A 111,859-nucleotide genomic window follows, 5' to 3' on the forward strand; every position below is an offset into this window, starting at 1 on the left:
CCCGCCGACCGAGGACACCGGCCTGACGATCCCGTGGACGGTGTGGGTGGGCCTCGGCCTGCTCATCGTCGCGGCCGCGGCCGCTGTGCCCGCCCGGCGCCAGCGGGCGCTGCTGTGGGTGGCGGTGCCGTTGGGGATCCTGGCGGTGTTCTTCCTGCTGGGCGCGCTGTCGTGGTGGCTGGCGGCGCTGTGGCTGGTCCTGTCGATCGCGGCGGTCCCGGCGGCGGTCCGGGGGTGGCAACGCCATACGAACCGCCATGCGCTCGCCGTGCCGGGTGTGGTGGACCCGGCGACGGCGGCGTGGCGGGAGCTGATCGCGGAGTCGGAGGACCGCGGGGTGGCGGTCCCTCCATCCGACACTGTCCGCCTGGCGGCGCGTCGGATGGCGAAGGAGCACAGCCTGGACGAGCCCGGCCGTCATGCGCTGCGGACGGTGGTGGATTCGGTGGAGCGGTCCTGGTATGCGGGGCGGACGGAGCCGGACCCGCGGTTGCGGGCGGCGTTCGATGAGGTGGTGGCGGGGCTGCGGCGGACGTCGCCGCTGGCCTTCAAGTCCCGCGTGATGCCTCGGTCGGTGGTGCGGCGGAGGCGAGGGACGGAGGAGTAGGCGCGAGGGCGGGTCGGGGACTTGCCACCCGACCTGCCTGTGGGCGACCTGCGGGCCTTGCGCGCCCGCTAGCGCACGACCCTACCTGCCGCAGCACGACCTGTTCGGCTCTAAAGAACGCGAGTTGCTTGGTGGGTGTCCGATGGGGTGAACCCGCATTCGCGGGGCCCCTAAGCGAAGCGGCGCGGCGCGGAAAGAAGGGCGGAGCGGCGAAGCCGTTCCGCGCCGGGCGAGGGTAGCACCGCTTCGCTCCCCACGAATGCGGGTCCACCCCATCGGACAGTTGTGTGGGGCGTGTTGCGTTTGTGGGTGGTTGCTGCTTCGACACCGCAATAGGTGGACTGTGCGCATGTAAAAGCGCCGGTCCGACTTTGTCGGACCGGCGACCTTGGTGCTTGTTAGCGCTCTTCGTCGAAGCGCTTGCGGAAGCGTTCTTCCATGCGCTGGGAGAAGCCGCTGCGGCCGGGTGGGGTGGGGCTCGACGGGGGGTCGCCGTCGCCTTCTGCGGCGGTCTTGTCGCCGCGGCGGAAGGACGTCCAGGCTAGTAGGGCGCCGCCGAACATGATCAGGAAGCCGAGCAGGCTCACTACCGGGACACCGGCCACCTTGGGGAGCATCACACCGGTGACGAGCAGCGCCGCGCCGAGTAGCAGCAGGGCGATGCCCTGGAGCTTGCGTCGTCGGGACGGCTTGCGTAGGCGTGCTCCTCGAACGGTGGAGGCGAACTTCGGGTCCTCTGCGTAGAGCGCGCGCTCGATCTGGTCGAGCAGTCGCTGCTCGTGCTCGGAGAGTGGCATCGTTCCTCCTCCGGCACTGCGGTCGCGGGCGCCGGGCGATCACGGGTTGCCGCCGGACCCGGCGGGCACCCCCGCCGGGGGGTGTCGTCCACCAGAATACGGCGCATTCCACGTCCCGACTACCCGATCCGGGATCACCGTGCCACAGCTTTGCGCGACTCCTCCCCCGAACGTGATCCCGTCATGGTCGCGCCACTTTGCGTGCCCTGACGATCACCGTGCGCGATCGGCGCGGTGATGAGGGCGTCCGGGATGGCGAAGGCGTCGACCAGGGTCCTGGCGTGCGGGCGCAGGGCGCGGCACAGGGCGTTGACCGCGCCGGTCACGGCCTTCGCGCGGGCCGTCGTGAAGCGGCCGTGGCCCAGGAACCAGTCCAGGTCGGCCTCCAGGTTCGCCAGCACGTACAGGTCGCACACCCGGTTGAGCAGCGGCGACGGGTTGCGGTCGAGGGCGGCGACGAACGCCTCCAGCACGATCCGGTCGACGTGGACCCTGGCCGCGCGCAAGACGTGGTCCTGGGCGCTGTTGAACACCTCGAAGGCGTCGGCGTCCGGGTCGGCCGCGCGGCGGAGCCTGCGGGCCAGGGTGTCCAGGACGTGCTTCTCCCGGTCCTCGAACACCTTCAGGTGCCACCCCCGGTCGAGCAGGTCGGTCTCCTCGTCGCGCGGGGTGACGGCGTTGACCAGGCGTTCGATGACCGACCGGGCCGCTGTGCGCTCGATCACGGTCGCCACGAACTGGTCGGCGATCACCCGCCCCATGCCGCGCTCGCCGATGTACTGCCGGTAGCCCGTCAGCAACCCCTTCGCAACAAGCTGCAGCAACACAGTGTTGTCGCCCTCGAAGGTGGTGAACACGTCCGTGTCCGCCTTCAGCCGAGGGAGCTGGTTCTCCATCAGGTACCCGGCCCCGCCGCACGCCTCCCGGCAGACCTGCACTGTCCGGGTCGTGTGCCAGGTGCCGATCGCCTTGAGCCCGGCCGCGCGGGACTCCAGCTCGCGGCGGTCGGCGTCCTCCGGCAGGTCGTGGAGGGTGCTGACCAGCTCCTCCTGCGCGAAGTGCAGCGCGTAGGTCGTGGCCAGGGCGGGCAGGAGCTTGCGCTGCTGGGCCAGGTAGTCCAGGACGACGACCTCGTCGCCGCTGTCCGGGTGCGGGAACTGGCGGCGGGTGTCCCCGTACCGGACGGCGATGGCCAGCGCCTTCTTCGCCGCGCTGCCCGCCGCGCCCGCCACGCTGATGCGGCCCCGGATGAGCGTGCCGAGCATGGTGAAGAACCGCTTGCCGTCCCCCTCGATCGGGCTGTGGTACGTGCCGTCCGCGTCGACCCGGCCGTACCGGTCCAGCAGGGCGTCGCGCGGCACCCGCACGTCGTCGAACCAGATGCGGCCGTTGTCGACCCCGTTGAGCCCGGCCTTGGGCCCGCAGTCCTCGATCCGCACGCCCGGCATGGGGTTGCCGTCCTCGTCACGGATCGGCACGACCAGGGCGTGCACGCCGTGGCTGACGTCACCGACCACCAGCTGGGCGAAGACGACGGCCAGCCTGCCGTCCCGGGCGGCGTTGCCGATGTAGTCCTTGCGGGCGGAGTCGTCGGGCGTGCGCACGACGAAGCCGTCGCCGTCGAAGGTCGCCGTGGTGCGCAGGCTCTGCACGTCGGAGCCGTGCCCGGTCTCGGTCATCGCGAAGCACCCGGCCACCTCCAGGTCCATCAGCGGCCGCAGGTACCGGTCGTGGTGGCGCTGGGTGCCCAGCGCCTCGATCGCGCCGCCGAACAGGCCCCACTGGACACCCGCCTTGACCATGACGGACAGGTCGCCGAAGCCCAGCATCTCGAACGCGGTCAGCGCGCCGCCGGGGTCGCCGCCCCCGCCGTGCTCGGGCGGGAACCCGATGCGCGGGTAGCCCGAATGCGCCAGCTCGCGCAGTTCGGTGAGGACGACGGCCCGGTAGTCCTCAGTGGTGAGGTCGGCGGTGTCGGGCAGCCCGCGCTCGGCCATCCGGGCCCTGGCCTCGGCGCGGACGTGCGCCCAGCGGCCGTCGAGCAGGCCGGTGAGCGCCTCGGCGGGGATGGCGGGAGTGTCCGGGATGTCCATGTCCCGACGCTAACGGCGCGCCGGACGCCCTGCTCGCTGGCGCAAGATCGCGTCCTGCGGTTGGGTTGTCGCCATGGACCCCGTCTCGGCGCTCAAGCAGATCGCGCTGTTCTTGGAACGGTCCGGCGCGCACACCCAGAAGGTGCGGGCCTTCCGCAGGGCCGCGCAGGTGATCGCCGACCTGCCGCCCGGCGAGGTGGCCACCCGTGCCGCCGCGGGCACGCTGACCGGCCTGCCCGGCATCGGCAACTCCACCGCGAAGGTGATCAGCGAGGCGGTGGCGGGCGGCGAGCCGGAGTACCTGACCGAGCTGCTGGCCAAGGCGGGCGGCCCGGTCGCGGGCGGCGACGAGCTGCGCAAGGCCCTGCGTGGCGATTGCCACACCCACTCCGACTGGTCCGACGGCGGCAGCCCGATCCGGGAGATGGCCGAGGCGGCGATCCGGCTCGGCCACGAGTGGATGGCGCTCACCGACCACTCGCCCCGGCTGCGGGTCGCACACGGCCTCAGCGCCGACCGGCTGCGCAGGCAGCTCGACGTCGTCGCCGAGCTGAACGCCGAGCTCGCGCCGTTCCGCATCCTGACCGGCATCGAGGTGGACATCCTCGACGACGGCGCCCTCGACCAGCAGCCGGAGCTGCTCGCCGAGCTGGACGTCGTGGTCGCCAGCGTCCACTCCCACCTGCGCATGCCGCGCCGGGCGATGACCAGGCGGATGGTGGCCGCGGTGTCGAACCCGCTGGTGGACGTGCTGGGCCACTGCACGGGCAGGCTGGTCACCGGCAAGGGCAGGCCGGAGTCGGAGTTCGACCCGGAGGAGGTCTTCGGCGCCTGCGTCGAGCACGGCGTCGCCGTGGAGATCAACTCCCGGCCGGAGCGGCTGGACCCGCCCCGGCGGCTGCTGCGCCTGGCCGCCGACCTGGGCTGCTTCTTCGCCATCGACAGCGACGCGCACGCGCCCGGCCAGCTCCACTGGCAGCCCTACGGCTGCCAGCGCGCCGAGGAGTGCGGCATCGGGCCGGACCGGGTGATCAACACCAGGACCGCTGACGACCTGCTCGCCGAGTTCTAGACGGGCACGCCCGCGTCGGCCACCGCGGTGAACTCGCGCAACCCGGTCAGCAGGGCCGCGCGGCCCTCGGCGCTCATCCCGGCCAGCACCCGCCCGAGGTCCGCCCGCCGGTCGCGGCGCAGCCGGGCCAGCAGGTCGCGGCCGGAGTCGGTGACCAGCAGCTCGACCTCCCGACGGTCGTGCGCGCCGGGTCGGCGGCTCAGCAGGCCCGCGCTCTGCAGCCGGTCGCACAGCCTGCTGGCGGACGACGGCAGCACGCCGAGCATGTCCGCCAGCCGGGTCAGCGTCAGCGGCTCCACGGTCTCCACGAAGTGCAGCGCGCGCAGTTGCAGCGCGGGCACCTTCGGGTAGACGGAGGTGTTCGCGCGGGTGAGGACCAGCCCCAGCGCCAGCGCGGCGCCCTCGATCTCGGCGACCTCGTCCGGGCCGGGAACCTCGGCTGCCATCCGCCAAGGGTGGCACATCGGGGCTAATCGGCGCAGAGCAAGGAGAACTCCGCCCACACGCACAGTCCACCGTCGTGGCCCCGGTGCCCCCACTTCGAGCTGACCGCGGCCACGATGGCCAGACCGCGACTTCGGGGGGTGCTCGGCGAGAGCGGCACCAGCGACGGGTGCGCCCCGAGGCCCTGGTCGGTGACCTGCACGCGCAGGCAGCGCCCGCCGAGGTTGATCAGCTCGAGCACGACCTCGCCGACCCCGTGCTCGACGGCGTTGGTGACCAGCTCCGACACCGCGAGCAGCACGTCCTGGACGAGGCGGTCGGCCACGCGCCACGACTCCAGCACCGCTGCGGTGAAGTAGCGCGCGGACGCGGCCGACTCCGGACGGGGACGCAACCTGATCAACGCGGTCCGGGCCTCGCGCCCCGCCGCGTCCCGGTTTCCGCCGGTCACCGCCGTCATGTGCGAAGAGTTACCCCATCCGGCGGAGGGTGAATCACCCCGCGTGTCACCAGGTGATGTGCGTCACTCATCGAGGCCGAACACCGGCGCGAGACCGGTGATCTCGATGATCCGGCGCACCCGTTCGTGCGGCGCGCGCAGCCGGAGCGTGCGGCCTGCGTCCTCGGCCTGCTTGCGGGCCGCCACCAGCACGCGCAGCCCGGCGGAGTCCATGAACTCCACCTGCGACAGGTCGACCTCGATCGTGGCCGCGGAGGAGCCAGCCATCGTCTCCGACAGCGTCCGCTCCAGGTCCGCGGCCGTGGCCAGGTCCACCTCGCCCGACACCGAGATGACAATCGGGTCGGCGCCCTCGGTCTTGGTTTCCACAGTCGTCCTTCCTCGGCGCGGGTTGCCCTGCTCGGCACACCCTAATCACCCCGCAACGCGAGCGGGTTACGACAACACCGTTTCACCCCTCATAGCGCCGGGTAAGTCGCAGGCGACCCCGCCGCACCCCAGCGGGGGGCACCCGAGGGAGGGATATGCCATGGCCGAGATCACCCGTCTGCCCAAGCCGGTCGCCGAGTCCTGGACCTGGCAGTTGCAGGGTTCCTGCCGGGGTGCGGACGCGATGATGTTCTTCCATCCCGACGCCGAGCGCGGCCCGGCCCGCCACGCCCGCGAGGAGCGCGCCAAGGCGATCTGCCGTGCCTGCCCGGTGCTGGAGCAGTGCCGTGAGCACGCGCTCTCCGTGCAGGAGCCGTACGGGATCTGGGGTGCGATGGGGGAAGGCGAGCGCCGGACGCTGATCGCGCAGCGCCGCCGGGCCCTGAAGGCCTCCTGACGTCCGTCCCGCTGGGGTACGCGTCGATGCGCACCGTCCACTTCGGGCGGTGCGCATCGCTGTGCCGCCCCTTCTCGCGGCGGCGCGCGTCGCTATCCCGCCATTGTGGAGTCCTCGCCGAGCCCGGCTCTCAGCTGGCGTAACGTCTTGGCCAGCAGCCGGGACACCTGCATCTGCGAGACCCCGACCCGCCGGGCGATGTCCGACTGGCTCATCCCGCGGAAGAATCTCAGCACGACGATCCGGCGCTCCCGCTCGGGCAGCGCGGCCAGCAGTGGGGCCAGCGCGCGGCGGTTGTCCACCTCGTCGAACTGCTCGTCCTCGTAGCCGAAGCGGTCCCCGGCGGGCTCGGCGAGCCGCGCGTCCAGCGACGCGCCCTGCTTGCTCGCGCCCGCTACCAGCACCTCGTAGACCTGCTCGCGGTCCAGTCCCAGGTGGTCGGCCAGCTCGGAGGGCTTGGGCGCGCGGCCCAGCGTCTGGCTCAGCTCCGCGCTCGCGGCCGCCACGGTGACGTGCAGCTCCTTGAGCTGGCGCGGCACGCGGACGGCCCACGCGGTGTCGCGGAAGTGGCGGCGCAGCTCGCCCATGATCGTCGGCACGGCGAAGGCGTAGAAGTTGCCGCGCTCGGTGTCGAAGCGGTCGACGGCCTTGATCAGCCCGATCGTCGCCACCTGCACCAGGTCCTCCAGCGCCTCGCCCCGGCGGTCGAACTTGCGGGCGAGGTTGCGGGCCAGGTCCAGGTGCGCGGCGACGATCTCCGAGCGCAGCGCGGCGCGCCGGGGATCGCCCTCGGCCAGGCTGGCGAGTTCGGCGAGCCGCGGGTCGACGTCGTCGGTCACCGGGCGTCCATGACGGTCGGGCGGGCCACCAGCTCCACCGTGACGCGGTGCACACCACCGCCTGCGGGCTCGACGCGCTCGGTCAGCGACTCGGCGAGCGCGGTGAGGATCTGCCAGGCCAGCGGGTCGGCCGACGGCGGCCGGTCGTCGACGGCGTCCACGGCGACGCGCACCCGCAGCGTCTGCGCCTCCGGCTCGAACGCGCAGTGCAGGCGGCTCTCGACCGCCGCCGCCCTGACCAGCAGCGAACACGCCTCGTCGACGGCCATGCGCAGGTCCTCGATCGCGTCGAGGTCGAAGTCCATCCGCATGGCGATGTCGGCGGCGAACGAGCGGACCAGGGGAACCTGGTCGGCGTCGGCCCCGACGAGGATGTCGACGTTCCTGACCCGTGCGGCTCTGGTCACCGTCTCGGTCTCCACCTCTGACACGCTGTTTCCCTCCGGTCCGGCTCCCAGCCCGCAAAAGTGTGGAGCGGGGTGGGATTCGCTGTCCGTCCTGCGGACGCCATTCTCCACCCCGCTCCACGGCGGCGAAGTCCGCCAGGTCTGTACCCAGCCGGTCGCCGGGTCAAACCTGGAATTCGTTGCGGGTGTAGACCTGGCTGAACGTGCCCTCACCGGCGAAGTACTGGGCCACGAGGTAGGCGGGGTCGGTGGCCAGCATGCCGCGAGGAATGTCACTGCCGTCGTTGCCGTCGTCCCAGCCCCAGGGGGCGTTCGCGGAGTTGGGCTTGCCGTTGTCGCCGCGGAACGTGCCGTAGCTGGCGAAGGTGGCGGCGCTGTGTCGCCGAGCCCACATTCCGCCCTCGGAGAACACGCTGACCAGGCGGTATCCGACCGAGCGGTCGTTGCCCGACGACGGGACCTCGGCCGTCCCCGGGTAGTAGACGACGCCGTCGCCGCCGGGGAACTCCGCGCCGTTCCAGGCGTAGAGGCCGTGCCCCTTGGCCTCCTGGCGGGTGGTGGGACGGCCGTCGCGCAGGATCAGGGCGCCGTCGACGTTCTCCCGGCCGGAGGTGAACGTGCTGCCGGAGGGGACGTAGGAGTAGAAGTCGCTGTGGGCGACGGTGACCATCGCCTCCAGCCGCCCGTGCTGGGAGCCGTCCCTGCGGACGGTCAGGACCGTGCCCTCCAGGTCGTTCTCGTGGGTGAACTGGCGGAACGGGTCGGGGAAGTCCTCCCAGTCGCGCGGGTGGTAGAAGGAGTAGCCGATGAACCAGTGCGTCGAGGTCTCGACGACGGAGTAGTAGGCGGTCCCGGTGAGGCGGGCCAGGCTGTCGTCCTGGTGCTCCCAGTTGTTGAGGGTGTCCCATTCGCCGTCGTAGTCCACGGCGGTGACGTAGTCGGCGTCGTAGTCGCTGGAGTCGGTGTCCTGGTAGTGGATCGGCGCCCAGCGCGTGGCCAGCTCCAGGTCGGTGACGGCGGCGGCGGTCGGGGCGAGCAGGGCGGTCATGGCCAGCGCCGCGAGCACGGCGCCGACCCGCAGGGGTGTGATCATCGACGGTTCCCTTCCGGAAGTCGGTGATCATGTGACTACCGGAGGTGATCGTCGCGGCGGTAGCGTCCGGCCGAACCTGAGCACAGCACCGGATGGCGGATCCCGGATTCGAACACGTGTGCTAACGTCCGTGCCCATGCGGGATGTCCTGGTGCTGGTCGACGTGCAACGGAACATGATCCGGCCGCCGACGCCGGTGCCCTCGGCCCCGGCCGTCGAGGCCGCGGTGGTCGACCTGCTCACCCGGGCCAGGATCGCGGGCGTGCCGGTGGTGCACGTGCGCAACAACGGCGGCACCGGCGACCCGGACGAGACGGGCACGCCGGGCTGGGAACTCGTCCACGACGTGGTCGGCGGCGAGCACGTCGTCGACAAGACCGAGCCGGACGCCTTCGCGGGCACCCTCCTGGCCGACCTCATCCCCTCCGGGTCCCGGGTGGTGATCGCGGGCATGCAGAGCGAGTACTGCGTCCGCGAGACGGCCCTGTCCGCGCTCCGGCGAGGCCACGAGGTGGTGCTCGCCGCCCACGCCACCTACGACGACGACACAGACGCGACGACGATCGCCCGACGCGTGGAGCGCGAACTGGCGGCGGCCGGAGTCAGCGTCGGAGGCGAGATCGCGTTCTGACGCTGGCCCGAGGAGCTGACACCGCCGCTCCCGCTGGGCTGGGGTCACCTGTCGGGCCGGGCCAGCGCTTCGGGCGCGGCTCCGCCGGCCCTGCCGGGGTGAGGTGGCCCTTACGGCTCCGGTCAGCGCTTTGGGCTCGGCTCCGTCACCCGCCGGAGGTCCCTTTTCGGCTCAATCAGCCTTTCGCGCGCCGCTCTGCCGCCACCGGGACGAGGTCGCCTTCCAGCCCGGTCAGCGCTTCGGGCGGGGCTCCGTCGCTCCTGCTCGGTCCGGGTGCTCCCCCAGCAGGGAGGCTGGGCGGATGGCGGCCCGGCCGTATTTGGACCTGGCCCTGTCGGCGGCCTGGTCGGCTTCGCGCCAGCCGTTCTCCGGGGCGTCGAGGGTGAGTTGGTCCTGGCCTGCCGGGCCCAGTTGTTCCATGCGCACCCCGATCAGGCGGACCGCGCCGGGTGGGGCGTGGTCGGTGAGGAGGCGGACCGCGGTGCGGTAGATCTCCTGGGTGACGTCGGTGGGGGTCGGCAGGGTGCGGGAGCGGCTGATCGTGGTGAAGTCGGAGTAGCGCACCTTGATCGACACCGTGCGCCCGCTGAGGCCGCGGGAGCGCAGGCTGGCTGCCGTCTTCTCGCTCAGCCGCAGCAGTTCGCGCGCGAGCAGGATGCGGTCGTAGTGGTCGACCTCGAAGGTCTCCTCCGCGCCGATCGACTTCTCCGCCGTCTCGGGGACGACGGCGCGGCCGTCGTGGCCGCGGGCCAGGGCGTGCAGGTGCTCGGCCTGCGCGGTCCCGATCGCGCGCCGCAGGCGGGGCAGCGGGGTCTCGGCGACGTCGGCGACGCGTTCCAGGCCGATCGCGGCCAGGCGCTCGGCCGTCGCCTTGCCCACGCCCCACAGCGCGGAGACCGGCAGCGGGCGCAGGAAGGCGTCGACCTCGTCGCGGGGGACGACCAGCATGCCGTCGGGCTTGCCCAGGCCGGAGGCCAGCTTGGCGACGAACTTCGTCGGGCCCACCCCCACCGAGCAGCTGATCCCGTGCTCGGCGCGCACCTGGCGGCGGATCTGCGCGCCGATCTCCGCGGGCGTGGCCCGCAGCCGCCGCAGCGCGCCCGCGACGTCGAGGAAGGCCTCGTCCAGGCTCAGCGGCTCGACCAGCGGCGTGATGTCGCGGAAGATCGCCAGCACCCCGGCGGAGACCTCCTGGTAGAGCTCGAAGGTCGGCGGCAGGAACACCGCGTGCGGGCACAGCCGCCGGGCGTGCGCGGTCGGCATGGCCGAGCGCACCCCGAACCCGCGGGCGATGTAGTTGGCCGACGACACCACCCCGCGCGGTCCCACTCCCCCGACCACGACCGGCCGCTCCGCCAGCTCCGGCCGCTCCCGGATCTCGACGGAGGCGTAGAAGGCGTCCATGTCGACGTGCAGGATCGGGCACCCGGCATCGTCCGGCCACGCGTCATCGCGCGCCCGGAACCGCTCGACCAACCCGCGCGGCAGATCCCCGCTCCGCCCCATGCCGCACAGCAAAGCACAGGGCGCCGACAGCCGGGCCGAGCGTCAGCGGCGGGCCAGGGCGTGCAGGCGGGTGGCGATGTCGCGCAGCGGGGCCATGGTGGCCGCCGTCGCCTCCAGGTCGGCGAGGGCCTCCGCGGCGGCGAGGTTGGACTCCAGCACCCCGCCGGGGACGAGGTCGGTCAGGACGCCGAGGCCCTGGACCAGGTGGACCGTCAGGCCCGCGTCGTCGAGCAGCGTGTGGAGGCCGACGGTGTCGAAGCGGCGGGGCTCGCCGGGGACGGCGGGGCCGTCGAGGAGCTGGCGGGCGTCGGTGAGCTTCCCGGAGATGGCCCGCTGGATCACCGCGGCGAAGCGGTTGGCGACCACCACGGACACCGCGCCGCCGGGCGCGACGGCGGCGGCGAGCGCGGCGACGGTGACCTTGGGGTCGTCCACGACCTCCAGGACGCCGTGCGCGATGACCAGGTCGAACCCGGGGCCGACCAGCTGGTCGAGGGCGTCGCTGTCGCCCTGGACGGCGGTGATGCGGTGGGCGACCCCGGCGTCCTCGGCGCGGCGGTCGAGGGTGGCCAGGGCGTTGGGGCTGGGCTCCACCACGGTCACCTCGGCGCCCGCCGCGGCCAGCGGGACGGCGAGCACCCCGCTGCCGCCGCCGACGTCGAGCAGCCGGGGCGGCTGCCCGCCACGGCGTTCCCGGGCGGCGGTCAGCTCGGCGTCCAGCACGCGGCGAACAGGATCGGGGCGCATGAACGGAAGCGTAGAGACCCTAAAGTGACGATGTGCAGACGGTGGCGGTGCTGAGCCTCAAGGGTGGCGTGGGGAAGACCACGGTGGTGCTCGGGCTGGCCTCGGCCGCGCTGCGCCGCGGGGCCCGCACGCTCGTCGTCGACCTCGACCCGCAGTGCAACGCCACGGCGACGCTGGACCCCGCCGAGACCGAGGCCACGCTGGCGGACGTGCTGGAGACCCCGCGCCCGTCGGTGATCCGCGACGCGATCGCGCCCAGCGCGTGGGGCGACGACGTCGACGTGCTGGTCGGGTCCGAGGAGGTCGAGACCCTCAACGACCCCGACCCCGGCGCGCGCAGGCTGGAGAAGCTGGGGCGGGCGCTGGCCGAGCTGAAGACGATGCTGGCCGAGGACGAGCTGCCCTACCAGCTGGTCCTGCTGGACTGCCCGCCGTCGCTGGGCAGGCTGACGCGGTCCGCGCTGGTCGCCGCCCAGGGCGCGCTGCTGGTGACCGAGCCGACGATGTACGCGGTGTCGGGGGCGCAGCGCGCGTTCGAGGCCGTGTCCGACACGCGTGACCAGCACAACCCCAACCTGATGGCGATCGGCGTCGTGGTCAACAAGGTGCGGTCGCACTCGTACGAGCACCAGTTCCGCATCGCCGAGCTGCGCGAGACGTTCGGGTCGCTGGTGATGCCGGTGGCGCTGCCGGACCGGTTGGCCGTGCAGCAGGCGCAGGGGGCGTGCCTGCCGATCCACCAGTGGCACACGCCGGGGGCGCGGGAGGTGTCGCTGGCGTTCAACCTGCTGCTCGCGCGCGTGCTGCGCAGCGGCCGCAGGGGGCGTCACCAGGCCATCGACTGGCCGGACGACGACGACGCCGAGGCCGCGGAGGCCTGAGGTGCCCGAGGGCGACACCGTCTTCCGCAGCGCGGCGGTCCTGGCCGAGGCGCTGGTCGGTCGTCGCCTGACCCGCGGCGAGCTGCGGCACCCCCGGCTGTCGACGGTCGACCTCGCCGGGCGCGAGGTGGTCGGCGTGCGGCCGGTGGGCAAGCACCTGTTCCTCCGCTTCGACGGCTCGCTGAGCTTCCGGTCCCATCTGCGGATGGACGGCGGGTGGCAGGTGGGCCCGGCGGGCGCGCGGTGGCGTCGGCCCGCGCACCAGGTGCGCGCGCTGCTGGTCACCGCCGACAAGCAGGCGGTGGGCTACCTGCTGCAGGAGATGGCGCTCGTGGACACGGCGGAGGAGGACCGGCTGGTGGCGCACCTGGGTCCGGATCTGCTGGACCCGGAGTGGGGGCCGGAGCTGGCCGCCGAGGCCGCGGCCCGGCTGCGCGCCTCGCCGGAGCGGGAGCTGGGTGTGGCGCTGCTGGACCAGCGGGTCATGGCAGGGCTGGGCAACGTCTACAAGTCCGAGGTCTGCGCTGTGCTGCGGGTGACGCCGTGGAGCCCGGTGTCCTCAGTGGACGCGGACCGGGTGGTGGAGGTCAGTCGGGATCTGCTCTACCGCAACCGTTTGCGCGTTTCCCGCAACACGACGGGCGATCCGCGACGGCCGGTGTGGGCGTATGACCGGACGCGGTATCCGTGTCCCCGCTGTGGCGGGCGGATCAGGCGTGCCGATCAGGACGACCGGCCGACGTACTACTGCCCGACGTGCCAGGCGGGGCCGCGTCCCTGATCAGGGACACCAGAGGATGCCGCAGGGCCTGCGCGTCGTCGTGGTGGTGGTCGTCGTGCGGCGGGTGGTGGTCGTCTCGGGGGGCGGGGGCGGCGGCTCGGCGGTGGTGGTCGTGGTGGTGACGACCGGGGGCGCGCTGGTCGTGGTCGTGGTGGTGGTGGTCGTCGAGGTGAGCGAGGTGGTCGTCGTGCTGGTGGTGGGCGACGCCGCGGAGGTGGCCGAGACCAGGGTCCCGGAGACGAAGGTGGCCTGGACGGTCGGCTCCGGCTCGGCGGACTGGTCGACGGTCGAGCCCTCCGGCACCGCCCGGAACCGCGCCCCCGAGTCCAACCCCTCGAAGAACAGGGCGGCAGCCGCCGCCCCCACCACCGCACCGATGGCGACCCGACCAGCAGCGGCCACCGGCACTCCTTCCACAGCACCTATGTGAACAGCTTTCACACACTCTGCGTATTCGGGTAAGCACCCTAGCATCACCCGTTCGGGTGGCGAGGAAAAGCTGTTGATCGGGGCAAGCCTCGCGTCTTAGCTTGTGCGTACACAAGAGAGGAGGTGGTCCAGAAGTGATTTCCCTTCGGACTCGTGAGGTGGCTGTCCGCTAAGGACCACCGCAGCGAATACCAGGCAGTCACCCGGCCCTCGGGCTCTCGGGGCGGAGTCCACCCCGAGCCCCACGCCACGCGTGGGGAAGCAGCCCGGGGGCTGTCCTATTTTCAGGGGCGGAAACCGCAGGCCAGCCAACGCACGGCTCGTGGAGGCGGGGGCGGGCGGGTCAGAGCTGTGGCCGAGCTTGGCCCGGGTCCGGGCGGAGGCAAGCCGGACTGTGTCGGGGCCGGAACCAATACCGGAGCCGGAGCGGACCGGCGCCAGGGGAAGCGGGCCTGGCCAAGACGAGCCCTAGGGCGAAGCCGGGCAGAGGCCAGAACGCAAGCCCGAACCAGGGCCGGAGCGAGAACCGGGGCTGGGCCAGGAGCGAGGCCGTGGCCGGGCGGAGTCAGGCCGGGGACCGGGCAGAGACCGGAGCCCGAGGCGGGTCGAGCCGAGGGCAGGCCGGGGCGGAGGTAGGCGCGGGCCGAAGCCAGCGGCGGAGCCGGACCGAGGCGGGACCGAGGCCGAGGCAGAACCGGGACCGAGGCGGAGCCGGGACCGAGGCCGGCCGAGTTGGGGACCAGAGCTGGAGCCGGGGCGGGCGGCGTGGAGCCGGGGTCGGCGGCGGTGTTGACAGCGGCTGCGGTGGGTGCAGGCGACGGCGGGTGCGCGGGTTGGGGTGCAAGTGCGGGGTCTATTCCTCCAGTTGTTGACGTCGTCGCCAGGCTGCTGCTGTGGCGCGTTCGGCTTCCTTTGCTGTTCGGCGGGCTAGTTGGAGGTCTCGGCGGGCGTCTAGTTCCGCGGCCTCGGCGGCGTCGAGTTGGGCGTTGAGGTCGCGGACGCGTTCCTCGGCCTTGGCTACCGCCTTCTCGGCGGCCGCTACCGCGCGTTCGGCTTTGGCTCGGTCGGCTTCGGCGGACTTGACCTCGGCTTTTGCCGCGGCGATGGCCGCGCGCTTGTCCTCGGGGGGTTTCTTCTGCTTCTTCTCCGGTTCGCGTTTGGGCTGGGGGGTTACCGCCAGGCCGGGCCAGGCGGGGGCGCCGGAGAGGTCGCGGACGGAGGCGATGCGGCCGGTGCGGAGGCGTTCTTCCGCCGACTCGTCCAGCAGAGCTGTCGTGAACATCTCCTCCAGCTCGCGGATGATCGGCTCGCTCAGGTCGTCGCCCTGGGCCGCGCGGGTGACGAGGGTGCGGAGGACCTCGGCGCGCTTGGGGGTCAGGTCGCGCAGGGCGGGGCCGTCGGCGGACTGGTGGGCCGCGCGCAGGGCGTCGCCCAGTTCGGTGAGTTCGGCCACGGCGTCGGGGGCCGAGCGGACCAGGCGGTTGACCAGCCAGGCCGCGGTGGTGGGCTTGGCCAGCTTGTCGATCTGGGCCGCCGCCTGCGGATCGCCGGAGTCGCGGACGCGTTTGGCCAGGGCCTTGCGGGCGGCGGTGAACTCCTCGCGGGGCAGCGCGTACAGCTCGTCGGCGTCACGGGTCACGCGCCCATCATCGCGTCCGGATGACACGATGGCCGCGTGGTGTACCAGCGACTGGTCCGGCGTGTCCTGTTCTCCCTCGGCAAGGGCGACCCCGAGGTCGCCCACGAGCGCACCGTGAAGGCGCTGGGGCGGCTCGCCCCGGCGATGCGCCCGCTGCGCGGCCTCTTCGGCCCGCACGCCGAGACCACCGCGTTCGGCCTGCGCTTCCCCGGCGTCGTCGGCCTGGCCGCGGGCATGGACAAGGACGGCCGCGCCCTGCGCGCCTGGCCCGGCCTGGGATTCGGCTTCGTCGAGGTCGGCACCGTCACCCGCCACCCGCAGCCGGGCAACCCGAAGCCGCGCATCTTCCGGCTGCCTGACGACCAGGCCGTGATCAACCGGATGGGCTTCAACAACGCGGGCGCGGACGCGCTCGCCGCCCGGCTGGCCGCCACCGGCCCGATCGGCGTGCCCATCGGGGTCAGCATCGGCAAGTCCAAGGTGACGCCGGTCGAGGACGCCGTCGACGACTACCTGCACTCGCTGCGCGTCCTCAAACCGCACGCCGACTACTTCGCCGTCAACGTCAGTTCGCCCAACACCCCCGGCCTGCGCGGCCTGCAGGACCGCGGCGCGCTCGACGAGCTCGTCGGCGCCCTGGCCGCCGAGGCCGACGGCACGCCGATCCTGGTCAAGATCGCCCCCGACCTCACCGACGACGCCATCGGCGAGGTCCTGCAGGTCTGCGCCGACCACGACGTCGACGGCCTCATCGCCACCAACACCACGCTCTCCCGCGAGGGCGCCACCGGCCCGCACCGGGACGAGGCGGGCGGCCTCAGCGGCCGTCCCCTCACCGAGCGCGCGCTGGAGGTCGTGGGGTTCGTCGCCAAGGAGAGCGACCTGCCGGTGATCGGCGTCGGCGGCATCATGACCGCCGACGACGCCCTGCGCATGCTCGACGCGGGCGCGCGGCTGGTGCAGCTCTACACCGGGTTCATCTACTCCGGACCCGCGCTCGTCCGGGCGATCAATCGCGCGACCGCAGCGCGCTGAGCTTGCGCAGCAGCGGGTACAGCACGACGACGATCAGCGAGCCCCAGGCGATGCCCTCCAGGCGCATCCCGCCGACGCTCAACGTCAGGTTGCCCACGCCCGCCACGACCGCGGCGGCGACGACCATCAGCGTCACCGGCTCGGTGAAGTCGACCCGGTTGGCCTGCCAGATCCGCACGCCCAGCAGGCCGATCATGCCGTAGAGCAGGATGGTCGCCCCGCCGAGCACGCCGTCGGGCACCGTGTTGATCAGCGCGCCGAACTTCGGCACCAGGGACAGCACGAGCGCCACGAGCGCGGCCACGGCGTAGGCGGCCGTCGAGTACACCCGGGTCGCGGCCATGACGCCGATGTTCTCCGCGTACGTCGTGGTGCCCGACCCGCCGCCCGCGCCCGCGAGCGAGGTCGCCAGGCCGTCGGCGATGAGCGCGTCGCCCACGCTGCCGTCAAGGTTGCGCCCGGTCACCGCGCCGACCGCCTTGACGTGCCCCACGTTCTCCGCGACCAGCACGATCACGACCGGGATCACCAGCAGGATCTCCGACGGCCGCAGCATCGGCGCGGTGAACTCCGGCAGCCCGAACCACGGCGCGGCGGCCAGCGCGTCGACCCGCTGGGCGTCCAGGCCGCCGGTCAGCGCCGCCACGACCCACCCGGCCAGCACGCCGACCAGGATGGACATCCGCGACAGCATCCCCCGGCCCACGACCGCGCAGACCAGCACGACGCCGAGCGTCAGCACCGCGATCAGCGGCTGCTTGGCGAACGACCCGGTCGCCACCGGGGCGAGGTTCAGTCCGATGAGGAGCACGACGGCCCCGGTGACCACGGGCGGCATGACCGAGTCCAGCAGCCGCACGCCCAGCGCCTTCACCGCGACGCCGACGCCGATGAGCAGCAGGCCCGCGGTCAGCACGATCCCCAACTGGACGGCCAGCCCGCTTTCCTTGGCGGCCAACAGCGGCGCGATGAACGCGAACGACGACCCGAGGTAGCTGGGCACCCGGTTGCGGGTGATGACCAGGAAGAGCAGTGTGCCCACCCCGGAGAACAGCAGCGTGGTGGTCACCGGGAAACCCGTGAGCGCGGGCACGAGCACCGTCGCGCTGAACATCGCGGCCACGTGCTGCAGCCCGAGTCCGATGGTCAGCGGCCAGCTCAGCCGCTCATGGGGCGCGACGACCTCGCCGTCCCGCACACGCCGACCGTCTCCGTGCACGGACCACAAAGTCAACGTCCACCCTCCACCGCGCCCGTCTGGTTCGCAGCATGGTGCCACAGCAAGTAGTCGCCAAGTCGATACGACACCGTGATGTTTACCTGAATGCCCTAGCGCGCTCCGCCGACAGCCCAGGACAGTGCCAGCGCGTAAGGGTCGTAGGTGTCCGATCGGCCCGCCGCGATCCACTCGACGGCCGCGTCGAGCAGCCGGGCGGCCCAGCCCCGGTCGATCCCGTTCGCCGTGATCGCCGCCCAGTACCGGTCCTCGTGCGCGGGCATCGCGGCCACACGGTCGCGCACAACCGGCCTCAACTCGGCTTCGGTGTACATGGGCGACGTCCTCTCCAAGGGGTCTATACAGAAAAGACGCCGCAACCCCGTGAAGGTGACGCGCGGGCGCGGTGTGAGCCGCGACCCTATCCGGTGTGCGGGGACAGCTCGCGCAGAGCCACGGCCAGGGCGGCGAGGTGGTCGGTGGCGTCGGCGAGGTCGTGGCGCGGCGCGGCGCCGGTCGACGCGGCCAGGACGCGGCCCGCGGCGGCGAGCAGGGCGCAGTAGCCCTCGACGCCCTCCTGCAGCTGCGTCCGCAGGCTGAGGACGCCCGCGGTGAGCGCGGCGCGGTCCGCGGCGGGCGCGTGGTCGCGGGCCCGCTCGACGGCCTGCAGCTGGGCCGAGACCGCGCGCAACGCCTCGGCGGCCTCCGCGCCGGTGCGGCGGGAGTGCTCGACGGACTCCGGCGGCACCAGCGCGCCCCGGCTGAGCTGGGCGAGCAACTCGCGCAGCGTGTCCTCGGCGTCGGCGAGCCTGCGCATGGGCTCGCGGGCCTGGGAGTCCGGCGGCGGCAGCGCCACCGGCACCCGGGCGGCCTCCGGCAGCGGCTCGCGGTGCAGCCGCCAGGTCCGCACGCCGGAGGCGATCGCGGCCACCCCGGACACCACGGCCGTTCCGATCAGGATCGGCACCGACGCGCCGGGGTTGGCGGCCGCGGCCTCCACGACCACCGCCCCGGTGCCGGTGGCCAGGCCGGTGCCCGTCCACGCCGTGGTGGTCCGCACCGCGCGGCGCCGCCTGCGCAGCGCCCGGGCGCGCGGGTCGCGCCACCGGGCGATGCGGGCCTGCACCTTGGTGACCGCGTCCACGTGCTTGGTGGCGAGGTCGGCGATGCGGATCAGCTCACGCTTGTAGCTCACTGCCGACCCCCTCCCCGGTGCGCGCTAGTCGGTCGAGTGCGTGCTAGTTGTTCGACTGCGGGTTGGCCTGCCGCTCCTGGGCGACCCGCTGGGCGATCTCGGCCTCGATGTTGCCCGGCGTGGGCTGGGCGGCCTGGCCGCCGGTGACCTGCGGGGCCTGCCCGCCGGACATCGACGCGCGGATCTGGTCGAGGCGCGAGCGGCCCGCCATCTCCGTCGTGCTGGCCTGGACCTCCATCATCCGGCCCTGCACGGAGTTCTGGGCCAGCTCGGCCGAGCCCAGCGCGGTGGCGTAGCGGCGCTCGATCTTCTCCCGGACCTCCTCCAGCGAGGGGGTGTTGCCCGGCGCGGCGAGCTCGCTCATCTGGTTCAGCGAGCGGGAGACCTGCTCCTGCATCTTGGCCTGCTCCAGCTGGCTGAGCAGCTTGGTGCGCTCGGCGAGCTTGTTCTGCAGGACCATCGCGTTGCGCTCGACGGCCTGCTTGGCCTGCGCCGCGGCCTGCAGCGCCTGGTCGTGCAGCGTCTTGAGGTCCTCGATGCCCTGCTCGGCGGTGACCAGCTGGGTGGCGAAGGACTGGGCGGCCGTCTCGAACTGGGTCGCCTTCTGCTCGTCGCCCTTGGCGCGGGCCTCGTCGGCCAGCACGAGCGCCTGGCGGGCCGATGCCTGCAGCTTCTCCACCTCGCCGAGCTGGCGGTTGAGCTTCATCTCCAGCTGGCGCTGGTTGCCGATGACGGCCGCGGCCTGCTGCGAGAGCGCTTGGTGCTGGCGCTGCGCGTCCTCGATGGCCTGCTGGATCTGCACCTTGGGGTCCGCGTGCTCGTCGATCTTCGACGAGAACGAGGCCATCAGGTACTTCCAGAACTTCACGAACGGGTTGGCCATCTCCTCCGCCTGCCTTCTCACGACTGTCGGTTCACTCGGATAAGTCGCCGCCTGACCTTCCGATGAAACGGCAACGTCCCGGCACCCTGGTGGGTTCCATCGTGTCAGGTGGGCCCAGGCCGTTCCACCGGACCCGGACAATTTCCGGGATCATCTCCGGGCTGCCCGGGACCGGGGTCCGGGACATCCCTGACCCCTCACCCACGGTAACCGGTGAACGGGCCGAACGCGGCGCGTCCGCCGAACCGGGGACGGTTCGGCGGACGCGAAGTGCGCACGGCGGGAGAACGGCTACGCGGCCACGAACGCCCGCGCGCCGCCGAGTGAGTCGATGGAGTGCAGGGCGGGCTGGAGCCGGAGATCGGCCAGGCTGTCGCCGACGACGGCGGGCACGAGCCTGCCGCCCTCGATGGCGGCGCGGGCGCCCGCGTCGCTGTGCTCGGGCGCGGAGCGCGCCTCGGCGGGGACCTGCTCCGGCACGCCGTGCTCGACCGAGGTGAGCGCGCCGATGTCGGAGGCGACATGCGACATCAGCTCGGCCAGCGGCAGGTCGAGCGCGTCGCAGATGGCGGCGAGCAGCTCGCTGGACGCCTCCTTGCGGCCGCGTTCGACCTCGGAGAGGTAACCGAGGCTGACCCGCGCCGACCGGGACACCTCCCGCAGGGTGCGGCGCTGGTTGGTCCGGGTGTGGCGCAGCCGATCACCGATGGCCTCGCGCAGCAGCACGGTCATCGCACACCTCCTTCCTCCGACAGTTACTCATCACGTTACCCAGAGGCACTGACATGTCGCACGGCCTTCCCACGGCGTACGCCAAGAGCGAACACCCCGGTCGACCTCGCTGTTCCCCACCCCCGGGCACCGAGAGTGACCCGAACCTCACTCGATGATCGCATCCAGGTCGTCCTCGATGAGGCCCAGCGCCGCCCGGACGGCGGCCGCCCTGACCTCGTCGCGGGTCCCGGTCGCCCGCAGCAGCGAGACCAGTCCGCCGCGCGGGGACTCCAGCGCAACGAACACCGTGCCCGCGGGCACGCCGTCCTGCGGCCCCGGCCCGGCCACGCCGGTCAGCCCGAGCCCGATGGTGGCCCCGCAGCGGGCCCTGGCGCCCGCGGCGAGCGCCGCGGCGACCTCGGAGTCGACCGGCCCGCGCTCGGCCAGCAGCCGGGGGTCCACGCCCGCCAGCGACGCCTTGAGGTCCGTCCCGTAGACCACGAGCCCGCCCCGCACGACCGCGCTGGACCCGGGCACGGTGGTCAGCACCGCGGTCAGCAGCCCCGCGGTCAGCGACTCGGCGGCGGCGACGGTCTCCCCGCGCTCGGCCAGCGTGCGCACCAGCGCGGCGACCTGCTCGGCCGGGACTCCCGGGATCACGCGACCGCGCGCTTCCCCCGGGCCCGCAGCCGCACGGCGCGCACGGCGTAGTCGACGCCGGTGACGACGGTGAGCGCGATCGCCGCGCCCATCACCACCCAGGCCACGACGTGCAGGAACCCCGGCAGCGGCACCAGGAACAGCCCGATGGCCACGACCTGGAGCAGCGTCTTGAGCTTGCCGCCGCGGCTGGCCGGGATCACCCCGTGCCGGATCACCCAGAACCGCAGCAGCGTCACCCCGACCTCGCGCACCGCGATGACGACCGTGACCCACCACGGCAGCTCGCCCAGGACGCTGAGCCCGATCAGCGCGGCGCCGGTGAGCGCCTTGTCCGCGATCGGGTCGGCGATCTTGCCGAAGTCGGTGATGAGCCCGTGGCGGCGCGCCAGCCTGCCGTCGACGTGGTCGGTGATCGACGCGACGGCGAAGACGAACGCGCTGGTCCAGCGCCAGAAGTCGCCGCCTGCGAACAGGGCGAGCAGGAACACCGGGACGAGCGCGAGCCTGCTCAGCGTGAGCAGGTTGGCGATGTTGAGCACCGGGACGTGCGTCGGCACCGGGGCGGGCACCGGGGGCGCTGGCCGGGTGGCCGCGTCCTCGCCCTCGGTGGGCACGGCGCTCACGTCCTCGGGACCAGCGCGCGGGCGCGCACGATCAGGTCGACGCCCTCGCTGTCGACGACCTCGCCGACCACGAGGTCGCCCACGGACAGGCCGGTGGCCGCGATGTCGCCGTCGACCAGCACGCACTCGCCGTCGACCTCGGGGGCCTGGTGGGCGGCGCGGCCCGCGCAGTCGTCCTCGTCGGACTCGGCGCGCTCGACCAGCACGACGACCTCGTCGCCGACGCGGTCCTCGGCGCGCTGGGCGGTCAGCTCCTCGGCCAGCTCGCTGATCCGGGCCACGCGCGCGGCGATGACGTCGGCGGGCAGCTTGCCGGGCAGGCCCTCGGCCTCGGTGCCGTCCTCGTCGGAGTAGCCAAACACGCCGACGGCGTCCAGGCGCGCCTCGGTGAGGAAGCGGGCCAGCTCGTCCACGTCGGCGTCGGTCTCGCCGGGGAAGCCGACGATGACGTTGCTGCGGATGCCCGCGTCCGGGGCGTGCTCGCGGATGCGCTTGACCAGGTCGAGGAAGGACTCGGTGTTGCCGAAGCGGCGCATGCGGCGCAGCACGGGCTCGCTGGCGTGCTGGAACGACATGTCGAAGTACGCGGCGACGCCCGGGGTGGTGGCGATGGCGGCGACCAGCGACGGCTTGGTCTCGGCGGGCTGCAGGTAGCTGACCCGGACGCGGTCGATCCCGGGGACGGCGCCCAGCCGGGCCAGCAGCGGCTCCAGCGCGCCGGACGGGCCGAGGTCCTTGCCGTAGGAGGTGGAGTTCTCGCTGACCAGGACCAGCTCGCGCACGCCCTGCTCGGCCAGCCACCGGGCCTCGGCGACGATCTCGTCGGGCCTGCGGGAGACGAACGAGCCGCGGAAGCTGGGGATCGCGCAGAACGAGCAGCGCCGGTCGCAGCCGGAGGCGATCTTCAGCGAGGCGACCGGCGAGTCGTCGAGGCGCTTGCGCAGCACGCGCGGGCCCCAGGCGTGGCCGGGCACGGCGACGTCGCTGTCCTGCCGCTCGACGGGGGTGATGGGCAGCAGGGTGCGCCGGTCGACCGGGGTGTGCGATGCCACGGCGTGGCCCGCGACCACGTCGCCGAGGCGTTCTGCGAGGTCGGGGTAGGCGTCGAAGCCCAGGACGGCGCTGGCCTCCGGCAGGCTCTCGGCCAGCTGGGCGCCGTAGCGCTCGGCCATGCAGCCCACGGCGACGACCTTCGCGCCGGTGTCGGCGGCGGCGAGCAGGGTGTCGATGGAGTCCTTCTTGGCCTGCTCGACGAAGCCGCAGGTGTTGACCACGATGACCTCGGCGCCGTCGTCGGCGTCGGTCAGCTCCCATCCGCCGTCGGCGAGCCTGCCCGCCAGTTCCTCGGAGTCGACCTCGTTTCGGGCACAACCGAGGGTGAGCAGGGCGACACGGCGCGACGCGGGCGGAGTGGACACGGCTCAAAGGGTAGCCGCGCTCCTTCGGCGCGGGCGTATCCGGCGGTCATAGGCACCCGATGACAAAGCCCCGGTGTCGGATTCGTCACCGGATTGCGGGGTTTTCCAGCGGGTCTGGGATCACGTCGCGCGATCGGGCAGGGTGCGCTTCATGGGCAAACACCGTCGCACCCGCACCCGGGCCCCGTTCGTCGCGATGCCGCTGGTGGCGGTGCCGGTCGCGGTCGCGCTGCTGGGCGCTGGCGAGGACGTCCCGGTGCCCGCGGCCGCCGCGCAGCCGATCGCCTACGGGGCCGACGGCACGCTCGCCGACGGGCACGGGCCCGCGGCGGTGGAGGTGGTGCCGGTGCCGCCGGGGACGTCCGCGATCCCGCCGGTGGCCCTTCGCGGGTACGCGAAGGCGGCGGAGCTGGTGGGCCGGACGCACCCGGAATGCGGCCTGACGTGGCCGCTGCTGGCCGCGATCGGCCAGGCCCAGACGGGCCACGCCGCGGCGACCGGGCTCGACGACGACGGCGACACGATCATCCCGTCCCTCGGCCCGGTGCTGGACGGCTCGGCGGGCCGCGCGCGGATCCCGGACACCGACGGCGGGGTGTGGGACGGCGACGCCCGCTGGGACCGCGCGGTGGGCCCGATGCGCCTGCTGCCGTCGGTGTGGTCCGAGCACGGCCGCGACGCCTCCGGGGACGGGGTGGCGATCCCCCACAACGTGGCCGACGCGGCGTTGGGGGTGGGGCGGTATCTGTGCGCCACCGGGGCGGACCTGAGCACGCCCGGGGATGTCGCGGACGCGGTGTACCGGTTCCACGGGACGTCGGAGTTCGTGGCGACGGTGTTGTCCTGGCGGAACGCCTTCGATCCCGGGCAGGCGATGACGACGTCCGCTGCCGCCGGACCGACGACGTCGGCGAAGCCCGCGGCCCCGAAGCCGCCCGCTGCCCAGGCCCCCGCGCCTCGGCCGCCAGCACCTCAGGCTCCCGCGCCGCAGGCCCCCGCCCCGCAGGCACCCGCCGCGAAGGCCCCGGCGCCGACGCAGCGCCCGCCTGCGCCCGCTCCCGCCCCTGCGCCCGCTCCCTCGGACGGCCAGCTGCCGGGCGAGGAGTGGTACGAGTGGGGCAAGTGGCTGCCCGGCCGATAGTCGGAGGGGTGCAGGCCGGAAGGCGCAGCGAGCAAGCCGCCTCCGGTCAGCGGGCGGGCGTCCGCTCGAAGATCGCGGCCAGGCCCTGGCCGCCGCCGATGCACATCGTCTCCAGCGCGTAGCGGGACTCGCGGCGGTCCAGCTCGCGCAGCAGGGTGGCCAGGATCCGGGCGCCGGTCGCGCCCAGGGGGTGGCCCAGGGAGATGCCGGAGCCGTTGACGTTGACGCGCGCCCAGTCGGCGTCGGTGAGGTTCCACTCGCGGGCGACGGCCAGGACCTGGGCGGCGAAGGCCTCGTTGAGCTCGATGAGGTCCATGTCCGCCAGGGTCAGGCCCGCGCGGTCGAGGGCGCGGGCGGTGGCGGGGACCGGGCCGATGCCCATGGTCGACGGCGGCGTGCCCGCGACCGCCCAGGAGACCAGGCGGGCCAGGGGGCGCAGGCCCAGCTCGGCGGCGCGCTCCGGCGTGGTGACGACGCAGGCGGCGGCGCCGTCGTTCTGGCCGCTGGCGTTGCCCGCGGTGACCGTCGCCTCCGGGTCGGTGCGGCCCATGATCGGCTTGAGCGCGGCCAGGGCGTCGAGGTCGGCGTCGGGGCGGGGGTGTTCGTCGCGGTCGACGACGGTGTCGCCCCGGCTGCCGTCGGGGCGCTTGGGGGCGCGCTTGGCGGGGACGGTCACCGGGACGATCTCGTCGGTGAAGCGGCCCGCCTCGATGGCGGCGACGGCGCGCTGGTGGGAGCGGAGGGCCAGCTCGTCCTGCTCGGCGCGGGGGATGCGGTACTCGCGGCGGAGGTTCTCGGCGGTCTCGACCATGCCGCCGGGGACCGGGTGGTTGACGCCGCCCGCGGTGACGCGGGCGCGGGCGAGGCGGTCGTGCAGCTCGACGCCCGTGCCCTTGACGCCCCAGCGCATGGCGGTCGAGTAGAACTCGACCTGGCTCATGTTCTCCGCGCCGCCGGCGATCAGCAGGTCGTTGGCGCCGGTCTGGACGCGCATGGCGGCGTCGATCACGGCCTGCAGTCCGGAGCCGCAGCGGCGGTCGACCTGCAGGCCGGGGACGGTGACCGGCAGGCCCGCGTCGAGGGCGGCGACCCGGCCGATGGCGGGCGCGTCGCCGTTGGGGTGGCACTGCCCGAAGACCACGTCCTCGACCAGCGCGGGATCGAGACCGGTGCGGTCCAGCAGCGCGCGCAGCACGGTGGCGGCCAGCTCGGTGACGCCGACGCCCGCGAACACGCCGCCGAAGCGGCCCACCGGGGTGCGGACCGGTTCGCAGATGACCGCCTCGCGCATGGCACTCCCTCACGTCCTCGTCGACTGCCGGTGATTAAACCGGCAGCGCGCGGACCCGGGTATTGACGATGACCGGGATCTCACCGAGGGCTATGTTCACCTCTCGTGAAACCGCTGGTACGCCGCGCGCGGACGGCAGACGTCCGGCCCGTGAAGGCCATAGTCGACCAGTACGTCGGCAAGGTGCTGCTCGCCAAGGAACTGGTGACGCTCTACGAGGACGTGCAGGAGTTCTGGGTCGCCGAGCTCGACGGGCGCATCGTCGGCTGCGGGGCGCTGCACGTGCTCTGGGAGGACATCGCCGAGATCCGCACGATCGCGGTCACCCCGGACGCGCTCGGCTCGGGGGTCGGGCACGCGCTGGTGGCCAAGCTGATCGAGGTGGCGCGCGAGCTGGGCCTGGCGCGGATCTTCGTGCTGACCTTCGAGACCGAGTTCTTCGGCAGGCACGGGTTCGTCGAGATCGACGGCACGCCGGTCACGCCGGAGGTGTACGAGGAGATGCGGCGGTCGGCGGACGAGGGCGTCGCGGAGTTCCTGGACCTGCCCTACGTCAAGCCGAACACCTTGGGCAACACCCGCATGCTGCTTGAGCTCTAGTCGGGAGTGGACGGGAGTTCACCGACATTTCGGGCACGCTGGCCCGAACGGTGGTGTTCCGGACGTGGCAGATGGTGCGTAATTGTCACACCGAGCCCCTCGACCCGGGCTCCCCTCACTCCTGGAGGAGTCGTGGCCACGTCAACCCTGCGTCGTGCCGCCCGCGGAGCGATCGCCTCCGTCACCGCCGCCACCGCGATCGTGATGGGCGCGGGCACCGCGTCCGCCGAGCTGAGCCCGACCCAGCTGCGCTCGACGACCGACAACTACCTGTTCTCGCAGTCGTTGAGCCAGTTCCAGCAGACCCGCGCGGCGCGGCCGTACGCGAGCCAGCTGGACTGGTCGTCGGACGGGTGCTCGAACTCGCCGGACAACCCGTTCGGGTTCAACTTCGTGCGCGCCTGCTACCGCCACGACTTCGGCTACCGCAACTACAAGCGGCAGGGCCGGTTCACCGAGTCCACCCGGCTCTCGATCGACAACAAGTTCAAGAGCGACCTCTACACGATCTGCGGCACGCACTGGGGCTGCAGGCGCACCGCGGACGTCTACTACTCCGCCGTCCGCCAGTTCGGCAACAGCTGACCGGGGACGACAAGGGGCCGCGGTCGACACCGCGGCCCCTTTCGCGTCACTGGTTGTACGGCGGCGGGTAGCCACCCTGCTGGGGATAGCCGCCCTGCTGCGGGTAGCCCTGCTGGGGGTAGCCGCCCTGCTGGGGATAGCCGGGCTGCTGGTAGCCGCCCTGGGGGTAACCGGCGGGCGCGTAGCCGGGCTGCTGGCCCGGGTAGCCGCCCTGGTGCTGGTGGAACGTCGGCGACGCGGCCGGGCCGACGTAGCGGGCGCTGCCGAAGCCCAGCATGAGGAACCCGATGTACGGGAACAGGATCAGCACGACGGCGAACCCGCCGCCCTTGCCGAAGCTCTTGGCCAGGTCGATGATCAGGATGATCGCGATCACGACGTTGACGAGCGGGATGAACAGCAGCAGCAGCCACCATCCCGGCCTGCCGGTGATCTTGAGCATGATGTAGGTGTTGTAGAACGGCACGATGGCCGCCCAGCCCGGCTGGCCCGCCTTGGTGAACGTCTTCCACACCGCGGCGATCATGATCACGGTGAGCAGCAGGCCGACGCCCGCCATCGCGATGATGAGGCCCCACGGCACGTCCGCCGCCGTGTAGGTGACCTGGTAGTCCACTCTTTCCTCCCCTGCGCGCGTGCGCACTCCGCACGCCGACCGGGGTATCAATCCGGAATGGACGCCGCCACGCCACCGGTTCGCGCAGGTCGTTAGCCGTTCGTGACTAACCGGACCTCAGTCCTGCGCCGCGGGCCCGCCCCGGATCGTCCACAGCACGTTCTCCAGCTCGTCGGGCTTGATCAGCACCTCGCGGGCCTTGGAGCCCTCGGACGGGCCGACGACGCCGCGGGTCTCCAGCAGGTCCATCAGCCGCCCTGCCTTGGCGAACCCGACGCGCAGCTTGCGCTGCAGCATCGACGTCGAGCCGAACTGCGAGGTGACGATCAGCTCGGTGGCCTGCAGCAGCAGGTCGAGGTCGTCGCCGATGTCGGGGTCGATCTCGCGGGCCTCGCCCTGCTTGGCCGCGGTGACGCCCTCGGTGTAGTCCGGCTGCGCCTGCTCCTTGGTGAACGCCACGATCGCGGCGATCTCCTCGTCGCTGACGAACGCGCCCTGGATGCGGATCGGCTTGGACGCGCCCATCGGCAGGTACAGCCCGTCGCCCATGCCGATCAGCTTCTCCGCGCCCGGCTGGTCGAGGATGACCCGCGAGTCGGTGAGCGAGGACGTGGCGAACGCCAGCCGCGACGGCACGTTCGTCTTGATCAGGCCGGTCACGACGTCGACCGAGGGCCGCTGCGTGGCGAGCACCAGGTGGATCCCGGCGGCGCGGGCCTTCTGCGTGATGCGCACGATCGCGTCCTCGACGTCGCGCGGCGCGGTCATCATCAGGTCGGCCAGCTCGTCGACGATGGCGAGGATGTAGGGGTACGGTCGGTACTCGCGCTCGCTGCCGGGCGGCGCGGTGATCTCGCCGGACTTGACCTTGCGGTTGAAGTCGTCGATGTGGCGGACCCGGTTGGCCTGCATGTCCTGGTAGCGCTGCTCCATCTCCTCGACCAGCCAGGTCAGCGCCGCCGCCGCCTTCTTCGGCTGGGTGATGATGGGCGTGATCAGGTGCGGGATGCCCTCGTACGGGGTCAGCTCGACCATCTTCGGGTCGATGAGGATCATTCTGACCTCGTCCGGCGTGGCCCTGGCCAGCAGCGACACCAGCATCGAGTTGACGAAGCTGGACTTGCCCGACCCGGTCGAGCCCGCGCACAGCAGGTGCGGCATCTTGGCCAGGTTCGCGGTGATCATGTGGCCCTCGATGTCCTTGCCGAGGCCGACCACCATGGGGTGGGTGTCGCTGACGGCGGTGGCCGAGCGCAGCACGTCGCCGAGGCGGACCATCTCGCGGTCGCTGTTGGGCACCTCGATGCCGACCGCGGACTTGCCCGGGATGGGCGCGAGCAGCCGGACGTTGTCGGTGGCCACGGCGTAGGCGATGTTCTTGGTCAGCGCGGTGATCTTCTCGACCTTGACGCCGGGGCCCAGCTCGACCTCGTAGCGGGTCACCGTCGGGCCGCGGGTGAACCCGGTGACCTGCGCGTCGATGGAGAACTGCTCCAGCACGCCGCTGATCGCCTCGATCATCGCGTCGTTGGCCCGGCTGCGCGCCTTGGGCGCGTCGCCGACCTTGAGGACCGTCGGGTCGGGCAGCGCGTAGTCGCCGTCGACGACCCGCGTGACCGTCATCTCGACGGGCTTCTCCCTGACCTGCGGGGTCTCCTTGACCTGCGGCCTCGGCTCGGCGCGCTTGGGCGGCTCGGGCTCGTCCAGCGGCAGTTCGGTCTGCTCGACGGCCTTGCGCGGGCGGCGCTTGCGCACCGGCTCCGGCTCCGGTTCCTGCTCGGCCAGCGGCTCGGGTTCGGCGACCGGCTCCATGCCCAGGTCGCGCAGCCGGTTCGGGATCTCCCGGATGGGCGTGCCGGTGAAGACGAGCACGCCGAAGCCCAGCAGCAGCACCAGGACCGGGATCGCGACCCACGAGGTGACGCCCTTGGCGAGCAGACCGCCGGACAGATAGCCCAGCACACCACCGGCGTACATGCGGCCCTCGTTGTCGGCGGGCAGGTCGCTGAACACGTGCAGGATGCCCAGCAGCGCCAACAGCATCAGCAGCGCCCCGACGACGAACCGGGGCCGCTTCTCCGGCGTCGGGTCCGAGCGCATCAGCCCGACGCCGATGACGAGCAGCACCAGCGGCAGCGCCGTGGTGAGCGCGCCGACGACCGTCCGCACGCCGATCTCCAGCCAGTTGCCGACCGGACCGGCGGCGTGCCACCACACGGCCGCGCCGAGCACGACGCCGACGGCGATCAGCGCGAAGCCGAGCCCGTCGCGGCGGTGCGCCGGGTCCAGCTCCTTGGTGCGGCCGACCGCGCGGGCGACCGAGCCGACGCCCTTGGACAGCAGACCCCACCCGCCCGCGAGCACGCCGGGCCGCTTGGCGACGGGCTTGCGCGCCGCCGGTTTGCGCGCCGCGGGCTTCCTCGGCGCGGGCTTGCGGGCCGCTGGCCTGCCCTGGCGCGCGCCGCCCTTGCTGGATGTCGTCTTCCCGGCCATACCGAACACGGTAGCCCGCCCGTCCCTCGCGCCCCACCAGCAACTCCGGCCCCGAACCCGGGGCGGACGCGCGCGGCGGGGCGTGCGATGCTCCGACCATGGTTGCGCTACATGGGGGTGCGGACGAGCCGACACGCCGCACGGCCGACGTTCCGCGGCTGTGGCGGGCGTTGACCAAGGTCGACCGGGGCGTGGTCCGGCTGCTCGGCAGGCTGGAGATCAGCGGCGAGTTCCCCGCGCACCTGCGCGGCAGGCCGGTGCTGGTGGCCGCCAACCACATCGGGATGTTCGACCCGTTCGTGCTGATCGCCGCGTGCGACCGGATCGGGCTGCCGCCGAAGTTCATGCTGACCGCGGGCCTGCTGGACGCCCCGGTGCTGGGCAACGCGCTGCGCGCCAGCGGGCACCTGCGGGTCGACCGGGGCAAGGCGAACGTCGCCGAGGCGTTCGACCGCGCGGTCGACGCGCTGCGCACGGCCCGCTCGCCGCTGCTGGTGTACCCGGAGGGCCGGGTGAGCCGGGAGCCGGGGCTGTGGCCGGAGCGCGGCAAGACGGGCGTGGCGCGGATGGCGCTGTCCGGGAACGTGCCGGTGGTGACGATCAGCCAGTGGGGCGCGCACGAGGCCGTGTACTGGGGCACCGAGGTCGTCTCGGGCTGGTCGGACGTCAAGCCGCTGCTGGTGTCCTCGCTGCGCTCGATCGTCTCGCCCCGGGTGTTCAAGGTGCACTTCGGCGGCGAGGTGGACCTGTCGGACCTCTCGGCGAGCAGGCCGGGCGACGCCATGCGGGCGCACACCCGGATCATGCGCGCGATCACCGCCGATCTGGTCACGCTGCGCGCCGACGAGCCCGACGTGCCGCGGTTCTACGACCCGACCCGACCGACCGACTCCAAGAGCCCCTGGCGGCCGGTGTCGTCTTGACCGCTTCAGAGTCCCGTGGTGGCATGGCGGGATGACCGGTTCCTGGTGGAAGTCCGCAGTCGTCTACCAGATCTACCCGCGCAGCTTCTCCGACTCCGACGGCGACGGGGTCGGCGACCTGCGCGGCATCGAGGAGCGGCTGGACTACCTGTCCGCGCTCGGCGTCGACGTGCTGTGGCTGTCGCCGGTGTACCCGTCGCCGCAGGACGACGCCGGGTACGACATCAGCGACTACCAGGACATCGATCCGGTGTTCGGCACGCTGGACGACTTCGACCGGCTCCTGTCTGGCGTGCACGCGCGCGGCATGAAGCTGATCATGGACCTGGTCGTCAACCACACCTCCGACGAGCACCCGTGGTTCCGCGCGAAGCGCGACTGGTACTGGTGGCGGCCCGCCCGCCCGGGCATGACCCCGGGCACGCCGGGCGCCGAGCCGACGAACTGGCGCTCGTTCTTCTCCGGCCCCGCGTGGGAGTACGACGAGGAGTCCGGCGAGTACTACCTGCACCTGTTCTCCCGCAAGCAGCCGGACCTGAACTGGGAGAACCCCGAGGTCCGCCAGGCCATCTACGCGATGATGCGCTGGTGGCTCGACCGCGGCGTCGACGGCTTCCGCATGGACGTCATCAACATGATCTCCAAGGACCCGGCCCTGCCCGACGGTCCCGGCGGCGACGGCTCGGCGTTCTACCTCTGCGGGCCGCGCATCCACGAGTTCCTGCAGGAGATGCACCGCGAGGTGTTCGCGGGCCGTGAGCGCGAGCTGCTGACCGTCGGCGAGATGCCGGGCGTCACCGTCGACCAGGCCGTGCTGTTCACCGACCCGGCCCGCGGCGAGGTCGACATGGTGTTCCAGTTCGAGCACGTGAACATCGACCACGGTCCGTCCAAATGGGACATCAAGCCGCTTGACCTGGTGGCGCTCAAGGCGACGATGAACCGCTGGCAGGCGGGGCTGGCCTCGGTCGGCTGGAACAGCCTGTACTGGAACAACCACGACCAGCCCCGCGTGGTGTCGCGCTACGGCGACGGCAGCCCGCTGGCGGCGAAGGCGCTGGGCACGGTCCTGCACCTGCACCGCGGCACGCCCTACATCTACCAGGGCGAGGAACTGGGCATGACCAACGCGCCCTTCGAGACCATCGCCGACTTCCGCGACATCGAGTCGATCAACCACTACGCCGAGGCGGGCCCGTCGGCGCTGCCCGCCCTGCGCGCGAGGGGCCGGGACAACGCGCGCACGCCGATGCAGTGGGACGCCTCCCCGCACGCCGGGTTCACCACGGGCACGCCGTGGATCGCGGCCAACCCCAACCACAAGGAGATCAACGCCGCCGATGCGGTGTCCGACCCCGATTCGGTGTTCCACCACTACCGCAGGCTGATCGACCTCCGGCACACCGAGCCGTGCGTGGTCCACGGCGACTTCACGCTCCTCCTGCCCGACGACCCGAGCGTCTACGCGTTCACGCGCTCGTACGAGGGCACTGAGCTGCTGGTCATGGCCAACCTGAGCGCCGAGCCCGCGCAGGCCGCGATCGATCCGGCCTGGCTGGACGCCGAACTCGTGCTCGCCACCCTGCCGGACGAGCGTTCGACGACGCTGCGCCCGTGGGAGGCACGCGTTTACCGTCGGTGAAGGAGTGGAACCGCTTCGTCAATCACCCGATCGGCGATGCCGCCGCCCCTAACCGGACGGGGTCGAGCCGCGACTTCACGGTCGTACCCGCGAACAGGGGGAGCGACTATGGACGCGGAGATCATCGAGGCCCTGCCGGACGACGTGCAGGCCTGGCTGGACGTGCGCGACGCCTACCGGCGGCGGGCGGGCGGCATGGAGTTCCTGGTCACCGACCTCGGGCGGTGGCCGCTGGGCGCGCCCGTGCGCGTCGCGTTCCTGGGCGGGGACACCGCCCTGCACCGGCAGATCGCGGCCGCCACCGAGCAGATCACCGACGCGTGCGGCATCACGCTCGACTTCGGCTGGGACGAGGGCAGCGGGCAGTACCGGCGGTGGACCGAGCAGGACACCGAGCACGCCGCCGAGATCCGGGTCGGGTTCGACCTGCCCGGCTACTTCTCGCTCGTCGGCTCCGACAGCGCCGACCCCGGGGTCGGCCCCGCCGTGGGCCGGGTCGGCGGCCGGGCGCACCAGCGCAGCCTGAACCTGGGCGGCTTCACCGAGCGGCTGCCCGAGAAGTGGGCCGGGACGGTCCGGCACGAGTTCCTGCACGCGCTCGGCTTCCACCACGCCCACCAGAACATGCGCGGCGAGTGCGAGGGCGACTTCCGCTGGGAGGACGACCCCGGCTACGTGCCGACGCAGAACGCCGACGGCGTGTTCGTCGCCGACCCGGCGGGCAACCGGCCGGGCATCTACACCTTCCTCGCGGGCGCGCCGAACTTCTGGCCGAGGGCCAAGGTCGACGTGAACCTGCGCACGGGCAACCCGTACGACGTCGTGGCGGGCCCGTTCGACGCGAAGTCGGTGATGCTGTACTCGTTCCCGGCGCTGTTCTACCGGACGGAGTCGAGCCCGTGCCGCCCGACCGGCAACGGGGTTGATCTGTCCGAAGAGGACAAGCGGGGGCTGCGGCTGCTGTACCCCTCGGTCGCCGTGGGGGCGCCATGACGTTCCAGTACCTGACCGACGAGGCCCTGCGCGAGGTGCAGCGCGCGGCCATCGACCTCGGTTTCGCCACGGACAAGGCGCTGGAGTCGCTGAGCGCGGGCATCTCCCCCCGCTTCGTGGGGATGTACCTCGACGGCGGGACGCCCATCGGCACGCTGGTCTCCTTCACCAACCGGATGAACCAGACCCGGGCGCTGGGCTCGGGCGAGGTGCCGCTGCTCAAGTGGCTGCACAACGCGATCACGATGGCCGCCGAACAGCCGGAGCAGCGGGTGTTCCAGCGGGCGCTGGAGATCGCCTCGGTCGACGGGGCCGCCGCGCACACCGAGCTGCCCAGCGCGGCGGCGGGCCCGATGGACGTGCAGGCCCTGCCGGGCTCCGACGGCGCGCTGGAGGTCGTCGTCGACGCCGACGACACCCTCGACGTCGGCTTCCTGCACCGCGGCGCGCAGGTGTCGCGCTCGGTGGCGAAGCTGGTGGTGCGCAGGCACTTCGACGGCGTGCCCGCCGAGCGCGGCGGGCGGCCGGACATCGGGGTCGGCACGGGGTGGGTCATCGCGCCGGGCCTGCTGATCACCAACCACCACGTGATCGCCGCCCGGCAGGTCACCGAGGCCAGGGCCGCCCCCGGCGACTTCGCGCTGCAGGGCGGGTCGGTGGAGGTCCAGTTCGACTTCTACCACGCGGACTCGGCCGTGCACGTCGTCCGGTCGTCCGGCTGCGTGGCGTTCGACGAGGGCCTGGACTACGCGGTGCTGCGCCTGACCGAGGGCGCGGCGCCGCGTGCGCCGCTGTGCCTGCGCCCGACCCACCTGCACAAGCCCAACTCGACGGCGCTGCGGGAGCGGGTCAACGTCCTGCAGCACCCCGACGGCGGCCCCATGCGCCTCGGCTTCCGCGACAACTTCGTCGTCACCGGCGACGAGAGCGTGCTGACCTACCTGACGGACACCTCAGGCGGCTCATCCGGCTCCCCGATCTGCGACGACCGCTGGTCGGTCGCCGCGCTGCACCGCGGCTTCCGCACCATCCCGTCGGGCCCGGTGACGGTCTGGGGCAAGGCGATCCACCAGGAGAACTACGGCACCCCGATCGGCCGCGTCCTCCAGCACCTCGCAGCCCACCACCCGGCGGTGCACGAGGAGGTGGTGGCGGGCCAGAAGCCCGCCATCCCGTCCCCTGCCGCCCCGGTGCTGGTCCCGACCGGCAGCCACACCTGAGCCGTCTGCCCCTCCACCTTGCTCGATGGAGGTCCTTTCGACACGCCCGACGCGTCGAGCGCGCTATTCGACGCGCCTCCCAGGAGCCGGGCGACAAGACCCGGCGGACCGAAAAGAGGCGAAGCGGCGATGGCGTCCTCGGTGGCGTGGTGCGGAAGGCGGGAGGTGAACGTCGAGATCCGCGGCACCGCGTCAGGCGTATCACCCATGCACGGCCGGATTCACCGCGTTTCCTACTGACCGCCCCTCCGCGCTCCCACCGGGTCTGGCCCAGCCAGGCCGACGAATCCTCGACCACCCGACGCACCCGGAGACCGACGGGCCGGGGGTCGGGCGGGCGGCGTGCTGCCCTGATCAGTGGCGTCCTACCATCGGACGACTACCGACAGGGGGACCCGTGACGACGCTCAGCCCGATCACTCGCCACCACGCCCGCGGGACCGTGTTCATCCTGTCGGCCTCGGTCGCGTTCGCCAGTTCCGGGCCGCTGGCCAAGCCCGCCATGCAGGCCGGGCTCAGCCCGATGCAGGTGGCCGCGCTGCGGGCGGCGCTGGCGGCGGCCGTGTTGCTGGCCGTGGTGTCGGCGACCATGCCGGGCGTGCTGCGGGTGCGCCGCGAGCAGTGGCCGCTGCTGGTGGCCTACGGGCTGACCGGGGTGGCGGCCGTGCAGGCGCTGTTCTTCATCGCGGTGTCGCGGCTGCCCGTCGGCGTGGCGATGCTGCTGGAGTACACCTCGCCCGTCCTCGTCGCGCTGTGGGTGCGGTTCGTGCGCAAGACGCGGCTGTCGGCGCTGTCGTGGGCGGGCACCGTCCTCGCGCTGGGCGGGCTGACGCTCGTCGCGCAGGTGTGGACCGGGCTGCGGCTGGACCTGCTCGGCCTGCTCGCCGGGATCGGCGCGGCGGTGACGTCTGCGGGCTACTACCTGCTCGGCGAGAAGGGCGCAGGCCGACATCACCCGATCGGGATGGTGACCTGGGGGATGGTGGTCGGCGCGGTCGGCCTGCTCGTGGTGGTGCCGCCGTGGTCGATGCCGGTGGCGGTGTTCGGCAAGACCGTCCCCTTCGGACCGTGGGAGTCGCCGGTCTGGGTGCTGCTGGTGGCCGTCGCGGTGCTCAGCACGGCATTGGCGTACTCGCTGAGCCTCAGTTCGCTGCGGCACCTGCCTTCCACCGTCGCCAGCGTCCTCGCGCTGACCGAACCCGTCGTGGCCACGCTCATCGCGTGGCTGATGCTCGGCGAAATCCTGACGCTGCCTCAGATCGCGGGCATGGCGGTGCTGCTGAGCGGCGCGGCGCTCGTGCAGATCGCCGCGCGCGGACCGGTTACGCCTGCCGAACCACTCCCGAACGACTGAGATCCACTCGATCGGGTGAAGCCTCGGGTCCTTGGCCCGTCACGGGAACCCCGCCTCCGTAAAGGAACGTTTACCCCGCAGACGCGACAGCACGTGTCCGATCGGTCACCATGTGCTTATCGCATCCGTTCTGCGACATCTGGAGGTTACCCATGGGTGGCTCACCCGCGACCGGCCCAGCCCACGCGCATTCCCCGCCACTGCGCCGATGGCTCGCCGAGAACGCCCGTCATGACATCCCCGCCTCGCTCATCGTCTTCCTCGTCGCGGTGCCCCTCTCGCTGGGCATCGCCGCCGCGTCCGGCGCCCCCGTCCTCGCCGGACTCATCGCCGCCGTGGTCGGCGGCGTCGTCGCCGGTCTCTTCGGCGGATCCCCCTTGCAGGTCAGCGGCCCGGCCGCGGGCCTGACCGTCGTGGTCGCCGATCTCATCGCCCGCTTCGGCTGGACCGTCACCTGCGCCATCACCGTCATCGCGGGCGTGCTCCAGGTCGTGCTCGGCGCCTGCCGCGTCGGCCGGGCCGCGCTGGCGGTCTCCCCCACGGTCGTGCACGCGATGCTGGCGGGCATCGGCGTCACCATCGTGCTGGGCCAGGCGCACGTGCTGCTCGGCGCCGACGCGCCCGGCTCGGCGTGGGCGAACCTCACCGCCCTGCCCGGGGGTGTGCTGTCCCCGGACCCGGCGTCGGCGCTGATCGGCGTGGGCGTCGTCGCGCTGCTGCTGGTCTGGCCGAGGCTGCCCGCGCGCGTGCGGGCGGTGCCCGGTCCACTGGTGGCCATCACGGCGGCGACGGCGCTGACGGCGGTCCTGGCGCTGCCCATCGCGCGGGTGTCGCTGCCGGACTCGCCGCTCTCGGCGCTGCACCTGCCCGAGCTGCCGGACGGCGAGTGGGCGGCGTTCGCGGTCGGCGTGCTGACGATGACGCTCATCGCGAGCGTGGAGAGCCTGCTCTCGGCCGTGGCGGTCGGGAAGATGCGCCCGGGCATCCGCACGGACTTCAACCGGGAGCTGCGGGGCCAGGGCCTGGCCAACATCACCTCCGGCATGATCGGCGGACTGCCGGTGACCGGGGTGATCGTGCGGAGCTCGACGAACGTGCGGGCCGGGGCGCGCACGCGTGCGTCCGCGGTGATGCACGGGTTGTGGGTGTTGCTGTTCTCCGTGGTGTTGGTGGGGTTGGTGGAGCAGATCCCGATGGCCGCGTTGGCAGGGCTGCTGGTGTTCGTGGGGTTGCGGTTGGTGGAGTGGGGCAACATCCGGTCGGCGAAGCGCCATGGCGAGCTGGCCGTGTACCTGGTGACGATCTCCTGCGTCGTGTTCCTCGACCTGTTGCAGGGCGTGCTGATCGGGCTGGCGTGCGCGCTGCTGGCCACGGTGCGGCGCATCGTGTGGGCCCGGGTGCGGGTCGAGCCCGCCGAGCCCGACGCCGAGGGCAGGCCCGCGTGCGCGGTGGTGGTCGAGGGCACGCTGAGCTTCCTGTCGGTGCCGCGGCTGTCGCGGATGCTGGCGCAGGTGCCCGAGGGCAGCGCGGTGCACCTGGAGTTGGTGGTCGACTACCTCGACCACGCCGCCCACGACCACATCACGGCGTGGCGGCACGCGCACGAGGGCACGGGCGGCAGCGTGGTCGTCGACGAGATCGGCGGGCCGGGTCTGTCGGCGCGCCGCAAGTCCGGTCCGGCGCCGCGGTGGCTCTCACCGTGGTCGCACTGGCAGCGCGTGCACCCGACGATCCCGCTGCAGGTCCGCGGGCACGAGGTGCTGCACCCGCTGGTGACCGGCGCGCGGGAGTACCACCGCAGGGGCGCGCCGATGCTGCGTCCGCACCTGCGCAGGCTGGCCAGTTCCCAGCAGCCGCACGCGATGTTCCTGACCTGCGCGGACTCGCGCATCGTGCCGAACGTCATCACCGCGTCCGGGCCGGGCGACCTGTTCACCGTGCGCAACATCGGCAACCTCGTGCCGGACCCGCGCGACTCCGGCGACCTGTCGGTGCACGCGGGCGTGCAGTACGCCGTCGACACCCTCGGCGTGCCCGTCGTGATGGTGTGCGGGCACTCCCGCTGCGGCGCGATGACCGCGCTGCTGGCCGACCCGTCCGACGACCCGATGGGCCAGTGGCTGCGCTGGGCGAACCCCAGCCTCGCCGCATGGCGGGACGGTCACCCGCTCGGCCTGCACGCCGCGGCCGACGGGTGGTCCGAAGTGGACCAACTGGCGATGGTGAACGTGGCCGTGCAGCTGGAGACCCTGCGCAGGCTGCCGGTGGTCGAGCGCAGCGGTGTCCGGCTGGTCGGGCTGTTCTTCGACATCCCGACCGGCACCCTGCTCATGCTCGACGAACTCACGCAGCGGTTCGAGCCGCTGCCGGGCCGCAGCGCGCTGCCCCGGCCCAGGGAGGCCACCCGGACGGCCGTCGCCGATTCCCCGGACGACCTCCCGACGGCGCGCTAGATTTGCGCGCATGCCCGCCGAGCGCACCCTCGACCGGTTCGTCCGCGACCACCTGGCCGACTCCGACCTGCCCGAAGCGGCCAGGAACCTGGTCATCGCGGCGCTGGACGGCGACGACGCGGTCGAGGGAGCGCTGGGCGGGGCGTCGACCGGGCCGGGCGCGGCGGTGGCCGCGCCCGGCCGATCGCCGGAGGTCTACCTCGCCGCGGTGCGGGTGCGCGGATTCCGCGGCGTCGGCGAGCAGGTCGAGCTGACCCTGCCGCCTCGGCCCGGGCTGACCCTGGTCACCGGGCGCAACGGCTCGGCGAAGTCGAGCATCGCCGAGGCGGTCGAGGTGGCGCTCACCCGGCGGAACTCCCGCTGGGCGGGCAAGGCCGACTCCGCGCGCAAGCTCTGGCAGGCGGGCTGGCGCAACCTGCACTCGCCGTCCACGGCCATCGAGGTCGAGACGGTGGCGGGCGGGGAGACGGCGGTCTTCCGCGCGTCGTGGCCGGACGGCGCGGCGTTCGAGAGTCCGGAGTGGACCGGCCGGGACTGGGACTTCGAGACGCACCGGCCGTTCCTGTCGTACACCGACCTGGGTCGGCTGGTCGACGGCAAGCCCGCGGAACTGCACGACGTGCTGCACCGCGCGCTCGGCCTGGAGCGGCTGGACGAGGCCCGCGCGCGGCTCGGCGCCCGCAGGCTGGAGCTCGACCGCGTGCGCAAGGCCGTCCGCGATGAGAAGAACGCGCTGGGCGAGGTCCTGCGCGGGATCGACGACGACCGCGCCCGCGAGGCCGTCGGGCTGCTGACGCCGACCCGGTCGGCGCTGGCCCGGCTCACCGCGCTCGCCGTCGGCGACGCCGAGGACGGGCTCCCGGTGGGGGCGCTGCGGTCGCTGGTCGCGCTGTCCCTGCCGTCGGCCGACGAGGTGGCCGCCGCGGTGGCGGAGGTGCGCGCCGCGGCCGACGCGGTGACCGCGGCCGTGTCGGCCCTGCCCCCCGACCTGGACGACCTGCTGGGCGCCGCGCTGGCCTACCACGACGGGCACGGCGACGGCGCGTGCCCGGTCTGCGGCGACGGCACGCTGGACGCGGGGTGGCGGGCCCGGGTCGAGCAGGCCCGCCGGTCCGCGAAGGCGCAGCGGGCGGCGCGGGCCGAGCACGCCGCGGCGGTGTCGCGGCTGCGTCGGCTGGTCGGCCCGCCGCCCGCCGTGCTCGACGCGATCCCGGAGGCGGCGTTCGCCAGGGCGGCGTGGGCGGACTGGGCGGACGCGGACGACGCCGTGGCCGCGCACGCCGCACTGGAGAACGCGCTGGCGAAGGCGCGGGAGTGGGCAGCGGCGGAGTTGGCCAGCATCAACGAGGTGTGGCGGCCGACCGCGCTGCGCCTGGCCGCGTGGGCCGAGCAGGCCGGGCGCGTGCTGGACGAGCACGAGCGCCACCGGCTGCTGTCCACGGCCGAGGACTGGCTCAAGGCGATGGCGGGCAGGCTGCGCGACGAGCGCATGCGCCCGTTCGCCGAGCAGACGGCCCGGCTGTGGGCGATCCTGCGCAAGGACAGCAACGTCTCCCTCGACGGCGTCGCCCTGGCTGGCGCGCACACCCGCCGGCGCACCGACCTCAACGCCAGCGTCGACGGCGCCGACGCGCCCGCGCTGGGCGTCCTCAGCCAGGGCGAGCTGCACGCGCTGGCGCTGGCCCTGTTCCTGCCCCGCACCCGCGTCGACGACAGCCCGTTCCGGTTCGTCCTGCTGGACGACCCGGTCCAGGCGCTGGACTCGGCCAAAGTGGACGGTCTGGCCGAGGTGCTTGCCGACGTGGCCGCGACCCGCCAGGTCGTCGTCTTCACCCACGACGACCGGCTGGCCCGCTCGGTGCGCGCCCAGGGCATCCCCGCGACGGTGTGGGAGGTCGTGCGCGGCGAGCGGTCGCGGGTGACCCTCAGAACACCTTGACCCACCCGACGAGCTGCGCGACGAGCAGCCCGACCACGGCCAGCGTGATGATCAGCACGATGACGAGCGTGGCGATCCCACCCGCGCGCGAGCGGTAGGTCTCCGGCTTCGACAACCCCTGCGTCGTGCTGCCCGAGTCCGGCGGCGTGTCCCCCGGCTGCACCCCACCACCCGGTTCGAGTCCGGGCGTGCGGTCCGGGTCCGGGTCTGGCGGCAATGCGGTCATATCGGGGGTTTACCGGCATCCGGTCGCCCGAAACCCGCGGGTTCCGCGTGATCTATCCGCCCCGGTGGCCCGGCTCCAGCTCCACCGTCACCACGTCGCCCTCGTGCAGGCCCTCGGACTTGCGGACCGCGGCCTTCAGGGCGAGGAAGCGGGTTCCGTCGCCCTTCGGCAGCAGGGAGGTGGCCCAGTGGGTCGCGCCGATCCGGGCCGCCACGCGGGTCATGCCGGGGGCGAAGTGGTCGGCGGTCTCGGGTGGGACGGGCACGTAGTGCCAGCCGCCCGGGCCCGGGAAGCGGTGGATCTCGGCGGTGAAGGTGGGCACGGGCGCGGAGTCTGCCCGGGCCCACCGACAGCGCTAGACCGGGATCACCGTCGGCACGATCATCGGGCGCCGCCGGTAGGTGTCGGCGACCCAGCGGCCCACCACGCGGCGGACGGCCTGGGCGATGCGGTGGGTGTCGGTGACGCCCTCCGCCTCCGTGTGCGCCAGCTCCTTCTCCACCAGCGCCACGACCTCGTCCAGGGCCTTCGGGTCGTCGGAGAAGCCGCGGCCGGAGATGGTCGGGGACGACATCGCCCGGCCGGTGGCCGAGTCGACCGCGACCGTGATCGCGATGAAGCCGCCCTCGCCCAGGACCAGGCGGTCGGACAGGGTCGACTCGCCGACGTCACCGACGGACAGGCCGTCGACGTACACGTGCCCGACCTCGACCCGGCCGGAGATGGCCGCGCGGCCGTCCACCAGGTCGACCACGACGCCGTCCTCGGCGATGACCACCCGATCCGACGGCACGCCCGTCTGCACGGCGAGGGCCGCGTTGGCCCGCAGGTGCCGCCACTCCCCGTGCACCGGCATCACGTTCGACGGGCGCACGGCGTTGTAGAGGAACAGCAGCTCCCCCGCCGCGGCGTGGCCCGACACGTGGACCTTCGCGTTGCCCTGGTGCACGACGTGCGCGCCGAGCCGCACGAGCCCGTTGACGACCCCGAACACCGCGGTCTCGTTGCCCGGGATCATCGAGCTGGCCAGGACCACCGTGTCGCCGGGGCGGATGGCGATCTGCCGGTGCTCGCCGCGGGCCATCCTGGACAGCGCGGACAGCGGCTCGCCCTGGGAGCCGGTGGAGACGAAGACGACCTCGTGCTCGGGCATGGCCATGGCCTCGTCGAGGTTGACCAGGAGCCCCGGCGGCACCGACAGCAGGCCGAGGTCGGCCGCGATGCCCATGTTGCGCACCATCGAGCGGCCCACCATCGCCACGCGGCGGCCGTGGGCCACGGCGACGTCGAGGATCTGCTGGACGCGGTGCACGTGGCTGGCGAAGCAGGCCACGATGACCCGCTGCTGGGCGCGCGCGATCACCCCGTCGATGACCGGGCCGATGTCGCGCTCCGGGGTGACGAACCCGGGCACCTCGGCGTTCGTGGAGTCCACCAGGAACAGGTCCACGCCCTCGTCGCCCAGGCGCGAGAAGCCCGCCAGGTCGGTCAGCCTGCCGTCGAGCGGCAGCTGGTCCAGCTTGATGTCGCCGGTGTGCAGCACCAGCCCGGCCTGCGTGCGGATCGCGACGGCCAGCGCGTCCGGGATGGAGTGGTTGACCGCGAAGAACTCGCACGAGAACTCGCCGTAGGCGACCCGGTCGCCCTCGGCGACCTCGCGCAGCACCGGGTCCAGCCGGTGCTCGCGGCACTTGGCCGCCAGCAGCGCCAGGGTGAACCGGGAGCCGACGACCGGCACGTCCGGCCGCAGCCGCAGCAGGAACGGCACCGCGCCGATGTGGTCCTCGTGCCCGTGGGTCAGCACGATGGCGTCGATGTCGCCGAGCCGGTCCTCGATGGCCCGGAAGTCGGGCAGGATCAGGTCGACGCCGGGCTGCTGGTCCTCCGGGAACAGCACGCCGCAGTCGACGATGAGCAGGCGGCCGCCGTACTCGAAGACCGTCATGTTGCGGCCGATCTCGCCGATGCCGCCCAGCGCGACCACGCGCAGGCCGCCCTCGGCGAGCGCGGGCGGGGGGTTGGTGGGCCAACCGCTCACTTGTGGACCGTCCCCGCGCTGGTGTGCGTCGTCGTGGCGATGTAGGCCGCGGCGGCGTCGGCGTGCGCGACCCTGGCCGCGGCCTGGTGCGTCGGGGGCGCCTCGGCCAGCGGGACGCCGCCCTCGGCGAGGTCGCCCGCGATCGCGGCGTACTCCTCCGGGGTCGCGGGGGGCAGCGGCAGCCGGGGGTCGCCCGCGCTCTCCCCGCGCAGCCGCAGCGCGGCCTTGCTGAAGATGACGCCGCCGACCCGGCTGAACGCGCGCAGCACGGGCAGGAGTCCGTTGTGGATTATCTGCGCCGACGACACGTCGCCGCGCTCGTAGGTGTCCATCATGGAGCGCAGCCGCCCGGCCACGACGTGCCCGATGACGCTGACGAACCCGACCCCGCCGATGGACAGCCACGGCAGGTTGAGCGCGTCGTCGCCGGAGTAGTAGGCCAGGTTCGTCGACGCGATGACCTCGCTGCCCGCGAGCAGGTCGCCCTTGGCGTCCTTGACGGCCTGGATGCGCGGGTGCTCGGCGAGCCTGCGCAGCGTGTCGACCGCGATGGGCACGACGGAGCGCGGCGGGATGTCGTAGAGCATCACCGGCAGCTCGGTGGCGTCGGCGACCTTGGTGAAGTGCGCCAGCAGCCCGGCCTGCGGGGGCCGCGAGTAGTACGGGGTGACGACGAGCAGGCCGTGCGCGCCCGCCTTCTCCGCCTCGCGCGCGAGGTGGACGCTGTGCGCGGTGTCGTACGTGCCGACCGAGCCGACGACGGTCGCGCGGTGTCCGACCGCCTCGACGACCGCGCGGAGCAGGTCGGACTTCTCCCGGTCGGTGGTCGTCGGGGACTCGCCGGTGGTGCCGCTGACCACCAGCCCGTCGTTGCCGAGGTCCACCAGGTGTTGAGCGAGGTGCTGAGCCCGGTCGAGGTCGAGCGCGCCGTCGGCGTCGAACGGGGTGACCATGGCGGTGAGCACCCGGCCGAACGGTCTGCCGGGCGCGGCGGTCGGACATGTGGTCATGGGTGGACGCTACCTCGTCATTGTTGCGGCGACTCGATGACCGTCCGCCGTGGCGCCATCTCGCCTGTGTATGGCGGTCTACAGTCCGCGCGCGAGGCCGCGCAGCGCGCCGATGGCCGCCTGCTCGCCCTCGAACCCGACCTCGGCCTGGTCCCGGCCGAAGGCGAAAAGCAGCAGCTCGCCGGGCTCGCCGAGCACCGTGACGGTGTTCGGACCGCGCTTGACGGCCACCTCGCGCCCGTCGGGCGTGCGCAGTGCCACACCGACGGGGCTGTTGCGGAACATCAGCCTGCCCGCGCGGCGCACCGCGGTCCACAGCGCCCGGTCGCGCCGCGGGTCGGCGGGCCGAGGGCTCCACTGCGGCTGGGCGCGGCGGACGTCCTCGTGGTGGATGAAGAACTCGGGGGTGTTGACCAGGTCGTCCAGCAGGTAGTGCGGGGAGTAGACCGGCGGGCCGGTGCGGATCAGCCGGAGCAGCTCGTTCCACGGCTTGGCCGCCACCTTGGCCTGCACCCGATCGAGGTACGGGGCCAGCGGCTTGACGAGGATGCCCGGCGCGGCGTCCATGCGCCGCTCGCGCACGACGAGGTGGGCGGCGAGGTCCCGCGTCGTCCAGCCAGCGCAGAGCGTGGGCTGGTCGGGACCGACCTCGGCCAGCAGGTCGCAGAGCCGGGCGCGCTCGTCCTTGGCGACACTCATGCCGCTACCGTACCGGCAGGTAGCCTCACTCCTGCTCGACCAGGTGGGACTCGGCGAGCATGGAGCCGTCCCGGCTGGTCAGCGCGCAGACCAGGGTGCGGGCCGGGCTGCCCTGCTCGCGGTCGGCCTCCCACGCCTGCTTGGCGGGCACCAGCACGATCACGGACAGCCTGCCCAGCTGGCCCGGCTCGACCTGCCCGGACCGGAACTGCCACAGGCAGTAGCTCTTGCCCAGGGCGGTCAGCTCGGTGGGGATGTAGTCCCAGTCGTCGTTCAGGGTGAGATAGCCGTAGACCTCGAAGGCGTGCGGCTCGTCGCACGGCTCGCCGCCGGGGAACGACGCGCCGTCCTGGATCACGCCGACGCCGCAGTAGCGGTTGGTGACCTCGAACTCGCGCACCTGCCCGCCCGCGCCGTAGGTGAAGGTGGTGATCGGGGTCGCCTGCTCGTCCTCGGCGGGCGCGTTCACCGCGTTGGCGAGCATGAACCCGAGGACACCGCCTGCCAGCGCGATGACGGACGCGAGCGCGAGGACGAGCTGCCAGCCCATGCGCCGCTTCCGCACCGGCTGCTGCTGTTGGGGCGGCTGGGCCACCATCGTCGGGTAGCCGCCCGGGTACATCGCGGTCGGCCCGGTGTGCGGGCCGGTCGGCGGGCCGGGCTGGACGTGGGTGAGCAGGCCGCGCACCTGGGCGGCGGTCAGCCGGGCCTGCGGGTGGGTGTTCAGCAGGCCGGAGATGACCGACGCGAGCGCGCCGGAGCCGCGGGTCAGGAACGGGACCTCGTTGAGGATCGCGTGCATCGTGGCCGCGGTGTTGGCGCGCTCGAACGGCGAGTAGCCCTCGATGGCGAAGAACAGCACCGCGCCCAGCGCCCACAGGTCCGACGCGGCGCTGGCGGACTCGCCGCGCAGCTGCTCGGGCGCGAGGTAGGCGGGCGAGCCGATCAGCAGGCCGCTGGTGGTCAGCCTCGGGTCGTCGACGGACTGGGCGATGCCGAAGTCGGTCAGCTTCGCGCGGCCGTTGGCGGCGAGCATGATGTTGCTGGGCTTGACGTCGCGGTGCACGATCCCGGCCTGGTGCGCCGACTCCAGCGCCGAGAGCAGCTGCTCGGCCAGGCGGGCGACCGCGTCGGACTTGAGCGGCCCGCGCTCGCGGACCACGTCGGCCAGCGTGGGCGCCTGGATCAGCTCCATGACGATGTAGGTCGCGCCGGACTCCTGCACGACGTCGTACACCGTCACGACGGCCGGGTCGTTCAGCCTGCCCGCGGTGCGCGCCTCGCGGAGCACCCGCTCCTCGAACACCAGCCGCTCGGCCGCGGGCACGCCGTCGGGCAGGTGCAGCTCCTTGATCGCCACATGCCGCCCGATGGTGGTGTCCTCGGCGAGCCAGACGACGCCCATGCCGCCGCGGCCCAGCTCGTTGAGCACCCGGTAGCGGCCTGCGATGACGCGCTGGCTTCCCGGCGCTACCAGGGGTCCTGGCTGTTGGGACACGTCCACCTCCTGCGGATGGCGGCCATCGTAGGTCAGCGGGGCCCGCCCGCAGACGCCGATCAGCCGATCTCGTGCCCCGCCTCGCGCAGCGCCCGGACCGCCCGGTCGAGGTCGACCGCCCGGACCAGCAGGTGGTCGGTGTCGAAGGTCGACAGCGCGAACAGCGGGACGCCCGCCTGGGCCAGCGCCCCGGCCAGCGCGGCCATGATGCCGGTCAGGGTGAACTCCAGCGGGCCGCGCACGGTGAGCAGGCGCCAGCCGGGCTCGGTCCGGCCGCCGTCGGGGGCGTGCTCGCTGGGCGTGACGACCGAGACCTCGGTCGCCGTCGCGGTCACCGAGACCAGACCGTCCCGGGTGAGGAGCTCGGCGGGCACGCCCGTGCCCGGGTCGAGCCGGGTGACGGTGTACTCGCCCGGCGCGACGTCGACCACCAGGCGGTTCATCCCTCGGCGACCAGCGGGCTCGAGGCGACCTCGGTGCCGTCGGGCAGCGCGGAGACGGTGAAGTCGGCGAACACGTTCGGCGCGACCTTCTGCAGCTCGCGCAGGCAGTCGATGGCCAGCGCGCGGATCTCGATGTCGGCCTGCTCGGTGGCGCGCATGGCGATGAAGTGCCGCCAGGCGCGGTAGTTGCCGGTGACCACGATGCGGGTCTCGGTGGCGTTGGGCAGGATCGCGCGGGCGGCCTGGCGGGCCTGCTTGCGGCGCAGGGTCGCGCTGGGCACGTCGGCGAACTTCGCCTCAAGGCCCTTCAGCAGCTCCTTGTAGGCGTCCAGGCTGGCCTGGGCGGCCTCCAGGAACTTCGCGTGCAGCTCGGGGTCCTCGGCGATGACGTCCGGCTCGACCATCGCGGCGTTGCGCTCGGGCACGTAGCGCTGGGACAGCTGCGAGTAGGAGAAGTGCCGGTGCCGGATCAGCTCGTGGGTCAGCGACCGGGAGATGCCGGTGATGTAGAAGCTGACCGAGCCGTGCTCCAGCACCGAGAGGTGGCCGACCTCGATGATGTGGTTGATGTAGCCCGCGTTGGTCGCGGTGGCCGGGTTGGGCTTGCTCCACGACTGGTAGCAGGCGCGCCCGGCGAACTCGGCGAGCGCCTGCCCGCCGTCGGTGTCGGTCGTCCACGGCACGTCCGCCGGGGGGAAGAACTCCGTCTTCGCGATGAGCTGCACCTTGGGCGACACCGTCTCGGCCACTGACCCGCTCCTTCTCCTGATTCCGGGCCAGCCTAGGCGCTGGCCCCCCGGCGCTGAAATCCGACAGGTGGCGGCGTGCACAGCGACACATCCGTCACCATGGCGCGGCAGACAGTGGCGTGATGTCAGATGTGGTGGCATGGTGGTGTCATGGACCTGACGCCGTACATCACCTCGCTGCGGGACGACCTCACCGCCGCCGCCGCCGTGGGCGACGAGACCACCCGGCGGGCCGCGGCCGCGCTGTCCGCCGCGCTGGAGCCCGCCGCCCGGCTGGCCATCATGAACGCCCTGGCCGACCTCGCCGCCGAGGTCACCGCGTCCCTGCCCGACCACGTGGTCGACGTCCGCCTCGACGGCCGCGACGTGCGCGTGGCGGTGTCGGGGGCGGCGCGCTCCGGGCCGGGCGAGGCGCCCCCGCCGCCGCCCCCGCACGACGGCGGCGAGATGAGCCGGATGACGTTGCGGCTGTTCGAGGAGCTGAAGGCCAAGGCGGAGCAGGCAGCGTCGGCGCAGGGCATGTCGCTGAACACGTTCGTCCAGCAGGCGGTCCAGGGGGCCGTGCACGGGGCGCTGCAGGGCAAGGGCTTCGGCGGCGGCAAGGGCTGGGGCGGATGGCCGGGCGAGCGCGGCTCGCGCGTGCAGGGCTGGTACGAGGGCTAGGGGACACCACGATGACGACGAGTGACACCATCCGGCGTCTCTCCTACGACGCCGACGGGCCGGTCGACATCACCGTCGGCATCGGCTCCGGCGCGGTGGAGGTCCACCTGCGCGACGAGCCGGGCGTGGACGTCGAGATCCGGCCCGCGGCCTCGGACAACCCGTGGGCCGAGGGCCTCACCGCGCTGATGTCCTGGGTGGGCAGCGCCATGGGCGACGACCGCGCCCTCGACCTGTCCGGCGAGGCCGTCGCCCAGGCCCGGGTCGACTTCGGCGGCCGGGCGCTGTCGGTGCGCTCGGCCAAGAGCGGGCACCTGCGGGCCGTGCCGGTCGCGGTCGTGGTCCGCGCGCCCGCCGGGTCGTCGGTGAACTGCCGCACGGGCGACGGCGCCGTCACCGTGTCCGGCCGCGCGGACCGGGTCGAGGTCGGCACCACGGGTGGGGAGATCAGCGTCGACGAGGCCACCGGGGCGGTCCGCCTGACGTCCGGGACCGGCCCGATCCGGCTCGGCCCCGCTCCCGGGGGCGGTCACCTGCGCTCGGGCAGCGGGACGATCGAGGTGGCCGCGCTCGGCGGCTCGTCCACCGTGGCCACCAGCAGCGGCGAGATCCGGCTCGGCCGGGTCACCGCCGACCTGCTCGTGCGGACCGGCACCGGCGACATCGCCATCAAGGAGGCGGTCTCCGGCACGGTCGAGCTGACCAGCGGCTCGGGCAGCTTCCGGGTCGGTGTGGCCGGTCCTGCGGAGTTCGACCTGGTCTCGACCTCGTCCGTGGCGCGCAGCGAGGTCCCGGTGACCCAGAAGCGCGTCGACGGGGTGCCGCTGCGGGTGAGCGGCCGCACCGGCTCCGGGACGATCCTCGTGCACAAGGCTGCGGTCTAGAGGCAGGCGGCGAGCGGGGCGACCAGGTCGCCGCGCTCGCCGACGGCCACCGCGTCCAGTTCCAGCCAATCGGCCATCTCGCGCAGTTCCCCGGCCAGCTCGGCGGCCACCCGCGCGGTGTCCACACCGGACTCGGCGAAGGCGCCGTTGACGCGCAGGGTCCCGGTGGCCCGGTCGGCCTTGAGGTCGACGCGGGCGACCAGGGCGCCGTCGAGCAGGAACGGGAAGACGTAGTAGCCGTACTGGCGCTTGGGCTCGGGGACGTAGATCTCGATGCGGTAGTGGAAGCCGAACAGCCGCTCGGTGCGGTCGCGTTCCCACACCAGCGGGTCGAACGGGCACAGCAGCGCCCGCCCTCGGACGGCGCGCGGGGTGCGGGCGTCGACGTGGCGGTAGGCGGTGTGGCGCCAGCCGGGGATCGTCGTGGGGACCAGCTCGCCCGCGTCGACCAGCTCCAGCAGCGCCGTGCGGGCCATGTCCGGGGGCAGGCGGTAGTAGTCGCGCAGGTCGAACTCGGTGCCGACGCCGTGGGCGACGGCGGCGGCGCGCATGAGCCGCCGGGCGCACTCGTCGTCGGGGACCTCGCGGGTGAGGACCTCGGCGGGCAGGACGCGCTCGGGGAGGTCGTAGAGGCGCTGGAAGCCGCGCCGGGTGCCGGTGGTGAGCGCGCCGACGGCGAAGAGGTACTCGCAGGTGTGCTTGACGTCCGACCGGTTCCACCAGCCGCCGCGCGGGCGGGGCGCGCCGCCGCCCAGCTCGGTCTCCAGCGCGCCTGCGCCGATCGGGCCGAGCTCCTTGACCGCGGTGAGGACGTCGTCGACGAGGCCGGTGATGTTGGCGTTGTCGCGGCGCAGGAAGTCGGCGTAGCGGGTCTCGTAGTAGCGCATGCGCCAGCGCAGCAGCGGCCAGTCCTCGACCGGGATCAGGCTGGCGACGTGCGCCCAGTACTCGACCAGCATGCGCGGCTTGCGGGCCGTCGGGTTCCAGGCGGCGTCGTCGACCAGCGCCGGGTCGTAGCCGCCGATGCGGGAGAAGACGGGCATGTAGTGCGCCCGGACGGCCACGTTGACCGAGTCCAGCTGCAGCAGCTGGACCCGGGAGAGCACCTTGGCCAGGTGCCTGCGCGTGGGCGCGCCCGCCGGGCGCGCCTCGGCGAAGCCCTGCGCGGCCAGCGCTGTCCGGCGCGCGGCGGCGGTGGTCATGGTCTCGGTCATCGGCGCACCTCGCTCATCTCCGGCATCGTGCCATCGGGGGCCGACACTTTCCGCCGTTCGGCGCGGACGACCAGGATGACGGCCACCAGCACGATCGCGCCGCCGATGAGCTGCCACGGCCCGAACACCTCGTCGGCGACGAGGTAGCCGAGGATCACGGCGATGAGCGGGTTCACGTAGGCGTAGGTCGCCACGGTCGAGACCGGCAGCCTGCCCAGCGCGAAGATGAACGAGCTGAAGGCGAACGCCCCGAACACCACGAGGTAGCCCCACGCCCACCACGCCGTCGCGGTGGTGGCGCCGAAGTCGAGACTCTCCCCCGTGACCCAGCCGCCCAGGAGCAGGGCGGCGCCGCCGACCAGCATCTCGGTCGCGGCCAGGGCGAACGGGTTGGCCGGGGTGGGCAGCCGGGTGCTCAGCACCGTGCCAACGGACCAGCCCAGCGCGGCGAGCAGGACCAGCCAGGGCCCGAACCACGCCGACCCGTGCGTGCCCGCCACCGGGCCGCCCAGCAGCAGCACCGCCAGCCCGGCCAGGCCGATGGCCACGCCGACGAGCGTCACCGCGGGCGGGCGCTCCCCCAGCATCCGGCGCAGGACGACGACGTAGAGCGGGATGGAGGCGACCAGGAGCGCGGCCAGGCCGGAGGCGACGTGCTGCTCGGCGACCACGACGAGCCCGTTGCCCCACGCGGGCAGCAGCAGCCCGACGAGGGCGGCCGTGCCGAACTGCGGCCACGTCATCCGCAAGGCCTTGACCCCGGCGACGAGCACCACGACGACGCCGAGCAGCAGGCCCGCGGCGACGAACCGCAGCCCGGCCGACAGCAGCGGCGGCATGGACTCCAGGGTGAGCCGGATCCCCAGATAGGTTGATCCCCAGACGACGTAGACGACGCCGAGCGCCGCCCATCCCAACCAGTTCCGCGTACCCATACCCGAAGCCTTGCATGAACCGCCGACGGTTGTTCACCGGTTATTCCGGCGGCCTGCGTCAACTTCCCGCCAAGGCGTCGGGACCGGTCCGATAGGTTCGCGGTCATGGCCGAAGCCGCCGTGCGCCCCGCCCTGCCGACGGATGTCGCCGAGATCGCCCGCATCCAGGTCTCGACCTGGCAGACGGGCTACGCCGACCTCCTCCCGCCCGACGTGCTCGCGGGCCTGGACGCCGAGGCCGCCGCCACCCAGTGGCTGCGGACGATCGAGCAGGGCCCGGCCAGCGTGCTCGTGGCGACCGAGGGCCGGTGGGTGGTCGGGTTCTGCAGCGCCGGGGCGTCGCCGGAGTCGGAGTCGGCCGCCGCCGACGGCACCCCCGCCCCGGACGCGGAGACGGTCGGCTTGATCGCGACCCTGCTGGTCGAGCCCCGCTGGGGCCGCCGAGGACACGGGACGCGCCTGCTCGCCGCGGCCGGTGACGCGCTGCGCGCGGCGGGCATGACCAGGGCGATCGCCTGGACGCCCGAGCAGAACACCGCGGGCAGGCGCTTCTACCGGCGCGCGGGCTGGACCCCGGACGGCGTGCTCCGGACCCTGGACGCGGGCGGACGCCCGCTGCGTGAAATCCGGTTCACCGGTCCGGTGGCTCTCCCGCTGGAGTGAGTAACGTTCGGCCGTCCAGTGGTGACTAGACGGAGTACCGGTCCGGTTCCGCTCCCCGGGTGGGGGACGGTCAGGTAACGTCTGGGTCACGGGGTAGCTGTCAGGGGGTCCGACACGTGTGGACGTGGCTGTGCGTCGCGCTCGCCGTCGCGGTCGGGTCCGCGCTGATCCCGTTCCTGAACCTCGAGCTGTTCGTGGTCGGCCTGGCGATGCAGCGCCCGGACATCCCGTGGGCGCTGATGGCGGCGGTGGTCGCGGTCGGCCACGTGACGGGCAAGCTGTTCTACTACTACGCCGCGCGCGGCTCGATCCACCTGCCGAGGTTCATGCACCGCCGGGAGAAGGTGATGACCGACCGGCGGCTCCGATGGCAGCTGAGGACGAAACGCATCCGCGGATGGGTGTCCTGGCTGCGCGAGAAGTGCGAGGCCCACCCGCACTGGATGTTCGGCACGTACAGCGTGAGCGCGGTGGCCGGACTGCCCCCGTTCATGGCGATGACCGTGCTGGCGGGGTTGGTGCGGATGAAGGTGACGGCGTTCCTCAGCGCGGGGATAGCCGGGCGGTTCGTCCGGTTCAGCCTCCTGGCCGCCTCACCGGCGATGTTCCACGGGTGGTTCCACTAGGAAGGCAGCCCAGGCGGACGGGGGGAAGTGCCCGGCGTTTGCCTCAGTCACCGTTGCCCGCCTCCAACTTGTCGTAGTAGTCGGCGTATTCGCTGAGGATGAAGCGCGAGTCGCGGGCGCTCAGCGCCTGCTCACCGAGCTTCCCCAGCACGAGCCGGTAGCTGGCGATGTCACCGGGCTGCTCCAGAAACAGGCAGCGGTTCTGGGTTTCCACGTAAACCACCGGGTCGTGGTCGGCGAACTGCATATAGGTGAACGGTCCGCCCATTCCCGCGTGTGGGCCGAGGGATTCGGGGATGACCCGCACGGCACAACCATCCTGCGAGGACGTGAGGAGGAGCTGCAACAGCTGTTCGTGCATCGCCGCTGGCCCACCGATGGGGAGCCGGAGCGCGTGTTCGTGGAGGTAGAAGACGAACGTCGGGGAATCCGGGCCGCGCACCAGCGATTGGCGCGCCAGCCTGCCCGCCACCCGGGGCTCGATCCCGTCCTCGGGAACCAGCCCGGTGCCCCGGATCATCGACCGCGCGTACTCCTCGGTCTGCAGGAGGCCCGGCACGCGGTTGATCTCCAGGCAGTAGATCAGGGTGGCGGTGGTCTCGTGCATGATGAGGGTGCGCAGCTGATCGGAAACCCGGTTGCTGGCTGGCTGCACCCAGGGGCCAGGCCGGTCGTCCTCGCACAGCCTGACGATGCGCTCGACCGTCTCCGGCTTGGCGCGGAGGTAGCCGAGCAGGATCGCGGCCTCGGTTCCCGTGCAGCGGTTCAGTCCGCGCTCGACGCGCGAGAGCTTGCTGTTCGACCAGCCCAGCATGGCGGCCAGCTTCATACCGCTGACGCCTGCGGCCTCCCGGGCAGTGCGCAGCTCATCACCGAGTTCCCGCCTGCGGGCGGACGTCTGAATGGCGGTCATGCGGGCACGCTAGCGGCCCTGACCTGCGCCAACCTCCCGATCCGGAGCTATTGCACCGGATCGGATCACTAGCTGGCTTCTTTTGTCCCGGGGGCAACGCGGGAGCCCTTGACGACCAGGCCCTCCAGCAGTTCCTCCGTGGCGGCCGCGATGGCGGCGACGGCGCGCTCGAAGACCTCCGCGTTGTGGGCTGCCGGGCGGTGGAAGCCGGAGATCTTGCGGACGTACTGCCGCGCTGCGGCCTCGACGTCCGCCACGCCGGGGTCTTCGGTGTATGGGGGCCTGAGCGTCTTGATACTGCGGCACATGCCCCCATACTGCCCCCTCACTCCCTGATCAGGTACGCAATCTCCGTCTCCCAGCGTGCCGGGTCGGGCTCGACCTGCGGGTCCGTGCGATACGACTCGTACCGGCACGCCCACCGGCCCTCGGTGACGTCCCAGCGGACGGCCTCGCGGGCCGCCCACGACTCCAGCACGCCGAACGACTCCGCGATCCGGTCCGGGTGGCCGCGGTGGACCAGCACGGCGTACCGGCCCGCGGGCAGCACACCGGCCCGCACCCGGTCCGACGCGGGCACGTCACCCGCGACCGGCCAGCCGACCTCCACCTCGATCGGCGTGGTCGCGTCCCCCGCGTAGTACCGGTACAGCGGCGGGCCTGCTGGCGCGATGCCGTGCCCCGTCAGCCACTCCAGCACCTCCGGCACCAGGGCGTTCACCCTGCCCCACTCCGCCAGCGTCGCCTTCTCCGTGATCCCGGCGTACGACACCGCCGGGCGGTCCTCGATCCTCGGTTCCATGGCTCTCCCTTCACCCACCACTACGAGTGGGCGCGGGAGAACTCATCGGCAGCCCGAACACCGCGAACAACTCCGGCATCAGCCAGGTCGTGGTGGCGGTCACCAGCCCGTCCGCCGCCTCGATGCCGACCACGGCGAACGGCCGCCCGGCGGCGTCGTACTGGCCGAACCCGCCCCGCACCGGCACCAGCGTGTGCCCGACGCACGCGTCGGCGTGGAAGAACGCCGTCCCGATGGCGTCGCGGCCGCGCAGCCACCAGGTGAACGGCGGCATCGACATCGTGGCGTCCTCGTGCAGTAGCGCGACGAGACCTTCCACGTCGTGGTTGAGGAACGCCGCGCAGTACGCCTCCAACAGCGCCGGATCGGGGTCCGACGACGGCGGCACGGCGGGCAGCGCGGCCCGGGCGCGCTGCAAGGCGCTGTTCACCGCGGCCACGCTCGTCGACAGCAGCCCGGCGACCTCCTCCGCCCGCCACGCCAGCACGTCCCGCAGGATCAGCACCGCGCGCTGCTTGGGCGGCAGCACCTGCAGGGCGGCGACGAACGCCAGCCGCACCGACTCCCGCTCCTCCACCGCCATCGCCGGGTCGACCGGCGCGGGCAGCACCCACGCCGTCTCCGGCAGGGGCGCGCCGATGTCGGGTCCCGTCGCGGGCGCGCCGACGAGCGGGCCGCGGCGGCGGGTCGCCGAACGCAACGCGTCCAGGCACACGTTGGTGGCGATGGTGAACAGCCACGCCCGCAGCGGTCGGGACGGGTCATAGCGGTCGCGGGAGCGCCAGGCGCGCAGGAAGGTCTCCTGCACGGCGTCCTCGGCGTCGAACGGGGAGCCGAGCATCCGGTAGCAGTAGGCGCTCAGCGCGCTCCGGTGCTGGTCGAGGTCCACGCGGGCGACGGTACCGGCGCCGGGGTGACCGGCGCCGGCGGCGCGTATCAGCCCGAGACGGTCAGGCTGTAACCCGCGATGCCGAGCTGGCAGTGGTACGAGGTGAACACGCCCGCGGCGACGCCGTTGGCGCCGGTCTGGTCGCAGGTCTCGACGGTGTTGAAGGCCGAGCCGAAGGTGTTGAGGTACACGCCGCTGACCGTCCCCGGCGCGGCGGTGACGAGGACGCTGTAGCCAGCGATCCCGAGCTGGCAGGTGTAGGACGAGAACACCCCGCCCGCCACGCCGCGGTCGCCGGTGTCCTCGCAGTGGCTCAGCGGCCCGACGTACAGGTAAGCGGTGTCATCGGCGTTGGCGGTGCCCGCGGACATCGCGAACGCGGCTGCGCCAGCGGCGAGCACGGCGGCGGCCTTGCGGATCAACATGCTGCCTCCCAGTCGAATGAGCGCCATGTGACGGCGCCACGGGGTGGAGGCTAACCAACAGTTGATTGTCCACAATGGATCGCTGGGCGACCGTGATAGCCAGTGGTGAGCCAGCATCGATCAAGCCGAACCGCCAGCCCGCCGTTATGCCGGATTCGCCGCGTTCATGATCACTGCGAGTTGATCATGTGATGTGGATCATGCGCCGCGCCCCGCGCCGGCATGCTGGTCACCACACGCCACCCCGAGGAGAGCCATGCGCGCCATCCGGCACAGCCCGACCGACGGCATCTACCCCGCCACCCCGGACTACGTCCACGCGATGGAGGTCCGCGGGGCCGAGCGCCTGCTGTTCATCGCGGGCACCATGGGCCTGGACCCGCAGGGCACGCCGGGGACGACGCTGGCGGCGCAGTTGGACCTGGTCTGGGCGAACATCCGCAGGATCCTGGCGGCGGCGGACATGACGGTGGCCAACGTCGTCCGCGTCACCAGCTACCTCCGCGACGCGTCCTACGCCGAGGCCAACGCCGCCGCCCGCACGGAGGCCCTGGAAGGCCGAGTGGTGCCGACAACGGCCATCGTCGCCCAGACCCTGTCCGAGGGCTGGCTGGTCGAGATCGAGGTGATCGCCGCGGGATGACGGCGCGCGGTCAGCCCGCCAGGTCGATGGCCCTGCGCATGGCCTGGCGGCCGCGGCCGCGGTCGCCTGCGATGTCGTAGGCGACTGCCAGGCGGTACCAGGCGCGCCAGTCGTCGGGGGTGGCCTCGACCTCGGCGCGGCGTTCGTCGAACCACGCGTCCGCGGCGGCGCGGTCTACTCGGCCGGAGGGGAGGCGGGGCAGGGTGGAGGTGTCGGGTAGGCCGTCTTCGGCCGCCAACCGGCGGCCGAGTTCCTGGGTGCGGATGCCGAAGCGCAGCGTCGACCACAGGACCCACGCGCCGACCAGCGGCAGCAGCAGGACGCCGACGCCGAAGACGACCGCCACCGGCCTGCCGTCGCGGAACAGTTCGAGCGCGCGGCCGCCGAGCAGCACGAAGTAGACCACGACCACCGCGGCCAGGACCCACGACACCGTGCGCGCGGACACCTACAGCTCCAGCACGTTCTCCAGGCCCACGACCAGGCCCGACAGGTCCAGCACCGCCCGCACGCCGTGCAGCACGCCGGGCATGAACGACGTGCGGTCCAGCGAGTCGTGGCGCAGGGTCAGCGTCTCCCCCGAGCCGCCGAACAGCACCTCCTGGTGGGCGACCAGGCCGCTCAGGCGCACCGAGTGCACCCGGACGTCATCGACCGACGCGCCGCGCGCACCATCCACTTCGGACGTCGTCGCGTCCGGGACCGGGCCGAGGCCCGCGGCGGCGCGCGCCTCGGAGACCAGCCGCGCGGTGTGCGCCGCCGTGCCCGAGGGCGCGTCCGCCTTGCGGTTGTGGTGCAGCTCGATGATCTCGACGGTGTCGTAGTAGCGCGCCGCGATCTGGGCGAACTTCATCGACAGCACCGCGCCGAGCGCGAAGTTGGGGGCGATCAGCACGCCCAGCCCCGGCTTGTCCGCCAGCCACCCGCGCAGCGTGGCGACCTTGTCGTCGCCGAAGCCCGAGGTGCCGACGACAGCGCGGATGCCGTGCTCGACGCAGAAGCGCAGGTTGTCCATCACCGCGTCCGGGTGGGTGAAGTCGACCACGACCTCGGCGCCCACCTCGGTGAGGTCGGACAGCTCGTCGCCAGCGTCGACCTTGGCCACGACCTCCATGTCCGGCGCGGCCTCGACCGCCCGGCACACCTCCGCGCCCATGCGGCCCCGGGCGCCCAGCACCCCCACCCGAATCGTCACCTGGTCACCTCATGCAGTTCGAGCGGCACGTCGTCGGTGTGAGCGTAGGGCCCGACCACGGCGGCGGCGAGGGGACGGGTCAGGATCTCGCGGGCGAGCCGCGCCACATCCTCCGGCGTCACCGCCGCGATGCGGTTCAGGGTCTCCTCGACGGAGAGGTAGTCGCCGTAGGCCAGCTCGCCCTTGCCGATGCGCGACATCCGCGAGCCGGTGTCCTCCATGCCCAGCACGAGCCCGCCGCGCAGCTGGCCCTTGCCGCGGGCCACCTCGGCGTCGGTCAGGCCCTCGCGGGCGACCTGGCCGAGCACCTCGCGCACGACCCCGGCGACCTCGCCGAGCCGGTCGGGCTGGCATCCGGTGTAGACGGACAGGTGGCCGGTGTCGGCGTACGACGCCACCGACGAGTACACCTGGTAGGCCAGCCCGCGCCGCTCCCGCACCTCCTGGAACAGCCGGGAGCTCATCCCGCCGCCCAGCGCCGCGTTGAGCACGCCCAGGGTGAACCGGCGCTCGTCGTGCCGGTCGAGCGCGCGCACGCCCAGCATGAGGTGCGCCTGCTCGGTGTCGTCGGTGTGCAGCACCAGCCGGGGCTGGTTGCCGACCCGCGCCCGGCCCGCGCGCGGCGCGACCGGGGTCTTGTCGCCCGCCAACCGGTCGCGCAAACCCTTGCGCACCAGCGAGAGCACCTGCCGGTGCTCGATGTTGCCCGCGACCGCCAGCACCATGCGCGGCATGGTGTAGCGGCGGCGGTAGAAGCCGTTGAGCGCGCCGCGGGTCATCGCGGTGATCGACTGCTCGGTGCCCAGGACCGGCCTGCCCAGCGGGTGGTCGGCCAGCAGCGCGCCGCAGAACGCGTCGTGCAGCAGGTCCTCGGGGTCGTCGTCGCGCATGGCGATCTCTTCCAGCACGACGCCGCGCTCGGTCTCCACATCGGACTCCGCGCACAGCGCGTCGAAGACCACGTCGGAGACCAGGTCCATCGCCAGCGGCAGGTCCTCGTCGAGGACGTGCGCGTAGTAGCAGGTGTGCTCCTTGGCGGTGAACGCGTTCAGCTCGCCGCCGACGGCGTCGATCTCCTCGGCGATCTGCGCCGCGGAGCGCTTGGCCGTGCCCTTGAACAGCAGGTGCTCCAGGTAGTGCGCCGCGCCCGCGACCGACAGCGGCTCGTCCCGCGAGCCGACGGCAACCCAGATGCCGATGGCCGCCGAGCGCACGCCGGGCATGCGCTCGGTGATCACCCGCATGCCGCCGGGCAGCAGGGTCCGCTTGACCTCGGAGCCCTCCGCGGTCCGGTCGAGCAGGACGGTGCTGCCGACGCGCTGCTTGTGGCCTGGCGTCGAGATCCCCACCGGACCTCGGGCGCCGGTGCTGCGTGGAGAACGGCCGCGGACACCGCCGGTGTCCGCGGCCGTCGACGTGCGCGATGTCACGACTGGGTGGTCGCCTCTGCTGAGTCGTCGGTGGTGGACCCGGCGGCCTCGGCGGACTCGGCGTTCTCCTCGTCCTTGACCAGCACCAGGCTGATCTTGCCGCGCTGGTCGATGTCGGCGATCTCCACGCGGAGCTTGTCGCCGACCTTGACCACGTCCTCGACCTTGTTGATCCGCTTGCCCCCGCCGAGCTTGGAGATGTGGATCAGGCCGTCCTTGCCGGGCAGCAGCGAGACGAACGCGCCGAACGCTGCCGTCTTCACCACGGTGCCGAGGAACCGCTCGCCGACCTTGGGCAGCTGCGGGTTCGCGATGGCGTTGATCAGGCCGATGGCCGCCTCGGCCGAGGGGCCGTCCGCCGCGCCGACGTAGATCGTGCCGTCGTCCTCGATGGAGATGTCGGCGCCGGTCTGCTCGGTGATCGAGTTGATCATCTTGCCCTTGGGGCCGATCACCTCGCCGATCTTGTCGACCGGGATCTTCACCGAGGTCACGCGCGGGGCGTAGGCGCTCATCTCGTCCGGGCGGTCGATGGCCTCGGCCATGACCTCCAGCAGCGTCAGCCGGGCGTCGCGGGCCTGGCCGAGCGCGCCTGCCAGCACCGCGGACGGGATACCGTCGAGCTTGGTGTCCAGCTGCAGCGCGGTGACGAACTCCTTGGTGCCCGCGACCTTGAAGTCCATGTCGCCGAAGGCATCCTCGGCGCCGAGGATGTCGGTCAGCGCGACGTACTCGGTCTTGCCGTCGACCTCGTCGGAGACCAGGCCCATGGCGATGCCCGAGACCATGGCCTTCAGCGGGACGCCGGCGTTGAGCAGCGACATCGTGGACGCGCAGACCGAGCCCATCGAGGTCGAGCCGTTGGAGCCCAGCGCCTCGGAGACCTGGCGGATGGCGTAGGGGAACTCGTCGCGCTTGGGCAGCACGGGGATGAGCGCCCGCTCGGCCAGCGCGCCGTGGCCGATCTCGCGCCGCTTGGGCGAGCCGACCCGGCCGGTCTCACCGGTGGAGTACGGCGGGAAGTTGTAGTGGTGCAGGTACCGCTTCGTCGTCTCCGGGGAGAGCGAGTCGATGGTCTGCTCCATGCGCAGCATGTTCAGCGTGGTGACGCCCATGATCTGGGTCTCGCCGCGCTCGAACAGCGCCGAGCCGTGCGCCCGGGGCACCACGGCCACCTCGGCGCCGAGCTGGCGGATGTCGGTCAGGCCGCGGCCGTCGATGCGGACCTTCTCGCGCAGGATGCGCTGGCGCACCAGCTTCTTGTTCAGCGCCCGGAACGCGGCGCCGATTTCCTTCTCCCGGCCGGAGAACGCGTCGTTCGTGGCCAGCTTCTCCAGGCACAGCGCCTTGACCTCGTCGAGGCGGCTCTCCCGCTCCTGCTTGCCCGCGATGGTCAGCGCCTGGGCCAGCTCGTCGCTGACGGCGGCGGCGACGGCCTCGAAGGCGTCGGGCTGGTAGGCGGGGAACACCGGGAACTCGGCGGTCTCCTTGGCGGCCAGGGAGGCCAGCTCGGCCTGGGCCTCGCACAGCACCTTGATGAACGGCTTGGCGGCCTCCAGACCGGCGGCCACGACCTCCTCGGTGGGCGCCTGCGCGCCCGCGCCGATCAGGTCGATCACGTTGTCGGTGGCCTCGGCCTCGACCATCATGATCGCCACGTCGTCGCCGACCACGCGCCCGGCGACGACCATGTCGAACACGGCCTTCTCGAGCTGCTCGTGGGTCGGGAACGCCACCCACTGGCCCTCGATCAGCGCGACGCGCACGCCGCCGACCGGGCCGGAGAACGGCAGGCCCGCGAGCTGGGTGGAGGCGGAGGCGGCGTTGATGGCCACCACGTCGTAGAGGTCCTGCGGGTGCAGGCTCATCACGGTGACGACGACCTGGATCTCGTTGCGCAGACCGTCGACGAAGGACGGGCGCAGCGGCCGGTCGATCAGGCGGCAGGCCAGGATCGCGTCGGTGGAGGGACGGCCCTCGCGGCGGAAGAACGCGCCGGGGATGCGGCCCGCGGCGTACATGCGCTCCTCGACGTCCACCGTCAGCGGGAAGAAGTCGAACTGCTCCTTCGGGTGCTTCGACGCGGTGGTCGCCGAGAGGAGCATGGTCTCCTCGTCGAGGTAGGCGACGACGCTGCCCGCGGCCTGGCGGGCCAGCCTGCCGGTCTCGAAGCGGACGGTGCGGGTGCCGTAGGCGCCGTTGTCGATGGTCGCCGTGGTCTCGTGCACGGTGGGTTCGGTCATGATTCTCCTCATCCTGTGGGCGCGCGGGGGCACATGCAGGTGCGCGGTTCGGACGAGGCCGGTCATCGATCGAAGCCACCGGGTTTCCCCACCCGGAAGCCACTACCGAGGACCGGCGAACCTGTCCTGAAGTGCGCGAGCCCGTTTTCTCGTTGTCGTTGTGGACGGGGGGAGCGACCGTGTCGGTCGCTCCCCCCTGATGGCCTAGCGGCGCAGGCCGAGCCGCTGGATCAGCGACCGGTAGCGCTCGATGTCCACCTTGGTCAGGTAGTTCAGCAGCCGCCGACGGCGGCCCACCAGCAGCAGCAGACCGCGCCGCGAGTGGTGGTCGTGCTTGTGCGTGCGCAGGTGCTCGGTGAGGTCGCGGATACGCTTCGTCAGCAGCGCGACCTGCGCCTCGGGGGATCCGGTGTCCGAGTCGTGCACGCCGTACTCGGTCAGGATCGACTTCTTCTCAGCGGTGGACAGCGCCACTCGTGTGCTCCTTGATCAGGTGTGCCGTGCGATTGGTACGTCGGTACCGGCCGCCACGGACCGCAGCCGGACCCAAAACGCAAGGTTAGCAGGTGGGGGCGGACCGGAGCCGCACGCCACCCACCCGGGTGTAGCGCCCCTGCTCACTGGAGTACAACACCACTTCGGGGGCGATCCATTCCGGGCCGCGGTAGTCGGCCAGGTCGGGCGCCCATTCTCCGGGGCGCGGCTGCCTGCCGATGGTGACATGCGGGACGTACGGGCGCGACTCCTTTTTCGCCGTCGCCGCCTCGGCGATGGCGTCGAGGTCGGCGTCCACGCCCATCCAGGTCACGCCGGGGAAGCCGCCGACGCCGCTCAGCCGCACGCGGGGCGCCGGGTGGTCATGAACACGCTCCGTGAGCCAGGTCAGGCGGGCGTCGGGGTCGTCGGGGCCGTAGTAGGCGAGGGTGATGTGCCAGTGGTGGCGGGGCTCGGGCCGGACCGCGGCGGGGAACGGCGGCAGGGCGGCCGCGAGGTGGTCGGCGACGGGGTCGGGCAGCGGGAACGCGGCGAAGTACCTCGTCACACGCGGTGCCTTCCGGCCCGGCGGAGCAGGTCGGCCAGCTCGGGGAAGCGCGGGTCCAGCAGGTCGGCGGCCTGGGTGAGGTCGTCGGCGGCGATGAGCCTGCGCAGGGCCATGATCGCGCTGCGGCCGACGTCGACCGGGAGGCTGTCGCGGGTCACGGCGGGCTTGGAGACGCGCACGTCCTCCAGGGCCTTCTGCAGGTGCTCCTTGGCGCCGGAGGCGACCTCCGGGGTGAGGATCTTGCGCTCCAGCATGATCAGCCTGGCCAGCACTGCCGGGTTGCCGATCTTGGCCCGGCGGCCGCTCATCACCTGGCTCAGCATCGGCGCGCTGATCCCCAGCACGTCGGCCAGGTTCGCCTGCGAGGTGTCGAAGGCCACCACCAGCCTGCGCACCCGATCGCCCAACGGCTCCCCATACCATTCGCGCTGCAGCGCGATGTTGCGCTGGACGATCTTGTGGTCCTCCACTTGATGGCCTCTCTCCCTACGACCCGGCCGTATCTTGCCAGGTCTTGGTCACCTTCCGTAGGGATTCGCCGCTATTCGGCGTCGAGGAGTTCGCGGGTGCGGGCCACGTCGCGGTGCATCTGCTCGACGAGCGCCTCGGTGGAGTCGAACTTCTCCATGGCGCGCAGGCGCTCGTGGAAGTCCAGGGCGACGCGCTGGCCGTAGAAGTCCTCGTCGACGTCGAGGACGAAGGCCTCCACGCGGCGCTCGCGGCCGGAGAAGGTGGGGTTGGTGCCCACCGAGACCGCAGCGGTCATCGGGGCGCGGTTGGGCAGGTGGAACTTGCAGGCGTAGACGCCGTCGGCGGGGATGGCGGTGTAGCGGGGGGTGGAGAGGTTGGCGGTCGGGAAGCCGAGCTGGTGGCCGCGCCGGTCCCCGCGCACGACGATGCCCTCGATCCGGTGCGGCCGCCCCAGCGCCGCCTCGGCGGCCCGCACGTCCCCGGCGTCGATGCAGGCGCGGATGTAGGTGGAGGAGAAGGTGATCTCCCCGCCCACCAGGCTCGCCCCCTCGGTGGCGAACCCGAACCGCTTGCCGTACTTGGTGAGCAGCTCGACGTTGCCCAGCGCGCGGTGGCCGAAGGTGAAGTTCTCGCCCACCACCACGGCGGCCACGTGCAGCCGCTCGACGAGGAACTCGTGCACGAACTCGTCAGCGGGCACTTTGGACAGCTCGGGGGTGAACGGCAGGACGCAGAACACGTCCACGCCCAACTGCTCGACCAACTCGGCCTTGCGCGCGAGCGTGGTCAACTGCGCAGGGTGACTACCCGGCCGCACGACCTCGGCCGGGTGCGGGTCGAACGTCACGACCACACTCGGCACGTTCTTCTCGGCGGCAAGCTTCACCGCCCTGCTGATCAGCGCCTGGTGCCCCCGGTGCACCCCGTCGAACACCCCGATGGTGGCGACACAGCGCCCCCACCCGCCGGGCAGGTCGTCAAGCCCACGCCATCGCTGCACGGGGTCGAGCCTAGTCCGCCCGCACGACCTCGGCGGGCAGGCGGCCTGCGAACGCTCACGGGCGCTTCCGGCAATACAGGGTGTGACGGGCACGAGGATGGTGGGCATGGCAGCCGATGACGTCCGGCCGGACCTCCTGGCCGAGGACGCGGCGACCGTGTTCGGCGATCTGTTCGACCGCTATGCGCGGTCGGTCCACCGCTATCTCGCCCGGCGGGTGGGCGAGGGGGCCGCGGACGACCTGCTGGCGGAGACCTTCGTGACCGCGTGGGCGGCGCGGCGCCGATACGACCCGGGGCGCGCCGCGGTGCGGGTCTGGCTGTTCGGGATCGCGACCAACCTGTGCCGCAAGCACCGGCGCGACGAGCTGCGCAATCTCGATCTCAGCGCACGGCTGAGCCGCCGTGAGGTGGGGACGGCGCTGCCGGAGAGCGAGGCCATCGACCGCGTCGACGCCGCGGCGCGGGTCGGCAGACTCGCGTCAGCCCTCATCGCCCTGCCCGCCGCGGACCGCGACGTGCTGCTGCTGACGGCGTGGGCCGGGTTGACCCCGGCGGAGGCGGGCGCCGCGCTCGGCATCCCGGCGGGCACGGCGCGCTCCCGGTTGCACCGCGCGCGGTCCGCCCTGAGGACAGCCGAGGCCCGGCTCGCGACAGCACCGACTCAGGACGGGGAGACCACATGAGCGACGGCGGACGACACTGGACCGAGCAGGAGCTTGACGACGCCCTCGACCGGCTCAACGCCGACGTGCGCGTCTCCGACGAGCGCTTGGGCGAGGCGAAGGACCGGATGCTCGCCGAGATCGACGGGGGCGGCCGCAGGCGCCCGCGGGTAGTGGGAGTGGCCGCGTCGATGCTGGTGGTCGTCGGGTTGGTCGTCGCCCTGCTGGTGGCCCAGACCGAGAACCCGCTGGGCCCGGCGTCGGCTGAGGCGGTGGCGACGTTGGAGTTGGCCGCGATCGAGGCCGAGGACACACCGGTGGGGCCGGGGCGGTTCCGCTACGTCGCCACGCACGCCTGGCATCTCAGGGAGATCGGGCGGACGGCGTATCTGGCCGAGACGGTGACCGAGGTCTGGGCGCCTGCGGAGTATGAGCGGGAATGGGAGATGCGCCGATCGGAGACCGGTCGACGGGTCTGGGTCCTGGGCTCGGAGGCCGAGGCGCTGGCCGCGGGCCTGACCGTCAACCCTCCGGGCCCGGCCGGGCTCCCGGTCAAGGCGAGGTGCGGCGACTTCGCGGCCGTGCTGACCGGCCAACCGCCGTGCACGACCCCTGGCCAGTGGCAGGCGCCCACCCGCGAGTTCATCGCCGGGCTGCCCCGAGAGCCCGGGCCGCTGCTCGACCGCCTTCGCGCGGACGCCCCCGACCACGGTCGCGGCGATTCCCAGCTGCTGATCTACGCCGCGGACGCCCTGCGGGGCGGGCTGCTCCCCGCGGACGTGCGGACCCCCCTGTTCCGCGCCCTCGCGATGCTCCAGGGCCTCCAGATCACCGACAACGCCGCCAACCTGGACGGACGGCGCGGAACCGCCGTCGGCATCGATGACGGCCGGGTCCGCCAGGAGATCATCATCGACCCGGTCACCGGCGTCTTCGTCGGCGAACGCCAGGTCCTGACCACCGAATCCGAGTCAGGGGTCCCGGCGGGGACGGTGACCGGTTTCACCGCAGTGGAGATAGCGGTCGTAGACGAGACGGGTGTCCGGCCGAACTAAATCGACCGTCACCGACGGACAACTTCGTTAGCCGCCACCTCAGCATTCGCAGCCTTCGCCTGAGACCAAGCGGAGGCACGAGAAGAGACCTCCTGGCGGTGTCGATGTTCGAGACACGACGAAAGGATGATGTATGCAGGGCGGTCAGCGTTAGCCATATTGGGGATGGCACTGGGGATGAAAACTGGCTGACCGCTCATCCTGACGCATACGCATCGAAGGGCAGCATGGTGACATTCGCACGCCGGGCATTCGCATGCCTTGCCGCAGTGGTGGTGGCGCTCACGCTCGCGACCTACGGCCACGCTCAGGCGGTGACGGCCCAAGGGACCGAGGTAATGCCTTACTGTTCGACGTTGATGGGCGACTCGCCCGACGGTGAGTCGTCGCGGGTCGTTGTGGAGCACTGCTCCAAGGTGTCGCGGGCCGACGCCGTGGCCGGGATGCGCGCCAAGGCACACACTCTCGGCTACGACACCCGGCAGAGCCAGGCGCTGATCATTCTGTACGAGCACGCCTATTACGGCGGCGCGTCCAACGTGGTGCACGGCGACGACGGGGTTTGCGACAAATCAGGGTACCGGCTCGATTTCAACGACTACTGGACCGAGAACCTGTCGTCGGTGCAGGGCATCGCGACCTGCGACCGCCTCTACCTGCTCCGCGGGGACGACTGGAGGATCAACAAGAGATTCCCCCTCGACGCGCCATTGCTCGGAAGCTTTGACAACAACATCAACTTCCGGGCACAGGTGTACTCCAGCTACCACGACGGCTGACCATCCTGCGGATCAGACCGCCAGGGCGACCAGGGCCTTGGCGGTCTTCCCCTCGTCCACCCCCAGCGCCAGCGCCTTGCCCGTGGGGTCGAACATGCCGTACGTGCCGGTGATGCCTGCCGCGGGGAGGCGTTTGCCGTGGGAGAGGGCCGCCGACTCGACGCGGTCGAGGTCGCGGCGGGGGAAGGCGGTGGCTACGGCGGCGTCGAGGTCCAGGGAGAGGCCGGGGGCGTCCTGGAGGGCCTCCAGCGTGCGGGCGACGCGCAGGTCGAAGGGGCCGACGCGGGTGCGGCGGAGTTCGGCGAGGTGACCGCCGGTGCCCAGGGCGATGCCGAGGTCGCGGGCCAGGGCGCGGACGTAGGTGCCCGATGAGCACTCGACCATGACGTCGAGGTCGATGGCCTTGTCGTCGCGGCGGGTGCCGAGGATGTCGAAGCGGTACACCGTGACCGGGCGGGCGGGGATGACGACGTCCTCGCCCGCTCGGACGCGGGCGTAGGCGCGCTTGCCGTCGATCTTGACGGCGCTGACGGAGCTGGGGACCTGCTCGATCGGGCCGGTCAGGGCGGCGACACCGGCGGCGATGGCCGCATCGGTGACCGCGGCCAGCACGGCGGGGTCGGGCTCGGAGAGGTGCTCGCCCTCGGCGTCGTCGGTCGTCGTGGCCGTGCCCAGGCGGATGGTGGCCAGGTAGACCTTGCGGTCGAGGGCCAGGTGGCCGAGGAGCTTGGTGGCGCGCTCGATCCCCAGGACGAGGACGCCGGTGGCCATCGGGTCCAGGGTTCCGGCGTGGCCGACCTTGCGGGTGCCGAGGATGCGGCGGACCCGGGCGACGACGTCGTGGGAGGTCATGCCGGGCGCCTTGTCGACGACGACAAGCCCCGGCGGCACAACAGGGCGAGAGGACACGACGGTGAATATTACGCCGCGCGGGTGATGTCCCAGGCACGGCGGCGGATCTGCACCGGCACGGTCTCCCCCGCCTCCACCTTGGCCAGCACGACGGCCCGGGCGCGCAGCCACCACACCGTCGTGCGCCATGCGCCCGCGACGAGCATGGCGAGCACGGCGGCGAAGGCGAGGCGGAAGTCGTCGGCGCCCGCCGCGGCGGCGTCCCCGCCGATGAGCACGCCGACGGCCAGCGAGGCGACCGTCGTCGCGCCGAAGCCGCCGACGTTGGCGATGCCGCTGGCCGTGCCGACCCTCCGCAGCGGGTTGTAGTCGCGGACCAGGGCGAACGCTATGCCCGACATCGGCCCGCCCGCGGCGAGCACGGCGATGGCGGTCACGGTGACCGGCGTGGGCAGCGAGCCGGACCACGCGACGATGACGGTCCAGATGACCGTCGCCATCCCGAGGTAGCCGAGCACGATGGGCATCCGCGCGGCCGGGTGGCGGCCGATGAGCTCGCCGACCGCGGGGCCGCAGACCATGGCGACGATGACCATCAGGCTCAGCACGACGCCCGCCTGCGGCTCGGTGAGGCCCTGCACCTGGACCAGGTACGGCAGGCCCCACAGCAGCCCGAGGACGTTCGGGGCGAAGCAGGTGGACATGTGCACCCAGAACCCGAGCCGGGTGCCGGGCACCCGCCAGGCCTGGCGGACCTGGTCGAGGGTCTGGCGCACGCCGACGGCGTCGCTGCGCTGCGGCTCCTCGCCGTGCGGCGCGTCGCGGACCCGCCACACGACGATCCCGGCGTAGGCGGCGGTGAGCAGGCCGACGACGGCGAACGCCGTGGTCCAGCCCGCGTCGGCGAGCAGGAGCGTCAGGGGGACGGTGGCGGCGAAGTTGCCGACGGACCCGAGCGCGGCCGTCGCGGCCGTCAGGGTCGGATAGCGCCGGGGCGAGTAGTGGGCGGCGACCAGCCGCAGGACGCTCACGAAGGCGAGCGCGTCGCCCAGGCCGAGCACGCCTCGGGCGAGGAGCGCGGGGACGTAGCTCTCGGCGTAGGCGAAGAGGAGCTGGCCCGATCCCATGAGGAGCGCGGCGCAGCTGAGCGTCACCCTCGGGCCGAACCGGTCGACGAGGAGCCCGGTGGGGATCTGCATCGCGGCGTAGACGCCGATCTGCAGCACGGTGAACCCGGCGAGCGCGGCCGCGCCGATGCCGAACCGCTGCGCGGCCTCCAGCCCGGCCACCCCGAGGGTCGTGCGGTGGAAGACGGCGAGCAGGTACACCATCACCGCCGTACCCCACACCGCCAGCGCACGACGCTGGGCGGGACTCACAGGGACCACTCCACTCCGCGACGGGGACTCACCTATTACAGCGGCCGAGCGCCGAGATAGTTAGCCATGCTCAGGGTGCGGTTGCTCACAGCGGTCACACACTGGCCCCGGTGACCGCCCAGGTCGAGGTGCGGGCGCGGATCAGGAGGGCGGCCAGGCGCAGGACCATGAACGCGGACAGGCCCGTCCAGATCCCGACGAGGCCCCAGCCGAGGACGTGGGAGATCCAGATCAGGGGGAGGAAGCCGACGATGGCGGACAGGAGCGTCGTGGTGCGCAGGTAGCGCGTGTCGCCCGCGCCGAGGAAGACGCCGTCCAGGGCGAAGACGACGCCCGCGACCGGTTGCAGCGCCACGAAGAACCACCAGGCGTTCGGGATCTCGGCGAGCACGGCGGGATCGGCGGTGAACACGCGCGGCAGCACCCCCGCGACGGCGGCGAACGCGACGCCCGAGACCACCCCGCACAGCAGGCCGTAGCCGGTCAGGCCCCGCGCCAGGACCCGGGCGCGCCGGGCGTCGCCCGCGCCGAGGGCCGCGCCGACCAGCGACTGGGCGGCGATGGCGAGCGAGTCCAGCACCATCGCCAGGAACGTCCACAGTTGCAGGACGACCTGGTGCGCCCCCGCCGCGGGGATCGAGTGGCGGGCGGCGACGGTGATCGCGGAGACGAAGCAGGCCTGGAAGGCCAGGCTGCGCAGGACGAGGTCGCGGCCGAGGACGATCTGCCCGCGCATGATGTCCCACCGGGGACGCAGCGGGGCCGTGCGGATCGCGCGCAGGAACAGGGCCGCGGCCACCGCCTGGCCGGCGACGTTGGCGTACGCCGAGCCGTTGAGGCCCCATCCGGCGCCGTGCACCAGGATCGGACAGAGCGCCGCGGAGACGCCGTTGCCCGCGAGCACGTACCGCAGGGGCGATCGGGTGTCCTGGACGCCGCGCATCCAGCCGTTGCCCGCCAGCGTGACCATGATCAGCGGGGCGCCGCAGATGGCGATGCGGACCCACGACGCGGCCGCGTCGGCCAGGTCGCCGGGGCCCGCCATGGCGCGGACGATGGGACCGGCAGTCAACTGTCCGATAAGGACGATCAGGAGGCCGAGCTTGAGCGCGAGCCAGGTGGCCTGGACGCCCTCGACGACGGCGTCCTCGCGGCGGCCCGCGCCGTACAGGCGGGCCGCGCGGGCGGTGGTGCCGTAGGACAGGAACGTGAACTGGGTCGACAGCTGCGCCAGGATGATCGCGCCGATGCCGAGCGCGCCGAGTTCGAGGCCGCCGAGCCTGCCGACGACGGCGGTGTCGACGAGCAGGTACAGCGGCTCGGCGGCCAGCACCGGCAGCGCGGGCACGGCCAGCGCGAGCACCTGACGCCGCACGGCGACCCCCGTAAGATACGAAAGACAACTTTGCCCCTTACCGTACGCGTAAGGACCGGGAATGGACAACGCCGATTACCTCGACGTCGCGCTCCGGCTCGCCAACGCCGACCTGACCGACCTCCCGGCCCTGCGCGCCGCCCTCCACGACGAGCCGTGGTGGGCCGACCGCACGACCGAGGCCGACCTGCTCGCGCTGCGCTCCGTCGCCGACGGCCTCCGCCACGCCCTGGACGCCGCCACCGACCGCGACGCCGACGCCGTGCTCGCGCGCGTCAACGCCCTGCTGAGCGCGCATCCGCCCCGCCCTCGGCTGTCCGGGCACACCGGCACCTGGCACGTCCACGTCGCCGACGTCGACGCCCCACCGGCCACCGAGGTCGCCGCCGCGGCGGCGTGGGGCCTGGCCCAGGCCATCGTCCGCCACGGCGTGGACCGCTGGGGCCGGTGTCCGTGCGGCAACCACTTCCTCGACGCCTCCACCAACCGCGCCAAGCGCTTCTGCTCCACCCGCTGCGCCAACCGCGCCAACGTCGCCGCCTTCCGCGCCCGCCGCACCCGCGCGTGAGAGCCGACGGGACGGCTTGAAGGGGCTAGGGCGCCGAGGTGGGCGGTGCCGGACAGGCGGGACCGCTGTGCGTGAGGCACCCCGACCTCGGAAGCAGGCGGAACCGGGGCACGCCGAGGTGCAGGGTCGGCGGTGCCGGACAGGCCGAACCGCTGTGTGTCTGAAGCACCGCGGCTGAGGCGGGCAGAACCGCCGCCCGCCGACGTGCACTCAGCGCGCCGCCCGGACCGACTCGCGGGGGCCGGAGGGATGGTCGTGCGCGAGGCCGAGCGCGCCGAGCGTCGCGGTGTGTGGGACCGATGTGCCTGAAGCAGCGCAGCCGAAAGCAGGCAGAACCACCGCCAGCCGCCGTGGCTCGGCGCGCCGCCAGACCGCCTTGCGGAGGCCGAGCGGATAGGGACCCGCGGAGCCAAGCGCCCACGCGTCGCCGTGTCGGAGGAGTAGGAGCGGTGTGGGTGGGGTACTGCGGGTCCCTGGCGGGCGGGATCGTGGCCGCTGTGTGGGCTCGGGGCGCTGTCGGGCCGACTGGCGGGGGTGCGGGGCCGCGCGCACGATGGGTGGGCAGCCGAGCGTGGAGGGGGCGTCAGCGTGCTGGTCGAGGTGTTGGCCGACGCGGCGACGCCGGGGGATCTGGTCGCGGCGCGGACGCAGATGGCGTTCTCCCTCGGGTGGCACATCATCATCGCCTGCTTCGGCGTCGGGATGCCGGGGCTCGTGGTGTTCATGGAGTGGCGGGCCCTGCGCACCGGCGACGCGGCGTTCGAGGTGCTGGCGAGGACCTGGGCGCGGGCCATGGGCGTGCTGTTCGCCGTCGGCGCGGTGTCCGGGACGATCCTCAGCTTCGAGATGGGGCTGCTGTGGCCGGGGCTGATGGGCAGCTACGGCGAGGTCATCGGGCTGCCCTTCACGCTGGAGGGCTTCGCGTTCTTCATCGAGGCGATCTTCGTGGGGATCTACCTCTACGCCTGGGACCGGCTGCCGCCGAGGACGCACCTGCTCACCGGGCTGCCGATCGTGGTGGCGGGGGTCGCCTCGGCGTTCTTCGTCGTCACCGCGAACGCCTGGATGAACCAGCCGCGCGGGTTCGACCTCGTCGACGGCGAGGTCACCGACGTGCGGCCGTGGGAGGCGATGTTCAACCCCGCCACCCCGCCGCAGACCGTGCACATGATCGTCGCGGCGTTCATGGTCGCCGGGTTCGGCATCGCCGCGGTGTACGCGGTGGGGATGCTGCGCGGCAGGCGGGACCGGCACCACCGGCTGGGTTTCCTGGTCCCCTTCACCGTCGCCGCCGTCCTGGCCCCGGTGCAGGTCGTGGTGGGCGACTGGGCGGCGCACTTCCTCGCCGACTACCAGCCGCTCAAGCTCGCCGCGATCGAGGGCCTCGCGGAGACGACCGCGGGCGCGCCGCTGTCCCTGGGCGGCGTCTACATCGACGGTGAGCTGCGGTACGCGCTGGAGATCCCGAACGCCCTGTCGCTGCTGGCCCACTGGGACCCCGACGCCGTCGTCCTGGGCCTGAACGAGGCGCCCGCGCACCTGCGGCCGCCGGTCAACGTCGTGCACCTGAGCTTCCAGCTGATGGTGGCCATCGGGTTCGGGCTCGTCGCCCTCGGCGGCTGGCTCGCCGTCGCCTGGCTGCGCCGCCGCGACCTGCCGCGCGCCCGCCTGTTCCTCTGGGCCGCCGCGCTCGCGGGCCCGGCCGCGGTCCTGGCGATGGAGGCCGGGTGGGTCGTCACCGAGGTCGGCCGCCAGCCCTGGATCGTCTACGGCCACATGCTGACCCGCGACGCTGTCAACCCGCAGCCGGGGCTGCTGGTCGGCCTGGGGATCGTGCTCGCGGTCTACGCCGTGCTGACCGTGGCCACCGTCTACGTCCTGCGGCTGCTGGCCCGCCGGGGCCCGGTGCGTGCCCCGCAGGAGGAGAGCCATGAGCGCTGACATCCTGCTCGCGGTGCTGTGGATCGGCCTGACCCTGTACGCGCTGTTCGGCGGCGCGGACTTCGGCGGTGGCCTGTGGGACCTGCTCGCGGGCGGCAGCGAGCGCGGACGCCCGCAGCGCGAGCTGATCGAGCACTCGATCGGCCCGGTCTGGGAGGCCAACCACGTCTGGCTGATCTTCGTGATCACCCTGTTCTGGACGGCGTTCCCGGCAGCGTTCGCGCCCTTCGCCGCCACGCTCTACATCCCGCTGACGCTGGCCGCCCTGGGGATCATCGCCCGCGGCGCGGCGTTCGCGTTCCGCAAGGTCAGCGACCGGTTGTGGCAGCGGCGGCTGTTCGGCGCGGCGTTCGCGTTCTCCTCGGTGGTCACGCCGTTCTTCCTCGGGGCCACGCTCGGCGCGGTGGCCTCCGGCCGGGTGCCGGTCGGGATCGACGCGGGGGACATCTGGACCAGCTGGTGGAACCCGACCTCGGTCACGACCGGGCTGATCGCGGTCGGCGCGTGCGCGTACTTGGCCGCGGTGTACCTGACCGCCGACGCCCGGCGCGCGGGCTCGACCGCGCTCGCGGAGGCGTTCCGCCTGCGGGCCCTGATCACCGGCCTGGCGCTGGGCGCGTTGACGCTGGCCGGTTTCCCGGTGCTGCGGGCCGACGCGCCCGCGCTGTTCGACGGTCTGGTGGGGACCGCGCTGCCGTTGGTGATCACCAGCGTCGCGGCGGGCGTGCTGTCGCTGGGCCTGCTCGTGGCGCGGCGGTACCTGCTGGTGCGGCTCACCGCCGCGATCGCGGTGACGGCGGTGCTGTGGGCATGGGGCGTGGCGCAGTATCCGGTGATGCTTCCGGGACTGACCGTGGACGGCGCCGCGGCGTCGCCCAGCGTGCTGACCCCGGTGCTGTGGGTGCTGGGGATCGGGTCGGTGCTGCTGGTCCCGTCGCTGGTGTACCTGTACTCGGTCTTCCAGCGGTCACCTCAACGGTAGGAACTGCGCCGCGGTCCGGGCGCGTCGAGGTCAGGCCAGGAACCGACTCAACGCCCCCAGCCACGCGCCCGGCTGGTCGATGTGGGCCATGTGGCCCGCCTCGTCGAGGATGACGGCGGTGGCCGACGGGTTGCGGGCGGCCGCCTGCTCGGCGAGGGCCGCCGGGAACGTCATGTCCTGGCGGCCGTGGAGCAGCAGGATCGGCACGCCCAGGGCGATCAGCCGGGCCTCGGCGTCCGGCACGCGGACCGGGGGCAGGGCACCTGCCTCCCAGGCGCGGCTCCAGTCGCCGGAGAAGGCGATCCGGGACAGGCGGTCGAGGTAGTCGGGCAGGGACTCGGCGCGCCACACGTTGCAGGTGGCGAAGGCGATCGCGCGGGCGCGGTTGGCCTCGGCGCCGGTCAGGTCGGGTGGGAGGGCGTCGGCCCCCTCCGCGAGTCTGCGGTCGCGCTCCGTCCAGCCCGCGAAGGCGTCCGGGGGAAGGGGGATGACGCTGCTCGACGCGACCACCAGCCGCCGGACGCGGTGGGGGGCCGTCAGGGTCAGGCGCTGGGCGATCAGGCCGCCGGTCGAGAAGCCGAGGACGTCCGCTCGGGGGACCTCCAGGGCGTCGAGCAAGGCCAGCAGGTCGGTCACTGCCTCGTCCCAGGTGTAGGACGGCAGGCCGCGGGTGGAGCGGCCGCAGCCGCGCAGGTCGGGCAGCAGGACGCGGCGGTCGAGGTCGTGGAGCGGGGTGCGCAGGTACGTGTGGTCCCAGTCGGGGCCGCCGTGGATGACCAGCAGGGGCGAGTGCCCAGGTTTGTCGGCGACGAACAGCTCGACGCCGTCGGACACCCGCGCCCGCCGGTCGGTCCACATCAGTCGGGCAGGCGGTCGCCCGTGGCGGCGTCGAAGAAGTGCACGGCGCCCGCCTGCGGGGTCAGGGCGAGCTTGTCGCCCCGGTGCCAGCCGGACATGCCGGGGGCGCGCACGGTGAACGCGTGCGGCGCCTCGCGCTCCTCGGCGCTCTCGGCCACCTCGACGTGCGGGATGTCGGCCGAGCAGTACAGGTACTGGTCGCTGCCCAGCTCCTCGACGACCTCCACCACGGCGGAGACGCCCGACGAGCCGATCGACCAGCCCTCCGGGCGGATGCCGACGACGACGCGGTCCGAGGTCAGCGCCGCGCGCTGGGCCGGGGTCAGCGGGATGGACATGCCGCCGACGGTCGCCGACTCCCCCGACACCGCCGCCGGGATCAGGTTCATGCCCGGCGAGCCGATGAACCCGGCCACGAACACGTTGGCGGGCCGGGAGAACAGGCCGATCGGGGTGTCGCACTGCTGCAGGATGCCGTCGCGCAGCACCGCGACCCGGTCGCCCATCGTCATCGCCTCGGTCTGGTCGTGGGTCACGTAGATCGTGGTCACGCCCAGCCGCCGCTGCAGCGACGCGATCTGCGTGCGGGTCTGCACCCGCAGCTTCGCGTCCAGGTTGGACAGCGGCTCGTCCATGCAGAACACCTGCGGGCGGCGCACGATCGCCCGGCCCATCGCCACCCGCTGGCGCTGGCCGCCGGACAGCTTCGCGGGCTTGCGCTCCAGGTACTGCTCCAGGTCCAGCAGCGCGGCCGCCTCGCGCACGCGCTTGACCCGCTCCTCCTTCGGCATCTTGGCGATCTTCAGGTGGAAGCCGATGTTGTCGGCCACCGTCATGTGCGGGTACAGCGCGTAGTTCTGGAACACCATCGCGATGTCCCGCTCCTTCGGCGGCAGGTTCGTCACGTCCCGCTCGCCGATGCGGATGGCGCCGCCGTCGATGCCCTCCAGGCCCGCCAGCATGCGCAGGGTGGTCGACTTGCCGCAGCCGGACGGGCCGACCAGCACCAGGAACTCGCCGTCGGCGACCTCGAGGTCGAGGGTGTCCACGGCCGGGGTCGGGTTGCCCGCGTAGTAGCGGGTGGTCCCGTCGAAGGTGACCGTTGCCATCAGTTCTCCCCTTCCGCCACGGTCACTTGCCCGCGCCGAGGGTCAGGCCGGTGATGATCCGGCGGGCCAGCAGGATGTACATGACCAGCATCGGGAGCACGACGATCGCCACGCCCGCGATCAGGCCGCCGTACTCGGACTGGTAGCTCGCCGCGCCGTAGAGCGTGAACAGCGCGCGGGCGAGGGTGAAGTTGGCGTTGTCGGTGAGGAACACGATCGCCAGCAGCGTCTCGTTCCACAGCCCGATCGCGTTGAGGATCAGTGCGGTGATCAGGCCGCCGCGGGCCAGCGGCAGCATCACCGTGAAGAACGTGCGGAACGGCGAGGCGCCGTCGATGGCGGCGGCCTCCTCCAGCTCGTCGGGCAGCGACTTGAAGAAGCCCGTCAGCAGGAACACGGTGAACGGCAGCGACAGCGCCACGTACACCAGGAACATGCCGAACAGGTTGTTCGTCAGCCCCAGGTCGGCCATCCCGATGAACAGCGGGATCACCAGCGTCTGGAACGGGATGCCCATGCCGATGGCGAAGAAGTTCGTCATCGGGTTGCTGCCGCGCACGCCCAGCCTGGTCAGCGCGTACGCCGCGGGCGCCGCCACCGCCACGATGACCACCGACGACACCGCCACCAGCGCCACCGTCACCAGGAACGCGTTGCCGAAGCCCGCGTTCTCCCAGGCGTAGCGCAGGTTGCGGAACGGGTCGCCCCGCTCGAACCAGGTGTAGGGCAGGTGGAACGGCTTGTTGAAGATCTCGATCGGCGTCTTGAACGCCGCCGTCACCAGCCAGTACAGGATCACCACGTTCAGCGCGGTGAACAGCCACACGAACGCCATGCCGACGATGCGCAGCGGGCTGAACCCGCGCGCGGTCGGGGCCGGGCGCGGCTTGCGCGGCGGTGTGCGGTGCTCCCGGCGGACCCGGGTCTCGGGCGCGGACTCCGGCGCGGACACGGTCATGTCCTCCCCCTTTAGAACTGGATGGTCTCGCGGCGCATGAGCCTGCGCAGCGCGACGACGAGGACGGACACCAACGCGATCATCATCACGGCCGCCGCGCACGCCATGCCGTACTCCGGCGAGCCCGCGGTGCCGAAGGACCGGTCGAACACGTAGAGGCCCAGCGTCCACGACTCGATCGGCGGCGAGTAGGTGCCCGGCCCGGCCAGGACGAACACCAGCTCGAAGATCTTGATCGCGCCGATCGTCCAGAGCACGCCTGCCACGCCGATGACGTCCCAGGTCAGCGGCAGGGTGACGTTGCGGAACTTCTGCCACGGCGTCGCGCCCGCGATGTCGGCGTCCTCGTAGAGGTACGGCGGGATGCGGTCGACCGCGGCCATCAGGATGGTGATGTAGAAGCCCGCGCTGGCCCAGATCAGGCAGCCGATCACGACCCAGGTCACGTTCTCCGGGGCCAGGAACTTCACCGCGTCGACGCCGATGCTCTCCAGCAGGTAGTTGACCAGGCCCTGCCGGTTCGGCCGGTAGATCATGATGATGCTGAAGAACATGCCCAGCGCGACCGGCGCGACGATGTTCGGGAAGAACAGGATCGCCCGCACGAGCTTCCCGCCGCGCATCTCGCGCAGCACCATCGTGAACAGGAACGCCAGCAGGAACGTGCCCACGCCCGCCACGAAGATGTAGAGCAGCGTGTTCAGGAACGAGTAGAGGAACGCGTCGGAGGCGAACAGCTCGGTGAAGTTGCCGACGCCGTTGAACTCCGGGGTGTCGCCCGCGCCCTGCCACGACGTGAAGCCCAGCACGACCGTCGCCACCGTGGGCACGACCATGAACAGCACGTACAGCCCGATCGCGGGCAGCAGGAACGGCCAGAACAACCGCTTCTTGCGGACCAGGTGCGCCCCGGCGGCGGACGTGACGTCCGCCTCCGGGGAGGTGACCGGCGCCGGACGTGACGTCTGCGGCGAAGCCGCCATCAGCCCGCTGCCTTCCAGAACTCGGCCTGCTTGGCGGCCAGGCCGTCGATGAACTGCTGGGCGCTGATGTTGCCCTTCAGCAGGTCGTTGTTGAGCGGGTAGAACACGTTGTCGACCCACTTGCCAGCGGCCAGGCCGTCGAGGCCGTCCATGAAGATCGCCCGTTCGGCGCTGTCGTCCTCCAGGGCGGCCTTGACGTCCTTGAGCGAGTCCGGGACCGCCAGGTCGGGGCGCGGGGTCAGGTTGTCGGCCACGGCCGGGATGCCGGAGAGGATGTCCTTGTTGAGCACGTAGGCGATGAACGCCTTGGCAGCCTCGGGGTGCGCTGCCTTCTTGGTGACCGAGAACCCGATGGGCAGCTGCTCGACGATCTTGTGCGGGGCGTCCGACGGCGTCGGGAACTGGAACGAGCCGTAGCTGATGCCCTTGTCGCCGCCCTGCTTGTTCAGGTACTCGCGGGTCTCGCTCGGACCCCACGAGCCGACGAACAGGAAGGCCGCCTCGCCGTCCGCCCAGCGCTGCTGGACCTGCGGGAACTTGGAGGCGTCCCAGCCGTCGATGAAGTAGCCGCCGTCGCCCATGCGCTCGACCAGCGCCGCGGCCTTGGCGAAGCCGGGCTCGGTCTTCCACGCCTGGCCGGTCTTGTCCTGCGCGGCCTCGGACAGGCCGCCGGGGCCGACGTAGCGGGCGGCGATCTGGGTGAAGAAGTAGGCGTTGTAGAAGTTGATGTCGCCGTCCTGGGCGATGGCGGCCATGCCGTCGGCCTTCGCCTTGTCGAACAGGGCGAACAGGTCGTCCATGGTCTGCGGCGGCTTCAGGTCCGGGAACAGGTCCTTGTTGTACCACCAGGCGTTGCCGAGGATCTCGTACGGCACCGAGAAGAGGGCGCCGTCGTCCTGCTTGGCCTGGGGCATGTCGTAGAAGCTCGCGGGCACGACGTCGCGGACGGTCTTGTCGCCCTCGCCGACCTTGTAGTCCAGCACGTCCTCCACCGACTGGGTCCCGCCCGCGGCGACGACGGCGGCGCGCACCTGGCTGATGTCCTGGTCGAACAGGTCGGGCACGGTGTCGGTGTTCAGCGACGGCGCCACGTTCTGGGTCAGCAGCTTGCGGCCGAGCCACTGGACGTTGACCTTGACGCCGGTCTTGTCCTGGAAGCAGCGGATCGCCTTGCTGAGGACCTTGCCCTGGGGCTCGTCCTCGGTCCACATCGACCAGTAGGTGAACTCCTTGTCGGTGGCGGGCTTGGTCCCGACCTCCGGACACGGGGCGTTGAGGTAGTCGTCGACACCGGGGAGGGTGAGCGGTGCTTCCCCGCCGCCGCCACCCGCATCGGACCCACCGCCGCATCCCGCGAGCGTCAGCACGGCTGCCGCCGCCATGACCGTCAACCTGGTCGAACGCATGATCACCACCTGATCGAGGATGCCAATCTGCGACCTGGGCCACACACCGGCTGCATGTTTTTGCGCAGTTTGGTCTCGTTTAGAGCATCTGTCAACACTCAAGCGCGCATCATTCGACACACGGGCGAGTAACGATTGGTTTATACCACTGCCGATCGCCCCGACCTAACCCCCGAATCGGTCGAGATACCCGACGAGGGTGGGAAAGTTCCGGACATGACGACAGGACGGCATCACCGAGATGATGCCGTCATTCAAGCGCGAACGCTCAGCAGCCGTCGACGGCGTCGGGGTGCAGGTAGGCGTCGATGAGCCAGCCCTCGGGGGCCGACAGCGCCTTCATCGCGCCGACGCCGCAGCCGCTCATCTCCACCACGGTCTCGCTGTCGCGGATCGTCGAGTCGGGCGCCTTCGCCGCGAACGCGGCCGGGTCGCCGACACCGCCCGCCGCCTCGGTCACCCCGAGGTCGCACTGGGCGACGCCCCACTCGTCCTGGAACGCGACCCGGCCGGACGGGGTGAACAGGGCGCACACGCCCGGGCCGTCGGCCCGCGCGAGCCGGGAGACGAACTCGCCGTAGAGGCGCTCGGGGGACTCCTGCGGCGCCGGGCCGTCCGCCTTCATCGGCGGCGCCTCCGGCGACGTGCACGCCGTCAGCGACAGCAGGAGCAGGGCGGCCAGGACGCGGGTCACAGGGAAGAACCTAGCCCCGCGGACCGTCTTGATCGATCCGTTGCCGGTTAACCGATGGACTTCCCGATGTGGCGGAGCACGTCGGGCATCACCGACGCCCAGTACTCCTCGGTGTGGCCCGCGCCCGGGGCGAAGAACGATTCGGCGTCCGTGCGGGCCGCCAGCGCGCGGGCGGCGTCGGCCAGCTCGTCGTCCTCGCCGCACCAGACGGCGATGGGGACGCTGGAGGTGCCCGTCAGCGGGTTGGTCTCGGCCCAGCGGACCTCGTCGCGCAGGCCGAAGTCGGAGGCGGCCGCCCAGTCGGGGAACACCGCGGGGCTCACCATCGCGACCACGGTGGGGCCGGGCTCCTGGGCGTAGGTGTAGGCGGCGACCGCGCCGGTGGAGATGCCCATGACGGCGAACGGCGTGGGCGCGAGCCCGGCCGCGACCAGCCAGCCCGGCAGCTCATCGACCAGCATCTTCTGGGCCTCCGCCGTCCACTCGCCGCCGTCGACGGCCACCACCGCGAACGGCGGCAGGCCCGCCCGGTCGGTGGCGGTGAGCAGCGGCGGCAGCCCCAGCTCGACGAACTGCCGGGCGTCCGCGCCGAAGCCGTGCAGCGCCAGGCACACCGGCAGCTCGCCCGCCACGTCACGCGGGCGCATGATCACCACCTGCACGTCGCCGATGGACGACCGGTACACCAATTCGCTCAGCGACGGGGTCGCCAGGGTCGGCGGGGTGACGGTGAGCTCGGCGGCCGGGGTGACCGGCGCCGCGGGCGCAGGCCGCTTGCCACACGCCGCCAGCAGTGCCAACGCGCCGAACCCGAGCAATCTTCGTCTGCTGAAGTCCACAATGGTCCTCTCACCTCGCCGACCGGGCGGCCGAGTATAGGTCTGGACCATTACGGTGCGGCACCGGTTCGATCACGCTCGCCGCATGCGCAGGAAGTCGGTCACGCCGAACAGCCGGTGGGCCCGCCGTTCGCCTGGGTCGAACAGGTCCTCGACCTCGGGTCCCGACACCAGCTCCGGCCGCGTGACCTGGAACGACTCGCCGTCGTGGTCGACGGTCGCACCGCCAGCGGCGAGCACGTTGCGCACCCAGTCGGCCCGAGGACCGTACGGGAGGGCGACCACGAGCCCCTGCCCGTGCGCCACCGCCACGACCGGCGTCCGGTAGGCGGCGCCGCTGGTCCGCCCGGTGTGGTGGACGACGGACGCGTAGGCGCCGACAGAGCCCGCCGTCCGCAGCTGGCGGGGGTTGAGCAGCCTACGGTTCATCCGGCGGACCAGGTCCTGGACAAGCCGGACCTTGGTCCGCATGGTCACCAGGAACGCCAGGCCGAGCACCGCCACCACGCCCACGACCCAGCCCGCGATCACCAGAACCGTCACCACTCACCCCTCCCCAACCACGACGAAACCCTGCCCCGCACCGCCACCCCAAGCGCCCCCACCGCGCCAAGGACCCAGACCCCAATCAGCAGGACCGTCACAGCTCAGCCCTCCTCAACCGCGACGACGACCTTGCCCCGTGCCGTCCCGCCCGCCAGGTGTGCCACGGCGGCCGGGGTGTCCGCCAACGGGAACACCCGGTCGACCGCGGGCCGGACGTGGCCGTCCTCGATCAGCCTCGTCAGCGCGTCGAGGTCGGCACCGCTCGGCTTCGCCACCAGCGGCGCCAGCCGCTGGTTCACCACCAGGTTGAGCGCCATCATCCGCAGCAGCCGCCCGAGCGGGCCGAGCCAGACGTCCTGGCGGCGGCCGAACGAGGCCAGGTACGTCGCCCCCGGCAGCAGCACCTGCCGCCACGCGCTCGGCGAGTGGTCGCCGCCGTTGTCGAGCACCAGGTGGAAGCCCGGCCGCAGGCGGGTCGCGTCCTCCGCGGCGCGGTCCACCACCTCGTCCGCGCCGAGCGAGCGGACCATCGCGACCTTGTCGCGCCCGCACACGCCCGTCACCCACGCTCCCCGCGCCTTGGCGATCTGCACGGCGAAGCTGCCCACCCCGCCAGCGGCCCCGTTCACCAGGACGCGCTGGCCCTCCCGCACGTCGCGCATCGCCTGCAGCGCGGTCGCCCCCGCCAGCGGGACGGCGGCCGCCTCCACGGCGGACAGCCCGGCGGGCCTCAACCGCACGGAGTCCGCGGAGACGCGCACATACTCGGCCACCGCCCCCATCGCGGGCAGGATCCCGCGCTGGTCCACCCGCCCGTAGACCTCGTCGCCCGGCTTGACCGCGGTCACCCCCCGCCCGACGGCCTCGACCTGGCCAGCGAAATCGCTGCCGACACCGCCCACCCGGGGCCGCATGCCCAACTGGAACGGCCGCATCACGTACGGCACGCCGTTGAGGATGTGCAGGTCCGCGGCGTTGAGGCCGGCCGCGCGCACCCGGACCAGCACCTCGCCCTCGTCCTCCCCCGGCACCGGCACCTCGGCTAATCGCAGCACCTCGGCCGCGCCGTACCGGTCGAATCTGATCGCTTTCATCGCTCCCCCTCCATCAGGCTTACGTCGTAAGGCTAATCTTACGCTGTAAGGCCGTCAATGGGCGCGCGGCGGCCCGGCGGGAGCGAAGCGGGAATCAGCCCTCGGCGCGCAGGCGCTCCAGGCCGGAGAGGATCAGGTCGAGGCCGAACTCGAACTCCGCCTGGTGGTCGCACCAGCCCAGCGCGCTGTCCGGGTCGTCGTGCGCGATCTCGGCCACCATCGCGGCCAGGTGCGGGAAGTGCTCGGCCAGCTCCTGCACCATCGCCTCGGCCTCGGCGTCGGCAGCCGGGTCGGAGAGGTCGAACAGCTCCTGGGAGAAGCCCAGCGCCCGGCTGCCCAGCGCGTGCAGCGCGCGGTGGGCCAGGTCGTAGGAGAAGCCGCCAGCGCGGAAGATCGCCAGGACCCCGTCGTAGTACGCGATCACCCCGGGACTGATCGACGTGCGGGTCTCCAGCACGCGCGCGGCCCAGGGGTGGCGCAGGAACACCTGGCGGGCGGTGAGGACGCGGGCGCGCATCGCCGCCTGCCAGTCCTCGACCACGGGCTCGCCCACCGCCTCGGCGATCTCGGCCATGACGACCTCGATGACGCCGTCGAGCAGGGCTTCCTTGTTCGCGACGTGGTGGTACAGCGACATCGCCTCGACACCCAGGTCCTGGGCGAGACGGCGCATGGTGAGGGCGGCGATGCCGTCCCGGTCGGCGATGGCGACGGCCGCGCCCAGCACGCGCGCGCGGCTCAGCGGGACGCGCTCGGCCGTCACTGGTCGTCTTCTGGCTCGGCTTCCCGCGGCGCCTTGTACGGGTCCGCCTCGCCCGCCGGGGTCGCGCCGGAGGCCAGGGCGGCCACCTCGGCGTCGGCCGCGCGGGCCTGGGCGAGCAGGTCGTCGATGCGGCGGGAGTCCTCGGGGATGGTGTCCGCGATGAACTGCAGGGTCGGGGTGAACCGCACGCCGGTCTGCTGGCCGACCTTGCTGCGCAGCACGCCGCGCGCGCTGTTCAGGGCGGCCGCCGCGCCCGCCATGTCCGGCTCGGTGTCGATGCGGTCGCCGAGGACGGTGTAGTAGACCGTCGCCTCGCGCAGGTCGGCGGTCACCCGGGCGTCGGTGATGGTGACCCGGGCCAGGCGCGGGTCCTTGACCTCGTGCTCCAGGGCCGAGGCCACGATCTGGGTGATGCGCTTCGCCAGTTTGCGAGCGCGCGGTGCGTCGGCCACGACAGCGTTCCTTCTAGTCGTCGTCCGGCCCGAGCAACCGGTGCCGGGCGGACAGGAGTTCCAATTCGGGGCGGCCCGCGACCAGGCGTTCGCACGCGTCCATGATGTCGCGGACGTGCCCGGCGTCCGCGGCCGCGACCGCCACGCCGATGAGGGCCCGCCGGTGCAGGTCCAGGTGGCCCGCCTCGGCGGCGGAGACCTCGAACCGGCGGCGCAGCTCGGCGATCACGGGCCGCACGGCGGACCGCTTCTGCTTCAGGGAGTGGACGTCGCCGAGCAACACGTCCAACTCAAGAGCACCTACATACATGGGTGAGGGTGTTGGTCGGACCGGGGGCGCTCCACGGGTGGAGCGCCCCCGGTCGGCTGACTACGACCGCGGCTTCTCGCGCATCTCGTAGGTCTCGATCACGTCGTCGACCCGCAGGTCGCCGTACGAGCCGAGGGTGAGACCGCACTCGAAGCCCTCGCGGACCTCGGTCACGTCGTCCTTGAACCGCCGCAGCGTGCCGACGGTCAGGTTCTCCTGGATGACGACGTTGTCGCGCAGCAGGCGGGCCTTGGAGTTGCGCCGGATCTCCCCGGACATCACCAGGCAGCCCGCGATCGTGCCGACCTTCGAGGACTTGAAGACCTCGCGGATCTCGGCGCGGCCGAGCGCGACCTCCTCGTAGATGGGCTTCAGCATGCCCTTGAGGGCCTGCTCGATCTCGTCGATCGCCTGGTAGATGACCGAGTAGTAGCGCACGTCGATGCCCTCGCGGTTGGCCAGCTCGGTGGCCTTCCCCTCGGCGCGGACGTTGAAGCCGATCACGATGACGTTGTCGGCGATCGCGAGGTTGATGTCGCCCTCGGTGATGCCGCCGACGCCGCGGTGGATGACCCGCAGCTCGACCTCGTCGCCCACGTCGATCTTGGTGAGCGCGTCCTCAAGGGCCTCGACCGTACCGGAGTTGTCGCCCTTGATGATCAGGTTGAGCTGGCTGGTCTCCTTCAGCGCGGAGTCCAGGTCCTCCAGGCTGATCCGCTTGCGCTTCTGCGCGTTCTGCGCCGCCCGGGTGCGGGCCGCGCGCCGCTCGGCGATCTGCCGGGCGATGCGGTCCTCCTCGACGACGAGGAACGTGTCGCCAGCGCCGGGCACCGACGTGAAGCCGATGACCTGGACCGGCCGCGACGGGTACGCCTCGGTGACGTCCTCGTTGTGCTCGTCGACCATGCGCCGGACGCGGCCGTAGGCGTCACCCGCCACGATCGAGTCGCCGACGCGCAGCGTGCCGCGCTGGACCAGCACCGTGGCCACCGGACCGCGACCGCGGTCGAGGTGGGCCTCGATCGCCACGCCCTGGGCCTCCATCTCCGGGTTGGCCCGCAGGTCGAGGGTGGCGTCGGCGGTCAGCAGGATCGCCTCGAGCAGACCGTCGATGTTGATCGCCTGCTTGGCCGAGATGTCGACGAACATCGTGTCGCCGCCGTACTCCTCGGCGATCAGGTTGTAGTCGGTCAGCTGCTGGCGGATCTTCTGCGGGCTCGCGCCCTCCTTGTCGATCTTGTTCACCGCGACCACGATCGGCACGTTCGCCGCCTGGGCGTGGTTGATCGCCTCCACCGTCTGCGGCATGACGCCGTCGTCGGCCGCCACCACGATGACCGCGATGTCGGTCGCCTTGGCGCCGCGGGCACGCATGGCGGTGAACGCCTCGTGACCCGGGGTGTCGATGAACGTGATCGCCCGCTCGTTGCCGTCGAGCTCGGTGACGACCTGGTAGGCGCCGATGTGCTGGGTGATGCCGCCCGCCTCGCGCTCGTGCACGTTGGAGGAGCGGATCGTGTCCAGCAGTCGGGTCTTGCCGTGGTCGACGTGGCCCATGACGGTCACGACCGGCGGCCGCGCCTGCAGGTCGTCCTCGTCACCGGCGTCCTCGCCGTAGGTGATGTCGAACGAGTCGAGCAGCTCGCGGTCCTCCTCCTCGGGGGAGACGACCTGCACGTTGTAGTTCATCTCGGAGCCGAGCAGCTCCAGGATCTCGTCGGAGACCGACTGCGTCGCGGTGACCATCTCGCCGAGGTGGAACAGCACCTGCACCAGCGACGCCGGGTTGGCGTTGATCTTGTCGGCGAAGTCGGTCAGCGAGGCGCCTCGGGCCAGCCGGATCGTCTCGCCGCTGCCCTTGGGCAGGCGGACGCCGCCGACGCTGGGCGCCTGCATGTTCTCCATGTACTCCTGGCGCTTCTGCCGCTTCGACTTGCGGCCGCGCTTGGAGGGTCCGCCGGGACGGCCGAAGGCGCCAGCCGCGCCGCCGCGGCCACCGGGGCCGCCACCGCCGGGACGGCCGCGGAACCCGCCGCCACCACCGGCCGGGGCGCCTGCGCCACCGCCGCCGCCACCGCCGCCACCGGGACGGAAGCCACCGCCGCCGCCACCGCCGGGACGGAAGCCGCCACCGCCGCCACCGCCGCCGCGGAAGCCGCCTCCACCGCCGCCGCCGGGGCCGCCACGGCCACCCGGGCCGCCACGACCGCCGCCGGGGCCGCCGCCAGGACCGCCGCGACCGGCGCCCGCGGGACGCGGGGGCCGGGGCGGCATCATGCCGGGGTTGGGCCGGGGCGGCATCATGCCCGGGTTCGGGCCGCCGGGACGCGGACCGGCGGGCCGGTCGCCGCGCGCGGCGGCCGGACGCTCGCCGCCGGGACGCGGGCCGCGCTCCTGCCGGTCGCCGCCACCCGGGCCAGCCGGGCCGGGACGGGGGCCGGAGGGACGCGGCGCGGGCGCACCGGCGCCGACGCCGAAGGGGTTGTTGCCGGGCCGCGGCGCGCGCGGACCGGGCTTGGGCGACTGCGGCCTCGGCGGCACGACGGCGCCGCCGGGACCGGTCTGCGCCGGGGGCTGCTGCTTCGGGCCGGGCCGGGGGCCGGGCGCCGGAGCGGGCTTGGTCGGGCTCGCCGGACCGGCGGCCGCGGCGGGCCGCTGCTCGCGGGCGGGCTCGCGGACCGGGGCCTGCTGCTGCGGCTCGGGCCGGGGACCGGGCTTGACCCCGGGCTTGGGGCCCTGGTTGGCCGGGCCCTGGCTCGCCGGACGCGGTCCGGGCGCGGGCGCGGGCTTGCTCGCCGCGGGCGCCGGGGCCGAGGCCGCTGCCTGCGGCTGCGGGGCCGGGGGCCGGGGGCCGGGCTTGACGCCCGGGCGGGGGCCGGGCTTCACGGCGGGCTTGGCCTCGCCGCTCGCGCCGCCCTTGTCGCCCTTGCCCTGGTAGGTGTCGCGCAGCCTGCGCGCGACGGGCGCCTCCACGGTGGAGGACGCCGACTTCACGAACTCGCCCATGTCCTTAAGACGGGCGAGAAGATCCTTGCTTGTGACGCCGAACTCCTTGGCGAGTTCGTGCACGCGGGCCTTGCCTGCCACTGCTCTCCTCATCTGGTGAGGTCGGCGGGCATGGGTCCCGTCGACCTCGTCCTAACGTCGCGCGTTCATGTCTTCAGCTTCACGGCTGACTCATGACGGGTCGACCTGCCTTCTGTCCTTCACAGCGGCGCGGGAAGATCCCGCGCCTGCACGGCCTGCGATCCGGTCGATCTCCGACCGGAGGCCCTCGACGCCGACCGCCCCCGGGGCCCGGAGGGCCCTGGGGAACGCGCGCCGCTTCTCGGCCTTGGCCAGACACTCGGGCTGGGGGTGTATCCACGCCCCCCGACCGGGCATCCGCCGCCGCGGGTCGGGGATGGCCTCCCCGTCCGCGAGCACCACTCGCAGCAGTTCCGTGTCCACCGCCCGGGTGCGGCATCCGACGCAGGTCCGCACCCGCTGGGCTGGACCGGGACGCGCGGAAACCGGTTCCGGACGATGAACCACGGGAAGTCTATCTCGTTTCGTTCAGTCAGCCGAACCGGATACCGGCCCGGCCTGGGCGCCCGCCGCCGCGTCGCTACGGATGTCGATGCGCCAGCCGGTCAGCCGGGCCGCCAGCCTGGCGTTCTGACCTTCTTTTCCGATGGCCAGGGACAGCTGGTAGTCCGGCACGACGACCCGCGCGGTCTTCGCGCGCTCGTCGACGACCGTGACAGAGACAACCTTCGCGGGCGACAGGGCATTCCCGACGAAGGTCGCCGGGTCGTCCGACCAGTCGATGATGTCGATCTTCTCACCGGCCAGCTCGCTCATGACGTTGCGCACGCGCGCGCCCATCGGGCCGATGCACGCGCCCTTGGCGTTGACGCCGGAGACCGTCGACCGCACGGCGATCTTCGAGCGGTGCCCGGCCTCGCGGGCGACCGCGGGGATCTCCACGGTGCCGTCGGCGATCTCGGGCACCTCCAGCGCGAACAGCCTGCGCACGAGGTTGGGGTGCGTGCGGGAGAGGGTGATCTGCGGGCCGCGCGCGGTGCGCGAGACGCCGACGACGTAGCACTTGAGCCGCGCGCCGTGGGTGTAGGACTCACCGGGGACCTGCTCGACGGCGGGCAGCACGCCCTCGGTGTCGCCGACCTGGACCACGACCATGCCGCGGGAGTTGGCCCGGGTGTCGCGCTGCACCACGCCCGCGACGATCTCGCCCTCCTTGGCAGCGAACTCGCCGTAGGTGCGCTCGTGCTCGGCGTCGCGCAGCCGCTGCAGGATGACCTGGCGGGCGGTGGTCGCGGCGATGCGGCCGAAGCCCTCGGGGGTGTCGTCCCACTCCTCGGCGACCTCGCCGTCGGGACCGGGGGTGAAGGCCAGCACCCGGACCACGCCGGTGCGCCGGTCGATGTCGATGCGGGCGTGCGGCTGGTGGCCGTCGGTGTGCTTGTACGCGGTGAGCAGGGCGGTCTCGATCGCCTCGATCACCGTCTCGAACGGGATGTCCTTGTCGCGCTCGATGGCCCGCAGCGCCGCGATGTCGACGTTCACCGCGCGTCCTCCTCCGTCCCGGACGCCCGACCCTCGAGCATCGCCATTTCCGCCACCGGCGGCTGTTTGAACTCCACCTCGACGACGGCCTTGGCCACGTCGGCGTAGCGCACCGCGCGCAGCGCGCCGTCGACCAGCATCTCGACCTCGTCCTCGCCCGCCGCGCCGACCCGCCCCACGAACTCGGGCCCCTCGTGCGGCCGGACCTTCACCAGGCGCAGCCGTGCGCGCCGCCAGTGGCGCGGCCTGGTGAGCGGGCGGTCGGTGCCGGGCGAGGTGACTTCCAGGGTGTACGGGCCGCCGAGCACCGCGTCGTGCTCGTCGAGCACGGCGGAGACCGCGCGGCTGACCTCGGCGACCTCGTCGAGGCCGACGCCGTCGTCGCCGTCCACCACGACCTTGACCAGCCGCCTGCGGCCCGCCTGCTGCACGTCGAGCTGCTCGAGCTCGAAACCGGCTGCGGCGACGGCCTGGGCGACTATCGGCTCCAAGTCGCGTTCTTGCTGGTTGCCCACGTGGACGGCGCCCCCTGTTTCTGGTCGGCCTTGCGGTTGTCGGCCGGTCGGCGGTACCGCACGCCGACCGTGGTCGCCTAGCGTATCTCGCCCGCGCGGAGAGGGCCGCCGCAGGCGATCAACTCGTCTCCGGCATGGTCGGACTCGGCGACCTGGCAGGATGACTTTCCGTGAGGATCAACTCCGGCGTACCCCGGCGGACTGTGCTAGTGGGCGTCGCGCTCGGCGCGGCCGCGGGCTGCACGGACCCCGGCCCGCCGCCCCCGCCCGACCCGCTGGCCGCCCTGGCCGACCGCGCCCGCGCCGACGCCGCGCTGGCCACCGCGATCGCCTCGGCCGTGCCGTCGCTGGCCGAGGGCGCCGGGGAGGTGGCCAGGGTGCGCGGCGAGCACGCGACCGCGTTGAAGGCCGAGGTGGAGCGCGAGCGGCCGCCGGTGTCGACGACCGCGTCCGCGCCGCCCACCACGCCGCCCGCGGCGCCCAAGGACGAGAAGGCCGCGCTGAAGGCGCTCACCGACGGGCTGACCGCGGCGCAGAAGGAGGCCGCAGGCCTGGTGCCCGCGCTGCCGAGGTACCGGGCCGGGCTGGTGGGATCGGTCACGGCGGCGTGCGCGAGTCTGCGGGAGGTGCTGTGAGCCAGCCGGGGATGCCTCAGGAGACGGTGGCGGCCGTGCAGGCCGCGCTGGGTGCCGAGCACGCGGCGTTGTGGGTGTACGGGCTAGTGAGCGCGTTCCTGCCCGCCGCGTACGACAAGGCGCTGCGCGAGGGGGTCGCCGAGCACCGCGAGCGGCGGGACGCCACGGCCGAACTGCTGGCCGCGGCCGGGATCACCCCCGCGCCCGCCGAGGCCGCCTACGTCCCCCCGGAGCCGGTGGAGGACGAGGCGTCGGCCGCGAAGCTGGTCGCCACGGCCGAGACGGACGCCACAGTCGCGTGGCGCGCCGTGCTGGAACGCTGCGACGACAAGGCGCTGCGCGAGTCCGCGCTGGCCGCCCTGACCCAGTCCGCGATCCGCGCGACCCGCTGGCGCCTGGCCGCCGGGAGCGACGCGGCGGTGCCGTCCTTTCCCGGTCAGCCCTGACCGGTGCTCAGATGGTTTCCCGCCATGAAGTGCAGCGGATAGTCCCGGAGAAGTCGGCGCAGGTCCGGACCGCACCGAGGCTGGGGCTCGCCAGCGAGTACTGACTGGTGCCCGACACCACCCACCGCTTCCCCAAAGGCCCCGACCAGCGCCCATTGGCGGCTTCGTCGAGCGAGGACGCCGTGTCGATCCAGACCGTGTCATTGAGACGAACACCGCTGATCCGGCCCCACCAGCACGAACCGGAGTAAGGGGTCGACAGCGGCTCGACGGATCGGAGCTGAAGGGTCCCGTAAGGAAGTCCAGAACCGGTCCGGTGGGTGTAGGCGGGCCCGAGGTCGTCGGATCCGAATCCCAGTCCCCAGGTTGAATGGCCTGGGGAAGATGATCATCTCTCGGGCCGGGGTGCGCAGCCACCAGGTGAGTGAGGCCAGGGGTGGCCTGAGTCACTTGTCAGCCGCTCGATGTGTACTGCTGCCCGTAACGGAGCGCGTCCTCGCTAACGGCTGTGAGGAACTCGTCTTGGGCTTTGGAGCGATCCCCGGTCGGCGCCCAGTCGGACTCGACGATGATCAAGTACTTGCCGATGAGCTGCGAGTGGTAGCCACCGTGGCCGAGGCCGTAGGTCAGATCGATGCCGGGCACGTCGACCATCCCCGCGATGATCGGGTCGGTGACGTTGCCCGTGTTGTCCGACTGGGCGATCTCATGGAGTTCCGCCGCCTGGTCGGAGGCGTTCATCTCCACCACCGCGACCCAGGTGTAGATCACCTCCTCCGAGCCGGACGGGACGACCCCCTCCTGCTCAGCAGGGCTGCTGGTGTAGAGGCTGCGGGTCAGCCTGACACACGGGTGCTCTTGGAAGAACTCCTTGACCTTGCCGCGGGAGTTGCCTGCGCAGTCGTCGTCGACTTTGGGCTCGCGCATGTCCGCGTGCGGGGTGAACGTGAAGCGGCCGTCGGGCACGCTCTGGACGCCGGTCTCACCCGCACCCGGGTCCGTGCCGCCGCCTCCCCCGCCGTCGCTCTGCAGGTAGGCCCAGAGGAAACCGGAGATAACGGACACCGCCACCAAGCCGGCGATACGCATTGCCCAGACGGCCGCGGGGTTGCTCGGGGGCGCGGGCGGCGCGTCCTCGAACGACACCGGCTCACTGCGACGCGGCTGCTGGTTCTGGACTCGCGGAATCCACTCGGTCTGACCGGGCCCGTGCTGAGCTGGCCCGTGAACCTGCTGGGGTCGCCAGGGGGGCGGAGGGCCGGGGCGCTGGGGGGCGGACACGGGCAACCACGGTAATCGGTGTCCCCCGACCGTGTCAGATCGACTCGGAGATTTGTCCGTTTCCCCTGGTCAGCGCGCTGATCGCGCGGTCGAGGTCGTTCTCGTCGGAGTACAGGTGGAAGGCCAGCCTGGCCCGGCCCGCCCGCGTGGCGCAGCGGATCCCGGCCTCGGCGAGGCGCTCCGCGACGCCCTCGCCCGCGATCGAGACGATGGCCGAGCCGCGCGGCGGCAGGCCGAGGGCGGCGAGCAGGGCGTCGGCGAGGCCGACGGCGTGGTCGCGGACGGCGGCCAGGTCCAGGCCCGCGATCCAGGGCAGCGCGGCGGCCGCGCCCGCCTGGGCCAGCCACGCGGGCGAGAGGTCGTAGGCGCGGGCGTCGGGGGCCAGGCGCAGCGGGAGGTCGTAGACGGTCTTCCACGGGTCGTCCCCGGCGTACCAGTTGGCCGCGACGGGCAGCGTCCAGTCGGCGGCCTCCGGGCGCACCGCCAGCCACGCCGAGCCGCGCGGGGCGAGCAGCCACTTGTAGCCCGCGCCGACCACCCAGTCCGCCCAGGCAAGGTCGTGCGGGAACCAGCCGAGGGACTGGGAGACGTCCAGCAGGACGCGGGCGCCGCTCGCGCGCAGGCCGTCGAGGTCCACCACCGCGCCGTCGGCGGACTGGACCACCGCGACGGCCACGAGGTCGAAGTCCGCGGCGCGCTCGGCAAGCCGGTCCAGCGGCGCGGCCGTGACCGTCACCCCACGCGCGGCCTGGGCGGCGAACGGGAAGGACACGCTGGTGAACTCGCCCTCGGCGACGAGCACCCTGGCGCCGTCCGGCACGCCCGCGGCGACCTGCGCGACCAGCGGCGAGACGCCCGACCCGCTGGCCACCCGCTCGACCGGGACGCCGATCAGCTCGGCGAAGGCCGTCCGGGCCTGGCGGACCGGGAGGTCGTAGTCGGGAGCGTCGGCCTGGCCCGCCGCCCACCTGCTGACGGACGCGGCGACGGCGTTGGCCGTGGTGAGGGTCGGGATGCCGAGGGAGGCGGTGTTGAGGTAGCCGGGCGGGACGTCGAACTTCTCTCCGAAGGCGGTGCGCACGCCACCCACCCTAGGCTGGGCGGCGTGCGAAGCGAGGAGATCGAGATCCGCACCGGCGCGGCCGAGGTGGTGCGCGACCTGACCGACGAGTGCGCCCGGTTCGTCGACGGCGAGGGCGACGGCCTGCTGCACGTCTGGGTGCCGCACGCCACCGCCGGTCTCGCGATCGTCGAGACCGGCGCGGGCAGCGACGACGACCTGCTGGCCGCCCTGCGCGACCTGCTGCCGAAGGACGACCGCTGGCGGCACCGGCACGGCTCGCCCGGACACGGCCGCGACCACGTGCTGCCCGCCTTCCTGCCGCCGTACGCGACGATCCCGGTGCTGGGCGGGCGGCTCGCGCTGGGCACCTGGCAGTCGGTGTGCCTGGTCGACACCAACGTCGACAACCCCGTGCGCAAGGTCCGGCTGAGCTACCTGGCGGGCTGACGCGCCGGGATCGCGAGCGCGGCGAGCCCGGCGACGGCGATGCCGCCGAGGACGAGCACGCCGTGGAGCACGTCCGGTGCGTCCGGCGTGCCCTGCAGGAGGCTGCGCAGCCCTTCGGTGGAGAACCGGAACGGCGTCCACGACCACAGCAGGGCGCGGTACACCGGGTCGAGCAGTTCGGGCACCGTGCCCGCGACCGCGGGCGCGATCAGGTAGAGCGGGCCGAGGACGCCCAGCGCCCGGATGCCCAGGAACTTGAGCAGCGCGCCCTGGACGGCGGCGAAGGCGACCCCGATCAGCAGCAGATAGCCCAGGACGTCCCAGCCGAGCGGCACCGTCGAGTCCCACAGCGCGGTCAGGCCGACGACCGCGCCCGAGGCGACGACGGCGACCCCGCCCACGAGCGCCATCCGGTGACCGGTCGTCGGCGCGACGCCTTCCCGCCTGCCCAGCAGGAACAGCCCGGCGGACGCGGCGAGCCCGCCGATCCACAGCAGCGCGCTCGCCGCCAGCGGGATCGTCCGGCCCGCGGCCGTGGCCGGGTGCAGCGTCTCGACGGTGAACGGCACGCCCGCCGCCTGGGCGACGCCGGTCATGACCTGCTGGGCGAGCTGCGCGCCCGCCGGGTTGACCGCGCCGGAGACGACGACCGTGGCGGGGTGGCCGAGTTCGAGGACGCCGTAGACCTCCTTGTCGAGCAGGAGCTCCCGGGCCTCCTCCGGGCCCGCTACCCGCCACCGGACCGCCTCCGCGCCGCGGGCCGCGATCTGCTCGGCGCCGGGCCCGGACACGGCCAGCGGCACGCCGTCGGGCCGGACGCTCGCCTGAGCGCCGAAGGTGAGCAGGCCCAACACGGTGGCGACGACGCCGCCGAGCAGGGCGACGGCCGCGACCAGGCGGCTTGGGGACATGGCATCCTCCCGTTGTTCATCAGTCGTTGAATTACGGTAGGCGGCCGGGACGGATAAATCAACAGGCGTTGAAAACGCAGTGCGGGCAGACGTCCGGTCATGCCACGATGGGCAGCGTGACCGATCCTCGTGTTCCCGGCCCCGACCTGCTCGTCCTGTGGGACATCGACCTGACCCTGGTCGACTACAGCGGCATCGGCCGCGACTGGTACGGCCAGGCGATGACCGCTGCCCACGGCCTGCCCATCCGGCACGTGCCGACGTTCCCCGGGCGCACCGAGCGCGCGATCACCGCCGAGCTGCTGGAGGCGCACGGGATCGCGGTGACCGAGGAGACCGTGCAGGCGCTGTTCGTCGAGCTGGTCGCCATCGCCGACGCCGCCCGCGCCGACATGCCGACCCTGGGCCGCGCGCTGCCCGGCGCCGCCGCCCTGCTCGCCGCGCTGGCCGAGCACCCGGGCGTCGTGCAGTCACTGGTGACCGGCAACCTGCCGGAGCTGGCGGTGTGCAAGCTGGAGGCGTTCGACCTGCACCACCACCTCGACTTCGAGGTCGGCGGCTACGGCGGCGTCTCGCCCGACCGGCACGAGCTGGTCAAGACCGCCATGGAGGCGGCGAGCGCGAAGTACGGCACCGACTTCGAGCCGGGCCGCGTCGTCGTCATCGGCGACACGCCCCACGACGTCGCCGCCGCCCTGCACCACGGCGCGATCGGCGTCGGCGTGGCGACCGGGCGCTCGTCGGTGTCCGAGCTGCGGGACAGCGGCGCGCACCTGGTCCTCGAGGACCTGTCCGACACCCCGGCGGTGCTGGCCGCGCTGGTGGGCGCGGCCAGCCGCACGGCCTAGCCGCGGACGAGGCCCAGCAGCGTCGGGACGACCTCGTCCACCGGGACGTCCTGGCGCTCGCCGGTGCGGCGGTCCTTGACCTCGATGACGCCGTTGGCCAGCCCGCGGCCGACGACCACGATGGTCGGCACGCCGATCAGCTCCGCGTCGGCGAACTTGACGCCGGGGGACGCGGCGCGGTCGTCGAAGAGGACGTCGAGGCCCGCGGCGGACAGCTCGGCGGCCAGCTTCTCCGCGGCGGCCTTCTGGGTCTCGTCCTTGCCCGCGACCGCCAGGTGCACGTCGTACGGCGAGACGTTGCGGGGCCAGATGATGCCGCGCTCGTCGTGGCTCTGCTCGGCGATCACCGCGACCAGGCGGGAGACGCCGATGCCGTAGGAGCCCATGGTGACGCGGACGGGCTTGCCGTCCTTGCCCAGGGCGTCGAGGGAGAACGCGTCGGCGTACTTGCGGCCGAGCTGGAAGATGTGGCCGATCTCGATGCCGCGCGCGGCCTCCAGGATGCCGGAGCCGTCGGGGGCGGGGTCGCCAGCGCGCACCTCGGCTGCCTCGATCGTGCCGTCCGGGGTGAAGTCGCGGCCCGCGACCAGGTCGATCACGTGGTGGTCGACCTTGTCCGCGCCGGTGACCCACGCGGTGCCCTCGACCACGCGCGGGTCGACGAGGTAGCGGACGCCGTTGTCGAGCAGCGCCTTGGGGCCGATGTAGCCCTTCACCAGGAACGGGTGCCGGGCGAAGTCGGACTCCTCCAGCATCGCGAACTCCGCGGGCGACAGCGCCGCCTCCAGCCGCTTCACGTCGACCTCGCGGTCGCCGGGCAGGCCGATGGCCAGCAGCTCCCACTCCGTCGCGCCCGGCATCCTGGTCTTGACCAGGACGTTCTTGAGCGTGTCGGCCGCGGTGAAGGTGCGGCCGAGCCCGGCGGCGTTGAGGAAGTCGACCAGGGTCTCGATGGTCGGGGTGTCGGGCGTGTGGTGCACCTGCGCCTCGGGCAGCCCGGCCAGCGGGATCGCCGGGGGCGCGGGCGTCACGACGGCCTCGACGTTGGCCGCGTAGTCCGACCCGGTGCTGCGCACGAAGGTGTCCTCGCCGGTCGGCGCCTCGGCGAGGAACTCCTCGGATGCCGAGCCGCCCATCGCGCCCGAGGTCGCCTTGACGACGACGTACTGGAGGCCGAGGCGGTCGAAGATCCGGATGTAGGCAGCGCGGTGGGCCTGGTAGCTGGCCTCCAGGCCCTCGTCGTCGAGGTCGAAGGAGTAGGAGTCCTTCATCAGGAACTCGCGGCCCCGGAGGATGCCCGCGCGCGGGCGCGCCTCGTCGCGGTACTTCGTCTGGATCTGGTACAGCGTGACCGGGTAGTCCTTGTACGAGGTGTACTCGCCCTTGACGGTGAGGGTGAACAGCTCCTCGTGCGTGGGCCCGAGCAGGTAGTCGCCGCCCTTGCGGTCCTTGAGGCGGAACAGGTTCGGGCCGTACTCCGTCCAGCGGTTCGTCGCCTCGTAGGGCTCGCGGGGCAGCAGCGCGGGGAACTGGATCTCCTGCGCGCCCATCGCGTCCATCTCCTCGCGGACGATGGCCTCGATGTTGCGCAGCACGCGCATGCCGAGCGGCAGCCAGGAGTACCCGCCCGGGGCGACGCGGCGGACGTACCCGGCGCGGACCAGCAGCTTGTGGCTGGGCACCTCGGCGTCCGCCGGGTCCTCGCGCAGGGTGCGCAGGAACAGCGACGACATCCTGGTGATCACGGCATGGCTCCTCGGCGGCAGCGGTTGTGCCTGGCAGCGTAGTGACACCGCCGCGGCCAGCGCATTCGGGTTAGAACACGCGCGCCTCGGTCACGATCGCGCTCACCAGGTCGCGCGGGGTGACGTCGAAGGCGTAGTTGAGCGCCCTTGTCCCCTCCGGCGCGACCCTGACCCCGGCGAACGCGGTCACCTCCGCGTCGGCGCGCACCTCGATCGGCACGTCCGCCCCCGTCGCCGTCGCCATGTCCACTGTGGACTCCGGGGCGGCGACCACGAACGGGATCCCGGCCCGGTGCGCGGCCAGCGCCAGCGGGTAGGTGCCCACCTTGTTGACCACGTCGCCGTTGGCGGCGATCCGGTCCGCGCCCACGACCACGGCGTGCACGAGCCCGTTGGCGATCACCGACGGTCCGGCGGAGTCGGCGACGAGCGTGTGCGCCGCGCCCATCTCGGCCAGCTCCCACACCGTCAGCCGCGCGCCCTGCAGCAGCGGGCGGGTCTCGTCGGCGTAGACGTGGCCGAGCGCGTCGCGCTCGTGGAGCGCGCGGACGACCCCGAGCGCGGTGCCCCACTCCACGCACGCCAGCGCGCCCGCGTTGCAATGCGTGTGGATGTTGAGCGGGCCGTCCACGCGCTCCAGCAGCCACTCCGCTCCCCTGGCGCCCAGCGCGCGGGAGGAGGCGATGTCGTCGTCGCGGATGCGCAGCGCGGCGGCGAGCATCGCGTCGGCGCCGCGGTGCTGGAGCACTTGATCGACGCCCCAGGCGAGGTTGACCGCCGTCGGTCGGGCGGCGCGCAGGCGCGCGGCCGCGGCGGGGACGTCGTCGGTCGTCCGCGCCGCCAGGGCGACGCCCAGCGCGCCCGCCACGCCCAGCGCGGGCGCGCCGCGCACCGCGAGCGTGCGGATGGCGTCGATCAGCTCGTCGACGGTCCGCAGGTCGAGCAGCACGACGTCGTGCGGGAGACGGGTCTGGTCCAGTGCCACGATCCGGTCGTCTACCCAGTCCAAGGTGCGCACGGGTCCATATTGTCGGTCCCCCTGGCTAGCGTCGACCGCATGAGCATCGAGTTGGGCGGCGTGACGATCGATTGCGCCAATCCGCGCAAGCTGGCGGAGTTCTGGACCGCCGCGCTGGACTTCGAGGTCGGCGCCGACTACGACGGCGAGTTCCTGTTCCTCACCCCCCGGGGCACCAAGCTCGGGGAGTTGACCGCCGTGGCGCTGCAGCGCGTCGACGAGCCCAAGTCGGGCAAGAACCGGGTCCACATGGACTTCCACGGGGAGGACCGCCGGGCCGAGGTCGACCGGCTGGTCGGACTGGGCGCGACGGTGCTGAACGAGCACACCGTTGAGGGCATGGCGTGGACGGTCCTGGCCGACCCGGAGGGCAACGAGTTCTGCGTCACGGCTGACCACTGACGGCTGAACCACCGGGCGGCTGAACCACTGGATGGCTCAGCCGCCCGGCTGGACCGTACGGCCGAACCGCCGCCCCGCTGGACCGGCGGTCAACAGGCCGCCGGTCGGCCGGATCGCCGGTCGGCCGGATCGCCGGTCGGCCGGATCGCCGGTCGGCCGGATCGCCGGTCGGGTGGATCGTTCGTCGGCTGAATTACGCTGTCCGGGTGCTCGTGCTGCTTCCCCCGTCGGAGACCAAGGCCGACGGCGGCTCCGGCGCGCCCCTGGACCTGGCCGCGCTGTCCTTCCCCGAGCTGAACCCGGTCCGCGACCGGCTGGCGACCGCGCTGGCCGGTCTCGACCCGGCGCCGGCGATGGCCGCGCTCGGCCTGTCCGAGCGCCAGGCCGACGAGGTCGAGCGCAACGCCCGGCTGCGGGAAACGCCGACCATGCCCGCGATCGAGCGCTATACCGGCGTGCTGTACGACGCGCTGGGCTACGGGTCCTTCACCCGGGCCCAGCGCGCGCGGGCCGGACGGCGGCTGGCGGTGGCGTCGGCGCTGTTCGGCGTGGTCCGCGCGGACGACCCGATCCCGGCCTACCGGCTCTCCGGCGGCACCGTGCTGCCCGGGGTCGGCGGCCTGCGCGGGGTGTGGCGGGCGGATCTGGAGAAGACGCTGTCCGCCGCGGACGAGCTGGTGATCGACCTGCGCTCGGGTCCGTACGCCGCGCTCGCGGCGATCCCGCACGCGATCACCGTCAAGGTGGTCACCGCGAGCGGCGCGGCGGTCAGCCACTTCAACAAGGCGCACAAGGGCAGGCTCGCGGCGGCCCTGGCGTGCGCGCCGCGCGAGCCGGGGACGGTCCGCGGCGTGGTGTCGATCGCCGCGGCGGCCGGGTTGCGGCTGGTCCAGGCCGGTCGGACGGCGCTGGAGCTGGTGGTCGGATAAATCGGTTGCCCGGGGTCTCGCCGCCCCGGCAGACTGCGCTCGTGTCCCAGCGGAGTGCTGGGTGGACCAGAGGAGGTGCCGTCATGGGTATTGCCGCCCGGGTGGTCGAGGCACCGGCCCTTCCACCAGCCTCGTCGCGCTGACCTCTTTCCCGGCACGCACAGCCCCGGCGGTCATGGACCGCCGAGGAGGCTGTTCGCCATCACAGCGCGGTGGGGCTCCCCAGACTCAGCTTGGAGAACCCACCAGTGCGAGAGCACGACTTCGCCTCTGCCCACGACGCAGAGGATTTCCCTGACACCCGCCGTCCCCAGCGCATGCGCAGGCGGCGCTTCGACGACGAGGTCCAGCCCACCCGCTCCGGCAGGCTGACCGAGGCCGAGAAGGAACGGCTCGCCCGGGTCCGCGAGGACACCGGCCCCGAGCTGCCCGACGGCGCCGACCGCTGGTCGACCTGGCTGGACGCCGACCAGGGGCCGCACCCCCGGCCGTCCTGGCTGGTGACCGACGGGGCCGCGGCCGACACCGACCTCGGCATCCTCAAGACCGGCAAGGAGGCCGACGTCTTCGTCGTCGAACGGGCAGTGCCCGGCGGCGCGGCCTGCCTCATGGCGGCCAAGCGGTACCGCAGCAGCGAGCACCGCATGTTCCACCGGGACGCCGGATACCTCGAGGGCAGGCGGATGCGCCGCTCCCGCGAGATGCGGGCGATGGCCAACCGCAGTTCCTTCGGCCGCAACCTGATCGCCGAGCAGTGGGCGGTCGCGGAGTTCGCCGCGCTGTCGCGGCTGTGGTCGGTCGGCGCCCCGGTGCCGTACCCGGTCCAGCGCGACGGCACCGAGCTGCTGCTGGAGTTCCTCGGCGACGCCGACGGCCAGGCCGCGCCCCGGCTGGCCCAGCTGCGCCCGGAGCCCGACGAGGCGCTGGACCTGTGGGAGCAGCTGGTCACCGCGATGGAGATCATGGCGGGCCAGGGCCTCACCCACGGCGACCTGTCGGCGTACAACCTGCTGGTGCACGACGGCCACCTCATGCTGATCGACCTGCCGCAGGTCGTCGACCTGGTGGCCAACCCGGCGGGCGCGGGGTACCTGACCCGGGATGTGACTTCCGTCGCAGCGTGGTTCCGCTCCCGCGGCGTGCCGGATTCCCTGGTCGACCCGCAGATCGTGAGCGAGCGGCTGCTCGCCGCCGCGGGACTGGGCTAGGGTGTGGGCGGCGCCCGCGGGTGGTCTGTCCGACCTGGTCGGGTAGGCTTGACCGAGCACCACGAGCGGCGGGCGCCGCTCCCTGCCCGGCCACACCGGCCGCGCAGCGAAAACCATCGCCGCGGATCGCGGCCCGACGACAGTGACCATTGGCGCGACGAATGCGCCGGGCCCGTCCGTGTTCTTTCCGAGGGTTTCATCCGCTCGGGAGTCCTGACGCGACGTGCCACGCGTCCCCGAGAGGACCCCGTGCTTAACCCTGAACTGACGTTCGCTTCCCTCGGCCTGCCCACCGAACTGGTGGACGCCCTCGCGACGGCGGGCATCGACAGCCCGTTCCCCGTGCAGGCCGTGACCATCCCCGACGCCCTCGCCGGGCGCGACGTGCTGGGCCGTGCCCGCACCGGCTCCGGCAAGACGCTGGCGTTCGGCCTTCCCCTGCTGACCCGGCTCGCCGAGGGCGGCCCCGTGCGGCCCAAGCGGCCCCGCGCCCTCGTGCTGGTGCCGACCCGCGAGCTGGCCCTGCAGGTCGTCGACGCGCTGACCCCGCTGGCCCGGCCGCTGGGCCTGTGGTGCCGCGCCGCCGTCGGCGGCATGTCCTTCGTCAAGCAGGTCGAGGCCCTGCGCCGCGGGGTCGACCTGCTGGTCGCCACCCCGGGCAGGCTTTCCGACCACGTCCGCCAGGGCACCTGCGAGCTCGGCGACATCGCGCACGTGGCCATCGACGAGGCCGACCAGATGGCCGACATGGGCTTCCTGCCGCAGGTCCGGGACATCCTGGACCTCGTCGACCGCTCCGCCCAGGTGCTGCTGTTCTCGGCGACCCTGGACGGCGATGTCGACACGCTGGTGAAGTCGTACCTGACCGACCCGGTGACCCACTCGGTCGTCTCCGACGACAGCGACGTCGCCGCGATGGAGCACCACCTGCTGTTCGTGTCCAAGCAGGACAAGCCCGACGTGGTGGCCGAGATGGCCGCCCGCGAGGGCCGCACGATCATGTTCGTCCGCACGAAGCACCACGTCGACCGGCTGGCCGACAAGCTCCGCTCGGTCGGGGTGTCCGCGGGCGCGCTGCACGGCGGCAAGACCCAGGGCGCGCGCAACCGCGTGCTGAGCCGCTTCCGCGACGGCGATCTGCCCGTGCTGGTGGCCACCGACGTGGCAGCGCGCGGCATCCACGTCGACGGCGTCGACCTGGTCGTGCACGTCGACCCGCCCGCGGACTCCAAGGACTACCTGCACCGCGCCGGGCGCACGGCCCGTGCGGGCGAGTCGGGCACGGTGGTGACCGTGGTGACCCACGACCAGCGCCGCACCGTCCTGCGGCTGACCGACCGCGCTGGCGTGTCCCCCAGCACCGCGAAGGTCCGCCCGGGCGACGACGAGCTGGTCCGCATCACCGGCGCGCGCACCCCGTCGGGTGTGCCGCTGGGCCCGGACATCGCCCCCGCCCCGGCGCGCTCCCGCCGCTCGGACGGCGACCGCCCGCGGCGTTTCGACGGCGACCGCCCGCGCCGCTTCGACGGCGGTGACCGTCCCCGCCGGTTCGAGGACCGCCCGCGACGCTTCGACGACCGCAACGGCGCCCCGCGCCGGTTCGAGGACGGCGACCGTCCCCGCCGGTTCGAGGACCGCCCGCGCTTCGAGGACCGGCCGCGCCGCGACGACCGCCCGCGCTTCGACGCCGACCGTCCGCGCCGCTTCGAGGACCGCACCACCACCCCGCGCCGCGCCGAGGACGGCGACCGCCCCCGCCGCTTCGACAGCGGTGACCGACCCCGTCGGTTCGAGGACGGCGACCGGCCGCGCCGCTTCGACGGCGACCGCCCCGCCCGCCGTTTCGAGGACAGCGACCGTCCCCGCCGGTTCGAGGACCGCAACGCGGCCCCGCGCCGGTTCGAGGACGGCGACCGTCCCCGCCGGTTCGAGGACCGCGCCGCCGCCCCGCGTCGGTTCGACGACCGCCCCCGCCGCGACGACCGGCCGCGCCTCGACGGCGACGACCGCCGGTTCGGCAACCGCCCGCAGAGCGGCCGGTTCGAGGACCGGGCCCGCCGCGACACCCCGCGTGAGGGCGGCTTCCACGCCAAGCCCTTCCGGGACGACCACCGCGTGGACGACCGCCCGCGCAAGCCGCGGCACAGCCAGGCCCGGCACGACCGCCCGGCCGACACCCAGCACAGCGACCGCCGCACCCCGCGCGGCTGGCGCGAGGGCGACCGCCGGTCGAAGACCAAGCGCTTCTGAGCCGACGTGACCGGAAGGGGCCTGCCGCAGCGACGGCAGGCCCCTTCCGGCGTCTCCGGGACGGCTAGGCCACCGTCTCGTTCGCGGCGTACGTGTCCCGACACCCCACAGCGCAGAAGCCCACGGTCTTCCCGTCGCGCTCCAAGGTGATCGCGCTCGGGCCCAACCGCACCCGCATGCCGCAGATCGGGTCCCGGACGACGCCGTCCGGCAGGTCCTCATCGGGCCGCTCGGCAGCGCGGTACTCCTCGGTCATGTAGTTGACGACATCCCGGGCGGTCGCGGGCGAGCCGTTCAGCCCGATGTCGCCGTCGGCGATCCCCACCACGGTGATCCACACGTCGCCACCCGCCCGGACGTGGCCCCGCGCCTCGTCATGGCGCCTGAGTGCCGCGCGGACGATGCCCATGCACGGGCGGGACACGTCGGCGCGCCAGGCCTCCGGGACGGTGATCGTCACCAGGTAGGGCGGCGGGTCGTCGACCGGACCGTCCCCGGTGGACCAGGACGCCGCCTCATGGAACAGCACATGGGTCATGCGACGCGCCCGGCGCAGGGTCTCCGGCGGGATCTCGTCGGTGCCCAGCAGGCCGGTGGCGATCCGCTCCGCGATCGCCGTGCGGGCCTCCGGTTCCAGTGCCCCCTGCGGGTAGGTGATTTCGATCAGGTTCACTCGACCACCTCCATTTACGTACACTTGTACCTAAATAGTAGCGTCCCCGCCGGTGGGACGACGAGCGAAGTTCAGCCGCGCCGAGATCGAGGACGCGGCCATCGCGGTGGTCGACGAGCACGGGCTCGGCGGCCTGACCATGCGCGCCGTCGCCACGCGCGTCGGCACCGGGCCGATGACGCTCTACAACTACGTCGACGACCGCACCGGGCTCGACGCCCTGGTGGTCGACGGCGTCCTCCGCGACATCACGATCCCCCCGGCCACCGACGACTGGCGCGCGGACCTGCGCGCCATCGCCACCGAGGTCTGGCAGGCCGTGCGCCGCCACCCCAACGCGATCCCCCTGGTCCTGGCCCGGCGCAGCCATTCGCCGGTCTTCCTGGACGTCGCCGAGGCGCTGGTGGCCGCGCTCGCCCGGTCCGGGCGGACGGGAGCGTCCCTGCTCGCCGCCTTCCGCGCCGTCACGACCCTGGCGACGGCCTTCGCCCAGACCGAGCTCGGCGCGGACAGGGACTCGACGATCGGCCGGTTCCGGGCGCTGCCCGCCGACCGCTACCCGCGCCTGCTGGATCTCGCTGGCGCCGCCCAGGCCAGCACCCCGGAGGCCGAGTTCGACGCGGCCGTGACCGCGCTACTCGACGGGCTGGGGCAGCTCTGAGGCCAGGCCCGCCACCGGGCCGATCACCGTGACGGCGGGCGGCCGGATGCCAGCCGTCACGACATCGTCGGCCACCTTGTCCAGAGTGGACCGCAGCACCCGCTCGGTGCGCATGGTGCCCTCCTGGATCACCGCGACCGGAGTGTCCGGCGACCGTCCATTGCGGACCAGGGTGGCGGCGAACAGTGGAAGCTTCTCCACGCCCATCATCAGCACGATCGTGCCGTGCAGCCGGGCCAGCGCGGACCAGTCGGTCAGCGACGCCGGGTCGTCGGGGGCCACGTGGCCGGACACGACGACCACCTCGTGGGCCACGCCGCGGTGGGTGACGGGCACGTCCGCCAGGGCGGGGACGGCGAAGGCCGAGGTCACGCCGGGCACCACCGTGACCGGGACGCCCGCCTCCGCCAGCGCGATCAGCTCCTCGAAGCCGCGGCCGAACACGTAGTTGTCGCCGCCCTTGAGCCGCACCACGAACTTCCCGGCGCGCGCGTGGGTGATCAGGGCGTCGTTGATCGCCCGCTGGGTCGCCGCGCGGCCGTAGGGGATCTTGGCCGCGTCGATCACCTCGACGTGCGGGGGCAGTTCGTCGAGCAGGTCGCGCGGTCCCAGCCGGTCGGCCACCACGACGTCGGCCTGGGCCAGCAGCCTGCGGCCGCGCACGGTGATCAGCTCCGGGTCGCCGGGTCCGCCGCCGACCAGCGCGACGCCCGCGGGCGGCGCGGCGGCGCGGTCGTCGATCGCGCCCGACCGCAGCGCCGTCAGCAGGCCGTCGCGCACCGCAGCCGAACGGGAGTGCTCCCCGCCCGCGAGCACCCCGACCAACAGGCCCTCGTACGACCCCGTCGCGGGCGTGACCGCCGAGCCCTCCGACCCGGCGTCCGCGCGCACGCAGAACACCCTGGCGCGGTCCGCGGCCGCGGCGACCTCGGCGTTGACCGCCGAATCCGAGGTGCAGGTCAGCACGTACCACGCGGCGTCGAGATCGCCGTCGGCGTAGCGCCGGGGCACCCAGGTGATCTCCCCCGCGTCCGCCATGGCCTGCACGGACGGGGTCACCGACGGCGAGATGACCTCGACCCGCGCGCCCGCGGCGATGAGCTTGGGCAGCCTGCGCTGCGCCACCGTGCCGCCGCCGACCACGACCACGCGCTTGCCCGCGAGGTCGAGCCCGACCAGGTAGTGCTGTTCAGCCATGCGGGTAAGCATGCCGGGTGAACGCGGAAAGACCGCAGCGCGACACCGGTCAGTGTGACGGAGCAGGCACCGCGAGCCGATAGCCGACGCCGCGCACCGACTCCACCCGGATGCCCGGCGTGCTCGCGCGCAGCGAGCGCCGCAAACGTTTGATCGCCGACACGACGGCCTGGCTGTCGCCCACGTACGTGCGGCCCCAGACGTGCTGGGTCAGCTCGGCGAAGGACCACACCCGGCCCGGCTCCCCCGCGAGGGTGACCAGCAGGTCGAAATCCCGGGCGGACAGCGGCAGCGGCGCGCCCGCCCAGGTGGCCTCGCGCAGCGCGGCGTCGAGCCGCAGCGCGCCGCACTCGACGATCCGGTTGATCCGGCCCTCGATGGCCGAGCGCAGCGCGTGCGCGTCCGGGACGTAGAGCAGGGCGACGCCGCCGCCCCCGGCGGCGGCGATGGCGGCGAGTTGGTCGGCGGAGGTGCCGACGCAGACCACCAGGGGTAACTCGGAGCCGTCCAGCGAGCGGAGAACCGTCACGCGCCACCCCCAGTGCCGACCGAACGTGAGTCCTTCACAACAACCGTCGCTCCCGCCGTCATTCCGTTACAAAGATCAGGGCCGTCCGACCGCGAATCGACCCGATACCGCCCCGGACGACACCTTCACCGCACCCGCGCTTTCCGGCAGCGTCGAGAGAACCGGCAGTCATCGCACGGCTACCGGAGGTAGACGCGCGCTACCCCCTGCAGCGCGCGGGATGGGAGCCACCCGCTTTGTCTCCACGACCCCACCGCGTCAGAGGGCGGACCTGGTTGGCCGCGGTTACCACCGCGCTCACCGCGTCCGCGCTGCTGACGACCCCGGCGCTCGCGGCGCCGACCGACGACAAGATCGAGCCCCAGCTGCTGCAGGCGCTCGACGCCAAGGACAGCACCGACTTCTGGGTGCTGTTCGGCGAGCAGGCCGACCTGGCGCCCGCCACCAAGATCACCGACTGGACCGCGCGCGGGCAGGCCGTGCTCGACGCCTTGCGCGGCACCGCCGACCGCGCGCAGGCGGCCGTGCGCGCCGACCTCGACGCGGGCAAGGTCGACTACGACTCGTACTTCATCGCCAACGCGCTCCACGTCAAGGGCGGGTCGCAGGCCCTGGCCGAGTCGCTGGCCAAGCGCGCCGAGGTCGCCGAGATCCTGGCCCCGCGCGCGTACTCGCTGCCCGAGCTGACGCCCGGCGAGGTCCAGGCGACCGTGGACGCTGTCGAATGGGGCGTCGCGGCCATCAACGCCGACGACGCCTGGGCCGACTTCGGCGCCCGGGGCGAGGGCATCGTCGTGGGCAACATCGACTCCGGGGTGCAGTTCGACCACCCCGCGCTGGTCGGGAAGTACCGCGGGAACAACGGCGGCGCGTTCGACCACCAGTACAACTGGTTCGACCCGAGCGAGGTGTGCCCGACCGCCGCGCCGTGCGACAACAACGGCCACGGCACGCACACCATGGGCACGATGGTGGGCGGCGACGGCGCCAACCAGATCGGCGTCGCGCCCGGGGCCAGGTGGATCGCGGCCAAGGGCTGCGAGAGCAACGGCTGCTCGGAGGCCGCGCTGCTGGCCTCCGGCCAGTGGATGCTGGCGCCGACCGACCTCGCGGGCCAGAACCCGCGGCCGGACCTGCGCCCGCACATCGTCAACAACTCCTGGGGCGCGTCCAACGGCTCCGCGGTGGACCCGTGGTACCGGGCGACCGTGCAGGCGTGGCGGGCGGCGGGCATCTTCCCGTCGTTCTCCAACGGCAACTCCGGCCCGAGCTGCAACACCTCCGGCTCCCCCGGCGACAACGTCGAGTCCTACGCGTCCGGCGCGTTCGACATCAACGGCGCGATCGCGTCGTTCTCCAGCCGGGGACCGGGCGAGAACGGCGACATCAAGCCGAACCTGGCCGCCCCGGGCGTCAACGTCCGCAGCGCCCTGCCCGGCGGGGCCTACGGCGCGAACAGCGGCACGTCGATGGCCGCGCCGCACACCTCGGCGACCGTCGCCCTGATGTGGTCGGCTGCCCCGACGCTGGTCGGCGACATCGCGCGCACCACCGAACTGCTCGACGACACCGCCGTCGACGTGGACGCCCTGACCTGCGGCGGAACCGTCGACGACAACCACGTCTTCGGCGAGGGCAAGCTGGATGCCCACGCCGCGGTCGACCGCTCCCCGCGCGGCCCGGTCGGCACGCTGGCGGGCACCGTGACCGACGCCGCGACCGGCACCCCGGTCTCCGGCGCGAGTGTCACCGTGACGGGCCCGAGCAACCGCACCCTGGCCACCGGGACCGACGGCGCGTACACCTCGACGCTCCCGGTGGGCGAGTACGCGGTGGCGGCCACGGCGTTCGGCTACGGCCAGGCGACCGGGACGGCCGCGGTCACCGAGGCGCAGACGGTCACCGTCGACCTCGCGCTGACCCCGGCCCCCCGCGACACCGTCTCCGGCGTGGTCCGCAACGCCCAGGGCGGCGTGGTGGCGAACGCGACCGTGCAGATCCTCGGCACGCCGCTGGCCGCGGTCACCACCAATGGCGAGGGCGCGTACTCCATCGCCGACGTCCCGCACGGCACCTACCAGATCCGGGCCACCGCGGGCGGCTGCAACGACCCGCGGCAGGTGGAGCTGGTGGTCGACGGCGCCGAGGCGCTGGACTTCGAGCTGCCCGCGCGCGGCGACTCGTTCGGCCACCACTGCGTGCTGGAGCCCTCGTCCTATGTGGAGGGCGACACGCCGCTGGCGCTGACCGGCGACGATCAGGCGACCGCGGTCGACCTGCCGTTCGGCTTCTTCTACTACGGGGCCACCTACCGGCAGGCGCACGTGGCGACCAACGGCCACGTGAACTTCCTGGCCCGCAGCACCTCCTTCGGCAACACCGGCATCCCGGGCACAGCCGCGCCGAACGCGGCGGTCTACCCGTTCTGGGACGACCTGCTCATCGACGCCCAGAGCCAGGTGCTGACCAAGACCGCGGGCACGGCGCCCAACCGGTCGTTCACGGTGGAATGGCGCAACGCCACCATCTACCAGCAGACGACGACCAGGCTGGACATCTCGCTGACGCTGTCGGAGAACGGCGAGATCGCGATGAGCTACCGCAACCTCGACGCGGCGAACCCGCGCGAGACCGGCAACTCCGCCACCGTCGGCATCGAGAACGCGACGGGAACGGTGGCGCTGCAGTACTCGCTCAACACGCCCACCCTGTCCAACGACACCACGGTCCGGTTCAAGCCCCCGGCGTCGGGCACGGTCGCGGGCGAGGTCACCGACGCCAACGACCGGGGCGCGATCGAGGGCGCCGCCGTCAAGATCCTCAGCGGCGGGGCTACCGTGGCGACGGCGACGACCGGGGCGGACGGCCGCTACTCGATGCGCCTGCTCGCGGGCGACTACACCGTGGAGGTGTCCAAGCAGCACTACGTCTCCGCCACGGAGACCGTCGCGGTCGACGGCGACGAGTCGGCCAACTTCGCGCTGCGGACCCCGGGCGCGGAGCTGACCGGCGGCCCGCTGACCTTCCTCGGCGAGGCGGGCCAGCTCCGCTCGTCGACGGTCAGCCTGGCCAGCACCAGCGACCTCACGCTGGACTACACGCTGTCCAACGGCGCGTCGTGGCTGTGGGCGGTGCCGGGGACGGCCGCGGTGAAGCCGGGCGGCACGCAGGCGATCACCGTGCGCGTGGACCCGGTCGGCCTGACCCCCGGCGTGCACGAGAGCACGCTGACCGTCACGACCAACGCGGGCCGCACCCCGACCATCACCATCCCGGTGAAGCTCGTGGTCCCGGCCTACCGCAAGGGCCTGGACGTGGGCGGCGGCGGGCTGACCGACCGCAACGCCGACGTCTGGGTCGGCGACCAGGCCTGGCAGCCGGGCGGCTTCGGCTACCTCAGCGGCGGCCCGGTGGTCAAGAGCGGGAAGGCCATCGCGGGCACCGAGGACGACACGCTGTTCCAGACCCAGCGGGAGAGCCCGGGCGGCTACCGGTTCGACGGCCTGCCCGCGGGCACCTACCAGGTCGAGCTGGGCTTCGCCGAGCTGCGGGCCGGTTTCGTCCCCGGCCGCCGCGTGTTCGACGTGTCGGTCAACGGGACGAAGGTGCTGCCGCGCTATGACATCGCGGCGAGCGTCGGCGTCCTGACCGCGGACACCCACGAGTTCTGGGTGACCGTGCCCGAGGGCGGATCGATCTCGGTGGAACTGGCCGCGCTGCGCGGCAAGTCCGTGCCGGTGATCAACACCCTGCGGGTGACGCACCGTCCGGATCGGACGAGCTGACCGACCGGCGGCCCCCGACCCTGACCCGGTCGGGGGCCGCCGTCACCCGGACGGGGGTGATCTTCGCTGGTACCGTCGATTCCGCGACCTTCCCCCGGCCCGTGGAGGACACATCCCGATGTTCAAGCGCATGCTCGCCGCCTTCGGGGTCGGCGGGCCCTCGGTCGACACCGTGCTCGACACGCCCTCGGTCATGCCGGGCCAGCCCGTCGCGGGCACGGTCCGCATCCAGGGCGGCAGCGCGGACGTCACCATCGACCAGGTGGCGCTGTCGCTGGTCACCCGCGCCGAGCTGGAGCACGGCGACCACGAAGCCACCGGGCGCGCCGAGTTCCACCGCGTCGTCGTCGGCGCGGACGTGCGGGTGAGCGCCGACCAGCCGCTGGACATCCCGTTCCGGTTCGACGTGCCGTGGGAGACCCCGATCACCGCCGTCGGCCCGACGCCGCTGCCCGGCATGGTGGTCGGCGTGCGCACCGACCTGGTGATCTCCGGCGCTCCCGACAAGGGCGACCTGGACGCGCTCACGGTGCACCCGCTGCCGTCGCAGGACGCGGTGCTGGACGCGTTCGGCAGGCTGGGCTTCCAGTTCCGCTCCGCCGACGTCGAGGTCGGCAGGCTGCGCGGCGTGCCGCAGGCGCTGCCGTTCTACCAGGAGATCGAGTTCTTCCCGCCCCCGGCGTACCACGGCAGGATCACCGAGGTCGAGCTGACGTTCGTGGCCACGCCGCACGAGCTGCACGTCGTCCTGGAGGCCGACAAGCGCGGCGGATTCCTGCGCGCGGCCACGGACGTGATCGGCAGCTTCCGCATGGCGCACCAGGAGTCCGAGCGCACGGACTGGACGCCGGTGATCGACCGCTGGCTCGCCCAGATCGCCGCGAGCGCGGCGAACCCGGCCTTCGGCGGGCACCACGACCCGCGCCACCACCGGCGCGGTCCCGGCATGGGCGCCGTCGTCGGCGGCGCGGCCGCAGGCCTGGTCGGCGGCATGATCCTCGGTGACATGCTGGGCGACATGGGCGAGGACGGCGGCGACTTCGAGGAGTGAGTCAGCCCGCGGTCCGCCACAGCCCGTCGATGCCCTCCACCCCGGAGCGGGCGTCGATGTAGAGCAGCGCGTGCAGGGCCATCGTCCACGGCGAGACGACGGTGGCCACCAGCACCGACCCCAGCGACTCGGCGAGCGCGGACCCGCCGCTGATCGCCTCGAACAGCATCAGCGTCGGCGCGCGCAGCGCGACCCCGGCGACGCTGGCGATGAGCGCGACGACGAACACCCGCCACCAGCCGCCGGTGCCCTCGTGCACGAGCGCCTGCGACCGGCGCAGCGCCGCGACCGGCGACACCCGCTCGACCACGGCCGCGGACGGCGCGAGCATCAGCGCCACGCTCAGATACAGCACGCCCACCAGCAGGGGGCAGGGCGAGCACGAGCCCCAGGGGGCCGAGCTTCGTCGTCAGCAGGCCGAGCGCGCCGAGGCCGCCGATCAGCAGGCCGGTCAGCACGGTCACGCCGACGAGCGCGGGCAGCGCGGACGCCCCGGTGCGCAGCGCGAGCCGCGCGCTGGTGGCGTGGCCGAAGACCGCGCGCGGGACCACCACGTTCACCACGGCCGCGAGGACGATGCCGACCAGGCCAGCGACGCCGAGCCGGACCAGGTTCTCCAGCAGGGGTGACGGTTCGGCGACGGCGAGCAGCGCCCAGGCCGCGAGCTCGGCGGACACCGCGACGCCGAAACCGACGCCCAGCAGCGCGCCCGGGTGGCGGCGCACCGCGTCGACCGATCCGCGCAGCAGGTCGGGGATGGTCAGCGGGCGCAGCGGGACGATGCCCAGGCGCACCTCGGTCATCTAGAGGTGCTCGCCGACGTACTTCAGCGCCTCGGGCAGTGCCTTCTTCCAGTACGCGGCGTTGTGGCCGCCCGGAGCCCAGTGGCCCTTGGCGCCGACCTTGCCCGCGAAGTCCTTGGCGGTGTCCAGGAACGCCTCGTCCTCGGTGCCGCACCAGACGGCGACCTTGAGGTTGGCGAACTCCCTCGGATGGCGCAGCGGCTCCTTGGCCTCCCACTGGGCGCGGCTCTCGAAGTCCTTGGACTGCTCGGCGAACGCCCAGCTCTCGTACAGCGTCGGGCTGATCGCGGCGACGACCTCGATGCCGGTGCTCTTGCGGCCGTGGTTGAGCGCGCCCACCGCGCCCTCGCCGATGCCGACGGCGGCGAACGGGGTGGTGGCCAGGTCGTGGTACTCCAGCCACTCGGGGAGGTCCTCCTCCAGCATCCGCATCGGCTCGTCGTCCTTGTCGCCGATCCAGTTGCCGCCGTCGGCAGCGGCGATCGCGAACGGCACGCTGCTGTAGCGCACCAGCTCGGTCAGCACGTCGGGCACGCCGAGGTCGAGGAAGGAGCGCGCGCCGCCGACCTTGTCGTGCAGCGCCACGCACACGGGGATGGGGCCCGGCGGGATGCCTGCGGGGCGGATCAGCACGATGTCGACGTCGCGGTAGCGGCCTGCTGCGATCTTGCGGTCGATCGTGACCGGCTGGGATGTCGAGGTCGGCGGCTTCGTCAGGGCCAGCTCGTTGCGCGGATCGACCTCCGGGGTCTTGGCCTGGCAGCCGGTCAGCAGACCCGCGCCGACGCCCAGCCCGCCCAGCAGGGCGGCCCGGCGGGACAGCCGAACATTTCGCACAGTGTTCACAAGTTCTCCGCTCGTCACGGACCCCTCGGGCGATCTTATGGGGCTACCGCCCGCCCCCGACCAGTACCACGGACAAACCTCACTAATCGGGAGCGCTCTCTCATCCGTCTGCCACAAGGAGCGCACATTACCTGCTCGCATAGCGAACAGAATGTGCCGTTTGGATCAATCGCGTACGTCATTCGGCGGCTTCCGGGTCGATTCGCGCGCCCCAGACCAGGAAGGAGGACTCCGCGGGGCGCACCATCGTTCCCCCATCCGGCCCATCCCCGAACCCGGCAGCGCTGAGCTGACACCCGTCGACGGCGTACCCGGCCCCGGCCAGCGTCGTGCGCACCATGCCCAAGTGGTCTAGTTCCGACACCATCACGACGACCCGGTCCGCACCCGCGCCCGCGCAGGCGCGCACGAGATCGGGGGTGGAGCGGGCGAGGAAGACGGCGTCCGGCTTGGGCAGCGCGCGCAGCGCCCGCGGCAGCTCACCGTCCTCCAGCCGGACGTCGACACCGTGCGCGTTGGCGTTGGCCACGATCCGCACACACAACGCGGCGTCCCGCTCGACCGCGACCACGGCGGCGCCGAGCATCCCGGCCTCGACGCCGAGCGCGCCCGAGCCCGCGCAGACATCCCACACGAGCACCCCGGGGCGCGGGGCGAGGCGGGCGAGCGCGAGGGCGCGGACGTGCTCGGGGATCCAGTGCCCCTCGCGGGTGGCGAACGCGGTCATCGGCAGCGCCCATCCCCTGCCGTCGCCGTTCGGCTCGCCGGCGATCCAGCGGTGGGTCTCGCGGGTTTCGAGAGAACTGAGGCAGAGCACGAGATTGGGCGTGCGCCAGGCTTTCCGCTCAGCCTCGGTGACGTCCACAATGGAGAGTTGCTCGGTCTCCCCGCCGACGTTCTCCAGCACCGCCAGATACCGGTGCCAGCCGACCAGCTCGCGCGCCAACTCCGCGGGCCCCGCCCCCGGCGCCGTCCGCACCATGACGGCAGACCGCGCCCGACAGACGTTGACCGCCCGCCGGAAGTCCCGCCCCTCGGCCTCCACGACGGTGATCTCAGCCCACGGCCGCTTGACCATCTCGGCCAACCTGGACATATCGGACACGGATCCCGCCATGGCCCATTCGACCACGCCACCCGCCCCCAGGGAAACCGGCCAATCCCCATTCCGAAACGATTGCGCCGATTTCCCCAGATGATGCCATCATCCCCGTGATCGCGTCATATGTTCAGATCATTCGAACGATCATTCAGATGACGAGATCATCCACTCCAGCCTCAGGACTTCTTAACTCCCCGCTTAGCCCCAGCCCGAGCAGTCCGCTTCCCCTGCCCCCGCACCGACTTGGCCCCCCGCGAGCCCGCGTCGCCCGCAGCCTCCCCGACCCCAACCTCGCCGACCCCAACCTCGGCCTTCCCAACCCCGACGCCACCGGCCCCGGCGTCTCCGATTCCGAGTCCACCAACCCCGGCCTCTCCAACCCCGCCCC

Annotated in this window: 117 protein-coding genes (2 of these 117 running past the window's edge); 40 read left to right on the plus strand and 77 right to left on the minus strand. The window is 72.7% G+C overall.

Translation table 11 applies throughout. The features are described from left to right. A protein-coding gene (locus IEY98_RS18175; RefSeq protein ID WP_229787003.1) for a transglutaminase TgpA family protein crosses the window boundary here: on the plus strand, positions 1 to 607 show its final stretch. Its footprint begins 1,772 nt before the window's first position; only the last 607 of its 2,379 coding nucleotides appear in the window; the start codon falls outside the window, past its left edge; it ends in the stop codon at positions 605 to 607. 398 nt (positions 608 to 1,005) lie between these two features. Here the strand turns inward: IEY98_RS18175 and IEY98_RS18180 are convergent, their stop codons facing one another. Together IEY98_RS18180 and IEY98_RS18185 are read right to left on the minus strand one after the other, a co-directional pair. Then, positions 1,006 to 1,404 (minus strand): SCO2097 family morphological protein, encoded by a 399-nt coding sequence (locus tag IEY98_RS18180; protein ID WP_189211593.1) that lies wholly within the window; start codon positions 1,402 to 1,404, stop codon positions 1,006 to 1,008. Between the two features lie 134 nt (positions 1,405 to 1,538). Further along, entirely contained in the window at positions 1,539 to 3,497 is a 1,959-nt protein-coding gene (locus tag IEY98_RS18185) for an acyl-CoA dehydrogenase family protein (protein WP_189211594.1), read from the minus strand. A gap of 73 nt (positions 3,498 to 3,570) precedes the next feature. Here IEY98_RS18185 and IEY98_RS18190 point away from each other — a divergent pair, with 73 nt between their 5' ends. Beyond that, positions 3,571 to 4,569 carry a PHP domain-containing protein gene (locus IEY98_RS18190; protein WP_189211595.1) on the plus strand — a complete coding sequence of 333 codons (999 nt, stop codon included), beginning with the start codon at positions 3,571 to 3,573 and terminating at the stop codon, positions 4,567 to 4,569. On the opposite strand, the gene IEY98_RS18195 is transcribed toward IEY98_RS18190, so the two are convergent. The 3 genes from IEY98_RS18195 to IEY98_RS18205 all read right to left on the minus strand — a co-directional run bounded on the left by IEY98_RS18195 (position 4,566) and on the right by IEY98_RS18205 (position 5,842). Then, positions 4,566 to 5,015 (minus strand): MarR family winged helix-turn-helix transcriptional regulator, encoded by a 450-nt coding sequence (locus IEY98_RS18195; RefSeq protein ID WP_189211596.1) that lies wholly within the window; start codon positions 5,013 to 5,015, stop codon positions 4,566 to 4,568. The genes IEY98_RS18190 and IEY98_RS18195 overlap by 4 nt on opposite strands. A gap of 23 nt (positions 5,016 to 5,038) precedes the next feature. Further along, positions 5,039 to 5,473, minus strand: a complete 435-nt coding sequence (locus tag IEY98_RS18200; RefSeq protein ID WP_189211597.1) for an ATP-binding protein — start codon at positions 5,471 to 5,473, stop codon at positions 5,039 to 5,041. A 63-nt stretch (positions 5,474 to 5,536) separates the two neighbouring features. Then, complete coding sequence (locus IEY98_RS18205; protein WP_189211598.1) at positions 5,537 to 5,842, minus strand: STAS domain-containing protein; 306 nt, start codon at positions 5,840 to 5,842, stop codon at positions 5,537 to 5,539. 160 nt (positions 5,843 to 6,002) lie between these two features. Here IEY98_RS18205 and IEY98_RS18210 point away from each other — a divergent pair, with 160 nt between their 5' ends. Further along, positions 6,003 to 6,299 (plus strand): WhiB family transcriptional regulator, encoded by a 297-nt coding sequence (locus IEY98_RS18210; protein WP_189211599.1) that lies wholly within the window; start codon positions 6,003 to 6,005, stop codon positions 6,297 to 6,299. Between the two features lie 92 nt (positions 6,300 to 6,391). On the opposite strand, the gene IEY98_RS18215 is transcribed toward IEY98_RS18210, so the two are convergent. The 3 genes from IEY98_RS18215 to IEY98_RS18225 form a co-directional block, all read right to left on the minus strand. Further along, complete coding sequence (locus tag IEY98_RS18215; RefSeq protein ID WP_189211600.1) at positions 6,392 to 7,138, minus strand: SigB/SigF/SigG family RNA polymerase sigma factor; 747 nt, start codon at positions 7,136 to 7,138, stop codon at positions 6,392 to 6,394. Then, positions 7,135 to 7,569, minus strand: coding sequence for an ATP-binding protein (locus tag IEY98_RS18220; protein WP_229787004.1), 435 nt, complete (start codon positions 7,567 to 7,569; stop codon positions 7,135 to 7,137). The genes IEY98_RS18215 and IEY98_RS18220 overlap by 4 nt, the downstream gene beginning before the upstream one ends. Before the next feature lie 139 nt (positions 7,570 to 7,708). After that, complete coding sequence (locus tag IEY98_RS18225) at positions 7,709 to 8,638, minus strand: hypothetical protein (protein ID WP_189211601.1); 930 nt, start codon at positions 8,636 to 8,638, stop codon at positions 7,709 to 7,711. Between the two features lie 136 nt (positions 8,639 to 8,774). On the opposite strand from IEY98_RS18225, the gene IEY98_RS18230 reads away from it, so the two are divergent. After that, positions 8,775 to 9,269, plus strand: a complete 495-nt coding sequence (locus tag IEY98_RS18230) for an isochorismatase family protein (RefSeq protein WP_189211602.1) — start codon at positions 8,775 to 8,777, stop codon at positions 9,267 to 9,269. Between the two features lie 231 nt (positions 9,270 to 9,500). On the opposite strand, the gene IEY98_RS18235 is transcribed toward IEY98_RS18230, so the two are convergent. Next, positions 9,501 to 10,775, minus strand: coding sequence for a DNA polymerase IV (locus IEY98_RS18235; RefSeq protein ID WP_189211603.1), 1,275 nt, complete (start codon positions 10,773 to 10,775; stop codon positions 9,501 to 9,503). A 42-nt stretch (positions 10,776 to 10,817) separates the two neighbouring features. After that, positions 10,818 to 11,522 carry a class I SAM-dependent methyltransferase gene (locus IEY98_RS18240; protein ID WP_189211604.1) on the minus strand — a complete coding sequence of 235 codons (705 nt, stop codon included), beginning with the start codon at positions 11,520 to 11,522 and terminating at the stop codon, positions 10,818 to 10,820. Positions 11,523 to 11,554: 32 nt separating this feature from the next. Between IEY98_RS18240 and IEY98_RS18245 the strand changes: the two genes are divergently transcribed. Continuing rightward, positions 11,555 to 12,403 (plus strand): ParA family protein, encoded by an 849-nt coding sequence (locus IEY98_RS18245; protein ID WP_189211605.1) that lies wholly within the window; start codon positions 11,555 to 11,557, stop codon positions 12,401 to 12,403. 1 nt (position 12,404) lies between these two features. After that, a complete protein-coding gene (locus tag IEY98_RS18250) occupies positions 12,405 to 13,184 on the plus strand; it encodes a DNA-formamidopyrimidine glycosylase family protein (protein WP_189211606.1) in 780 nt (259 codons plus the stop codon). Here the strand turns inward: IEY98_RS18250 and IEY98_RS18255 are convergent, their stop codons facing one another. Then, a complete protein-coding gene (locus IEY98_RS18255; protein WP_189211607.1) occupies positions 13,185 to 13,586 on the minus strand; it encodes a hypothetical protein in 402 nt (133 codons plus the stop codon). A gap of 880 nt (positions 13,587 to 14,466) precedes the next feature. Then, complete coding sequence (locus IEY98_RS18260; protein WP_189211608.1) at positions 14,467 to 15,252, minus strand: hypothetical protein; 786 nt, start codon at positions 15,250 to 15,252, stop codon at positions 14,467 to 14,469. 36 nt (positions 15,253 to 15,288) lie between these two features. Between IEY98_RS18260 and IEY98_RS18265 the strand changes: the two genes are divergently transcribed. Continuing rightward, positions 15,289 to 16,287, plus strand: coding sequence for a quinone-dependent dihydroorotate dehydrogenase (locus tag IEY98_RS18265; protein ID WP_189211609.1), 999 nt, complete (start codon positions 15,289 to 15,291; stop codon positions 16,285 to 16,287). Here the strand turns inward: IEY98_RS18265 and IEY98_RS18270 are convergent. From IEY98_RS18270 to rimO, 8 genes are all read right to left on the minus strand, one after another. Next, a complete protein-coding gene (locus IEY98_RS18270; RefSeq protein ID WP_189211610.1) occupies positions 16,262 to 17,521 on the minus strand; it encodes a uracil-xanthine permease family protein in 1,260 nt (419 codons plus the stop codon). The genes IEY98_RS18265 and IEY98_RS18270 overlap by 26 nt on opposite strands. Before the next feature lie 95 nt (positions 17,522 to 17,616). Continuing rightward, entirely contained in the window at positions 17,617 to 17,838 is a 222-nt protein-coding gene (locus tag IEY98_RS18275) for a hypothetical protein (RefSeq protein ID WP_189211611.1), read from the minus strand. Positions 17,839 to 17,924: 86 nt separating this feature from the next. Next, positions 17,925 to 18,698 carry a phage shock envelope stress response protein PspM gene (gene pspM / locus IEY98_RS18280; protein ID WP_189211612.1) on the minus strand — a complete coding sequence of 258 codons (774 nt, stop codon included), beginning with the start codon at positions 18,696 to 18,698 and terminating at the stop codon, positions 17,925 to 17,927. Positions 18,699 to 18,741: 43 nt separating this feature from the next. After that, a complete protein-coding gene (locus IEY98_RS18285; protein WP_189211878.1) occupies positions 18,742 to 19,581 on the minus strand; it encodes a PspA/IM30 family protein in 840 nt (279 codons plus the stop codon). 291 nt (positions 19,582 to 19,872) lie between these two features. Beyond that, a complete protein-coding gene (locus IEY98_RS18290) occupies positions 19,873 to 20,313 on the minus strand; it encodes a helix-turn-helix domain-containing protein (RefSeq protein WP_189211613.1) in 441 nt (146 codons plus the stop codon). 147 nt (positions 20,314 to 20,460) lie between these two features. Then, the gene (locus IEY98_RS18295; protein WP_189211614.1) at positions 20,461 to 20,955 is read right to left on the minus strand and encodes a CinA family protein; all 495 of its coding nucleotides are present in this window, start codon (positions 20,953 to 20,955) and stop codon (positions 20,461 to 20,463) included. Further along, complete coding sequence (gene pgsA, locus IEY98_RS18300; protein ID WP_189211615.1) at positions 20,952 to 21,581, minus strand: CDP-diacylglycerol--glycerol-3-phosphate 3-phosphatidyltransferase; 630 nt, start codon at positions 21,579 to 21,581, stop codon at positions 20,952 to 20,954. The genes IEY98_RS18295 and pgsA overlap by 4 nt, the downstream gene beginning before the upstream one ends. Beyond that, on the minus strand, positions 21,578 to 22,999 hold the full coding sequence (gene rimO, locus IEY98_RS18305) for a 30S ribosomal protein S12 methylthiotransferase RimO (RefSeq protein WP_189211616.1): 1,422 nt from the start codon (positions 22,997 to 22,999) through the stop codon (positions 21,578 to 21,580). Before rimO ends, pgsA begins: the two co-directional genes overlap by 4 nt. Positions 23,000 to 23,150: 151 nt before the next feature. On the opposite strand from rimO, the gene IEY98_RS18310 reads away from it, so the two are divergent. Continuing rightward, positions 23,151 to 24,140: a lysozyme family protein gene (locus IEY98_RS18310; protein ID WP_189211617.1), complete on the plus strand. Its 990-nt coding sequence runs from the start codon at positions 23,151 to 23,153 to the stop codon at positions 24,138 to 24,140. A 46-nt stretch (positions 24,141 to 24,186) separates the two neighbouring features. On the opposite strand, the gene IEY98_RS18315 is transcribed toward IEY98_RS18310, so the two are convergent. Continuing rightward, positions 24,187 to 25,431: an acetyl-CoA C-acetyltransferase gene (locus IEY98_RS18315; protein ID WP_189211618.1), complete on the minus strand. Its 1,245-nt coding sequence runs from the start codon at positions 25,429 to 25,431 to the stop codon at positions 24,187 to 24,189. Between the two features lie 105 nt (positions 25,432 to 25,536). On the opposite strand from IEY98_RS18315, the gene IEY98_RS18320 reads away from it, so the two are divergent. Beyond that, positions 25,537 to 26,031 carry an amino-acid N-acetyltransferase gene (locus IEY98_RS18320; protein ID WP_189211619.1) on the plus strand — a complete coding sequence of 165 codons (495 nt, stop codon included), beginning with the start codon at positions 25,537 to 25,539 and terminating at the stop codon, positions 26,029 to 26,031. A gap of 132 nt (positions 26,032 to 26,163) precedes the next feature. After that, positions 26,164 to 26,616 (plus strand): phospholipase, encoded by a 453-nt coding sequence (locus IEY98_RS18325; RefSeq protein ID WP_229787005.1) that lies wholly within the window; start codon positions 26,164 to 26,166, stop codon positions 26,614 to 26,616. Between the two features lie 46 nt (positions 26,617 to 26,662). On the opposite strand, the gene IEY98_RS32710 is transcribed toward IEY98_RS18325, so the two are convergent. Both IEY98_RS32710 and IEY98_RS18335 read right to left on the minus strand, forming a co-directional pair. Then, positions 26,663 to 27,232 (minus strand): DUF5684 domain-containing protein, encoded by a 570-nt coding sequence (locus tag IEY98_RS32710; protein ID WP_229787006.1) that lies wholly within the window; start codon positions 27,230 to 27,232, stop codon positions 26,663 to 26,665. 117 nt (positions 27,233 to 27,349) lie between these two features. Next, the gene (locus tag IEY98_RS18335; protein WP_189211620.1) at positions 27,350 to 29,725 is read right to left on the minus strand and encodes a DNA translocase FtsK 4TM domain-containing protein; all 2,376 of its coding nucleotides are present in this window, start codon (positions 29,723 to 29,725) and stop codon (positions 27,350 to 27,352) included. 98 nt (positions 29,726 to 29,823) lie between these two features. On the opposite strand from IEY98_RS18335, the gene IEY98_RS18340 reads away from it, so the two are divergent. From IEY98_RS18340 to IEY98_RS18370, 7 genes are all read left to right on the plus strand, one after another. Continuing rightward, on the plus strand, positions 29,824 to 30,648 hold the full coding sequence (locus IEY98_RS18340) for a lysophospholipid acyltransferase family protein (protein ID WP_189211621.1): 825 nt from the start codon (positions 29,824 to 29,826) through the stop codon (positions 30,646 to 30,648). Between the two features lie 31 nt (positions 30,649 to 30,679). After that, positions 30,680 to 32,290: a glycoside hydrolase family 13 protein gene (locus IEY98_RS18345; RefSeq protein ID WP_189211622.1), complete on the plus strand. Its 1,611-nt coding sequence runs from the start codon at positions 30,680 to 30,682 to the stop codon at positions 32,288 to 32,290. A 108-nt stretch (positions 32,291 to 32,398) separates the two neighbouring features. Further along, positions 32,399 to 33,283 carry a zinc metalloprotease gene (locus tag IEY98_RS18350; RefSeq protein WP_189211623.1) on the plus strand — a complete coding sequence of 295 codons (885 nt, stop codon included), beginning with the start codon at positions 32,399 to 32,401 and terminating at the stop codon, positions 33,281 to 33,283. Beyond that, positions 33,280 to 34,503 (plus strand): trypsin-like peptidase domain-containing protein, encoded by a 1,224-nt coding sequence (locus tag IEY98_RS18355; RefSeq protein WP_189211624.1) that lies wholly within the window; start codon positions 33,280 to 33,282, stop codon positions 34,501 to 34,503. The genes IEY98_RS18350 and IEY98_RS18355 overlap by 4 nt, the downstream gene beginning before the upstream one ends. A gap of 397 nt (positions 34,504 to 34,900) precedes the next feature. Next, positions 34,901 to 35,857 (plus strand): EamA family transporter, encoded by a 957-nt coding sequence (locus IEY98_RS18360; protein WP_229787007.1) that lies wholly within the window; start codon positions 34,901 to 34,903, stop codon positions 35,855 to 35,857. Between the two features lie 152 nt (positions 35,858 to 36,009). Beyond that, the gene (locus IEY98_RS18365; RefSeq protein WP_189211625.1) at positions 36,010 to 38,310 is read left to right on the plus strand and encodes a SulP family inorganic anion transporter; all 2,301 of its coding nucleotides are present in this window, start codon (positions 36,010 to 36,012) and stop codon (positions 38,308 to 38,310) included. A 10-nt stretch (positions 38,311 to 38,320) separates the two neighbouring features. Continuing rightward, positions 38,321 to 40,249, plus strand: a complete 1,929-nt coding sequence (locus IEY98_RS18370) for an AAA family ATPase (protein WP_189211626.1) — start codon at positions 38,321 to 38,323, stop codon at positions 40,247 to 40,249. On the opposite strand, the gene IEY98_RS18375 is transcribed toward IEY98_RS18370, so the two are convergent. From IEY98_RS18375 to thyX, 8 genes are all read right to left on the minus strand, one after another. Continuing rightward, a complete protein-coding gene (locus tag IEY98_RS18375) occupies positions 40,236 to 40,475 on the minus strand; it encodes a DUF6480 family protein (protein ID WP_189211627.1) in 240 nt (79 codons plus the stop codon). The two genes, IEY98_RS18370 and IEY98_RS18375, sit on opposite strands and share 14 nt — an antisense overlap. 52 nt (positions 40,476 to 40,527) lie before the next feature. Beyond that, on the minus strand, positions 40,528 to 40,797 hold the full coding sequence (locus IEY98_RS18380) for a DUF1905 domain-containing protein (RefSeq protein ID WP_189211628.1): 270 nt from the start codon (positions 40,795 to 40,797) through the stop codon (positions 40,528 to 40,530). Between the two features lie 33 nt (positions 40,798 to 40,830). Further along, the gene (locus IEY98_RS18385) at positions 40,831 to 42,513 is read right to left on the minus strand and encodes a ribonuclease J (RefSeq protein ID WP_189211629.1); all 1,683 of its coding nucleotides are present in this window, start codon (positions 42,511 to 42,513) and stop codon (positions 40,831 to 40,833) included. Continuing rightward, complete coding sequence (gene dapA / locus IEY98_RS18390) at positions 42,510 to 43,523, minus strand: 4-hydroxy-tetrahydrodipicolinate synthase (RefSeq protein ID WP_189211630.1); 1,014 nt, start codon at positions 43,521 to 43,523, stop codon at positions 42,510 to 42,512. Before dapA ends, IEY98_RS18385 begins: the two co-directional genes overlap by 4 nt. 78 nt (positions 43,524 to 43,601) lie before the next feature. Then, positions 43,602 to 44,222: a TIGR03085 family metal-binding protein gene (locus tag IEY98_RS18395; RefSeq protein WP_189211631.1), complete on the minus strand. Its 621-nt coding sequence runs from the start codon at positions 44,220 to 44,222 to the stop codon at positions 43,602 to 43,604. Positions 44,223 to 44,247: 25 nt separating this feature from the next. Beyond that, positions 44,248 to 45,720 carry a serine/threonine-protein kinase gene (locus tag IEY98_RS18400; protein WP_229787008.1) on the minus strand — a complete coding sequence of 491 codons (1,473 nt, stop codon included), beginning with the start codon at positions 45,718 to 45,720 and terminating at the stop codon, positions 44,248 to 44,250. 59 nt (positions 45,721 to 45,779) lie between these two features. Next, positions 45,780 to 46,163 (minus strand): ACT domain-containing protein, encoded by a 384-nt coding sequence (locus IEY98_RS18405; RefSeq protein WP_189211632.1) that lies wholly within the window; start codon positions 46,161 to 46,163, stop codon positions 45,780 to 45,782. Continuing rightward, positions 46,160 to 46,912, minus strand: coding sequence for an FAD-dependent thymidylate synthase (gene thyX, locus IEY98_RS18410; RefSeq protein WP_189211633.1), 753 nt, complete (start codon positions 46,910 to 46,912; stop codon positions 46,160 to 46,162). Before thyX ends, IEY98_RS18405 begins: the two co-directional genes overlap by 4 nt. Before the next feature lie 150 nt (positions 46,913 to 47,062). Between thyX and IEY98_RS18415 the strand changes: the two genes are divergently transcribed. Both IEY98_RS18415 and IEY98_RS18420 read left to right on the plus strand, forming a co-directional pair. Next, entirely contained in the window at positions 47,063 to 47,575 is a 513-nt protein-coding gene (locus IEY98_RS18415) for a toxin-antitoxin system HicB family antitoxin (protein WP_189211634.1), read from the plus strand. 11 nt (positions 47,576 to 47,586) lie between these two features. Beyond that, the gene (locus IEY98_RS18420) at positions 47,587 to 48,459 is read left to right on the plus strand and encodes a DUF4097 family beta strand repeat-containing protein (RefSeq protein WP_189211635.1); all 873 of its coding nucleotides are present in this window, start codon (positions 47,587 to 47,589) and stop codon (positions 48,457 to 48,459) included. On the opposite strand, the gene IEY98_RS18425 is transcribed toward IEY98_RS18420, so the two are convergent. After that, positions 48,456 to 49,673 carry a winged helix-turn-helix domain-containing protein gene (locus IEY98_RS18425; protein WP_229787009.1) on the minus strand — a complete coding sequence of 406 codons (1,218 nt, stop codon included), beginning with the start codon at positions 49,671 to 49,673 and terminating at the stop codon, positions 48,456 to 48,458. The genes IEY98_RS18420 and IEY98_RS18425 overlap by 4 nt on opposite strands. Next, positions 49,670 to 50,608, minus strand: coding sequence for an EamA family transporter (locus tag IEY98_RS18430; protein ID WP_189211636.1), 939 nt, complete (start codon positions 50,606 to 50,608; stop codon positions 49,670 to 49,672). The genes IEY98_RS18425 and IEY98_RS18430 overlap by 4 nt, the downstream gene beginning before the upstream one ends. Positions 50,609 to 50,713: 105 nt before the next feature. Here IEY98_RS18430 and IEY98_RS18435 point away from each other — a divergent pair, with 105 nt between their 5' ends. Continuing rightward, on the plus strand, positions 50,714 to 51,271 hold the full coding sequence (locus IEY98_RS18435) for a GNAT family N-acetyltransferase (protein ID WP_189211637.1): 558 nt from the start codon (positions 50,714 to 50,716) through the stop codon (positions 51,269 to 51,271). Positions 51,272 to 51,387: 116 nt separating this feature from the next. After that, positions 51,388 to 51,897 carry a YqaA family protein gene (locus tag IEY98_RS18440; protein ID WP_189211638.1) on the plus strand — a complete coding sequence of 170 codons (510 nt, stop codon included), beginning with the start codon at positions 51,388 to 51,390 and terminating at the stop codon, positions 51,895 to 51,897. Between the two features lie 43 nt (positions 51,898 to 51,940). On the opposite strand, the gene IEY98_RS18445 is transcribed toward IEY98_RS18440, so the two are convergent. The 5 genes from IEY98_RS18445 to IEY98_RS18465 form a co-directional block, all read right to left on the minus strand. Continuing rightward, positions 51,941 to 52,810 carry a helix-turn-helix domain-containing protein gene (locus tag IEY98_RS18445; protein ID WP_189211639.1) on the minus strand — a complete coding sequence of 290 codons (870 nt, stop codon included), beginning with the start codon at positions 52,808 to 52,810 and terminating at the stop codon, positions 51,941 to 51,943. 68 nt (positions 52,811 to 52,878) lie between these two features. Next, entirely contained in the window at positions 52,879 to 53,118 is a 240-nt protein-coding gene (locus IEY98_RS18450) for a DUF2277 domain-containing protein (RefSeq protein WP_189211640.1), read from the minus strand. A 17-nt stretch (positions 53,119 to 53,135) separates the two neighbouring features. Beyond that, the gene (locus tag IEY98_RS18455) at positions 53,136 to 53,612 is read right to left on the minus strand and encodes a GyrI-like domain-containing protein (RefSeq protein WP_189211641.1); all 477 of its coding nucleotides are present in this window, start codon (positions 53,610 to 53,612) and stop codon (positions 53,136 to 53,138) included. A gap of 10 nt (positions 53,613 to 53,622) precedes the next feature. Then, positions 53,623 to 54,501 (minus strand): RNA polymerase subunit sigma-70, encoded by an 879-nt coding sequence (locus IEY98_RS18460; protein ID WP_189211642.1) that lies wholly within the window; start codon positions 54,499 to 54,501, stop codon positions 53,623 to 53,625. Positions 54,502 to 54,548: 47 nt separating this feature from the next. Further along, a complete protein-coding gene (locus IEY98_RS18465; RefSeq protein ID WP_189211643.1) occupies positions 54,549 to 54,926 on the minus strand; it encodes a hypothetical protein in 378 nt (125 codons plus the stop codon). 256 nt (positions 54,927 to 55,182) lie between these two features. Here IEY98_RS18465 and IEY98_RS18470 point away from each other — a divergent pair, with 256 nt between their 5' ends. Beyond that, positions 55,183 to 55,569 (plus strand): RidA family protein, encoded by a 387-nt coding sequence (locus IEY98_RS18470; RefSeq protein WP_189211644.1) that lies wholly within the window; start codon positions 55,183 to 55,185, stop codon positions 55,567 to 55,569. A 10-nt stretch (positions 55,570 to 55,579) separates the two neighbouring features. Here the strand turns inward: IEY98_RS18470 and IEY98_RS18475 are convergent, their stop codons facing one another. The 8 genes from IEY98_RS18475 to IEY98_RS18510 form a co-directional block, all read right to left on the minus strand. Continuing rightward, positions 55,580 to 56,017: a hypothetical protein gene (locus IEY98_RS18475; protein ID WP_189211645.1), complete on the minus strand. Its 438-nt coding sequence runs from the start codon at positions 56,015 to 56,017 to the stop codon at positions 55,580 to 55,582. Beyond that, positions 56,018 to 56,764, minus strand: a complete 747-nt coding sequence (dapB, locus tag IEY98_RS18480; RefSeq protein ID WP_268244589.1) for a 4-hydroxy-tetrahydrodipicolinate reductase — start codon at positions 56,762 to 56,764, stop codon at positions 56,018 to 56,020. Further along, the gene (locus tag IEY98_RS18485) at positions 56,761 to 58,113 is read right to left on the minus strand and encodes a M16 family metallopeptidase (protein WP_229787010.1); all 1,353 of its coding nucleotides are present in this window, start codon (positions 58,111 to 58,113) and stop codon (positions 56,761 to 56,763) included. The genes dapB and IEY98_RS18485 overlap by 4 nt, the downstream gene beginning before the upstream one ends. 77 nt (positions 58,114 to 58,190) lie before the next feature. Then, positions 58,191 to 60,437 (minus strand): polyribonucleotide nucleotidyltransferase, encoded by a 2,247-nt coding sequence (locus IEY98_RS18490; protein WP_189211647.1) that lies wholly within the window; start codon positions 60,435 to 60,437, stop codon positions 58,191 to 58,193. Positions 60,438 to 60,641: 204 nt separating this feature from the next. Then, positions 60,642 to 60,911 (minus strand): 30S ribosomal protein S15, encoded by a 270-nt coding sequence (gene rpsO / locus IEY98_RS18495; protein ID WP_189211648.1) that lies wholly within the window; start codon positions 60,909 to 60,911, stop codon positions 60,642 to 60,644. A gap of 85 nt (positions 60,912 to 60,996) precedes the next feature. Beyond that, positions 60,997 to 61,479: a 2'-5' RNA ligase family protein gene (locus IEY98_RS18500; RefSeq protein WP_189211649.1), complete on the minus strand. Its 483-nt coding sequence runs from the start codon at positions 61,477 to 61,479 to the stop codon at positions 60,997 to 60,999. Further along, complete coding sequence (locus tag IEY98_RS18505; protein WP_189211650.1) at positions 61,476 to 61,949, minus strand: XRE family transcriptional regulator; 474 nt, start codon at positions 61,947 to 61,949, stop codon at positions 61,476 to 61,478. Before IEY98_RS18505 ends, IEY98_RS18500 begins: the two co-directional genes overlap by 4 nt. A 71-nt stretch (positions 61,950 to 62,020) precedes the next feature. Beyond that, positions 62,021 to 62,950 carry a bifunctional riboflavin kinase/FAD synthetase gene (locus IEY98_RS18510; protein ID WP_189211651.1) on the minus strand — a complete coding sequence of 310 codons (930 nt, stop codon included), beginning with the start codon at positions 62,948 to 62,950 and terminating at the stop codon, positions 62,021 to 62,023. Positions 62,951 to 63,056: 106 nt separating this feature from the next. Here IEY98_RS18510 and IEY98_RS18515 point away from each other — a divergent pair, with 106 nt between their 5' ends. The 3 genes from IEY98_RS18515 to IEY98_RS18525 all read left to right on the plus strand — a co-directional run bounded on the left by IEY98_RS18515 (position 63,057) and on the right by IEY98_RS18525 (position 65,448). Next, positions 63,057 to 63,635, plus strand: a complete 579-nt coding sequence (locus IEY98_RS18515; RefSeq protein WP_229787011.1) for an RNA polymerase sigma factor — start codon at positions 63,057 to 63,059, stop codon at positions 63,633 to 63,635. After that, positions 63,632 to 64,669 (plus strand): CU044_5270 family protein, encoded by a 1,038-nt coding sequence (locus IEY98_RS18520; RefSeq protein ID WP_189211652.1) that lies wholly within the window; start codon positions 63,632 to 63,634, stop codon positions 64,667 to 64,669. Before IEY98_RS18515 ends, IEY98_RS18520 begins: the two co-directional genes overlap by 4 nt. Before the next feature lie 98 nt (positions 64,670 to 64,767). Further along, positions 64,768 to 65,448: a hypothetical protein gene (locus IEY98_RS18525; RefSeq protein WP_189211653.1), complete on the plus strand. Its 681-nt coding sequence runs from the start codon at positions 64,768 to 64,770 to the stop codon at positions 65,446 to 65,448. A 12-nt stretch (positions 65,449 to 65,460) separates the two neighbouring features. On the opposite strand, the gene truB is transcribed toward IEY98_RS18525, so the two are convergent. The 3 genes from truB to IEY98_RS18540 form a co-directional block, all read right to left on the minus strand. Then, positions 65,461 to 66,357 carry a tRNA pseudouridine(55) synthase TruB gene (gene truB, locus IEY98_RS18530; RefSeq protein ID WP_189211896.1) on the minus strand — a complete coding sequence of 299 codons (897 nt, stop codon included), beginning with the start codon at positions 66,355 to 66,357 and terminating at the stop codon, positions 65,461 to 65,463. A gap of 11 nt (positions 66,358 to 66,368) precedes the next feature. Beyond that, positions 66,369 to 67,631: an MFS transporter gene (locus tag IEY98_RS18535; protein WP_189211883.1), complete on the minus strand. Its 1,263-nt coding sequence runs from the start codon at positions 67,629 to 67,631 to the stop codon at positions 66,369 to 66,371. Positions 67,632 to 67,773: 142 nt separating this feature from the next. Next, positions 67,774 to 69,054 carry an MATE family efflux transporter gene (locus tag IEY98_RS18540; protein ID WP_229787012.1) on the minus strand — a complete coding sequence of 427 codons (1,281 nt, stop codon included), beginning with the start codon at positions 69,052 to 69,054 and terminating at the stop codon, positions 67,774 to 67,776. Positions 69,055 to 69,115: 61 nt separating this feature from the next. Between IEY98_RS18540 and IEY98_RS18545 the strand changes: the two genes are divergently transcribed. From IEY98_RS18545 to IEY98_RS18555, 3 genes are all read left to right on the plus strand, one after another. Further along, a complete protein-coding gene (locus IEY98_RS18545) occupies positions 69,116 to 69,622 on the plus strand; it encodes a CGNR zinc finger domain-containing protein (protein WP_189211655.1) in 507 nt (168 codons plus the stop codon). A 588-nt stretch (positions 69,623 to 70,210) separates the two neighbouring features. Then, positions 70,211 to 71,563 (plus strand): cytochrome ubiquinol oxidase subunit I, encoded by a 1,353-nt coding sequence (locus IEY98_RS18550; protein ID WP_229787013.1) that lies wholly within the window; start codon positions 70,211 to 70,213, stop codon positions 71,561 to 71,563. Then, positions 71,553 to 72,545 (plus strand): cytochrome d ubiquinol oxidase subunit II, encoded by a 993-nt coding sequence (locus IEY98_RS18555; protein ID WP_189211656.1) that lies wholly within the window; start codon positions 71,553 to 71,555, stop codon positions 72,543 to 72,545. Before IEY98_RS18550 ends, IEY98_RS18555 begins: the two co-directional genes overlap by 11 nt. 30 nt (positions 72,546 to 72,575) lie before the next feature. Here IEY98_RS18555 and IEY98_RS18560 read toward each other — a convergent pair whose 3' ends face one another. From IEY98_RS18560 to rimP, 16 genes are all read right to left on the minus strand, one after another. Next, positions 72,576 to 73,403, minus strand: coding sequence for an alpha/beta fold hydrolase (locus IEY98_RS18560; protein ID WP_189211657.1), 828 nt, complete (start codon positions 73,401 to 73,403; stop codon positions 72,576 to 72,578). Further along, positions 73,403 to 74,512: an ABC transporter ATP-binding protein gene (locus tag IEY98_RS18565; protein WP_189211658.1), complete on the minus strand. Its 1,110-nt coding sequence runs from the start codon at positions 74,510 to 74,512 to the stop codon at positions 73,403 to 73,405. The genes IEY98_RS18560 and IEY98_RS18565 overlap by 1 nt, the downstream gene beginning before the upstream one ends. Positions 74,513 to 74,534: 22 nt before the next feature. Beyond that, entirely contained in the window at positions 74,535 to 75,470 is a 936-nt protein-coding gene (locus IEY98_RS18570) for a carbohydrate ABC transporter permease (RefSeq protein WP_189211659.1), read from the minus strand. 11 nt (positions 75,471 to 75,481) lie between these two features. Further along, positions 75,482 to 76,453 carry a carbohydrate ABC transporter permease gene (locus tag IEY98_RS18575; protein ID WP_229787014.1) on the minus strand — a complete coding sequence of 324 codons (972 nt, stop codon included), beginning with the start codon at positions 76,451 to 76,453 and terminating at the stop codon, positions 75,482 to 75,484. Beyond that, positions 76,453 to 77,859 carry an ABC transporter substrate-binding protein gene (locus tag IEY98_RS18580; protein WP_229787015.1) on the minus strand — a complete coding sequence of 469 codons (1,407 nt, stop codon included), beginning with the start codon at positions 77,857 to 77,859 and terminating at the stop codon, positions 76,453 to 76,455. Before IEY98_RS18580 ends, IEY98_RS18575 begins: the two co-directional genes overlap by 1 nt. Positions 77,860 to 78,127: 268 nt before the next feature. Then, the gene (locus IEY98_RS18585; protein WP_189211660.1) at positions 78,128 to 78,553 is read right to left on the minus strand and encodes a hypothetical protein; all 426 of its coding nucleotides are present in this window, start codon (positions 78,551 to 78,553) and stop codon (positions 78,128 to 78,130) included. Between the two features lie 47 nt (positions 78,554 to 78,600). Next, positions 78,601 to 79,392 carry an alpha/beta hydrolase gene (locus IEY98_RS18590; protein WP_189211661.1) on the minus strand — a complete coding sequence of 264 codons (792 nt, stop codon included), beginning with the start codon at positions 79,390 to 79,392 and terminating at the stop codon, positions 78,601 to 78,603. A gap of 72 nt (positions 79,393 to 79,464) precedes the next feature. Then, positions 79,465 to 79,935, minus strand: coding sequence for a nitroreductase family deazaflavin-dependent oxidoreductase (locus IEY98_RS18595; protein ID WP_189211662.1), 471 nt, complete (start codon positions 79,933 to 79,935; stop codon positions 79,465 to 79,467). A gap of 104 nt (positions 79,936 to 80,039) precedes the next feature. Next, complete coding sequence (locus IEY98_RS18600; RefSeq protein ID WP_189211663.1) at positions 80,040 to 81,032, minus strand: NAD(P)-dependent alcohol dehydrogenase; 993 nt, start codon at positions 81,030 to 81,032, stop codon at positions 80,040 to 80,042. Positions 81,033 to 81,126: 94 nt separating this feature from the next. Next, a complete protein-coding gene (locus IEY98_RS18605) occupies positions 81,127 to 81,795 on the minus strand; it encodes a TetR/AcrR family transcriptional regulator C-terminal domain-containing protein (RefSeq protein WP_229787016.1) in 669 nt (222 codons plus the stop codon). Beyond that, entirely contained in the window at positions 81,792 to 82,247 is a 456-nt protein-coding gene (gene rbfA, locus IEY98_RS18610; protein ID WP_189211664.1) for a 30S ribosome-binding factor RbfA, read from the minus strand. The genes IEY98_RS18605 and rbfA overlap by 4 nt, the downstream gene beginning before the upstream one ends. A gap of 13 nt (positions 82,248 to 82,260) precedes the next feature. Beyond that, complete coding sequence (locus IEY98_RS18615; RefSeq protein WP_189211665.1) at positions 82,261 to 82,557, minus strand: DUF503 domain-containing protein; 297 nt, start codon at positions 82,555 to 82,557, stop codon at positions 82,261 to 82,263. 60 nt (positions 82,558 to 82,617) lie between these two features. Further along, entirely contained in the window at positions 82,618 to 85,644 is a 3,027-nt protein-coding gene (gene infB / locus IEY98_RS18620; RefSeq protein WP_189211666.1) for a translation initiation factor IF-2, read from the minus strand. A gap of 90 nt (positions 85,645 to 85,734) precedes the next feature. Further along, positions 85,735 to 86,091: a YlxR family protein gene (locus IEY98_RS18625; protein ID WP_308425898.1), complete on the minus strand. Its 357-nt coding sequence runs from the start codon at positions 86,089 to 86,091 to the stop codon at positions 85,735 to 85,737. Between the two features lie 21 nt (positions 86,092 to 86,112). Next, positions 86,113 to 87,126: a transcription termination factor NusA gene (gene nusA / locus IEY98_RS18630; protein WP_189211668.1), complete on the minus strand. Its 1,014-nt coding sequence runs from the start codon at positions 87,124 to 87,126 to the stop codon at positions 86,113 to 86,115. Beyond that, on the minus strand, positions 87,123 to 87,641 hold the full coding sequence (gene rimP / locus IEY98_RS18635) for a ribosome maturation factor RimP (protein WP_189211669.1): 519 nt from the start codon (positions 87,639 to 87,641) through the stop codon (positions 87,123 to 87,125). The genes nusA and rimP overlap by 4 nt, the downstream gene beginning before the upstream one ends. 203 nt (positions 87,642 to 87,844) lie before the next feature. On the opposite strand from rimP, the gene IEY98_RS32715 reads away from it, so the two are divergent. After that, the gene (locus IEY98_RS32715; protein ID WP_229787018.1) at positions 87,845 to 88,276 is read left to right on the plus strand and encodes a hypothetical protein; all 432 of its coding nucleotides are present in this window, start codon (positions 87,845 to 87,847) and stop codon (positions 88,274 to 88,276) included. Between the two features lie 11 nt (positions 88,277 to 88,287). Beyond that, on the plus strand, positions 88,288 to 88,722 hold the full coding sequence (locus tag IEY98_RS32720) for a ferritin-like domain-containing protein (protein WP_229787019.1): 435 nt from the start codon (positions 88,288 to 88,290) through the stop codon (positions 88,720 to 88,722). A gap of 453 nt (positions 88,723 to 89,175) precedes the next feature. On the opposite strand, the gene IEY98_RS18645 is transcribed toward IEY98_RS32720, so the two are convergent. Beyond that, a complete protein-coding gene (locus IEY98_RS18645; RefSeq protein WP_189211670.1) occupies positions 89,176 to 89,868 on the minus strand; it encodes a hypothetical protein in 693 nt (230 codons plus the stop codon). 169 nt (positions 89,869 to 90,037) lie between these two features. Beyond that, positions 90,038 to 91,084: an aminotransferase class V-fold PLP-dependent enzyme gene (locus IEY98_RS18650; RefSeq protein ID WP_189211888.1), complete on the minus strand. Its 1,047-nt coding sequence runs from the start codon at positions 91,082 to 91,084 to the stop codon at positions 90,038 to 90,040. A gap of 24 nt (positions 91,085 to 91,108) precedes the next feature. Here IEY98_RS18650 and IEY98_RS18655 point away from each other — a divergent pair, with 24 nt between their 5' ends. Further along, positions 91,109 to 91,513 (plus strand): YjbQ family protein, encoded by a 405-nt coding sequence (locus IEY98_RS18655; RefSeq protein ID WP_189211889.1) that lies wholly within the window; start codon positions 91,109 to 91,111, stop codon positions 91,511 to 91,513. Here IEY98_RS18655 and IEY98_RS18660 read toward each other — a convergent pair. Continuing rightward, a complete protein-coding gene (locus IEY98_RS18660) occupies positions 91,498 to 92,424 on the minus strand; it encodes a YhgE/Pip domain-containing protein (RefSeq protein ID WP_229787020.1) in 927 nt (308 codons plus the stop codon). The genes IEY98_RS18655 and IEY98_RS18660 overlap by 16 nt on opposite strands. 107 nt (positions 92,425 to 92,531) lie before the next feature. Between IEY98_RS18660 and IEY98_RS18665 the strand changes: the two genes are divergently transcribed. Further along, complete coding sequence (locus IEY98_RS18665; RefSeq protein ID WP_189211671.1) at positions 92,532 to 93,272, plus strand: HAD family hydrolase; 741 nt, start codon at positions 92,532 to 92,534, stop codon at positions 93,270 to 93,272. On the opposite strand, the gene IEY98_RS18670 is transcribed toward IEY98_RS18665, so the two are convergent. After that, entirely contained in the window at positions 93,269 to 95,017 is a 1,749-nt protein-coding gene (locus tag IEY98_RS18670) for a proline--tRNA ligase (RefSeq protein ID WP_189211672.1), read from the minus strand. The two genes, IEY98_RS18665 and IEY98_RS18670, sit on opposite strands and share 4 nt — an antisense overlap. A 70-nt stretch (positions 95,018 to 95,087) precedes the next feature. Continuing rightward, positions 95,088 to 96,035, minus strand: coding sequence for an S-methyl-5-thioribose-1-phosphate isomerase (mtnA, locus tag IEY98_RS18675; RefSeq protein WP_189211673.1), 948 nt, complete (start codon positions 96,033 to 96,035; stop codon positions 95,088 to 95,090). A gap of 39 nt (positions 96,036 to 96,074) precedes the next feature. On the opposite strand from mtnA, the gene IEY98_RS18680 reads away from it, so the two are divergent. The 4 genes from IEY98_RS18680 (at position 96,075) to IEY98_RS18695 (ending at position 100,824) form a co-directional block, all read left to right on the plus strand. After that, positions 96,075 to 96,437 carry a VOC family protein gene (locus IEY98_RS18680; protein ID WP_189211674.1) on the plus strand — a complete coding sequence of 121 codons (363 nt, stop codon included), beginning with the start codon at positions 96,075 to 96,077 and terminating at the stop codon, positions 96,435 to 96,437. A 206-nt stretch (positions 96,438 to 96,643) separates the two neighbouring features. Then, a complete protein-coding gene (locus tag IEY98_RS18685; RefSeq protein WP_189211675.1) occupies positions 96,644 to 97,366 on the plus strand; it encodes a YaaA family protein in 723 nt (240 codons plus the stop codon). A gap of 248 nt (positions 97,367 to 97,614) precedes the next feature. Further along, positions 97,615 to 98,574 carry a serine protein kinase RIO gene (locus tag IEY98_RS18690; protein ID WP_373292407.1) on the plus strand — a complete coding sequence of 320 codons (960 nt, stop codon included), beginning with the start codon at positions 97,615 to 97,617 and terminating at the stop codon, positions 98,572 to 98,574. Positions 98,575 to 98,823: 249 nt separating this feature from the next. Further along, the gene (locus tag IEY98_RS18695) at positions 98,824 to 100,824 is read left to right on the plus strand and encodes a DEAD/DEAH box helicase (protein ID WP_229787022.1); all 2,001 of its coding nucleotides are present in this window, start codon (positions 98,824 to 98,826) and stop codon (positions 100,822 to 100,824) included. 64 nt (positions 100,825 to 100,888) lie between these two features. On the opposite strand, the gene IEY98_RS18700 is transcribed toward IEY98_RS18695, so the two are convergent. Beyond that, a complete protein-coding gene (locus IEY98_RS18700) occupies positions 100,889 to 101,497 on the minus strand; it encodes a hypothetical protein (RefSeq protein WP_189211677.1) in 609 nt (202 codons plus the stop codon). Between the two features lie 52 nt (positions 101,498 to 101,549). Here IEY98_RS18700 and IEY98_RS18705 point away from each other — a divergent pair, with 52 nt between their 5' ends. Further along, positions 101,550 to 102,158 (plus strand): TetR/AcrR family transcriptional regulator, encoded by a 609-nt coding sequence (locus tag IEY98_RS18705; RefSeq protein ID WP_229787023.1) that lies wholly within the window; start codon positions 101,550 to 101,552, stop codon positions 102,156 to 102,158. On the opposite strand, the gene cobA is transcribed toward IEY98_RS18705, so the two are convergent. Both cobA and IEY98_RS18715 read right to left on the minus strand, forming a co-directional pair. Then, a complete protein-coding gene (gene cobA / locus IEY98_RS18710) occupies positions 102,132 to 103,355 on the minus strand; it encodes a uroporphyrinogen-III C-methyltransferase (RefSeq protein ID WP_189211678.1) in 1,224 nt (407 codons plus the stop codon). The two genes, IEY98_RS18705 and cobA, sit on opposite strands and share 27 nt — an antisense overlap. A 49-nt stretch (positions 103,356 to 103,404) precedes the next feature. After that, positions 103,405 to 103,884, minus strand: a complete 480-nt coding sequence (locus IEY98_RS18715) for a winged helix-turn-helix domain-containing protein (protein ID WP_189211679.1) — start codon at positions 103,882 to 103,884, stop codon at positions 103,405 to 103,407. Between the two features lie 275 nt (positions 103,885 to 104,159). Here IEY98_RS18715 and IEY98_RS18720 point away from each other — a divergent pair, with 275 nt between their 5' ends. Both IEY98_RS18720 and IEY98_RS18725 read left to right on the plus strand, forming a co-directional pair. After that, positions 104,160 to 107,669, plus strand: a complete 3,510-nt coding sequence (locus IEY98_RS18720; protein ID WP_189211680.1) for a carboxypeptidase regulatory-like domain-containing protein — start codon at positions 104,160 to 104,162, stop codon at positions 107,667 to 107,669. A 118-nt stretch (positions 107,670 to 107,787) separates the two neighbouring features. Continuing rightward, the gene (locus IEY98_RS18725; RefSeq protein ID WP_189211681.1) at positions 107,788 to 108,720 is read left to right on the plus strand and encodes a sporulation protein; all 933 of its coding nucleotides are present in this window, start codon (positions 107,788 to 107,790) and stop codon (positions 108,718 to 108,720) included. A 1-nt stretch (position 108,721) separates the two neighbouring features. On the opposite strand, the gene IEY98_RS18730 is transcribed toward IEY98_RS18725, so the two are convergent. Continuing rightward, the gene (locus IEY98_RS18730; RefSeq protein WP_189211682.1) at positions 108,722 to 109,075 is read right to left on the minus strand and encodes a hypothetical protein; all 354 of its coding nucleotides are present in this window, start codon (positions 109,073 to 109,075) and stop codon (positions 108,722 to 108,724) included. A 140-nt stretch (positions 109,076 to 109,215) separates the two neighbouring features. Here IEY98_RS18730 and IEY98_RS18735 point away from each other — a divergent pair, with 140 nt between their 5' ends. Next, positions 109,216 to 109,527 (plus strand): hypothetical protein, encoded by a 312-nt coding sequence (locus IEY98_RS18735; RefSeq protein WP_189211683.1) that lies wholly within the window; start codon positions 109,216 to 109,218, stop codon positions 109,525 to 109,527. Here IEY98_RS18735 and IEY98_RS18740 read toward each other — a convergent pair. From IEY98_RS18740 to IEY98_RS18750, 3 genes are all read right to left on the minus strand, one after another. Then, the gene (locus IEY98_RS18740; RefSeq protein WP_189211684.1) at positions 109,524 to 110,369 is read right to left on the minus strand and encodes an alpha/beta hydrolase-fold protein; all 846 of its coding nucleotides are present in this window, start codon (positions 110,367 to 110,369) and stop codon (positions 109,524 to 109,526) included. The genes IEY98_RS18735 and IEY98_RS18740 overlap by 4 nt on opposite strands. Before the next feature lie 178 nt (positions 110,370 to 110,547). Beyond that, positions 110,548 to 111,465 (minus strand): bifunctional cobalt-precorrin-7 (C(5))-methyltransferase/cobalt-precorrin-6B (C(15))-methyltransferase, encoded by a 918-nt coding sequence (locus tag IEY98_RS18745; protein ID WP_189211685.1) that lies wholly within the window; start codon positions 111,463 to 111,465, stop codon positions 110,548 to 110,550. Between the two features lie 182 nt (positions 111,466 to 111,647). Beyond that, positions 111,648 to 111,859, minus strand: the 3' portion of a protein-coding gene (locus IEY98_RS18750; RefSeq protein ID WP_189211686.1) for an SAM-dependent methyltransferase. The gene runs 1,675 nt beyond the window's last position; only the last 212 of its 1,887 coding nucleotides appear in the window; its start codon lies beyond the right edge, outside the window; its stop codon occupies positions 111,648 to 111,650.

This window comes from Actinokineospora fastidiosa (assembly GCF_014648415.1).
Lineage (GTDB): Bacteria > Actinomycetota > Actinomycetes > Mycobacteriales > Pseudonocardiaceae > Actinokineospora > Actinokineospora fastidiosa.

What these genes read in the sequence shown, in the direction of transcription:
- IEY98_RS18470 (WP_189211644.1), top strand. Translation starts at nt 55,183, where the DNA reads ATGCGCGCCATCCGGCACAGCCCGACCGACGGCATCTACCCCGCCACC.
- IEY98_RS18185 (WP_189211594.1), bottom strand. Translation starts at nt 3,497, where the DNA reads ATGGACATCCCGGACACTCCCGCCATCCCCGCCGAGGCGCTCACCGGC.
- IEY98_RS18240 (WP_189211604.1), bottom strand. Translation starts at nt 11,522, where the DNA reads ATGCGCCCCGATCCTGTTCGCCGCGTGCTGGACGCCGAGCTGACCGCC.
- IEY98_RS18405 (WP_189211632.1), bottom strand. Translation starts at nt 46,163, where the DNA reads ATGAACCGCCTGGTGGTCGACGTCGCGCCGGGCGAGTACACCGTCACC.
- IEY98_RS32720 (WP_229787019.1), top strand. Translation starts at nt 88,288, where the DNA reads ATGCCTCAGGAGACGGTGGCGGCCGTGCAGGCCGCGCTGGGTGCCGAG.
- IEY98_RS18420 (WP_189211635.1), top strand. Translation starts at nt 47,587, where the DNA reads ATGACGACGAGTGACACCATCCGGCGTCTCTCCTACGACGCCGACGGG.
- IEY98_RS18395 (WP_189211631.1), bottom strand. Translation starts at nt 44,222, where the DNA reads ATGAGTGTCGCCAAGGACGAGCGCGCCCGGCTCTGCGACCTGCTGGCC.
- IEY98_RS18345 (WP_189211622.1), top strand. Translation starts at nt 30,680, where the DNA reads ATGACCGGTTCCTGGTGGAAGTCCGCAGTCGTCTACCAGATCTACCCG.
- IEY98_RS18290 (WP_189211613.1), bottom strand. Translation starts at nt 20,313, where the DNA reads ATGACCGTGCTGCTGCGCGAGGCCATCGGTGATCGGCTGCGCCACACC.
- IEY98_RS18275 (WP_189211611.1), bottom strand. Translation starts at nt 17,838, where the DNA reads ATGTACACCGAAGCCGAGTTGAGGCCGGTTGTGCGCGACCGTGTGGCC.
- cobA (WP_189211678.1), bottom strand. Translation starts at nt 103,355, where the DNA reads ATGGCTGAACAGCACTACCTGGTCGGGCTCGACCTCGCGGGCAAGCGC.
- IEY98_RS18415 (WP_189211634.1), top strand. Translation starts at nt 47,063, where the DNA reads ATGGACCTGACGCCGTACATCACCTCGCTGCGGGACGACCTCACCGCC.
- IEY98_RS18370 (WP_189211626.1), top strand. Translation starts at nt 38,321, where the DNA reads ATGCCCGCCGAGCGCACCCTCGACCGGTTCGTCCGCGACCACCTGGCC.
- IEY98_RS18315 (WP_189211618.1), bottom strand. Translation starts at nt 25,431, where the DNA reads ATGCGCGAGGCGGTCATCTGCGAACCGGTCCGCACCCCGGTGGGCCGC.
- IEY98_RS18190 (WP_189211595.1), top strand. Translation starts at nt 3,571, where the DNA reads ATGGACCCCGTCTCGGCGCTCAAGCAGATCGCGCTGTTCTTGGAACGG.
- IEY98_RS18545 (WP_189211655.1), top strand. Translation starts at nt 69,116, where the DNA reads ATGGACAACGCCGATTACCTCGACGTCGCGCTCCGGCTCGCCAACGCC.
- IEY98_RS18465 (WP_189211643.1), bottom strand. Translation starts at nt 54,926, where the DNA reads ATGTTGATCCGCAAGGCCGCCGCCGTGCTCGCCGCTGGCGCAGCCGCG.
- IEY98_RS18535 (WP_189211883.1), bottom strand. Translation starts at nt 67,631, where the DNA reads ATGGTGTACCTGCTCGCCGTCTTCCACCGCACGACCCTCGGGGTGGCC.
- IEY98_RS18365 (WP_189211625.1), top strand. Translation starts at nt 36,010, where the DNA reads ATGGGTGGCTCACCCGCGACCGGCCCAGCCCACGCGCATTCCCCGCCA.
- IEY98_RS18195 (WP_189211596.1), bottom strand. Translation starts at nt 5,015, where the DNA reads ATGGCAGCCGAGGTTCCCGGCCCGGACGAGGTCGCCGAGATCGAGGGC.
- dapA (WP_189211630.1), bottom strand. Translation starts at nt 43,523, where the DNA reads ATGACCACATGTCCGACCGCCGCGCCCGGCAGACCGTTCGGCCGGGTG.
- IEY98_RS18745 (WP_189211685.1), bottom strand. Translation starts at nt 111,465, where the DNA reads ATGTCCAGGTTGGCCGAGATGGTCAAGCGGCCGTGGGCTGAGATCACC.
- IEY98_RS18285 (WP_189211878.1), bottom strand. Translation starts at nt 19,581, where the DNA reads ATGGCCAACCCGTTCGTGAAGTTCTGGAAGTACCTGATGGCCTCGTTC.
- IEY98_RS18180 (WP_189211593.1), bottom strand. Translation starts at nt 1,404, where the DNA reads ATGCCACTCTCCGAGCACGAGCAGCGACTGCTCGACCAGATCGAGCGC.
- IEY98_RS18615 (WP_189211665.1), bottom strand. Translation starts at nt 82,557, where the DNA reads ATGTATGTAGGTGCTCTTGAGTTGGACGTGTTGCTCGGCGACGTCCAC.
- IEY98_RS18660 (WP_229787020.1), bottom strand. Translation starts at nt 92,424, where the DNA reads ATGTCCCCAAGCCGCCTGGTCGCGGCCGTCGCCCTGCTCGGCGGCGTC.
- IEY98_RS18350 (WP_189211623.1), top strand. Translation starts at nt 32,399, where the DNA reads ATGGACGCGGAGATCATCGAGGCCCTGCCGGACGACGTGCAGGCCTGG.
- IEY98_RS18570 (WP_189211659.1), bottom strand. Translation starts at nt 75,470, where the DNA reads ATGACCGTGTCCGCGCCGGAGTCCGCGCCCGAGACCCGGGTCCGCCGG.
- IEY98_RS18355 (WP_189211624.1), top strand. Translation starts at nt 33,280, where the DNA reads ATGACGTTCCAGTACCTGACCGACGAGGCCCTGCGCGAGGTGCAGCGC.
- IEY98_RS18225 (WP_189211601.1), bottom strand. Translation starts at nt 8,638, where the DNA reads ATGATCACACCCCTGCGGGTCGGCGCCGTGCTCGCGGCGCTGGCCATG.
- IEY98_RS18555 (WP_189211656.1), top strand. Translation starts at nt 71,553, where the DNA reads ATGAGCGCTGACATCCTGCTCGCGGTGCTGTGGATCGGCCTGACCCTG.
- IEY98_RS18600 (WP_189211663.1), bottom strand. Translation starts at nt 81,032, where the DNA reads ATGAAAGCGATCAGATTCGACCGGTACGGCGCGGCCGAGGTGCTGCGA.
- IEY98_RS18230 (WP_189211602.1), top strand. Translation starts at nt 8,775, where the DNA reads ATGCGGGATGTCCTGGTGCTGGTCGACGTGCAACGGAACATGATCCGG.
- IEY98_RS18575 (WP_229787014.1), bottom strand. Translation starts at nt 76,453, where the DNA reads ATGGCGGCTTCGCCGCAGACGTCACGTCCGGCGCCGGTCACCTCCCCG.
- IEY98_RS18235 (WP_189211603.1), bottom strand. Translation starts at nt 10,775, where the DNA reads ATGGGGCGGAGCGGGGATCTGCCGCGCGGGTTGGTCGAGCGGTTCCGG.
- IEY98_RS18580 (WP_229787015.1), bottom strand. Translation starts at nt 77,859, where the DNA reads ATGCGTTCGACCAGGTTGACGGTCATGGCGGCGGCAGCCGTGCTGACG.
- IEY98_RS18340 (WP_189211621.1), top strand. Translation starts at nt 29,824, where the DNA reads ATGGTTGCGCTACATGGGGGTGCGGACGAGCCGACACGCCGCACGGCC.
- IEY98_RS18560 (WP_189211657.1), bottom strand. Translation starts at nt 73,403, where the DNA reads ATGTGGACCGACCGGCGGGCGCGGGTGTCCGACGGCGTCGAGCTGTTC.
- IEY98_RS18665 (WP_189211671.1), top strand. Translation starts at nt 92,532, where the DNA reads ATGGGCAGCGTGACCGATCCTCGTGTTCCCGGCCCCGACCTGCTCGTC.
- IEY98_RS18520 (WP_189211652.1), top strand. Translation starts at nt 63,632, where the DNA reads ATGAGCGACGGCGGACGACACTGGACCGAGCAGGAGCTTGACGACGCC.
- IEY98_RS18515 (WP_229787011.1), top strand. Translation starts at nt 63,057, where the DNA reads ATGGCAGCCGATGACGTCCGGCCGGACCTCCTGGCCGAGGACGCGGCG.
- IEY98_RS18680 (WP_189211674.1), top strand. Translation starts at nt 96,075, where the DNA reads ATGAGCATCGAGTTGGGCGGCGTGACGATCGATTGCGCCAATCCGCGC.
- IEY98_RS18310 (WP_189211617.1), top strand. Translation starts at nt 23,151, where the DNA reads ATGGGCAAACACCGTCGCACCCGCACCCGGGCCCCGTTCGTCGCGATG.
- IEY98_RS18455 (WP_189211641.1), bottom strand. Translation starts at nt 53,612, where the DNA reads ATGGAACCGAGGATCGAGGACCGCCCGGCGGTGTCGTACGCCGGGATC.
- IEY98_RS18725 (WP_189211681.1), top strand. Translation starts at nt 107,788, where the DNA reads ATGTTCAAGCGCATGCTCGCCGCCTTCGGGGTCGGCGGGCCCTCGGTC.
- IEY98_RS18375 (WP_189211627.1), bottom strand. Translation starts at nt 40,475, where the DNA reads ATGACCGCATTGCCGCCAGACCCGGACCCGGACCGCACGCCCGGACTC.
- IEY98_RS18490 (WP_189211647.1), bottom strand. Translation starts at nt 60,437, where the DNA reads ATGACCGAACCCACCGTGCACGAGACCACGGCGACCATCGACAACGGC.
- IEY98_RS18565 (WP_189211658.1), bottom strand. Translation starts at nt 74,512, where the DNA reads ATGGCAACGGTCACCTTCGACGGGACCACCCGCTACTACGCGGGCAAC.
- IEY98_RS18445 (WP_189211639.1), bottom strand. Translation starts at nt 52,810, where the DNA reads ATGACCGCCATTCAGACGTCCGCCCGCAGGCGGGAACTCGGTGATGAG.
- IEY98_RS18435 (WP_189211637.1), top strand. Translation starts at nt 50,714, where the DNA reads ATGGCCGAAGCCGCCGTGCGCCCCGCCCTGCCGACGGATGTCGCCGAG.
- IEY98_RS18450 (WP_189211640.1), bottom strand. Translation starts at nt 53,118, where the DNA reads ATGTGCCGCAGTATCAAGACGCTCAGGCCCCCATACACCGAAGACCCC.
- IEY98_RS18425 (WP_229787009.1), bottom strand. Translation starts at nt 49,673, where the DNA reads ATGACCGAGACCATGACCACCGCCGCCGCGCGCCGGACAGCGCTGGCC.
- IEY98_RS18210 (WP_189211599.1), top strand. Translation starts at nt 6,003, where the DNA reads ATGGCCGAGATCACCCGTCTGCCCAAGCCGGTCGCCGAGTCCTGGACC.
- IEY98_RS18335 (WP_189211620.1), bottom strand. Translation starts at nt 29,725, where the DNA reads ATGGCCGGGAAGACGACATCCAGCAAGGGCGGCGCGCGCCAGGGCAGG.
- IEY98_RS18430 (WP_189211636.1), bottom strand. Translation starts at nt 50,608, where the DNA reads ATGGGTACGCGGAACTGGTTGGGATGGGCGGCGCTCGGCGTCGTCTAC.
- IEY98_RS18200 (WP_189211597.1), bottom strand. Translation starts at nt 5,473, where the DNA reads ATGACGGCGGTGACCGGCGGAAACCGGGACGCGGCGGGGCGCGAGGCC.